Genomic DNA, 115,343 nt, shown 5'->3' with positions numbered 1-115,343 from the left:
ACGGGAAACACCAGCCGTTGCAGTGAAACATCGGCAGCGTCCACAGGTACACCGCGTGTTGGGGCATGTCCCATTCGAGGATGTTGGACACCGCATTGAGCGCCGCGCCGCGGTGGTGGTAGACCACGCCCTTGGGGTTGCCGGTGGTGCCGCTGGTGTAGTTCAGCGCAATCGCGTCCCATTCGTCGTCGGGCTGGCGCCAGGCAAACCCTGCGTCGCCGCTGGCCAGGAACGCGTCGTAACCGATGCTACCGATGCGCTCGACCGGCCCGGTGTACAGCGCGTCATCCACGTCGATGACCAGCAGCGGCGCGCTCGATTGGCGCAGGGCCAGCGCCTTTTTCATGACCGCGGCGAACTCCGGATCGACGATGACCACCCTGGCCTCGCCGTGGTCCAGCATGAAGGCAATGGTTTCGGGGTCGAGCCGGGTGTTCAGCGCATTGAGCACCGCACCTAGCACCGGAATGCCGAAATGCGCCTCCACCATGGGCGGGGTGTTGGGCAGCATCACGGCCACCGTGTCGCCCTTGCCAATGCCGCGCTGCTGCAGCGCACTGGCCAGCTGGCGGCAGCGCGTGAAGACCTCGGCCCAGCTGCGGCGCAGGCCGCCATGCACCACCGCCAGCCGGTCCGGGTAAACCTCGGCGGTGCGCTCAATGAATGACAGTGGCGACAGCGCCGCGTAATTCGCCTCGTTGCGGGGCAGGTCCTGGTCAAAAATGCTGGGCATCAAAGTCTCCTCGGGGTTGGGCGGTCTGTACGGCCATGGTAGCCGCACCCCGGCGCCTGGCCTTGACCCGCCTCAGACCGGGGCCATGACCCGGTGCGCCGCGGGCGGCCGGTTGGCACCGGTCGGTTTCGGGGAAAATCCGGCGCTGAAGGCACAATACAGCCGTGGCCATTCCCCAATCATTCATCCAGGAACTGCTGGCGCGCGCCGACGTGGTGGACATCGTCGGGCGCTACGTGCAGCTCAAAAAAGGCGGCGCCAATTTCATGGGGCTGTGCCCCTTCCACGGCGAAAAATCGCCCTCCTTCAGCGTGAGCCCGTCCAAGCAGTTCTACCACTGCTTCGGCTGCGGTAAAAACGGCAATGCCATCAGCTTTTTGATGGAACACGGCGGCATGACCTTTGTCGAGGCCGTGAAAGACCTGGCCCAGCAGTACGGCCTGCAGGTGCCCGAAGACGACGTTTCGCCGCAGGAGCGCGCCCGCGCCGCCCAGGCGCGCGAGCAGCAGGCCACGCTCACCAGCGTGCTCGAAAAAGCCGGCATCGCCTACATCAAGCACCTGCGCAACGCGCCGCGTGCCATCGACTACCTCAAGGGCCGCGGCCTGTCGGGTGAAATCGCCAAAACCTTCGGTCTCGGTTACGCGCCCGAAGGCTGGCGCGCGCTGGCCAGCGTGTTCCCCGACTACAACGACCCGCTGCTGGTGGAAAGCGGCCTGGTCATCAGCGGCGAACCGGGTGAGGAAAACGCCCAGGGGAAATCGGGTGAGGCCAAGCGTTACGACCGCTTTCGCGACCGCATCATGTTTCCGATCCGCAACGTCAAGGGCGAATGCATCGGTTTCGGCGGGCGCGTGCTGGGCGACGAAAAACCCAAGTACCTGAACTCGCCCGAAACCCCGGTGTTCAGCAAGGGGCGAGAGCTCTACGGCCTGTTCGAGGCACGCACCGCCCTGCGCGAGCACGGCTACGCGCTGGTCACCGAAGGCTACATGGACGTGGTGGCGCTGGCCCAGCTCGGTTTTGCCAACGCGGTGGCCACCCTGGGCACGGCCTGCACCGCGGACCATGTGCAAAAGCTGTTCCGTTTCACCGATGCTGTGGTCTTCAGCTTTGACGGCGACAGCGCCGGCCGGCGCGCCGCGCGCAAGGCGCTGGACGCCGCCCTGCCCTTTGCCACCGACGTGCGCACCGTCAAGTTCCTGTTCCTGCCGGCCGAACACGACCCCGACAGCTACATCCGCGAACACGGCCAGGAAGGTTTTGCCGCCTATGTCGCCAAGGCCGTGCCGCTGAGCAAATTCATGCTCGAAGCCGCCGGCGAAGGCTGCGACCTGGACACCGCCGAAGGCCGCGCCCACATGGCCAGCAATGCGCGGCCGCTCTGGAGCCTGCTGCCCGACGGCACGCTCAAGCACCAGTTGCTCGCAGAGATCGCCGACACCGTGCTGATCGACAGCCGCGAACTGCTGCAGATCTGGCAGCCCGCGAGCGCCAGGGACTATAAAAACAATAGCGGCTCACGCCCGTCTGCAAAGGGCCCGCGGCCAAAAACACCGGAAATGTCGGGCAGCGCAGCACATTTTGAAGAGTTTTCCGGCAATTTCGCCGACCTGCATGACGAAGGCGCTTACGCCGCTTCGCTGCCCATGGACACGTCGCCGGCGCGGCGCAGCACGGGACCATCCAACCGTCCTGCCCGAAGAATTGCAGGGCGTCGGATGTCGGCAAGCCCCGAAGACCGGGTGCTGCGCCTGATGCTGACGGATCCGCAAAGCTGGGACAAGCTCGGCGGGGAAGAGCATGTGTTGCTGTGTGAACTGCCGGCGCCGCACGGGCCGCTGTTTGTCTGGCTCGAAAGCCAGTTGCATGAACACGGCCCGCAGCCCTGGGCGGCCCTGCGCGAGGGACTTCGCGACCACCCCCAGGAAAAGTACGCTGTTGACCAGATCTCCGAGATCCCGGAAGGCATTGAATGCGACTGGAATGAAGCTCGCGCCATTCTTGATCGATTGCTTGAGGCAAAACTGGATCAGGAACAGAAGGAATTGAGTGAAGGCGGCGCAGAAACGCTGAAAGATCCTGGCAAACGACAACGCCTGGCCTTTCTGATGACCCGCAGCAAAACCCGCGCTCCCGCCTGAAAAATAGCTGATCCGGCCCTTTTTTGTTGCCCAAAAATGAGGCAACAGGGTATAATCCGATTTTCCGCTACGGCAAGCGCGACAGCAGCACCTCCGGTACCAGCCCCCCGCAAGAACGGGACCTCACAGGTTGAAGGGCCACCTCCCCGCAAGGACTGCACACCAAATGTTCGCCCAAACAACTTGCTGTGGAGCCTGACGGGCTTGAGACACCTCTCAAGTCCGACAGACTCCTGAATGCCCAGCCGTCCGGCGCGGGCATTTTTTGTGCCTGTAGTCCGACCGCTGTCGGGCGTCAGGAACCCAAGTCTGTTGAGGAAAGTTTCACACCGGGGGAGTTCGCCATGCCTGCTCAAAAGTCCAGCAAGACTGCCAAAACCGTGACCCCGCCCAAAGCGGCAGCCAAGGCTGCCGTCCGACCGCCGGTCAGGAAGACAGCCAGCAACCAGCTTGAAAAACCCGGAAAAACCGCCATCTCCAGACCAGTTCCTGGCAAAAAAGATGCAGCCAGCAAAGCGCCCCTGAAATCTGAAAAGCCTGTCAAGAAAGTGTCCCCTGTGCCGACCAAGTCACCCGCCTCCACCGCCAAACCTGCTGCCAAAAAAGAAGCCGAACTGAAGGTCACCCCGACCGCAGCCGGCACCGACGTGCCCGTGAAAAAGAAACCCGGTCGCCCGCCGAAAAACCCCGCTGCCGCAGTGGAAGCCGGCGGCGCCAAGCGCGGCCGCAAGCCCAAGGTGGCCATCAAGGGTGACGGCGACGAGGACATGTCCGACATCGAGGACGATCTGGTCGGCGAACCGGTGGTGGAAACGACCGAAAAGGTCAAGCCGCTGCGCATGAAGATCAGCAAGGCCAAAGAACGTGCCTTGATGAAAGAGTTCGGCCTGGACGAGACCGTCCTGTCCGAAGAAGACATGGCCAAGCGCCGTGCACGCCTGAAGGCGCTGATCAAGCTCGGCAAGACCCGCGGCTACCTGACCCACGGCGAAATTTCCGATCACCTGCCCGACAAGCTGATCGACGCCGAGACGCTGGACGCGGTCATCGTCACCCTGAACGACCTGGGTGTGGCCGTGTACGAGCAGACGCCTGACGCAGAAACCCTGCTGATCACCGCCAACGCGCCCGCCGGCTCCACCGAAGAAGAGGCCGAGGAAGCCGCCGAAGCCGCCCTGTCCACCGTGGACAGCGAATTCGGCCGCACCACCGACCCGGTCCGCATGTACATGCGTGAAATGGGCACGGTCGAGCTGCTGACGCGTGAAGGCGAGATCGAGATCGCCAAGCGCATCGAGGGCGGCTTGATGAAGATGATGGAAGCCATCTCCGAAAGCCCGGCCACGATTGCCGAGATCCTGCGCCTGGGTGAAGACATCCGCGAAGGCAAGGTGGTCATCTCCACCGTGGTGGATGGTTTTTCCAACCCCAACGAAGCCGACGATTACGTGGCCGAGGAAGACTTTGACGAGTTCGACGAGGAAGACGACGACGACGGCAAGGGTGGCTCCAAGGCGCTGACCAAAAAGCTCGAAGAGCTGAAGAAGGAGGCGCTGAGCCGCTTCGACACCATCGCCTCCCTGTTCGAAAAAGTCCACAAGACCTACGACAAGGAAGGCTGGGGCACTCCCGCCTATACGAAAGCACAGAAAGCCCTGAGCGACGAGCTCATGACCGTGCGTTTCACCGCCAAGACGATTGAAAAACTCTGCGACCTGCTGCGCGGCCAGGTGCTGGACGTGCGCAAGAAAGAGCGCGAGTTGCGCCGCATCATCGTCGAGAAATGCGGCATGCCGCAGGAAGTCTTCATCAAGGACTTCCCGCCCAACCTGCTGAACCTGAAATGGGTCGAGAAACAGGTGGCTTCCGGCAAGCCCTGGTCGGTCATCATGGCGCGCAACATTCCGCCCATCCAGGAACTGCAGACTAAGCTCGGCGAGCTGCAGGCCCGCGTGGTGGTGCCGCTCGGCCAGTTGAAAGACATCAACAAGCGCATGAACGAAGGCGAGACCAACTCGCGCGACGCCAAGAAAGAGATGATCGAGGCCAACTTGCGCCTGGTGATCTCGATCGCGAAAAAGTACACCAACCGCGGCCTGCAGTTCCTGGATCTGATCCAGGAGGGCAACATCGGCCTGATGAAGGCGGTCGACAAGTTCGAATACCGCCGCGGCTACAAGTTCTCGACCTATGCCACCTGGTGGATCCGCCAGGCGATCACGCGTTCGATCGCCGACCAGGCCCGCACCATCCGCATCCCGGTGCACATGATCGAGACCATCAACAAGATGAACCGCCTGTCGCGCCAGCACCTGCAGGAGTTCGGCTTCGAGCCCGACGCCAGCATCCTGGCCGAGAAGATGGAGATTCCCGAGGACAAGATCCGCAAGATCATGAAGATCGCGAAAGAGCCGATCTCGATGGAAACACCGATCGGCGACGACGACGATTCGCACCTCGGCGACTTCATCGAGGACAGCGCCAACACCGCACCGCTGGAAGCAGCCATGCAGGCCGGCCTGCGCGATGTGGTGAAAGACATCCTCGACAGCCTGACACCGCGCGAAGCCAAGGTGCTGCGCATGCGTTTCGGCATCGAGATGAGCACCGACCACACGCTGGAAGAAGTCGGCAAGCAGTTCGACGTGACGCGTGAACGCATCCGCCAGATCGAAGCCAAGGCGCTGCGCAAACTCAAGCACCCTTCGCGTTCGGACAAGCTGCGCAGCTTTATCGACACGCTGTAAGCGCCCTGACTCCTTGCCGCGCAAGCGGCACGGCAACCCAACGCCCCGGCCCGCCCACAGCGGCTCGGGGCGTTGTTTTTGGTGCATTGAATGACCTGCAGCCCACATGGGACGGACCTGGAGCGCTTCATAACTAATAGCGCCCTGCTCCGCGCAAGCGGCCTTCGCCTGCGCCGCCCCACACCCTACACTTGGCGTTCACCGAACTCGTTCACCAAACTGCCATGAGCGCTGCACGACATGTCTGAATCCACCGACTTCCTCATCATCGGCGGCGGCATCGCCGCCGCCTCCGTCGGCTACTGGCTGGCGCCGCACGGCCGCGTCACCCTGCTCGAGCGCGAGCCGCAGCCCGGCTACCACTCCACCGGCCGCTCGGCCGCGCTGTTCATGGAGAGTTATGGCACGCCCCAGGTGCGCGCCCTCACCATGGCCAGCCGGGCCTTCCTGCAGTCGCCGCCGCAAGGCTTTGCCGAACACCCGCTGCTGGGCCCGCGCGGCGCCATGATGGTGGCCACCCACGGGCAGGAGGCGCTGCTCGCCGAACACTGGGACATCCTGCGCGCCATGGCGCCGCATGCGCAGCTGCTGGACAGCGCAGGCGCCTGCGCCAGGGTGCCTGCGCTGCGCCCCGGCAAGGTGCTGGGCGCGGTGTACGAACCCGACGCCGCCGACATGGACGTGCATGCCATCCACCAGGGTTATCTGCGCGGGCTGCGCCATGCCGGTGGCCGCGTGGTGTGTGATGCGGAAGTGACCGCGCTGGCACGCGTGGGCGGCCTGTGGCGGGCGCAGGCGGGCGGCCATGTGTACAAAGCGCCCGTGGTCCTCAATGCTGCTGGCGCCTGGGCCGACGTGGTCGCCGCCCTCGCCGGCCTGCCCGGCATCGGCCTGGAGCCGCGGCGGCGCTCGGCCTTCATCTTTGCACCGCCCGGGAACGTCGCCACCAGCGGCTGGCCCATGACCGGCGGCGTCGCCGAGGACTGGTACTTCAAACCCGACGCCGGTATGCTGCTGGGCTCGCCGGCCAATGCCGACCCGGTGGCGCCGCATGACGTGCAGCCCGAGGAAATGGACATCGCCCTGGCCATCCACCGCATCGAGGAGATGACCACGCTGTCCATCCGCCGGCCCACGCGCACCTGGGCCGGGTTGCGCTCCTTCGTCGCCGACGGCGACCTGGTGGGCGGCTTCGATGCACACGCGCCGGGCTTCTTCTGGGTGGCGGCCCAGGGCGGTTACGGCATCCAGACCTCGGCCGCCATGGGCGAGACCTGCGCCGCGCTGGCGCGCGGCCTGCCCGTTCCCGGACGCGTCGCCGCCCTTGGCCTCACGGCCGCCATGCTCAGCCCGTCCAGGCTGGGCAGGGCGACCTGATCCACGACTCGTCCGGCGTCGCCAGCGCCATCCTGCCGGAGGCCGACCCCCAGCCGGGGCGCGGCGCTGGCCGGTGCGGCATCAGGCTGAGGCTTTCAAGCCAAACAGGCCATCAGCCCTTGCAGATCATGCGCTGGCAGCTATCAATAAAGTAGCAAATGCGATCCGTGGAATCCGCTCAGGCGGCAAACTCCTCGGTATCGACTTCGCTGGCACTCTGCGCGCTGTAGCGGTGACCGGTGACGGTGCGCTGGTTGACCAGCGCTTCCAGCCTGGCCAGCAGGCCGGCGTCCAGCCGGACGTTCACCGCGCCGAGGTTGTCGTGCAGATGCTCGACGCTGGTGGTGCCGGGAATCGGGACAATGTGCGGCGCCTTGTGCAGCAGCCAGGCCAGCGCGAGCTGGGCCGGCGTGCAGCCCGCCTCTAGCGCCAGGGCCTTGTAGGGCGGCAGCAGTTGGAGGTTGGCCGCGTAGTTGTCGGGTGCAAAACGCGGCATGGCGCTGCGGATGTCCTTGGGCTGGAGTGTGCCGACGTCGTGCAGCGCATCGCACAGAAAGCCGCGTGCCACCGGGCTGAAGGCCACAAAGGCCGCGCCCAGTTCGCGGCAGGCGTCGAGCACCGCGATCTCGGGGTTGCGTGTCCACAGCGAATACTCGGTCTGCACGGCCGCAATGGGGTGCACCGCATGGGCCTTGCGCAGTGTGGCGGCCGACACTTCGGACAGGCCGATGGCCCGCACCTTGCCCGCGCGCACCAGTTCCGCCATGGCACCCACACTGTCCTCGATCGGCACCGTCTTGTCCCAGCGGTGCAGGTAGTAGAGGTCGATCACATCGGTCTGCAGGCGCTGGAGGCTGTCTTCGCAGTTCTTGCGGATGGCCTCGGGCCGGCCGTCGATCACGCGTTTGACGCCGTCCTCAAACTGCACGCCGGCCATGCCGCCCTTGCTGGCCAGCGTGAAGCGGCTGCGGTGTCTGGAGAGCACCTTGCCCACCAATGTTTCGTTGGCGCCGAAGCCGTAAAGCGCTGCGGTATCGAACAGCGTGACGCCGGCATCGAGCGCGGCCAGCAGCACGCGTTCGCCCTGCTCCGCCGACGGCGGCGCACCGTAGGCGTGGCTCAGGTTCATGCAGCCCAGGCCGATGGCCGAAACGTCGAAGGGGCCGATGCGGCGGGTTGGCAGGGAGGTGGGCATGGCTTACTTCAGCTGCTGTTCCAGGTCGTGCAGCACCTGGTAACACGGCAGCACCTTGGCGACGCTGGAATTGGGTTCACGGCCCTCGCGGATGGCGGCAAAAAACTCGCGGTCCTGCAGCTCGATGCCGTTCATGGACACATCGACCTTGCTCACGTCGATTTTTTCTTCCTTGCCGTTGAACAGGTCATCGTAACGCGCGATGTAGGTGGCGCTGTCGCCGATGTAGCGGAAGAAGGTGCCCAGCGGCCCGTCGTTGTTGAAGGACAGGCTCAAGGTGCAGATGGCGCCGTTGGCCGCCTTGAGCTGGATGCTCATGTCCATGGCAATGCCCAGCGCCGGGTGAATGGGGCCCTGGATGGCATTGGCTTTCACGATGGGGCTGCCGCACTGGTAAGCGAACAGGTCCACCGTGTGGGCCGCGTGGTGCCACAGCAGGTGGTCAGTCCAGCTGCGCGGTTGGCCCAGTGCGTTCATGTTGCTGCGGCGGAAGAAGTAGGTCTGCACATCCATCTGCTGGATGTTGAAGCGGCCCGCCGCAATTTCCTTGTGCACGTACTGGTGACTGGGGTTGAAACGGCGGGTGTGGCCGCACATGGCGACCAGCCCGGTCTGCTTCTGCAGGGCGACCACGTCCTGGGCGCCCTTCAGGGTATCGGCCAGCGGAATCTCCACCTGCACGTGTTTGCCCGCCTTCATGCAGGCGATGGACTGCTCGGCATGCATCTGGGTCGGCGTGCACAGGATGACGGCGTCCACCTCCTTGAGCGCCAGGCTGTCGGCCAGGTCGGTGCTGACGTGGGCGATGCCGTATTTGGCAGCGACTTCTTTCGTCTTTTCCAGGTCACGGCTGATCAGCGAGACCACTTCGACACCGTCGATGTTCTTGATGCCGTCGAGGTGTTTGATGCCGAAGGCACCGGCGCCTGCCAGGGCGACTTTGATGGTTTTGCTCATTTACTTGTTCTCCAGAATCAGGTGGCCCACCGCCGTATTGCTGGCGGGCACATGGTAAAAGCGGTGGGCGACCTTGGGCGCGGGGCCGCCGGCCACGTCGGACATGGCGCCTCGGGCGATCAGCCACATCACGAGCTCTATCCCTTCGGAACCGGCTTCGCGCACGTAGTCGATGTGTGGCTTGCCGGCCAGGCCTTCCGGGTCGGCAATCAGCTGGTCGAGGAAGGCGTTGTCAAATTCCTTGTTGATCAGGCCGGCGCGCGGGCCCTGCAGCTGGTGGCTCATGCCGCCCGTGCCCCAGATCTGCACATTGAGCGGCTTGTCAAAACTCTCCACCGCCTTGCGAATGGCCTTGCCCAGCTCGAAGCAGCGCCGTCCCGACGGCACGGGGTACTGCACCACGTTGACGGCAAACGGAATCACCGGGCAGGGCCAGGCCTGCGGCTGGCCGCACATCAGCGACAGCGGCACGGTCAGGCCATGATCCACGTCCATCCTGTTGACGATGGTCAGATCGAAGTCCTGCTGGATCACCGACTGCGCAATGTGCGCGGCCAGTTCGGGGTGGCCGATGACCTTGGGCACAGGGCGCGGACCCCAGCCCTCGTCGGCCGGCGTGAACTCGGCCGCGGTGCCGATGGCGAAGGTCGGAATCATCTCCAGGCTGAACGCCGTGGCGTGGTCGTTGTAGACCAGGAAAATCACGTCGGGCGGGTTGTCCTTGAGCCACTGTTTGGAGAAGTCGTAACCCCTGAACACGGGTTGCCAGTATGGCTCGCCGCTTTTGCCCAGGTCGAGGGCCGCGCCGATGGCGGGCACGTGGGAGGTGTAAACGGATGCGGTGATTTTGGCCATGTTCAGGAATTCCGGGTTTGGCCGGCTCGGCCTTGAGGTTGGTGCTGGGCCTGCGCGCTCCCGTCTTCACCGACGACGCGGTTGCCCTCGACGGAGCGGCCGCCGCCAATCATCATGTCGCGGTACTCCTCTTCGGTCATACCGGTCATGCTGCCTGCCATCTGCTGGAAGCTCTTGCCGTCGGTCGCACCGATCTTGGCAAGAAAGTAAATGTTGCCGCCGGCCTTGATGCAGCGATTCAGGTCACGCGCCAGCACCGCCTGCTTCTGCTCCTCGGTCATCGACCACTCGTCGAGGTAGGCGCGTTCGTTGGCCTTGAAGCGCTCGCGGTTGGCGGCCTTCATCAGCGACATGCAGAACTGGTTCAGGTGGTAGCCCAGGCGGGATTGCTCGGCATCAAAAATGGTGGTGCCGGGGACGTCGAGGTAGGGTTTTTCGAGTGACATGATGGTTTGCCTTAACCGTTCTCTCCGGGCCTGTCGAAATGGGCTTCGACAGGCTCAGCCCGAACGGGTGCGGGTTCTTAACTCCAGTACAAGCGGGTCGGGTTGTCAACGAGCAGCTTTTGCTGCAATGCGGGCGTGGTGGCGATATGGGGAATGTAGTCCACCAGCAGGCCATCGTCGGGCATGTGGTTTTTCAGGTTGGGGTGCGGCCAGTCGGTGCCCCAGAGCACACGGTCGGAAAAGGTCTCGACCAGGCGCCGGGCAAAGGGCACCACGTCGCGGTAGGCGTTTAGCTCGCCGTTCAGGGCCGGCGGGCCGCTCACGCTCAGCCGCTCGGGGCAGCTGACCTTGCTCCAGATGTTGTCGTGCTCGCGCATCATCTTGACGAACAGCTCGAACTCGGGGCCGTCCACCGGCTTGGTCACGTCGGGCCGGCCCATGTGATCGACCACCACCGTGGTCGGCAGCGCGGTGAAAAAGTCGTACAGCTCGGGCAGGTCCTGCGCCTCGAAATACACCACCACATGCCAGCCCAGGGGCGCAATGCGGTTGGCGATCTCCAGCAACACCTCACGCGGCGTGAAGTCGGCCAGGCGCCTGACAAAGTTGAACCGCGTGCCGCGCACGCCGGCTTCATGCATGTCCTGGAGCTCGGCGTCGCTCACGTTGCGGTTGACGGTGGCGACGCCGCGCGCCTTGTTGTTCGAGTGACGCAGGGCATCGACCAGCGCACGGTTGTCGCTGCCGTGGCAAGTGGCCTGCACAATCACGTTTTTGTCAAAACCCAGGTGGTCGCGCAGGGCAAACAGCTGGTCTTTGGACGCGTCGCACGGCGTGTACTTGCGCTCGGGCGCATAGGGGAACTGCGCGCCCGGACCAAACACATGGCAGTGCGCGTCCACCGCGCCGGCGGGCAGCTTGAAGCGGGGTTTGGCGGGGCCGGCATACCAGTCGAGCCAGCCAGGCGTCTTGGTGAATTTCTGGGTCATCTTGATCGCTCTCAGTCAGGTTTGATGTTGGCTTCGCGCACCAGCTTTTCGTAGCGCTGACGCTCCGAGCGAATCAGGGCGGCAAACATCTCGGCGCTGCCTGGCAGAACCTCGCCGCCGACAGCCGTCATGCGCTCACGCACCTCTTTGGTCTGCAGGGCTTTCTGCACCTCGGCGTGAAGCCGGGTCACGATGGCCTTGGGCGTCGCGGCCGGCGCCACCAGGCCGTACCAGACCGAGGCTTCAAAACCGGGGAAGCCGGACTCGGCAATGGTCGGCACGTCCGGAAAGATGGCAGAACGGTTGGTGCTGAGCACCGCCAGCACCTTGAGCTTGCCGCTCTTCACATGTGGCTGCACTTCCAGTGCATTGACAGCCACCAGCGGCAGCTGGCCGCCGATCACATCGGTCAGCGCCTGCGAACCGCCACGGTAGGGAATGTGCAGCAGGGAGATGCCCGCCGCACGCTTGAAGAACTCCACCGCCATGTGCGGCGTGGAGCCGTTGCCTGGGCTGGCGAAGGAAATGCTGCCCGGCTTGGCCCTGGCGGCGGCGATCAGCTGCTGGATGCTGGCATAAGGGGCGCTGGCATTGGCGGCAATCACCACCGGCACGCGGCCAATCAGCGACACCGGCACCAGGTCGCGCTCGGCATCGAAAGGGGCGGGCTGGTACAGCGCCATGTTGGCGGCCAGGGCATTGGCCGCCATCATCAGGGTGTAGCCATCGGGCTCGGCCGCGATGACCGACTTGACGGCGATGTTGGTGCCGGCCCCGGGCTTGTTTTCCACCACAAAGGTCTGGCCCATGCTGGCCGACATGGCCTGGCCCACGGTGCGGGCCACGGCGTCCACAGCACCGCCGGCCGAGTAGCCGACCACAACCTTGACGGGTTTGGCGGGATAGGACTGGGCCGACGCCAGCAGCGGGAAGGCGCCGGCAAGCGCGGCCACGGCAAGCGCCATGGACAGCCTGCGCGACAAACAAGGGGTTGCAATGAACATGGGAATGACCGGGTTAAACAGGCTATTGATAAAAAAACAGAAGGGAAAAAGCGTCTCAGTCGATGTACTTGAGGCCGGCCTTGGCCAGCGGTTCACGCATGTTGTACATGTCCAGGCCCAGCACGCCCGCGGCGAGCCTGGCGCGTTTTTCGCCTTCGTTGGCTTCACGGGCTTCGGCGGCGTCGGCCACCTTTTTCACCCACTCGGCCGGCACCACCACCACGCCGTCGTCGTCGGCCACCACCGCGTCGCCGGGGTTGACGCTCACGCCCGCGCACACCACCGGGATGTTCACCGAGCCCAGCGTGGCCTTGATCGTGCCCTTGGCGCTGATGCCCTTGCTCCAGACCGGAAAGCCCATTTCCTCGAGTGTCTTGACGTCACGCACGCCGGCGTCGATCACCAGCGCCCGGGCGCCGCGCGCCATGAAGGACGTGGCCAGCAGGTCGCCAAAGAAGCCGTCGCAGTTGTCGGCGGTGAGGGCCGCCACCACGATGTCGCCGGGCTGGATCTGCTCGGCCACCACATGCATCATCCAGTTGTCGCCGGGGTGCAGCAGCACGGTCACCGCGGTGCCCGACACCTGCGCGCCACGGTAGATGGGGCGCATGTAGGGCTTCATCAGCCCGACGCGGCCCATCGCCTCGTGCACGGTGGCGGCGCCCAGGCGGGTCAGCCGGTCGACGGCGGCCTGGTCGGCGCGCACGATGTTGCGTTTGACAATTCCCAGTGTGGTCATGATTCGTATCTCCGTCAATTAAAGGCTTTTGGCCTTGAGGCGCGCGTCAAGGCGCGGAAACACACGGCGCACATTGGCCTCGTAGATCTGGTGGCGGTCGTCGGCGCTGAGGATCTTGCTGGCCTCGATGTAGCGCTTGGTGTCGTCGTAGTAGTTGCCGGTTTCGGGATCGATGCCGCGCACCGCGCCAATCATCTCGGAGGCAAACAACACGTTTTTCACCGGGATCACCGTGTTGAGCAGGTCGATGCCCGGCTGGTGGTAGACGCAGGTGTCGAAGTAGATGTTGTTGAGCAGGTGCTCGGACAAGAGCGGCTTTTTCAGCTCCTGCGCCAGGCCGCGGAAGCGCCCCCAGTGGTAAGGCACGGCGCCGCCGCCGTGGGGAATCAGAAAGCGCAGCGTCGGGAAGTCCTTGAACAGGTCCGAGGTCAGGCACTGCATGAAGGCCGTGGTGTCGGCGTTCAGGTAGTGCGCGCCGGTGGTGTGAAAGCAGGCGTTGCAGCTGGTACTCACATGGATCATCGCGGGGATGTCGTACTCGACCATCTTCTCGTAGATCGGGTACCAGTGTTTGTCGGACAGCGGCGGCGAAGTCCAGTGGCCGCCCGAAGGATCGGGGTTGAGGTTGATGCCGACGTTGCCGTAGTCCTTCACGCATTTTTCCAGCTCGGCAATACACGTGGCCGGATCGACACCGGGCGACTGCGGCAGCATCGCCACCGGCACGAAGTGGTCGGGGAACAGCTGGCTGACGCGGTAGCAGAGCTCGTTGCAGATGGCCGCCCAGGTGGACGAGACATTGAAGTCACCGATGTGATGGGCCATGAAGCTGGCGCGTGGCGAAAACAGCGTGATGTCGCTGCCGCGCTCTTTCATCAGACGCAGCTGGTTGGTCTCGATCGACTCCCGCAGCTCGTCGTCGCTGATCTTCAGCTCAGCCACCTTGGGCATCATGGCCGGGTCCTTGATGCCGGCGATCTGCCGGTTGCGCCACGCTTCCAGCGCCTTGGGCGCCGTGGTGTAGTGGCCGTGGCAGTCGATGATCAATGATTTTTTCATAAAGGTCTCCTGGGAATGCAAGGGGGTGTCTGTCAGGCGGCCGGGTCCATGCCCTGGCGGCGCTTGGCCTCGGCGGCCTGCGGCGTGTTCATGAACGCCAGCATGGCGCGCACCGCTTCTGCGTGGCGGGTGCCGGTGCAGACGCCGGCAGAAAAAGTGGTGATGATCTGGATCGCCGGCGGCAAGGGGCCCAGCACGGTGATGCCCTCCAGGTGCATCAGCTCGCTCAGTTGCTGGAAACCCAGCTCGACCTCGCCGCGCGCCACCAGCGAGCCGACCGGCATGCCCGGCGGCGGTGTGACGATGCGGCTCTGGATCTCGCCGGCGATGCCCCAGCGCTCGAACAGTCCAGCCAGCGCCACGCCGCTGGGCCCGGTCGAGTAACTGATGCTGCGCGCGGCGCGCACGGCCTCGCGCAGCGCGTCCTCCGTCGCGATGTCGGGCCTGGGCGCACCGGCGCGTACGGCAACGGCCACGCCCGAGCGGACCAGATCCACCCTGCTGCCGGCCAGCACATGGCCGGAGGCGATCAGCTTGTCGATCGCGTCGGACGCGAGGATCACGACATCGAAGGCCTCGCCGGCCTGCACGCGCCGGGCCGCATCGACGCCGCCCACCGATTCGATGGCCACGCGGCAGCCCGATTGCTGCTCGAAAGCCGTCACCAGATCGGCCAGCACCAGGCGGGTGGCCATGGAGGAAATGCCCTTGAGGTCGGTCGTCATGGCAGTCGGTCAGCGTGGAGGGTCATGCCATTGATTGTGACCATGGCCCTGCCGCCCGCAAGGCAGGGCGGTTTCTAGCTGATATAACATATCGGCATTGATCGACGCCTGTTATATCCATTCAGGACAACGCCCCCTTCCCCTCATGGACCTCAAGCAGCTTGAATATTTTGTGCGCGTGGCCGAACTCGGCAGCTTCACGCGCGCCTCCATTGCGCTGGACATTGCCCAGCCGGCGCTGAGCCGCCAGATCCGCCTGCTGGAAGTGGAGCTGCGGCAGAACCTGCTGACCCGCAACGGGCGCGGCGCCATTCCGACGGAAGCCGGCAAGCTGCTGCTCAAGCACGGGCGCGGCATCCTGCACCAGGTAGAGGTGGCCCGTGAAGAACTGGGCGCCGCCCGTGGTGCCCTGGCCGGACGGGTGTCCATCGGCCTGCCGCCCAGCCTGTCCAAACTCATCACGGTGCCGCTCACCCGGGCTTTCCGCCAGCAGCTGCCGCATGCCCAGCTGACGCTGACCGAGGGCTTTTCCGTGCTGATGCACGAGGGCCTGCGTGTGGGCAACCTCGACATGGCCGTGCTCTACAACTCCGAGCGTTCGCCCGAGCTGGACATCACCACGCTGCACACCGAAGAGCTGGTGCTGATTTCCCCCCGGACCAGCATCAAGCCCGGTGCTGCGAAAAAAGGCAAGGCAGGCAAGCGGCAGCCGATCAGCCTCGCCGAGGTGGCCGAGCTGCCGCTGATCCTGCCCAGCCGCCCGAACGCCTTCCGTATCCTGATCGAGAGCGAAATGATCACGATAGGCCGCAAGCCGCAGATCACGCTGGAGGTGGACGGCCTGAACGCCATCCTGAGCCTGGTCAAGGAGGGCATGGGCCATGCCGTCTTGCCAAGCTACACGCTGAGCAACGTCCATGATCCCGAGCCCTTCCTGCTGCGCAGCATCCACTCCCCGCGCATCATGAGCGAGCTGATGCTGGCGCGCTCCTCGCGCCGCGCCAGCACCGACACGCAGAAAATGGCGATCGAGGTGGTCAAGGCGGTGGTGGTCGAGGCCATCAAGCCTTACGCCTGACCTTGACCGGACCCTTTGCTCCTGGACAGGCGCCCGCGGTCCCTGGAACTTGTCGCCAGTGCAATCACCGGCGCCAAAGCGCTGAGGCTGTCACGCTGGGCTACGGCGCCTTCGGCACAGCGGCCAGCAAGCGGTCCGCGTAGTCCTGCCAGCGGGCGTCCTTGCCAAGGCCGGCAAACACGCCGGCCCTGGCCTGGTCGGCCACCCACTGCTGTTTGTCGGCAATGGCCGACGCCATGAAGGCCTCGAAGCCGCCGCCGGCCTCGCGCACGGTGTTGGCCGCTTCGCGCATTTCCTCGGCACGGCGCTGGCCGTGCTGCACCACGCGGCTGAAAAAGTAGGCCCCCTGCTTTTCCCAGTCAATGCTGGGGAAGGTTTCTGCCAGCGTCGGCAACACATGGTCCTCCACGCCGTAGGCGCGGGCCGTGGTGTAACTCTCGATCACCAGCGCCTCCAGGCCCTTGATCATCACGCTGCGGCACATCTTGATGGCGCTGGCCACACCGAGCTGTTCGCTGACCGCCTTCGCATCCATGCCCCAGTCCGCGAGCACGCCGGCCAGTTCGGTCGCACGCGCGCCGCCCAGCAGCATGGGCACCCGGATGCCGTAGGGCGGCACCGAGGTCATCACCCCGGCTTCGACATAGTGCCCACCGGCGGCGGTGATCAGGGCCGCGGCCTGCTGCTTGGTGCCGGGTGACGCGGAATTGAGGTCCAGAAAAACCGTGCCACGCCGGACATGGGCGGCGGCCGCCTGCGCCACGGCCAGCGTGTTGGACGCGGTGACGGCCGAGATGACCAGGTCGGCCCGCCCGCACAACTCTGCCATGGACGTACACGCCGCCACACCGGCCTGCGCCGCATGGGCGCGCTGCGCGTCACGCAGGGCCGGCACCTCGAAGGCGAGGTCCCAGGCGCTGATGCCCGCCACCTTGTCCTTGAGGTCGGCGGTGAAAATCTTGCCGACCTCGCCATAACCAATCATGCCGATATGTTGGAACTTCACGAATGTTTCTCCTGTGCTTGATCGGTCCGCCCCGTCGCCGCTTCGACTGCGTCCCTACTGTGTCGGAATCCTGGCGCGCCTGATCACCTCGCCCCAGCGCCTGGTTTCACCGGCCAGCAGTTCGGCGGCCTGTTCGGGCGAACTGCCGCGCGCTTCGACGTTCAATTCGGCCAGCTTCTTGCGGACCTCCGGCGCGTTGACGGCGGCCACCACCTCCCGGTTCAGCCGCGCAATCACGCCGGGCGGCGTTTTGGCCGGCGCGGCCAGCGCGTTCCAGCTGGACGCCAGAAAGGTGGGTAGGCCGCTTTCTTTGGCCGTCGGCACCTCGGGCAGCACGGCGGCACGTCTGTCGCCGGTGACGGCCAGCGCGCGCAGGGCCCCGGCCCGGATCTGCGGCAGGATGGGGCCGAGGATTTCCACCGCGGCGTCGATCTGGCCGCCACGCAAAGCCGTGACCACCGCCGGCGTGCCGTTGAACGGAACAATCTGCACATCGGCGCCGGAGCTGATCTTGAACAGCTCGGCTGCCAGGTTTTGCGTGCTGCCGATGTTGATACTGCCAAGGTTGAGCTTGCCGGGATTGGCCTTCGCAAAAGCCAGCAAGTCGCGCAGGGTCCTGAATTTCGAATCGGCGGGGGTGACCACGGCGATGTCAAAAAACCCCAGCGTGGAGACCGGCGCGAAGTCGCGCAGCGCATCAAACGGCAGCGACTTGAACAGGCCCGCACTGACCGCCGTGCCGTTGGACATCAGCAGCAGGGTGTGGCCGTCGGGCTCGGCCCTGGCCACCATCTCGCCGGCCACCACGCCGCCGGCGCCGGGCTTGTTGTCGACCACCACGGGCTGGCCCAGCGACTCGCTGAGTTTTTGCGCCACCGTGCGCGCGGTCAGGTCGGCCACGCCGCCGGCCCCAAAGGGCACCACGATGCGGACCGGCTTGTGGGGAAAGGTCTGGGCCGCGGCCGGCAGGGCCAGCACCAGGCAGGCCAGCAGGCTGCCGGCCAGGCGTTGAAAAATCATGGTGTCCTTGCGATCGTTGGCATCGCGCCATTTTGGTCCATCCGGCGGCGCGGCCGGTGCCGGCCACGGGTTGCGCCGGCAGGGCCATGAATCAAAAGCGGCTCCAGCCCATATACAACATGCGCAACCAGTTATCAATTCAATAGCGAATCAATAGCGATTCAAGGTCAACGTGCCACGCCCAGCAGCTGCTCAAGCAGCTGCGGCTGGTCAAGCAACTCGTCCGCCGTGCCGGCATGCACCACTGTCCCGCGGTCCAGCACCACCGCGCTGTCGGAGATTCTCAGGATCGCCTGCGGATGCTGCTCGACGATGATCGCCGACAGCCCCTCGTCCCGCGTCACGCGGCGAATCGCCAGCAGCAGCTCCTCGACAATGATGGGCGCCAGGCCTTCAAGCGGCTCGTCGAGCAGCAGCAGGCGCGGGTTGAGCACCAGCGCGCGACCGACCGCCAGCATCTGCTGCTCGCCGCCCGACAGCTGCGTGCCCAGGTTGCTCTTGCGTTCGCCCAGGCGCGGGAACATCTCGTACACCCGGTCCGGCGTCCAGCGGCCTGGCCGCGCCACCGCGGTCAGGTTTTCATGCACCGTCAGCGACTTGAAGATGTTGCGCTCCTGCGGCACCCAGCCTATGCCGGCGGCCGCGCGTTCATGCGGGGCCATCTTGTGCAGCGCCTTGCCCGCCAGCAGGATGCTGCCGCCGTGTTGGCGCGTGGCGCCGGCCAGCGTGTTGATCAGCGTGGTCTTGCCGGTGCCGTTGCGTCCCAGCAGCGCCAGCGTCTTGCCTTCGGCCAGCGACAGCGACACACCCTGCAGCACCACCGCCTCGCCGTAACCGGCGCTCAGACCTTCGACCTTCAGAAGTTCAGTCATGCGGATGTGCCCCCACGCTTTCGGCTGGCGCCGTTGCGCTGCCCCCCGAGGGGGCGTTCGCGCCTTGGGGCGGCCCGGCGTCGCGATCTCCCGCTTCCTCGCCATGGCCCAGATAGACCGCCTTGACTTCGGGATCATTGGCAATCTGGTCCGGGTCACCTTCGGTCAGCACCGTGCCGTTGACCAGCACCGTCATGCGTGTGGCAAAGCTGAACACCAGGTCCATGTCGTGTTCGATCAGCAGCACCGACACGTCGGCCGGCAGGGCCGCCACGGTTTGCAGCAGCTCCTCGCGTTCGCCGGCCGGTACACCAGCCACCGGCTCGTCGAGCAGCAGCACGCGCGGCTCGCAGGCCAGCGCAATCGCAATTTCCAGCAGCCGGCGTTTGCCGTAGGCCAGCACGCGGGTCGGCTGGTCCCTCATCTCGGTCAGGTGAAACTGCTCCAGCAGTTGCGCGCAGCGCTCGCTCACCGCGGCGTTGCGACCCAGCGCCTGCCACCAGCGCAGGCCCAGGCCCTGGTGTTGCGACACCGTCAGCGCCAGCGTCTGCAGCGGCGTCAGGGAGTCGAACAGCTGGTTGATCTGGAAGGTGCGCACCATGCCGCGCTGCACGCGCTGGTGCGGCGCCAGTTGAGTGATGTCTTCGCCAAGCAGGGTGATGCGCCCCTCGGTCGGCTGCAGCACCCCCGTCAGCAAATTGATCAGCGTGGTCTTGCCGGCCCCGTTCGGGCCGATCAGCGCGTGGCGCGCGCCTTTTTGCAGGTTCAGCGTAACGTTGTTGGTCGCCGTGATGCCGCCAAAACGCATCACCAGGCCGCTGGCCTGAAGCACGGTCTGTGTCATGCGCCGCCCCGCTTCCTGAACCAGGTCCAGGGCCGCAGCAGGCGCTCGCGCCCAACCAGCACCAGCACCACCAGGAACAGGCCGATCCAGAAGGTCCAGTATTGCGGCGTGATGCTCGACAAGGTGTCCTGCATCAGCTTGAACACCACCGCGCCGACAATGCCGCCATAGAGCCAGCCGACACCGCCGACCACCAGCACCAGCATCACGTCGGCCGAGCGGTGAAAGTCGAACACGTCGAGCGAGGCAAAACCGGTGGTCTGCGCCAGCAAGGCCCCCGCCGCACCGGCCACCCCGGCCGACACCGTGTAGACCAGCGCCAGCCGCGAATGCACCGGAATGCCGATGGCCATGGCGCGCAGGCGGTTGTCCCGAATCGCCATCAGCGTGGCGCCGAACGGTGAATGCACCAGGCGCCGGGCCAGCACAAAAAACACCAGGCCGATGCACAGCGAGTAATACGCTGCGGTGCGGCCGGACAGGTCGAACTCGAAGGTGCCGAGCAGCGGCCCCATGAGCACACCCTGCAGGCCGTCGGCACCGCCGGTCAGCCAGTCCAGCCGGTTCGCCAGCTCCATCAGGATCAGGCCCATGCCCAGCGTGACCATCAGCCGCGTCAGGTCGCTGCCACGCATGATGGTCAGGCTGCAGATCGCCCCCAGCAGGGTCGAGACGCCGATCGCAAAGGCCAGGCCGACCAGCGGATCGGGCATCACGTGTTTGGCGAACAGCGCCGCCGCATAGGCGCCCATGCCGAAAAATGCCGCATGCCCCAGCGAAACGATGCCGGTGTAGCCCAGGATCAGGTCCAGCGAAATGGCAAACAGCGCCACGATGGCGATCTCGTTGATGATCAGCGCGTGGCTGGACAGCAGCAGCGGCGAGGCAAAGGCCAGCAGCCACAGCACCGGCTCCCAGGGCTTGAGGCGCGAGCTGTGAAGCAGGGATTTTTGGGTCGCGTTGCTCATCACTTGCCCCCCTTGCGCACAAACAGACCTTGCGGACGCCAGATCAGGATGACGATCATCAGGCTGTAGACGATGAAGGCGCCGAGCTTGGGCATGTAGTACTTGCCCGCCACGTCGGCAATGCCCAGCAGCAGCGCCGCCAGCAGCGGCCCGGTGATGGACGAGGTGCCGCCGACGGCGACCACGATCAAAAAGTAAATCATGAATTTCAGCGGAAAGGTCGGGTCCAGCCCCAGCACTTCGGCGCCCAGCGCGCCGCCCAGGCCGGCCAGGCCCGAGCCGACGGCAAAGGTGGAGAGAAACACCACATTGACATTGATGCCCAGACCGGCGGCCACACGCTGATCGTCGACCGAGGCGCGCAGGCGGCTGCCGAAACGGGTACGCGCCAGCACGTACTGCAGCGCAACCGTCAGCGCCGCACACACGGCGATGATGAACAGCCGGTAGTGCCCCATGCCCAGCACCCAGGCGCCGCTGCCAAGCTCGGTGCGGCCGCGCAGCCAGTCGGGCAGCTGGATGATCTGCTGGGTCGAACCCATGAAGTAGTCCATGCTGGCCACGGCCATGAAGGTCAGGCCGATGGAAAACAGCACCTGGTCCAGGTGGGGCTTGGCATACATGGGCCGGTACAGCGTGCGTTCCAGCAGCCCGCCCAGCAGCGCGGCGCCCAGGAAAGCCAGCGGCAGGCACAGCAGGAAAGGCACACCCAGGCGCTGCATCAGCAGCACCGTGATGTAGCCGCCTACCATGGCAAACGCGCCATGCGCGAGGTTGATGAAATTCATCAGGCCCATGGTGACCGCCAAGCCGACCGCGAGCACAAACAGCAGCATGCCGTAGGCGATGCCGTCGAAAAGAATGGTCAACATGTTTTGGCCGGATAGTCAGAAGCTGCTTGAAGGAGGCCATTCCAGGAACGCCGCGGAACCGGCTTTGCCGGGCCGCAGGCGTTGCTCCCTGCAAGGGGGAAACAGGCTACACGCAGTGAGCCTGGATGGGGGTGTGCCACTATTTCGTCTTGCCCGGGTCTTTCACGTCCTTGATCGTTTCGAACTCGACGTTGTAGAGCTGGCCGCCGACTTTTTCGACCTTGCGGATGTAGACGTTCTGCACGATGTCGCGGGTCTGCGCGTCGATGAACACCGGGCCGCGCGGGCTCTCGAAGACCTGGCCCTTCATGGCGCCCAGCAAGGCCTCGCCGTCGCCTTTGCCCTTGGTGGTTTTCAGGGCTTCGTAGATCACGCGCATGCCGTCGTAACCGCCGACGGCCATGAAGTTGGGGCGCAGGCCCTTGTTGGCCTTGCTGAAGGCGTCCACAAACTTCTGGTTCAGCGCCGACTTGTGTGCCGCCGAGTAATGGTGCGAGGTCACCACGCCCACCGCGACTTCGCCCATGTCGTTCAGGATGTCGTCATCGGTCACGTCGCCGGTGGCAATCAGCTTGATGCCGACCTTGTCGAGGCCGCGTTCGGCGAACTGCTTCATCAGCGCCGAGCCCGCGCCCGACGGCACAAAGGCAAACACCGCGTCGGGCTTGGCGTCGCGCACTTTCTGCAGGAAGGGAGCGAAGTCCGGGTTGCGCAGCGGCACCCGCACGGCCTCGACCACGGTGCCGCCGTTGAAGGTGAAGCGGTCCTTGAAGGTGCGCTCGGCGTCAATGCCCGGGCCGTAGTCGGAGACCAGGCTCACCACCTTCTTGATGCCGTTTTTCGGCGCCCAGTCGGCAATGCCGACGGTGACCTGCGGCAAGGTGAAGCTGCTGCGCACGATGTAGGGCGACGCCTGCGTGATGCTGGACGTGGCCGCCGCCATCACCACCATCGGTGTCTTGGACTGCGTGGCCAGCGGCGCGGTGGCAAAAGCCAGCGGCGTCAGGCCGAAACCGGCCAGCACGTTGACCTTGTCGTTGACGATCATCTCCTGCGCCAGGCGCTTGGTCACGTCGGGCGTGCCGGTGTCGTCCTTGATGATCAGCTCGATCTTCCTGCCGGCCACGTTGTCGCCGTTTTGCGCCATGTAGAGCTTGGCCGCCGCTTCGATCTGGCGCCCGGTCGAGGCGAAAGGACCGGTCATGGGAAGAATCAGGCCGATCTTGAAGGTGTTGGTCTGCGCCACAGCGCCGCCGGCGGCCAGTGTGGCGACGGCCAGGGCGATGGTGCCGAGAAAGATTCGTTTTTGCATGGTCTCTCCAGAGGGTTCAAAAAGGGGACGTTCAACAGGTCACCCGCGACTATCCCCCGCTGCGGGCAGATGCGCAAGATGGATTTCAGCCTTGCAGTTATAGCAAATATGCATATCGAGAACGCGCTGCACCACCCCGCCCGGCAACGCGCCGACGATAGCGCGGCGCATCGCGCATGCGGCACGCCACGGACGGCCTGCCGGACAAATATACTCATCAAATCGTTATCAAACGAAACCTTCTCATGATCTACCACAAGGGAGTTTTAATGACCCGTCGTCTTTCGCAGGCCTGGCTCGCTGCGCTTCTCACCATGGCCGCCCTGGCGGCAGCGCCCGCGCACAGCGCGGACATTGTTCTGGGCCAGATCGGCCCGTTCACCGTGATTCCGGTGCCCGACGCACCGGAAATCAACCAGGGCATCAAGGCCTATGTGAACGAAGCCAACAAGCAGGGCGTGCGCGGCCGCAAGATCAGTTTCTTCGAACTCGACGACCGTTATTCGGCCGACGGTTTCGTCGAGCAGCTCGGCAAGGCCATGGACAAAAAACCGGTCGCCCTGCTCTCGCCGATCGGCTCCAACGCGCTCAAACGCCTGCTCGACGACAAACTGCTGGACCAGACCGACGTTGTGATCATGAACGCCATTCCCGGTGCGGAGAGCTTCCGTGCGCCCGGCCATCCCAGGCTGTTCCACATCCGCGCCGGCGACAAGCAGCAGATCGAAAAAATGGTCCACCACTCGCGCACCATCGGCATGACAAAGCTGTCGGTGCTTTACCAGGACCTGCCGATAGGCACTTCGGGCATGGCGGTGGCGCAGGAAGCGGCCGGCAAGGCCAGCGGTCTGGAGCTCAAGGGTGTGAAATCCGCCACCGACGCGCCGGCACTCGCCGCAGCCAGCAAGCAGATAGGCGCACTCGGTGGCCAGGGCGTGCTGGTGCTGGGTGCGCCGCGCTTCATGGCCGACGGCGTGGCCGCGCTGCGCAAGGCGGGCGTCTCGCAATCGATCTTCGTGCTGTCCTATGTGCCGGCGGGGCTGATCGTCAAGCTCGCCGGCGTCGAAGGTGCGCGCGGCGTGGGCATTGCACAAACCTATCCCAACCCGAACGGCCGCACGCTGCCGGTGCACCGCGACTTCCAGGCCGCGATGAAAGCCGCCTTCCCCGACCTGAAGGAATACACCTCCTTCCACCTGGAGGGCTACCTCTCCGCCCGGACCGTGGGCGAGGCCCTGAAGCGCAATACCGAAAAAGAGCCGACCGCAGCGGGCCTGGCCAAAACCCTGAAAACCATGGGTGAGCTGGACTTCGGCGGCTTCCGCGTCGACTTCAGCAAAAGCAATGTCGGCAGCAATTTCGTCGACATCGGCGTCATCGGCAGCGACGGCAAGCTGCGCTACTGAGCTTGCGGCTGGGCGCAGGCGCGGGCCCTCAGCCGCGCTTGCGGATCAGCCGCACACCGGGCATGCGCTCCAGGTCCTGGCTTTGCATGGCCGCCAGCAGGTTGCGCTGGGCGATGCGCGAGTGCTCGCGCATGATGGCTTCGGCGCGTGCGCCTTCGCGCCGCTCGATGGCGTCCAGCACCTGGCGGTGCTGGTCCTGCGCCACGATCAGCATGTCACGCGCCTGCGGCGAGTTGGCCTGCGCCACGACAAAGCCCGAGGGTGAGGCAAACGGCAGGTTCACGACGCGCTCGAGTTCACGCGTGATCACCGTGCTGCCGGCCATCTCGCTGAGCAGGTTGTGAAAGCGCTGGTTCAGCGTGACGTAACGCAGGAAAGACTCGTCGTCCAGGGCCGGCTGGCTCAGCACGCCGTCGATCTGCCCGAGACAGGCGCGCGCCTCGGCCAGCACCGCGGCGGCCACCCCGCGTTCGGCCGCCAGCCGCGCTGACAGCCCTTCGAGCGTGCCGCGCAGTTCAATCGCCTCGGACACATCGCGCTCCGAAAACGTGCGGACGGCATAACCGCCGTTGACCAGCCCTTCCAGCAGGCCCTCCTGCTCCAGCCGCATCAGCGCGGCGCGAATCGGCGTGCGCGACACCCCGAGCTTTTCAACAATGGCCAGCTCGGCAATACGCGCGCCGCCGGGCAGCTCGCCGGCCAGAATCATTTCGCGCAGCCGCAGCTGCGCCTTGACGGTCTGGGAGGCACCCGGCTCCTGCGCTTCGGCGGCGGCCAGGGAAATGGTTTTGTCGTTCATTGGAACTCTTGATGTATACAGTCAGCGCCTACTAAGGCCAATTTTCAGGCTATTGAACGCGAATTTTGCTAAATTTCAAGTCCAATGTATACAACAAATTCATTTTTTTGCATAATCGCCGCTTGAGATGTCCAGCCGATCCAGGCGGACAGCATCGCCAAAAACATCTCCACCCCCTTCCCTGCCCTCCACCCCTCTTCCTTCCGGACAAGCGTCATGTTTCCCAAAAACACCTGGTATGTTGCCTGCACTCCCGCCGAAATCGACGACAAGCCGCTGGGCCGGCAGATCTGCGGCGAGAGAATTGTTTTTTACCGCGGCCCCGAAGGCAAGGTCGCCGCGATGGACGATTTCTGCCCGCACCGCGGCGCGGCCCTGTCGCTGGGAATCGTCTGCGAAGGCAAACTGGTCTGCGGCTACCACGGGCTGGTGATGGAATGCGACGGCAAGGTGGCCTCCATGCCCGGCCAACGCGTGCAGGGTTTCCCGCGCAACCGCAGTTTCCCGGTGGTGGAGCGCCACGGCTTCATCTGGGTTTGGACCGGTGACGAAAAACTGGCCGATGAAAGCAAGATCCCCCACCTCGACTGGGCCAACAACCCCGAGTGGGCCTATGGCGGCGGCCTGTACCACATCCACTGCGACTACCGCCTGATGATCGACAACCTGATGGACCTGACGCATGAGACCTATGTGCACACCACCAGCATCGGCCAGAAGGAAATCGACGAAACCCCCGTCACCACCAAGACCGAGGGCGAGAGCGTGGTGACCAGCCGCTTCATGGAAAACGTGATGGCACCGCCCTTCTGGCGCGCCAACCTGCGCGCCAACAACCTGGCCGACGACGTGCCGGTGGACCGCTGGCAGGTCTGCCGCTTCACGCCGCCCAGCCACGTCCTGATCGAAGTCGGCGTGGCCCACGCCGGCAAGGGCGGCTACCACGCCGACCCGAAAGACAAGGTCAGTAGCATCGTGGTGGACTTCATCACGCCCGAAACCGAAACCTCGATGTGGTATTTCTGGGGCATGGCGCGCAACTTCAACCCGAAAGACAAGGCGCTCACCGCACAGATCCGCGAGGGCCAGGGCAAGGTGTTTGCCGAAGACACCGCGGTGCTGGAGGCACAGCAGCGCAACCTCACGCTGTTCCCGCAACGCAAGCTGCTGATGCTCAACATCGACGCCGGCGGCGTGCAGTCGCGCCGCATCATCGACCGCCTGATTGCGCAGGAACAGGCGCCGGCCCCCGCCGCAGCCCCAGCCCAGCAGCAGGCCGCCTGACCATGGACAGTCTTGAAGTCAAGGTCATCCGCAAAACCCTGGAAGCCGAGGGCATCACCAGCTTCGAGCTGGCCCGCGCCGACGGTGCGCCGCTGCCGGCCTTCAGCGCCGGCTCCCATGTCGATGTGCAGATTCCCGGCGGGCTGACGCGCCAGTACTCGTTGTGCAACGACGCCATCGAGCAGCACCGCTACCGCATCGCCGTGCTGCGCGACCCGGCGTCGCGCGGCGGCTCCGTCGCCATGCACGAGGCCGTGAACGAGGGCGACGTGATCCGCATCAGCGCGCCGAAAAACCACTTTCCGCTGCAGCACGCACCGCGCACGCTGCTGCTGGCCGGCGGCATCGGCGTGACGCCGCTGCTGTGCATGGCGCAGCGGCTGGCGGCCATCCACGCTGATTTCACCCTGCACTACTGCACCCGCTCGGCCGAACGCACCGCCTTCCGCCAGGAGATCAGCAGTTCGGCCTTTGCCGACAAGGTGTTTTTCCACTTCGACGCGGGGCCGGCCGGGCAGAAACTGGACCTGCCGGCCGCACTGGCCGGCGCCACCCCCGAACACCAGCTGTATGTCTGCGGCCCCGCCGGCTTCATCGACCATGTGGTCAGCACGGCCAAGGCCAGCGGCTGGCGCAGCGAGCAGATTCACCTCGAGTATTTCGGCGCGGCGCCGCAGGACACGGCAAGCGACACCGGCTTTGAGGTGAAGATCGCCAGCACCGGCAAAAGCTACACCGTGGGCGCGGCGCAGAACGTTGTGCAGGTGCTGAAAGACCATGGCATCGAGATCCTCACCTCCTGCGAACAGGGCGTCTGCGGCACCTGCATCACCCGTGTGCTCGAGGGCGAGCCCGACCACCGCGACATGTACTTCACCGACGAGGAGAAGGCAAAAAACGACCAGTTCACGCCCTGCTGCTCGCGCGCCAAAAGCAAAACCCTGGTGCTGGACCTGTAGACCGGCCACCGGCGGCTGTGCCCTGATATTTACATTTACATTTGCATTCACCTTCCCCCTGCCTGACTTCATCGACCTCAAAGGAAAAAGAGACATGACCCAGCTCCCCGCCCGTTACGACCACGTTGGCAGTTTTCTGCGCCCCAAATACCTGCTGGAAGCCCGCGAGCAGAAGGCCAAGGGCGAGATCACGCCCGAGCAGCTGCGCAAGGTGGAAGACAAGGCCATCACCGAGATCGTCAAGTTCCAGGAAGACGTGGGCCTGAAAAGCATTACCGACGGCGAGTTCCGCCGCACCTACTTCCACATTGATTTTCTCGAGCAGATCGGCGGCGTGAAAACCGACATCCCGGTCACCGTCATCCGGCCCGACGGCACGCAGGAGCTGGCCCCGCCGGTGATGCGCGTGATCGACAAGGTGCGCCACGTCAAAGACATCCAGCTCGCCGACTTCCAGTACCTCAAGAGCCAGGTCTCTGCCGGCAACACGCCCAAGGTGACCATCCCCTCACCCACCATGCTGCACTTCCGCGGCGGCCGCGCCGGCATCAGCAAGGAAGCCTACCCCGAGCTCGACCCGCAGTTTTATGACGACGTGGCCAAGGCCTACGGCGACGAGCTGCGCAGCCTGGCCGCCGCCGGCTGCACCTATGTGCAGATGGACGACACCAACCTGGCCTACCTGTGCGACACCAAGATGCGCGAAGCCGCCCGCCAGCGCGGTGACGACCCCGACGAGCTGCCGCACCGTTACGCCGGCTTCATCAACAAGGTGGTGGCGCAAAAGCCCGAAGGCATGTTGCTGGCCATGCACCTGTGCCGCGGCAACTTCAAGAGCACCCACGCCGCCGCCGGCAACTACGAGCCGGTGGCCGAGGCGCTGCTCAAGGAAATGAACCTGGACGCCTACTTCATGGAATACGACGACGACCGCTCCGGCGACTTCAAGCCCCTGCGTTTCCTGCCCAAGGGCAAAACCGTGGTGCTGGGCCTGGTGACCACCAAGTTCGGCACGCTGGAAAGCAAGGACGAGCTGAAACGCCGCATCGAGGAAGCCGCGAAATACGCCCCGCTGGAGCAATTGGCCCTGTCACCGCAGTGCGGCTTTTCCAGCACCGTGCACGGCAATGACATCGCCGTCGAAGCCCAGCGCGCCAAGCTGCGCCTGGTGATCGAGACGGCGCAGGAGGTGTGGGGTTCGGTCTGATCGGTTCGCCGACTGCCCGATAAAGAAAAGCCGCTGGCAACTGCCGGCGGTTTTTTTATGTCAAATCGGGCTGTAGCCCAATAAATACGGTCGCCAGCAGCTATCAAATAATGAGAATTTCGCCACCCTTACCCTCGGCTACGGGTCTGTGACCTCCATGTATTTCATGCTAAAAGCGTTGACAGTTCGCGCAATGTATTTGCGAGCGGTCTGGCGCGCTGCTGGCTGAAAGTGTCGCCCGGCAAATGGCCTGACAGGGCTTGTTCGAACTCGGGATTGGCAAACAGCGCCGTGAGTTCTGCCGCCAGGTAGGCGCGCAGCTCCGGCGTTGCGGCACGGCACTCGGCCAGCAGTTCGGGCCGCCGGTCTGCCACGGTGATGATGTCTTCAAGATCATGGCTACCCAGAAAGTCTGGCCTGCCATCGGCGTCTTTGCCCCGGTCCTTGAACGCCTCTAACTTGGTGCCAATGAAAACCGGGGCGCTAATGAGCCGGATGCTCATGCCGCTGGGCAGTGTGACCAGTTCTGCAGTCTGCAGGGCCAATGGATACCAGCGGTTGGCAAAGCCCAGGATGTCCTTGACCGTGGGCATCAAGTCAAGCGTGACATTTTTATAAACCCACCGGCAAATGGGTGCATAGGGCCGCATGTCGTTGCTGAAGCCCTGAGCGCGGACTTGCTTCTCAATGGCGTGGTAGTCATGCACCGTCAGCGCTTGCGCAACGATGTCAACGTCTTCGGTGATGCGGATGCGGTCGGGCCGCTCCTGCGTCAGCAACAGACCCGTAGCGCAACCGCCCACAAAGATCACGCTTTCACATACCGGACCCAAGGCCTGCGCCACGAGCTCCAGAATAGCCAGATTGGGGTTGTTGAATGCGGCCATCAGCTCAACCTTTCTTCCAGCAGCTTGCGGGCCATTTCGCGTTCGCGCGCCTGGCCTATGCGCAGCGCGTCAAACAAGGCCAGCAACTCGTACAAAGCCGGGTCCTGCGCGGCGGCGAGGGGCAACTTGGGGTACAGAGGCAGCAGCGCACTGCCGCGCACCGGGCCGTCTGCATGGGGCCACACGGGCGGTGTCTCATCAGCAAACAGCACTTTGGACTTGAGCGGCTCAACACCATAGGCCGTAGGAAAACCCATGGTGATCTCGCCCCTTACCGCCGGGAAAAAGTAAGGCGCCCCCTGCAACACCATGGGCCTGAAAGCCGCCAGCACCAGCGTAGGGACGTCATTAACCTCAGCCAACAGACGCGCTCCACCGAGCCGCGCCATGCAGGCGTGGGCTTCAAACTGCGACATGTGCATGGCCTGCGCCAGTGCTGTGTAGGGCAGCTTTTGCCCTGCCAGACACACCAGCTTGAACCCCATGGCCAGGTCTTGCGGTTTCAGCGACCACTGCGCATGGCCAAGGCGGGATTTGATTCCGGAAGAACTCATTGGCAACCCTTGCATTCAATATGCATACAGAATATGCCATGAATTATTTTAAAATTCAACAACAAAATCATAGTTGTCTGCAATATGCATATTGAAATACAAGTTCTCACAGCCTGAAAACCAGGAAAAGCCACACGCAACACGAAATCAACGATTGAAATCGGGCTCCAGCCCAATAACTATGGCCGCAAGCAGCTATGACTTTAATAGCAACCCATGCATCGTCCGCACGCCCGCAGCCCCGCCGGCGCCCCACCTTGCCGCTGCCGGGGCTTCCCGCAGCGGCGGCGCGGGCCGGCAGTGCCTGGTCGATACTCGGGGCACATGCCAAACACCCTGATCACCCGCTTCGCCGCGCACCTGCGCAACCACTGGAAAAGCCATCTGGCCCAACTGGCCATGCTGGTGGCGATCGTGGTTGCGGTTCAGGCCTGGCAGACGCGGCATGTGCCGGCCGGGCCGGCGCCCGATCTGGCCATCAGCGTGCTGCAGCCCGACGGCACGACGCGCAGCACCACGCTGGCCCAGTGGCGCCAGGCCCACCCCGGCCAGCCGGTCGCCCTGCACTTCTGGGCCGAGTGGTGCCCCATCTGCCGCACCGAAGAGAACAGCGTCACCCGGCTCGCGCAGGACTGGCCGGTGTTGACGGTGGCCATGCAGTCCGGCCCGGCCGACAAGGTGCGGCAGGTGCAGCAGCAGCGCCAGTTGCCCTGGCAAACCGCCATCGATACGCGCGGTGAGCTGACGCGTGCCTTCGGCTTTCAGTCGGTGCCCTCTTTTGTGGTGATCGACGGGCAAGGCCAGCTGCGCAGCGCCAGCGCGGGCTACACCACCGAACTGGGCATGCGCCTGCGCCTGTGGTGGGTCAGGCTGTTCTGAGCGGGTTCTGAGCCTGGGCTGACAGGGCTTGCCCATCTGGCGTCACGGCTTGTGCCTGTCGCCAGACTGGAGGTCACGTTTTGTGATTTCAAGCTCCTGATACCCCGTCGCCGCATCCGGCTCGCGGGAGAACTCCCACTCCGGCAGCAACGCCAGCAACACCTCCGCCGTGGTCCGCACCGTGCAGCCCGGCGCCACATGGCCGCCCAACACTTCGCCGGTGGCGGTGGACAGCGCCATGTGCAGGTGCGAGCTGCTGCGTGCGCCCTGGCCCGTGCCGTTGAACGCCACCGTGCCCGACAGGCTCAGGATTTCCATGTCACCCGTCAGGCGCCGCGGCTGCTTTGCGCCCGCAAAACGCAGGCCCGCGCTGGACAGGCTGCCGATGCCGGACAGCACAAACGCCGCGCGGCAGTTGGCGCCGCGCACCGCCGCCTCGATGGCGGTGCGCAAGTCCTCGCCGGGGCTCAGGCGAATGGGCAGGGTCTGCATGGTTTTCTCACAAGAAATTGGCCTCCAGCCCTTATGCTTATTGCGCAGGCAGCTATCAAATCAGGAGTTACGCGCCCCTCACCCACCCTGCTTCGGGTCGGTGATCGCGGTGTATTTCTGGCTGGAGCCGCGCGCACGGTCCACCGGGTACTTTGCGGCATTGACGGCCAGCTTCAGCCGCGCCGCCTCCAGCAGGTCAATCTGCAGCTTGTCGCAAAGCTGCAGCAGGTACAGCAACACATCGGCCGCCTCGGCGGCCACCTCGGCTTTTTTGGGTGCGGCCAGTGTGCGGCTTTGTTCTTCCGTCAGCCACTGAAAGTGCTCCAGCAACTCCGCCGCCTCCACCGACAGGGCCGACGCCAGGTTCTTGGGCGAGTGAAACTGCGCCCAGTCACGCGCCTGGGCGAAGTCGCGCAGGGACTGGGTCAGGGAGGGAAGATCGTTGTTCATATCTTGGCATTCTATGCAAAAAACCGGCTACAGCCCAATAAATACGGGCGCCGGCAGCTATCAAAACACTAGCGATTGGCAGACGTCACTGACAAACTTCACTGACAGGTCTGCGGTAAAACCCATCGGCCGGTTAGCTGGTTTGGGTTTGGGTTCGCCAGACGCATCCCTCTCATCCGCCTGAAACAGCATCTCGCGCCGCTGCCCGGCCGTTCCGTCGCAATCCACCCCAGCGCCGCCCTTCGCGCGCCTACCATCGCCTCCAGTTTCAATCCAGTCAACACCCACGGAGCTCACCATGTCCCTTTCAACACGCCCTGTCACCCTCGTTTTTTGCGGCCTGCTGCTGACGGCGGCCCAGGCCATGGCGGCGCAAGCCGGCTGGCGCCAGATCACCATTCCAGCCACCACGGCGGATGCCGCGCCCATCGTGGCGGCCTTGTATTACCCCACGCAGGCGGCCGCGCGCACCATCGCCATGGGGCCGTTCAATGTGAACGTGGCCATGCAGGCCGCGCCCGAGGCCAAGGTCAAGGGCCTGATCGTCCTGAGCCACGGCACCGGCGGCAGTGAACTTGCGCACAGCAGCCTGGCCGAGGCGCTGGCGCAGCAAGGCTACCTGGTGGCCGCACTGCGCCACCCCGGCGACAACTGGCAAGACCGCTCCTTGCGCCAGGGCAGCCTGGAGCGTTATGCCACCGAGCGGCCGCGGCAGGCGTCGCGCGTGATCGACGCCTTGCTGAACGACCCGTTATGGAAGGACCGCATCGCCAGCGACGCGAAGGGGCCACGCGTGGGCGCCGTGGGGCATTCGGCAGGTGGCTACACCGTGCTGGCCCTGGCGGGTGGGCGGGCCGAGCCGTCACGCTTCGACGCGCACTGCAATGCCGAGCGCGCCGAGGACCCGATTTTTTGCAACACCGGCAAGGAGCGCATCCCGGCCACCAACGCTGGCGCCGCAGCGCCGGCCATTCCGCCTTTGACCGATACACGCGTGCGGGCCGTGGTGGCACTGGCGCCTATGGGGGCCTTGTTCAGCGCCGCCTCGCTGGCGCAAATCCGCATTCCGGTGGCGGTGTATGGGGCGCAGCAAGACCGTTTTCTGGTGCCGCGCTTTCATGCCGAATGGGTGGCCGCCAACGTGCCCGGTGTTGACATGCACCGGGTGCCCAATGCCTGGCACTTCGCGTTTCAGGACATGCCCACCATGCCCATCCCTTCCGAAGACGGCGACATTGGCGCCAACCCGCCGGGCTTTGACCGTGGCGCGTTTCTGGGCCAGTTGCAGCGTGAGCTTCCTGCGTTTTTTGACAAGGCATTGAACTGACAGTGCCTGGGGCAGGCAGCCACTGATGCGGCGCCGCGTCCCCCTACCGGGCGGGCGACTTGTTCAGCGCCGCAGCGGTGCGTATCAGCGCCTTGAAGGCCGCTTCATCGATGGCATCGCCCTCCGCCAGATCAATGGCGCGCCGGGTGTTGCCTTCCAGGCTGGCATTGAACAGTTTGGCCGGGTCCTTGAGCGAGGCGCCCTTGGGGAAAGTCAGCTTCACCTTGTCTTTGTAGGTCTCGCCGGTGCAGAGAATGCCGTCGTGCGACCACACCGGAAGGCTCCACTTCCACTCCTCGACCACCGCCGGGTCGGCCTGCTGGATGAGCGCGCGGACACGGGCGAGCGTCTTGCCTCGCCAGTCGTCCAGGCTCTTGATCTTCGCGTCGATCAGCCGGACGGGGGATTCGCCCTGGGTCTCTGCGGTCTTTTTCATGGTTGCACCTCATCGAACTGTTTTGCGCTCATGCCAAGGGCATGACCTCGGCCAACAACTTTAAGGTCGCAAATTGCGACTTCAAATTCAGTACAGCACCAAATCGCCAGCAATATGCACCGCCCCCGCCTTCTCCAGCTTTTGCACCATTGCCTCAATCTGCTCCGCTGTACTGCCTTTGCCCAACTGCGCCCCTACATGGCGCAAAAATGACTTGAGCTTGTGCGGGGCCTTGTTGCCCATCTTGGCGAGGCCGTTTTTGATGCGAGTCAACTCTTTGGCGTCTGCCGACATTGCAGCTTTGGACTGGGTAGCCACTTTGGCTGCTGACGGCTTGGGGTTTGCGGACTTTTTGGCGGTCGCCTTCTTGACTGGAGCTTTCTTTGCTGCAGCTTTTTTGGCCGCTACAGGTGCTTTGGCGGGAGCTGCTTTTTTTGCCGGCGCAGCCTTGGCGGCAGGAGCTGTTTTTTTGGCTGCGGCTGGCGCCACGGCCTTGACCGCTGCTTCAACCACTGGTTTGGCGACTGTGGAGGGCTTGGCTTTGTGGCCCATGCGCTTCACCGTGAAGTTCAGCAATCGGGCGTGGGCAATCATGGGGTCATAACCCTTGTCGTTGGCCACTACCACCAGGTGCGCGTCCGGGTGCTTGGCCGCCACATAGCCTAAATAAAACGTCAGGTGAAAGTCCAGCGCGTTTCGGCCCTTACCACTGCGGGGCACCAGCGTCACGCCGGTATGGGCTGTCGCCATCTGCTGCGCCTGCTTGATCTGATGCGGGCCATGGAATAGCCAGACATCGGTGAAGTCAGGCGCGAGCTTGACCAGCTCTTCGAGCGTGGGCTGGACGTTCTCATAGTCCACCAGTGCGTGTAGCTCTTTCATGTGGCTGTTCCCTGTCGAATCGGGTTCTATCCCCGATACCTATTGCACAAGTAGCTAGTATTTTTATAGTGCACATCTATCCCGCTGGCAGCGCGAATCCATCACTCTCCTAATATTTCCCGGAGGGAAAATCTGGCCAGTGCAATAGTTGCCGTTGCAGCTGCGGCAGACAGCAGTCCGCTAACCATCAAAGTGATACCCAGCAACGGTTGTAAATTTTTTGCGACCATCCACGTTGCGCCAAAACACGCAACTGCCCCAAACAAACACCAGACGAACGCAACCAAAATCCGCATCTTAAGTTGTGGATAGTCGGGCCATTCAATCAGCACCTTCTTGCCGCCACTTAACGACAGCAACTCAAAACCCTCTTTGTAGTTAAAAGCAAGCATTGCCAAAGACAAGCCTGCAGCGGACAGCCCCCAGCCTACGCCATCACCCATCGGCTTCAACAAGAGGTCCGCCCAACCCGGTACATATATATAAATGACAATAGGTATGAGAGCTAGCACCAGTTCCGGCGAGAAAAATACAAGCCGAAGAAAATCAAGAGTGCGTCTCATGGATGCTCAAGGCCTCGCTCGTCGTTGATTTTTCTAAATGCATCAAAAGCCTGCTCGAAAAGCCGCGATGGATGTGGGTCACCTTCAAACAAGAAACTCTTTTGGTTCTCGCTGGTTCGGATGATGACATCCCGACCACGCTCTGAACCCTTCACCCGTGCACGACCATAGCCGTCAGCAGCCATTAATAAGGCCGCATCACCAAGGCCGTCCAGCAATGGCTCCATTAGCGCAACCATTTCTGCGGCTGGCTTATCCGAAAGAAACGCAGCCGCGATCTCTGGCAATTTTGTTTCAATGCCTTGAATGCCCTCCTCTTTGATGACGGCCTCTTTTAGTTTTCGCTTCAGCAAATATTCACTCAATGATTTCCAGCAAGGGCCAAATAGGGGGTTCGGTGGAAACACCGTAGCCTGCAATTCCGTAATCCTGTCCAAACCTGCAAGCCTAGTTACAAAAGTTCGCAAATCAGCAACTGCTTCAATGTCGCATGCGACAAAAAACTTCTGGTACTTCGCCTCAACCAAGTCTTTAAATACTTTTTCAAACTGCTCACTTGGAAAGGCATTCCAGATATGCCGATAGGCAATGCCGCTAAACCCTGGCAGATATACAAACGGGCTTGCGACATCAATGAGGTTTGGAACTGCGGCAGCGGCAGACGCATGTTGGGCCTCATGAACGACCTCAACTGAACCCAATTGCCTGTATTTCGCAATCTTCGCGTAAAACCCAGTTTCACTGCCGGGCGAGCCAAACGTCTGAAAGTCAATGAAGCTGTAGCGCGTACCACGATATTCGATAGTTTCAGGTTCGCGCATAGCTTCGGCGATCTTTGCCGCAGTAAGTTCGCCACGTTTTCGAATCCTACCGAGGTAATACTTGGCTTGTTTGGTCATTCACCCTCCATTTTATAAACTTCGAATTATTTTTTAAGTTCTACCCGCAGTAGCGCCCATGCACCCCTGAGGTTAGCCATATCGCAGACATGCCAGCCTGCTTGCTGCAACAGCGTGTTTAAGCTGACTCTCGCTTATTGCTCTGGCGTCATTGGTGTTGCCTCTGGTCGATTCTAGGTGCGAGCCCGCCAAGAGGCATCCCCCAATGAGAGGACATGCCACAAGCGCCCGATGAGTACCTATGAATATATTTTCAGAAGGAACTGAATACAGAATCGGCCTACATCCCTTATGCAGCGGACGCAAGTAGCTATCTAATTTATAGCTATTGAGCAGGCTCGCATCATCAAGACGATCGCTTCAACCCCACCGCAAACCCCCGCATCACCGCATCCCGCGCCATCACCCCCCGGTACCACCGCTGAACATTCGGAAAATCCGCCAGGTCAATCTTGTGCCGCTCATGCCGCCAAGCCCAGCCGACGATGGCGAAGTCGGCTATTGAGATTTCTTTGCCTGCAAAGAAGGTGTGGTCGGCCAGGCGGCGGTCCATCACGCCGTAGAGGCGGCGGGTTTCGGCCATGAAGCGCTCCAGGCCGTAGCGGCGATCGGCTTCGTTTTCCAGCCCGGCGAAGTGGTGCACCTGGCCGGGCATGGGGCCGAAGCCGCCCACCTGGAACATCAGCCATTCCAAAGCGGCGACGCGGGCGCGTGGGTCTTTGGGCAGGAAGGTGCCGGTCTTTTCGGCCAGGTAGATCAGGATGGCGCCGGACTCGAAGACGCTGATCGGTTGGCCGCCCGGGCCGTCGGGGTCGATGATGGCGGGGATCTTGTTGTTGGGGCTGATCTTCAGGAACTCGGGCGCGGTCTGCTCGCCCTGGGTGATGTCCACCACGTGCACCTCGTAGGGCAGGCCCATTTCTTCGAGGGCAACACTGATCTTGCGGCCGTTGGGGGTGTCGAAGGTGTAGAGCTGGATGGGCATGGGGTCTTTGTGTTGATGGGTGGGTGCGTTCGGGATGCAGTCTGCCACAGGGTGTTGGCGCCTGCAGCCGACGCGGCGATACTGGTGAGCGTTTCAAAAAACATGACCATCGGAACGCTCCATCCCTCACCCCGCCCCTCTCCCAAAGGGCGAGGGTGAGAGCAGTTCAATTCACTGTCGTGTATTTGAAAAAGATCACCAAACCCATGACCTGCCGCCTCCCCGCCCTTGCCGCCTGCTGCATCGCCCTGGTGCTGGCCGCCATCAGCAGCTTTGCCCTCGCCGCGCCGCCCGCCAACGACACGCTGCGCATTGGGTCCAAACGTTTCACCGAGTCCTACATCCTCGCGCAGGTGCTGGCGCAGACGGCGGCGCCGCACACGCCCACGCCGCCCTCGGTGCTGCAGGGCCTGGGCAACACGGCCATTGTTTATGAAGCGCTGCGCTCGGGCAGCATCGACCTCTACCCGGAGTACGTGGGCACCATCAGCCAGGAGATCCTCAAGGGTGATGCGGCCATGACGACGCAGGCCATGAACGCTGCGTTGGCGCCGCTGGGCCTGGGTGTGGCGGTGCCGCTGGGGTTTAACGACGGCTACGCGCTGGCCATGCGTGAAGACACGGCGCAGCGGCTGGGCATCACGTCGCTCAGCGATCTGGTGAAACACCCGGCGCTAAAGCTGGGCCTGTCGAACGAGTTCATTGGCCGGGCCGACGGCTGGCGCGGGCTGGCGCAGCGTTATGGCGCGGCGCAGGTGCCGGTGGCGCTGGACCACGGGCTGGCCTATGACGCGATTGCGCAAAAGCAGGTGGACGTGATCGACATCTACACCACCGACGCAAAGATTGGTCACCTGGGCCTGCGCGTGCTGAAGGACGACAAGGCTTACTTCCCGCGCTATGACGCGGTGCTGCTGTATCGGCTGGATGTGCCCACGCGTTTTCCGCAAGCCTGGGCGGCGCTGCAAAAGCTCAGTGGCAGCATCGACGAAAACGCGATGATTGCGATGAACGCGCGGGCCGAGCTGCAGGGCGTGGCGTTTGATGTCATCGCCCGCGACCACTTGGCTGCCAAGGCCGGTGGCGCACCAGCTGTCACCAGCACAACACAAGACCCGAACCAGCGCGGCTTCTGGGACAAGCTGTTCGGCCCGGATCTGGCGCGGCTGACGCGGCAGCACCTGGCGCTGACCTTGATTTCGGTCGGGCTGGCGGCGCTGATCGGCATTCCGCTGGCGGTATGGGTGTTTCCGCACCCGCGCCTGCGCGCGCTGGTGCTGGGCGCCACCGGGCTGATGCAGACCGTGCCTTCGCTGGCGCTGCTGGCCATGCTGATCTCGCTGCTGGGCGTGATCGGCACCGTGCCGGCGCTGATGGCGCTAATGCTGTATGCGCTGCTGCCCATCATGCGCAACACGGTGGCGGGGTTGAACGAGGTGTCGCCCGGCCTGCGCCTGGCCGGGCAGGCGCTGGGCATGACGGCGAGCCAGCGCATGCGCCACATCGAGCTGCCGCTGGCGCTGCCCACCATCGTGGCCGGCGTGCGCACGGCCACCGCCATAGCCATTGGCACGGCGACGATTGCCGCTTTCATCGGTGCGGGCGGTTACGGCGAGCGCATCGTCACCGGGCTGGCGCTGAACGACGGCCAGTTGCTGCTGGCCGGCGCCCTGCCCGCCACCTTGCTGGCGCTGCTCAGCGAAGCGCTGTTTGAAGGCGTTGACTGGCTGATGCGGCGCCGCCGCGCCGGTTGAAAGCCCGAAAAGGCTACTTTGTCTTGCCCCCCTCGCCCTCCGGGAGAGGGTGGGGGTGAGGGCCGCCAACCCTCACCCCTGCCCTCTCCCAGGGGGAGAGGGAGTAAAACCAGCCCATACTGCCTGAGCGCTTACTTTTTACAACCCAAAATCGGCCTCCAGCCAAATACCTGTGCGCGCAAGCAGCTATCAAATCAGGAGCGCCGAAACGCTCCCATGCGGCTTACTGCGGCACCACCCCGGCACTTTTGACGACGCGGGCGTATCGCTTGAGTTCGCTGGCAAAGAACTCTTTCGAGGCTTCGGGCGTAGCTACCTTGATGATGTTGCCCTGTTTGGCCATGGCCTCCTTGACCTCGGGCGTGGCGAAAGCCGTGGAGAAGGCAGCGTGGATGCGGCTGACGTTCTCGGCGCTCATGCCCTTGGGGCCCACGGCGGCGAACCAGCCCTCCACCACGTAGAAGGGCAGGCCCGCTTCGGCCGAGGTCGGAATGTCGGGCGCGGCCGGGCTGCGCGCCAGCGAAGCGATGCACAGGGCGCGCAGGTTGCCCGCCTTCACCTGGCCCGCCACCGCAGGCAGCGCGCCCACGCCCCAGTCGACCTGGCCGCCGACGATGTCCTGCATCATCGGGCCGAAGCCGCGGTAGGGAATGTGGGTGGAAAAGGTGCGCGTCAGGTCCTTGAAGATCTCGGCCGCCAGGTGCAGGATGGTGCCGTTGCCCGACGAGGCGTAGTTGTACTTGCCGGGGTTGGCCTTGAGCAGGGCAATGAATTCCCTGAGGTCTTTGACCGGCAGCTTCGAGTTGACCACCAGCACCATGGGTGTCGCGCCCAGCACCGCAATCGGCGTGATGTCGTTGACCGGGTCGAAAGGCACGGACTTGAGCACGCTGGGGTAGATCACGTGGTTGTTGGAGACCACGCTCAGCGTCTGGCCGTCGGGCGGCGACTTGATCATGGCCGAAGTGCCCACCAGGCCGCCGGCGCCGGGCTGGTTCTCGATCACCACCGTCTGGCCCAGCGCTTTGGACAGCGCCGCGCTGGAGGCGCGGACGATGGTGTCCACCCCCGAGCCAGCGCTGATGGGCAGGATGAAGCGCACCGCCTTGTCGCTCTGCGCATGCGCTGCACCGCCCAGCGACAGGCCGGCGGCACCCAGGCCGAGGCCGCCCAGGGCGGCCAGGGCATGGCGGCGTGACAGCATGTGTTGTTCTACGGTTTTCATCATTTGTCTCCTTCTTTGGTTTTGCAATTCACTCACTCTTCAACGACGGTTCAGGCCACCACAGCCTGCGCCCTCAACGCATCGATCTCGCTGGCGCCCAGTCCCAGGCCTTCCAGCAGCTCGCGCGTGTGTTCGCCCAGGCGCGGCGGGTGCAGGCGTACGCCCAGGCGCTGGCCACCCATGGTGATGGGAAACAGCGTGGTCTTGACACTCTCGCCGGCTTTCGGGCCGTCGGGCAGGCGCACGTCGGCCAGGCCGCCAGTGGCCAGCAGGTGTTCGTCGTCCAGCAGGTCTTCGGGCCGGCGGATAGGCGCAAACGGCAGGCCGGCCTTTTCCATGATGGCCGACAGCTCGGCCGCGCTGCGCCCGGCAATGCGTTCGGCAATGGTCTTGAGCAGGCGCGGGCGCAGGGCCACGCGCAGGTTGTTGGTGGCGAGTTCGGGCTCGGCTTTCAGGTCGGGGAAACCGAGCACGTCGCAAAAGGTCAGCCACTGCGCGTCGCTGACCGCGGCCAGGAAGATCTGCTCGCCGTCCTTCACCGTGAACACGTCGTAGACGGCCCAGGGGTTGTCGCGCGCGGGCATGGGCGCCGGGTGTTTGCCGGTCATGGCGAACTGCAGCATGTGCTGGCCCATGAGAAACACATTGTTCTCGTACAGCGCCGACTGCACCTCCATGCCATTGCCGGTGATGCCACGCTGGATCAGCGCGCCCAACGCGCCGATGGCGCCGAACAGCCCGCCCATGATGTCGTTGACGCTGGTGCCGGCGCGCAGCGGGTCGCCGGGCCGGCCCGTCATGTAGGCCAGGCCGCCCATCATCTGCACCACCTCGTCGAGCGCGGTGCGGTGGTCGTAGGGGCCGGGCAGAAACCCCTTGTGGCTCACGTAGATCACGCGCGGGTTGACCTGGCTCAGCGCGGCATAGTCCAGGCCGTACTTGGCCATGGTGCCGGGCTTGAAGTTCTCGGCCACCACGTCGGCCGTGGCGCAGAGCTTGCGCGCCAGCGCCGCGCCGGCCTCGCTGTGCAGGTCGATGCCCATGCTTTTCTTGTTGCGGTTGAACATGGGAAAAAAGCCCGAGCCCGCGCCCAGCAGGCGGCGCGTGCGGTCGCCGTCAATCGGTTCGATCTTGATGACCTCGGCGCCCATGTCGGCCAGCACCATGCCGCAGGTCGGGCCCATGACCATGTGGGTGAACTCGATGACGCGCAGGCCGGTGAGGGGTTGCGGTGCGTTGCTGTCAGTGCTTGTCATCGGGATTCCGGTTGGGTTAGCTCGGGTTAAAAACGGTGGTTCAGGCCAGTGCGGCCACAGAGGCCACAGGAACCGCGGCGGCGTCGGACTTCATGGTTTTGGGCAGGCCGGCGCGCCACAAGGTGCCGTGCAGGGTCTCGCCACTGAGCCAGCCGGCGAGTTTTTTGCGCAATGCGATCAGTTGGTCGAAGTCCTGCCCGGTGCTGATGCCCATGCTGGCCAGCAGGTAGGCCAGGTCTTCGGTGGCGACGTTGCCGCTGGCGCCGGGCGCATGCGGGCAACCGCCTATGCCGCCCAGGCAGGCGTCGAAACGTGTCACGCCCATCTGCAGCGCGGCATACACGTTGGCCAGGCCCAGGCCGCGTGTGTCGTGGAAGTGGCCGCAATTGAGTTTGTCGCCGGCGACAGGCAGCGTGAGCGCAAACAGTTTCTGCACCATGGCCGGGTCGGCATACCCCACGGTGTCGGCCAGGCTCACGCGGTCCACGCCGGTGTCGAGCACGGCCTTGACGAGGCGCAGCACCTCGGCGGGCTCCACCCTGCCCTGCAAGGTGCAGCCAAAAGCGGTGCTGATGCCGACCTCGATCAGGGTGGACGAACCGGCCGCGTCGCGCGCCGCGCGTATGCGGGCGATCTCGGCCACAACCTCGTCGGGTGTCTTGCGCAGGTTGGCCAGGCTGTGGGCATGGCTGGCCGAGAGCGGCACCAGCATCAGGTCGGCATTGCCCTCGATGGCACGCTCCGCGCCCTTGAAGTTGGGCACCAGCACCGACACGGCGAGGCCCGGCAGGGTTTTGGCAAAGGCCACCAGCTCAGCGGTGTCGGCCAGTTGCGGCAGCAGGCGCGCGGGCACAAAGGAGCCGACCTCGATCTCGCGCTGGCCGGCGTCGTACGCGCCGCGCAGCCATTCGAGTTTTTGCGCGGTGGGCATCACCTGCGCAATGCTTTGCAGGCCGTCGCGCAGGCCCATCTCGCGAATGATGGCGTGGCGCGGCAAGGCGGCTCGCGTGAAAGTGGGTGCAGCCAAGGTTTGTCTCCTGTTGTGCCTGTTCTGGGGTGCTGCCGACAGTTTAAAATTTCCCAGAAGAAATTTCTTTGCTATTTTGGAACGCATAAACTTCCAATCAGGAATATCAAGAATCTCCAAGGACAACCACTTTGCGCGACCTGGACCTCACCACCCTGCGGCTGTTTGTCTCGGTCTGCGAGACCGGCAACATTGCGCGCGCCGGCGAAAAGGCCAGCATCGTCGGCTCGGCTATCAGCAAGCGGCTGGCGCAACTGGAGCAGACCGTGGGCACGCCCATCCTCACGCGCAAGCGCCATGGCGTGGAACCCACCGCCGCCGGACAGACCCTGCTGGAACATGCACGCGCCATGCTGGCTAGCGCGGCGCGCATCGAACGAGACATGGAGGCCTACGCGGCCGGCGTGCGCGGACAGGTGCGCATCCTGGCCTCGGCCTCGGCCATGGCCGAGTCGCTGGCCGACGACGTGGCTTCCTTCCTGCAACTGCCGGCGCACGCCAACATCCAGGTCGACATGGAAGAACGGGTGAGCCCGGAGGTGGTGCGCGGCGTGCGCGACGGCACCGCCTCGCTGGGCATCTGCTGGGACGCGGTGGACCTGGGGCCGCTGCAGTCACGCCCCTACCGCAGCGACCACCTGTGCATGGTGGTACCCAAACAGCATCCGCTGGCCAAACGCCAAAGCCTGCGCTTCGAGGACACGCTCGACTACGAACACGTGAGCATGCCGGTGGCCAGCGCGGTGCAGGTGATGCTGCAGCGCGCCGCGGCCCGGCTGGGGCGCAGCGTGACGCAGCGGGTGATCGTCGCCAACTTCGAAGCCGCGCTGCGCGTGGTGCGCGCCGGCTTGGCGATCAGCCTGGTGCCGCGCGAGGTGGCCGAGATCTACGCCGACGCCTACGGCCTGACCATGGTGCCCATGGCCGAGCCCTGGGCGCAGCGCCGCTTCATCATCTGTTACCGCGATGCCGCGGCGCTGTCGCCTTCGGCCCAGCTGCTGGCCGAGCACCTGGCGGTGCTGGGCCAGCGCGCCTGATGGGGCACTGCGCGCTGATTACAAGCCAATTTGGCCTGTAGCCCAATAAGTACCTGCGCCAGCAGCTATCAAATCAATAGCTTATCTTCAATCCAGCTTGATGCCGGCCTGCGCCACCACCGCGGCCCAGCGCTTGCGCTCCTGGTTGAAGAACTGGTCCTGCTCGGCGGAGGCCATGGTCACCACCTCGGCGCCCTGCCCGCTGAGCCGGGCGCGGATCTCGGGGCTGCGGATGACCTTGATCAGTTCGGTGTTGAGCCGCGTCACGATGGCCGCCGGCGTGTTCTTCGCCACCAGAATGCCCTGCCAGGTGCCGGACTCGAAACCGGTGATGCCCTGCTCCTGCAGCGTCGGCACGTTGCCGATCAGCGGCATGCGTGTGGCCTTGGACACGCCGAGTATCTTTAGCTGGCCGTTCTGCACAAAAGGCAACGTGGCCAGCATGCCGTTCATCAACACCTGGGTCTGGCCGCCTACCGTGTCGGTGATGGCCTGGGAGCCGCCCTTGTAGGGGATGTACTGCCACTTCGCATTGCTGGCTCGCTCGACCGCGACACCGGCCAGGTGCGGCGCACTGCCCATGGCGGTGACGGCGAAGTTGAGCTGCGTCTTTTGCGACAGCGCCACCAGTTCTTTCAGATTGTTGGCAGGCACCGACGGGTGCACCACCAGCAGGTGCGGCGAATAGGCCAGCATGGTCACGCCGCGCAAGTCCTTGCTTGGGTCAAACTGAAGCCGGGTGTACACCGACGGACTGATCGCCAGCGCACCGGTGTCGCACAGCAGCAGGGTGTAACCATCGGGGGCCGACTTGGCGACGAAGTCGGCGCCGAGGTTGCCATTGGCGCCCGGCTTGTTTTCCACAATCACCGGCTGCTTGAGCGCCTCGGACAGCGGCTGGCTGATGGCGCGGGCAATGATGTCGGACGAGCCGCCCGGCGGGTAAGGCACGATGATGCGGATCGGCTTGGCAGGCCAGGCCTGGGTTTGCGCCTGGACGCCGGAAGCGGCCAGGCCCAGGGCCACGGACGATGCAAGAACCTTGCGGCGATTGATGGTCATGTCTTGTCTCCTGAAAAATCTTGTTGAAAACTGCCCGGTGCGTATGCCGTGGCCTTATGCCTTGGCGACTTCGTGGTTGGCCATCAGCTCCAGTGCGCGCACCAGGGCCGAATGGTCGAGGTCCTGCATGCCGTTGGCGCTGCAGACCTGCATGAGCTGGGCGGCACCGGCGGTTTGCGGCAGCGCCACACCGAGGGTGCGCGCACCGCTAAGGGCCAGGCCCAGGTCTTTCTGGTGCAGGCCGATGCGAAAACCCGGGTTGAAGGTGCGCTTGATCATTCGTTCGCCATGCACTTCCAGAATGCGCGAAGAGGCAAAACCACCCATCAGCGCCTGGCGCACCTTGGCCGGGTCGGCACCGGCCTTGCTGGCAAACAGCAGGGCTTCGCCGACGGCGGCAATGTTGAGCGCCACGATGATCTGGTTGGCGACCTTGCAGGTCTGGCCGTCGCCGTTACCGCCAACCAGCGTGATGTTTTTGCCCATCAGTTCGAACAGCGGCTTGACGCGTTCAAACGCGGCATCGGGGCCACCGACCATGATGGTCAGGCTGGCGGCCTTGGCACCGACCTCGCCGCCGGAGACCGGCGCGTCGAGGTAGTCGCAGCCGAGCGTGTTGATCTTCGCTGCGAACTCCTTGGTATCCATCGGCGAGATCGAGCTCATGTCGACCACGGTTTTGCCTTTGGACAGACCGGCCGCAACGCCCTTGTCGCCGAACAGCACCTTCTGCACATCCGGCGTATCGGGCAGCATCATGAAAATGATGTCGGCCTTCTCGGCGACTTCCTGTGCCGAGGCGCAGGCCACGGCCTGGCCGGTCAGCAGGTCGGCGGGCACCTTGCTGCGGGTGGCCAGGAAGACCTCGTGGCCGGCCTTGACCAGATGTGCGGCCATGGGCGCACCCATGATGCCCAGACCGATAAAACCCAGCTTGCTCATTTCGAATACTCCTTTGTTCGTTAAAAAAATCTGCGACCCATGAGCCACGGTTCAGATGGCGGAGGCATGGATCCCGGATCGAGTCCGGGATGACACCTTTGCGGGACAAGCACTTTGCACTGCATCCCATTGGCTGTCATTGCGGGCCTCGACCCGCAATCCATGTCCGCATACACGCTCTGTGGGTCGTACAGCATGACTTCGGATCACGTTAGGGATGACAGGCAAACCTAGTCGAGGTACTTGTCACGCAGGACCTGCGTGGCCGAGCGGAACACGCCCAGGTCGCTGCCGACAGCCACAAAGGTGGCGCCCATGGCCATGTAGCGGCGTGCATCGGCATCCACCGGCGCGAGGATGCCCGTGGGTTTGCCGCAGGCTTTCGCATCGGCAAACACCGCGGCAATGGCGGCCTGCACCTCGGGGTGGCCGGCATTGCCCAGGTGGCCCAGGCCGGCGGCCAGATCTGACGGGCCGACAAAAATGCAGTCAACGCCGTCGAGCGCCGCAATGTCGCGCGCCGCCGCCACGCCGGCCCGGCTTTCGATCTGCACCATCACGCAGATGTGCTCGTTGATCGACTTGAAGTAGTCGGGCACCGTGCCGTAGCGGTTGCTGCGCTGGGACACCGACACGCCGCGTATGCCCTGGGGCGGGTAACGGGTGGCGGACACGGCGCGTTTCGCCTCGTCCACACTTTCGACAAAGGGCACGAGGAAGTTGTAGAAGCCGGCGTCGAGCAGGCGCTTGATCTCGACCTCGTTGTTGGAGGACGGCCGCACCACGGGTGCACTGGCGCTGTCTTTCAGCGCCATCAGCTGCGGGATGAAGGTGGCGACATCGTTGGGCGAATGTTCGCCGTCGAGCAGGATCCAGTCGAAACCGGCCACGCCCAGCACCTCGGTGGTGATGGCGTTGGACAGCGAGGACCAGCAGCCGATCAGCTTCTTGCCGGCCCGCAGGTCGCGCTTGAAGCTGTTGGGAAAGGACTGATAGGGAACAACTTGGGTCATGAGGAGTTGGATTTTGAAGGAGTTGGGGTACAGGGGTATGAGAATCAGGTCACGGGCGCCGGGTTGAACAGCACCAGCGCGTTGTGCAGCTTCCAGTGCTCGGCCCAGGTTTTCTTGCGGCCGCTGGCGACGTCGAGCATCAGGTGGAACAGCTCCCAGCCGACGTCTTCGATGCGGGCCTGCCCGTCGGCAATGCGGCCGGCGTTGACGTCCATCAGGTCGTGCCAGCGCCTGGCCAGGTCGCTGCGCGTGGCGACCTTGATGACCGGGCACTCGGCCAGGCCATAAGGCGTGCCGCGGCCGGTGGTGAACACATGCAAATTCATGCCGGCGGCCAGCTGCAGCGTGCCGCAGATGAAGTCGCTGGCCGGCGTGGCGGCGTAGATCAAACCCTTTTGTTTGAGCTTTTCACCGGGCGCGAGCACGCCGCTGATGGATGCACTGCCCGACTTGACGATGGAGCCCATGGCTTTTTCGACAATGTTGGACAGGCCGCCCTTTTTGTTGCCGGGCGTGGTGTTGGCACTGCGATCAACCATGCCTTTTTGCAGGTAGGCGTCGTACCAGGCCATCTCGCGGATCATCGCTTCAGCGACTTCCGGTGTGCTGGCGCGCGAGGTCAGCTGGTCGATGCCGTCGCGCACCTCGGTGGTTTCGGAAAACATCACGGAAGCGCCGGCGCGCACCAGCAGGTCGGTGCAAAAGCCGACCGCCGGATTCGCGGTGACGCCGGAAAACGCGTCGCTGCCGCCGCACTGCACACCGACCACCAGTTCGCTGGCGGGCACGGTCTCGCGGCGGCGCGCATTGAGCTTTTCCAGGTGCAGCACCGCGGCCTGCATGATGGAATCGATCATGGACATGAAGCCCACATGGTTCTCGGACTGCAGGCAGACCACGTCCAGCGGTGCCTCGGCATTGACGCCGACATCGGCCACGCTGCGCTCGTCGACGATCTGGATGCTGCCGGGCGGCAGCAGGCGCTCGGGCTGCAGTTTCTCGCAGCCCAGGCTCACCACCATCACCTCGCCGCCGAAGTTGGGGTTCAGGCTGATGTTGCGCAAGGTGCGTATCGGGATGATGGCGTCGGGTGCGTCGATGGCGACACCGCAGCCGTAAGTGTGTTCGAGGCCCACCACGTCATCGACGTGGGGGAATTTCGGCAGCAGCTCGGCCTTGATGCGTTTGACCGCGAAGTCCACCACGCCGGCCACACACTGCACGGTGGTGGTGATGGCGAGGATGTTGCGGGTGCCGACCGAACCATCGGCATTGCGGTAACCCTCGAAGGTGTAGCCTTCCAGCGGCGCCAGTGCCGGCGGCTTGACGGTCGCCATCGGCAAGCCTTCGAGTCCGCGCGCGGCCGGCATCTCGAGCAGGCGCTCATGCACCCAGCTGCCGGCGGGAATGTCATTGAGCGCAAAGCCGATGGGCACCTTGTAACGCAACACCGCACTGCCCTGCGGCAGATCGACCAACGCCACCTTGTGCCCTTGCGGCACCTTTTCACGCAACACCAGGCCGTCGGCAAACGTGGCGCCCGGGCCCAGGCCGCCGTCGTTGGCGACGATGGCCACGTTGTCGTCCGCGTGCATGCGGATGTAGAGGGGCGCGCCGGGGGCAACCATGTCGCTCACCTCAGACGCCCACCAGGCGCGGCAGCCACAACGACAGCGCGGGCACATAGGTCACGATGCCCAGCACCACCACCAGCAGCGCAAAAAACGGCATCAGCGCACGCACGACTTTTTCGATGGGCAGCTTGCCCACGGCGCTGCCGACAAACAGCACGGTGCCCACCGGCGGCGTGATCAGCCCGATGCCGAGGTTCACGATCATGATCATGCCGAAATGCACCGGGTCCACGCCCACGGCCATCACCACCGGCAGCAGGATGGGCGTGAGGATCAGGATCAGCGCCGCCATGTCCATCAGCGTGCCCAGCACCAGCAGCATGAAGTTGATCGCCAGCAGGATCAGGTAACGGTTGTCGGTCATCGAGGTCAGCAAGGCGGTGACCTTGAGCGGAATCTGCATCAAGGTCATGATGTAGCCGAAGGCCGCGGCAAAGCCGATCAGGATCATCACGATGGACACGGTCTTGACCGTGCGGTGCAGCAGCTTGGGCAGGTCGTTCCACTTGTAGTCACGGTAGATGAACATGGTCACGAAAAACGCCCAGAGCACCGCGATCGAGGCCGACTCGGTGGCCGTGAACACACCCGACAAAATGCCGCCCAGGATGATGACCATGGTCATCAGGCCCCACAGGGCGTCGGCGCAGATGCGCAGCGCCTGCTTCAGCGGAATGGCATGCCCCTTGGGGAAATTGCGCTTGCGCGCGATGTAGAGGCAGTAGATGGCCAGCGTCAGGCCCAGCAGCAGGCCGGGCAACACGCCGGCCATGAACAGCGCGGCCACGGAGATGGAGCCGCCGGCGGCCATGGAATAAATGACCGCGTTGTGACTGGGCGGAATCAGCGTCGCCTGGATGGAGCCGCTGACCGTCAGCGCGGTCGAGAAATCGCGCGGATACCCCTTCTTGACCATCTCGGGAATCATCACCGAGCCGATGGACGCCGTGTCGGCGACTGACGAGCCGGAGATCGCGCCGAAAAAGGTGGACGCGAGGATGTTGACCAGCGACAGCCCACCGCGCACAAACCCCACCAGCACGCTGGCAAACGCCACCAGGCGGCGCGACATGCCGCCCTCGGCCATGATGGCGCCGGCCAGCACGAAGAACGGAATGGCCAGCAGCGAGAACTTGTTGACGCCGCTGGCGATCTGGATCATGACCGCGTCCAGCGGCAGTTCTATCCACACCGCGCCGATCAGGGCCGCCAGGCCCAGCGAATAGGCGACCGGCATGCCGATCAGGATCAGCACCATGAAGCTTCCGAGTAAAACGAGTGCGTCCATGATCAGGCCTCCGCCGTGGCGTCATCCACCTGGTGGTCGAAGCGCACCACGGCACGCCCGTGCTGGGGGCCGAGAAACAGCTTCTCGAGCACAAAAACCAGCGTGCACAGGCCGCCGAGCGGCAGCGGTGCGTAGGTCAGGCCCACCGGAATCGACGGGATCGCCGCCAGGGACTGGCTCATGGTTTCCATCGAGAGTTTGAAGCCCCAGATGATCATGAAGAGGCTGGCGATGATCATCAGCAGGTCAACCACCACCGAAAAAACCTTCTGCAGCGGCGGCGGCAGGCGGTCGGTGAGCATGCCGACGGCAATGTGGGCGCCGGCGCGGTAACCGGCGGCCGCACCGACGAAGGTGAAGACCACCATCAGCAAGATGGCAATCGGCTCGGGCCACTGCGCGCCGTAACCGAGCACATAGCGGGCAAACACGCCGACCGGAATGATGAGGCTCATGGCCACGATGGACAGGCCGGCGACCCAGATGCAGGCCAGGTACAGCCCGTCGATGGCGCGTTGAAGGGTGTTGATCATGTCTGTTTTTTTCATGCCCGCAGGTCGCCCCTCGGGTGAGCCGGCCTGCGCGCCTTGTTCATGACGCTGCCGCGGCAGCGCCGGGGGACGCAGCACACCGGCTCGCGCCGCGTCCTGCCTCCTACTTCGCTCTTTCTGTTTTTTGCTTGTTGCTTGTTGCTTGCGGCTGCTTACTTGACGTCGGCGATACGCTTCATCAGGTCCGCGTACGGGGCGCCGTACTTGGCACGCACCGGTGCGGTGGCGTCAAAAAACAGCTTCTGCTCCACCTCGGTGAACTGCACGCCGGCGGCCTTGAGCTTGGCCGTGTAGTCGGCGACACTCTTGTCCCACAACGCGCGCTGCTCGAATTGCGCTTCGCGGCCGAACTTCTTGACCAGCGCCTGCTCGTCCTTGCTCAGCTTGTCCCAGGTCACCCTGGACATCACCAGCATTTCGGGAATGATCAGGTGGTTGGTCTGGGCGTAGTACTTGGTGCCGGTGGTGTAGTGGTTGGAGGTGAACAGGCTGGGCGGGTTGTTCTCGGCACCGTCGATCACGCCGGTCTGCAGGGCACTGAAGACCTCGCCATAGCCCATGGAAATGCCGTTGCCGCCCATGGCGTTCATGGTGTCGACAAACAGCGGGTTGCCCATCATGCGGACTTTCACGCCCTTGAGGTCGGCCGGGGTCTTGACCGGCTTCTTGGTGTACAGGTGGCGCGAGCCGCCGTCCATCCAGGCCAGCGCAACCATGCGTGTCGGGCCGTTGGACACCTTGTCGAGGATTTCCTGGCCGATGGGGCCGTCGATCACGGCGCGCATGTGGGCTTCGTTGCGGAACACAAAAGGCATGTTGAAGACATTGACGTCCGGCACCACGGCACCGACAGGGCCCAGCGAGGTGCGCAGGATGTTGATGGCGCCGATCTGGGTCTGCTCGATCATGGTTTTTTCGTCGCCCAGCACGCTGCCGGGGTACATCTGCATCCTGAACTTGCCCTTGGTGGCCGCTTCAAGCTTCTTGCCCAGGTTTTCGGTAGCGACCACCGTCGGGTAGCCGGCCGGGTGCACGTCCGCGGCCTTGAGGACGGTTTGCGCTTGCGCGGCCAGCGGCAAGGCGAAAGTGGCAGCGGCCAGGGCCGCCGAGGCGAGCAGTTGTCTGCGGAAAGTCATGGTTGTCTCCTTGTAGGAATGCTTATGAATGACGAAAGGGAACAGGGGAAAACAGCGGCTCGGCCAGGCCCCGCACACCGGGGCGCAGGGCGAACAGGCCGCCGGCCAGCGGCTGGTCGGACAGGTCAACGCCGTGGGGGCGTATCGATGTGACAAACAGGGTGTCCAGCCCGGCGCCGCCGAAGGCGCACATGGCGGGCTTCTTGACGGGCACGGCGAGCGAGCGGTCCAGCTTGCCTTCGGGTGTGAAGCGGTGAATCAGCCCGGCATCGTTGCCGCAGATCCAGTAGCAGCCGTCTTCATCGACAGCGGCGCCGTCGGGCCGGCCCGGCAAGTGGTTCATGTCGACAAAAGGCCGGCGCCGCGAGGGCGTGCCCGTGGCCGTGTCGTAGTCGAAGGCCCAGATCATCTGCACCGAGGGATGGGAGTCCGAGAGGTACATGGTGCGGCCATCGGGACTGAAAGCCAGGCCGTTGGGCGTGATGAAGCCGCTCAGGCGCTTTGTCAGGCCGCTCTCTTTTTCATAGCTGTAGACGCAGCCGGTACGCGCGCCAAGCGACATATCGCGCATCATGGTGCCGGCCACAAAGCGGCCCTGCCGGTCGCAGCGGCCATCGTTGAAACGCATGCCGTCCTGCTCGTGCCGGACCTCGGCCAGGCGTTTGGCCTCGAGCCGGCTGTCTTCATGCAGGCGCAATTCGAACACCCCGGTTTCCAGGCCCGCCACCCAATGCGTGTCGGGGCCGCAGGAGGCGATGCAGGCCAGCATTTCGGGCGCCAGCCAGGTCGTGACCTGGCCTGTCGCGGCCTGCCAGCGGCAGAGCTGGCGCGCCGGGATGTCCACCCAGTACAGCGCCTGTGCAGCCACATGCCAGACCGGGCTCTCGCCGGTTGCATTGCGGCAGTCCACCAGGAGTTCGGCGCCGGTGCTCATGGCATCAATCGGCAAACGGGCCGGCTTTGACAAAACCGCCGCCCTGGAACTGCACCGCCGGGTCGTTGAGGTCGGGCGCCGGGGTGCGGGCGTACACCGCCTCGCGGAAGATGTCCGAGCTGTCCTGCGGCGCATAACCGATGTGGCGCGCGCGGCTGTTGTCCCACCAGGTGACGGCGTTGTCGGACATGCCGAACACAATGCTGTGGCCCAGCACCGGTGTGGTCAGGCAGGCGGTGACCAGGCGGTGCAGGTCGTCAAAACTCAGCCAGGTCGCCAGCATGCGCCGGTCTTTCGGCTCGGGAAAGGAGGAGCCGATGCGCACACAGGCCGTTTCAATGCCGTAGCGGTCAAAGTAAAACCTCGACAGGTCTTCGCCAAAAGCCTTGCTGACGCCGTACAGGCCGTCCGGGCGGGCGGGCGCATCGGCGTTGATGGTTTCGCTCTGGCGGTAAAAACCGGTGACGTGGTTGGAGCTGGCAAACACCACGCGCTGGACGCCGTGTTTGCGCGCCGCTTCATACAGGTTGTAGAGGCCCAGGATGTTGGCCTGCAGGATGGGGCCGAACGGCCCTTCGACCGACACGCCGCCCAGGTGCACGATGGCCTGCACGCCCTGGACCATGGCGTCGACGGCCGCGGCGTCGGCCAGATCGGCCAGCACCACCTCTTCGCCCGCCCCGGCCACGCCGAAGGCGACCCGGTCCGACAGGCGCAGCACGCTGCAGTTGGCTTTCAGGCGCTCACGCAAGGCCTGCCCCAGGCCACCGGCGGCGCCGGTCAGCAGCAGTTTTTGGTGGGCCCGGATGGTCATGCTTGTCTCTGGTTGAAAATAGGTGGGTGGCAAACGCTGGACTTTTGCATCAGGTTTGCTAAAGTAGCTTCAATTCAATAAGATATCAGTTATACGTTGTCTGATGACAAAGAATTTTTAATGAGGCAGCATCCCCTGTCAAGTGTTTTCTGGTCCGATCAAGGCAAACCCCTACCCGAGCAAACCCGATGGAATCGAACGTAACGGCCACCCCTCTTGACGACGCACCGCGTGTGCGCCGCCCTCGCGGCCTGGTCACGGAAATTGTTGAAAGCCTGGCGGCCAGCATCCGCGCGGGGCAGCTCCAGCCCGGCGACAAGCTGCCCACCGAGGCCGAAATCATGGCCCGCTTCGATGTGAGCCGGACGGTGGTGCGCGAGTCGATTTCGAAACTGCAGGCCTCCGGCCTGGTGGAGACGCGCCACGGCATCGGCACCTTTGTGATCGAGAACCGCGACGCCGGCAACTTCAAGATTGCCGCAGCCGACTTCGCCACGGTGGCCGATGTCATTTCGGTGCTGGAGCTGCGCATCAGCCTGGAAACCGAAGCCGCCGGCCTCGCCGCCCAGAGGAGAACCACGGAAAACCTCGAGGCCATGGCCACGGCCCTGCGGGCTTTCCAGGACTCGATCCACGCCGACTCCGACGCCGTTCCGCCCGACTTCCAGTTCCACATGGAGGTGGCCCGAGCCACTGGCAACCGCCACTTTGCGGACCTCATGACCTACCTGGGTACCATGATCATTCCGCGCACCCGCGTGAACACGCCGCAGAGCGCACCCGAAGGCCGGCTGAGTTATTTGCAGCGCGTCAACGGTGAACATGAAAGCATTTACAACGCCATTCGCAGCCAGGATGCAGAAGCCGCCCGGGCCGCCATGCGCACCCACCTCTCCAACAGCCGGGAGCGGCTGCGCAGGGGCCAGGCCTTCGAGCCCGCAAACCCGCCTGCAGCCAGCTGAGCCGCGCTGGGCCGGCACGCCGGCTTGGGCAGAATCAGGGAATTCCCCGAGCGCATAAATTTTCTCATGTTGTACGATGACTGATCTTTAAACCGGTTATTGTCCTATTTCCTGCCTTATGCCTGACGCCCGTTCTCCCGCCCCGGCAGCTTCGCAAACGCCGCACATCACCCGCCTGCAAGTCATTCCGGTCGCCGGCCATGACAGCATGCTGCTTAACCTGAGCGGCGCGCACGGCCCTTTTTTCACGCGCAACCTGCTGCTGCTGACCGACAGCTCGGGCCGCACCGGCGTTGGCGAAGTGCCGGGCGGCGAAAAAATCCGCAGCACGCTGGAGGACGCCCGTGCACTGGTCGAAGGCCAGTCCCTGGGCCACTGGAACCAGGTCCTGAACAGCCTGCGCACACAATTTGCCGGGCGCGACAGCGGTGGCCGCGGCAACCAGACCTTTGACCTGCGCGTTGCCATCCACGCCGTGACCGCCGTGGAAAGCGCCCTGCTTGACCTGCTCGGTCAGTTTCTCGGTGTGCCGGTCGCCGCCCTGCTGGGCGAAGGCCAGCAACGCGATTCCGTCGCCATGCTGGGTTACCTGTTCTACATTGCCGACCGCCGGCAAACCAAGCTGGCCTACCGGAGCGAGCCGGACGCGGACGACGACTGGCTGCGGCTGCGCCATGAGCCCGCCATGGATGCCCGGGCCGTGGTCCGGCTGGCCGAAGCGGCGCACCAGCGTTATGGCTTCAAGGACTTCAAACTCAAGGGTGGCGTGCTGCGCGGCGAGGAAGAAATCGAGGCCATCATCGCGCTGTCGGAGCGTTTCCCGCAGGCGCGCATCACGCTGGACCCGAACGGTGGCTGGCTGCTGAAGGACGCCGTGCGTTTGTGCCGCGACCGGCACCGGGAACTCGCTTATGCCGAAGACCCCTGCGGCGCAGAAGGTGTTTTCTCGGGCCGCGAGGTGATGGCGGAGTTTCGCCGCGCCACCGGCTTGAAAACGGCGACCAACATGGTGGCGACCGACTGGCGCGAACTTGCACACGCCGTCACGTTGCAGGCGGTCGACATTCCGCTGGCCGACCCGCACTTCTGGACCATGCAGGGTTCGGTGCGGGTGGCGCAGATGTGCCAGACGTGGGGCCTGACCTGGGGCTCGCATTCGAACAACCATTTCGACGTGTCGCTGGCCATGTTCACCCACGTGGCGGCGGCGGCACCGGGCCAGGTCACCGCGATCGACACCCACTGGATCTGGCAGGACGGCCAGCGCCTGACGAAACAGCCTTTGCAGATCGTGGACGGCAGCGTGGCTGTTCCCAAAGTCCCCGGCTTGGGCGTGGCGCTCGACATGGCAGAGGTTGAAAAAGCCCACCAGCTGTACCTGCAGCACGGCCTGGGCGCGCGCGACGACGCCATCGCCATGCAGTACCTGGTGCACAACTGGACCTTCAACCCCAAGATGCCCTGCATGGTCCGGTAGTTTCCCCCCTGTATCCCGCACCTGATTTTCATCACCACAAGAAGGAGACACACCATGAAACGCCGCTCATTGCTTCAAACCGCGCTGGCCTCGGCCGCACTTCTGCCTCTTCTCGGCTCCGCCGCAGCCTGGGCCCAGGACAAATGGCCGTCCAAGCCGATCAGCTACATCGTGCCCTTCCCGGCCGGTGGCACGACCGACATCCTCGGGCGGCTGATCGGCCAGAAGCTGGGTGCGGCGCTGGGCACGACCATCGTGATCGAGAACAAGGGTGGTGCCGGTGGCAGTGTCGGGTCGGAAGTGGCCGCGCGCGCACCGGCCGACGGCTACACCATGCTGGGCGGCACCATCAGCTCGCACGCCATCAACGTGAGCCTGTACCCCAAGCTCGGCTACGACCCGATCAAGTCCTTTTCACCGGTGGTGCTGATCGGCTCGAACCCGGTGGTGCTGATCGTCAAGGCGGACAGTCCCTACAAGACCTTGCAGGACGTGCTCAACGCGGCCAAGGCCAAGCCGAAAACCATCTCCTCGGCATCGGCCGGCAACGGCACCTCGCAGCACATGACGCTGGAACTGCTGGGCTTCAAGTCGGGCACGCAGTTCGTCCATGTGCCGTACAAGGGCAGCGGCCCGGCCATCCAGGACGTGATCGGCGGCCAGGTCGACATGATGTTTGACACCACGGTGGTGGCCGGCCCGCACATCCAGAGCGGCAAGGTACGCGCCATTGCCGTGAGTTCGGCCAAACGCCTAGAGTCGCTGCCCAACGTGCCGACCATTGCCGAGTCGGGCGTGCCCGGCTTCGAGGTGGTGTCCTGGCAGGGCATTTTTGTACCGGCCGGTGTGCCCAAGCCCATCATCGACCGGCTGCACGCGGAGATCATGAAGATCCTGCAGACCCCTGAAATGCAGGACCGGCTCAAAAGCCTGGGCATGCAGCCTTCCAGCATGACGCCCGATCAGGTGGCCGCTTTCCAGAAGGCCGAAGTCGAAAAATGGGCGCAAGTCATCAAGGCCGCCGGCATCAAGCTTGAGTAAGCGCGGCGCATCCAGAATGCGGGTGGCAGTGGTCGGCGCCGGTCAGGCCTGCGCGCCGCACTTCCGCAGCCTGCAGGACCTGCAGGCCGAGCTGGAGCTGGCCTGGGTCATAGGCCGCGACGCGGGGCGCCTGGCCGCCTTGGACCTTCCTGCGGGCACCCGCACCAGCACGCGCCTGGAAGACCTGCTGGAAGACCCGACGGTGCAGGCGGTGCTGGTGCTGACACCACCCAACACCCACCTGGACATCGTGCAGCGTGTGGCGGGCGCCGGCAAACATGTGCTGGTGGAAAAACCGCTGGAAGCCAGCCTGGACAAGGCGCAGCAGCTGGTGGAGGTGTGCGAGCGCGAAGGCGTGAAACTGGCCGTGATGCTGCAGCACAGGATGCGCGAGGCCGCCCGCGCGCTGGCGCAACTGGTTGCCAGCGGCACGCTGGGAAGCCTGGTCAGCGCGTCGGCCAGCGTGCGCTGGTGGCGACCGCAGAGTTACTACGACGAACCCGGCCGCGGCACGCTGGCACGCGACGGCGGCGGCGTGCTGATGACACAGGCCATCCACACGCTGGACTTGCTGCTGTACCTGACCGGCATGCCGGACAAAGTGAGCGCCATGGCCAGCACCAGCGCTTTGCACCGCATGGAATGTGAAGACACCGTGGCCGCCGTGCTGCACTACCCGAACGGCGCCATCGGCAGCATAGACGCGACCACCGCGGCCTACCCGGGATTCCCTGAACGGATTGCACTGAATTTCACCGGGGGTTCGGCCACGCTCGAAGCCGGGGAGTTTCACGCCGAACGGCTGGACGGCCAGACATTCCATGCCGGCCGGCCACAGGCGTCGGGTTCCGGCGCGAACATGATGGCCTTCGACCACCAGGCCCACCGCGCCGTGCTGCAGGATTTTGTGGCAGCCATCCGGACCCAGGCGGAACCGGCCGTCAGCGGGCGCTCGGCCCTGCAGGTGCACCGGCTGATGGCGGCCCTGATGGCGTCCTCCAGCAGCGCCGCCACCGTGTCCCTCACGGCCTGACAGCGGGTGTTTCGGCTACGCTTGGGGCCATGAACCCCTCGCCCTCCCCCACGTCCGCACCGCTGCACTTCTACTTCGACTTCATCTCGCCCTTCGGCTACTTCGCGTCGCTGCGCATCGACGCGCTGGCGGCGCAGCACGGGCGCACCGTTGAATGGCACGCCATGCTGCTGGGCGTCTCGGTGCTGAAGGTGATGGGGCTCAAGCCCTTGCTCGACACGCCGCTCAAGGGCGACTACATCCGCCGCGACGCCAGGCGCTACATGCGCCGCCACGGTTTGGAGGTGAAACGTGATCTGGACGCCCCGGTGATGGACCCGCGCGCTGCGGGCCGCGCCTTTTACTGGGTCAAGCAGCACCAGCCCGCCCTCGCCGCGCCGCTGGCCCACGCGATCTACCACACCTACTGGGCAGAAGGCCGGGATCTGTCCACCGCGGAGGCGGTCGCGGCCATCCGCCTGCCCGCGGGCCTGGAGGCGCAGGGCTTGCGCGAAGGCATCGAGAGCGAGGAAGCCAGGCAGCGGCTGCGCAGCGCCGTCGAAGCCTCGCTGAAAGCCGGCATTTTCGGCTCGCCCACCGTGGTGGTGGACGGCGAGCCCTTCTGGGGTGTGGAAAACCTGGGGCTGGTGGACCAGTGGCTGGACAGCGGCGGCTGGTAAGGGCTCAAGCTCCAGAAAAAACAAATTCCACAGGAACCGCAATCGCGGCCAGGCGCTCGCGCAGCCGGCGCTCCAGCGCCTCATCACGCGCCGATGCCATGGCCACCACGGCGGACAGGCTGCCGCCGCGCTCCTCGCCCCGCACGGTGGCGCCGTCGATGTCCGCCAGCATTTCGGCCAGCTTGACCTCGATGGCACGCAGGCGCAGCGCCGGCTTGTAGATCTTGCCGATCGCCGTCACCGGCATCATGTCGATGATGGTCACGCGTTTGGGCGCCGCAGGCCGCTCGTACACATGGGGCACCACCTCGGCCAGCAGCGTGGCCGGGTCGCAGTGCATGCCGGGCCTGAGCGTGACAAAGGCCACGGGCAACTCGCCGGCATAGGCGTCGGGCTCGCTGACCACGGCGCACAATGCCACCGCGGGGTGCGCCAGGAAAGCGTCTTCAACCAGGCCGGGGTCGATGTTGTGCGAGCCGCGGATGATCACGTCCTTGGCACGGCCGGTCAGGTGGATGTAGCCCTGGGCATCGATGTGGCCGAGATCACCGGAGACCAGCCACGGGCCCTCGAACATGCCGGTGTTGCGCGCAGCCTCGGTGTAGCCCGGGCTCACATGCGGGCCGCGCAAAACGATGACGCCGGTTTCACCGGCCGCACAGGTCTCGCCCAGTTGCGCCACGCCGTCGCGCCAGGGCACGGCACGCACCTCGGTGTAGGGCAGGCGCAGGCCGGTCGAGCCGGGCACACGCGGCGCCGCCAACGGCTCGATGGACACCAGGCCCGCGCACTCGGTCATGCCCAGGATGTTGCGCACCGCAATTCCCGGCTTGCGCTCGAACTGCGCCGCCAGTTCCGTGGGTAGCGGCGAGCCGCCGGTATAGGCAACCTGGATTGACGAGATGTCTGCATCCACCGGCAGGTTGGCCAGCGTCGCGAGAATGGTGGGCACGCAGGCCAGCGCGGTCACGCGTTCGCGCTCGCAGAACTTCCAGTAGTTGGTGGTGAACGCGGGGTTGCGCATGCCGCTGAGTGTGGGCAGGACCTGGGTCGCGCCGATGGCAAGCATGGACAGGCCATACACAAAAGCCCCGGCGACATGGAACAGCGGAAACCCATTGAGCTCCACCGTGTGTTCGTCGAAGCCGTAAAACTGATGGGCAAACCAGCCGGTGTGCGCCTCGTTGCCGTGCGTGTGCTGCGCAAGTTTGGGGGAGCCGGTCGTGCCGCCGGTATGGAAGCAGGCGGCGATGCGCTCCGGCGTGAGTTGTGGGTCAAACGCCAGCATGTCGCCGGACTGCGCCAGCCGGTCCTGGAACAGCGGCACGCCGGGCGCCGCGTGGTCACCGACGCGAATCTGCAGCACCGGCAAGCGCCGGATCGCCAGCACTTTTTCGACCAGGGGCCAGAGCGGGAGCTCGTCATTGGGGCCGAGCGCAACAATGACCTTGGCGCCGGACGCTTCGAGCAGGGCCGCAATGTGCTCGGGCTGCAGCAGGTAGTTGATCGGGCAGGCCTTGCCCGCCAGTTGTGCGCCCCAGAGCGCGAACTGCGTCTCGGGAATATTCGGCGCCAGAATGGCCACCGCATCGTCAGGCCCGACACCCAGCAAGCGGAACAGGTTGGCCGCCCGGTGGATCTGCGCCAGTAGCTCGGCGTAACTCACGGTCACGGCCGGCTGCTGCAGGTCGCCGCTGGGCAGGTAGCGAAACGCATCACGGCCGGCAAAACGCTGCGCCGCATGGGCAATCAGACCGTAGGTGGTGCGCGCCGGGATCGCCTGCTCGTAGGGCATGCGCTCCAGCGCCTCAATGTCGGCCAGCCCCCGGAAGGCGGTCGTGGTCATGGTCATGCGGAGGCAGCTTGCCCCAGGCCCAGCAGCCGCATGGCGTTGCCCTTCAGGATACCGGGCATCACTTCCGGCTTGAAACCGGCGTCTTCAAAATCCTTCATCCAGCGGTCCGGCGTGATGAGCGGGTAGTCGCTGCCGAACAGGATGCGGTCCTTGAGCAGGGTGTTGGCGTATTGCACCAGCTGCTTCGGGAAATATTTCGGGCTCCAGCCCGACAGGTCGATCCAGACGTTGGGCTTGTGGGTCGCCACGCTGAGCGCCTCGTCCTGCCAAGGGAAGCTCGGATGCGCCATGACGATCTGCATGTCCGGGAAATCGATCGCCACGTCGTCGAGGTGCATCGGGTTGGAGTATTCGAGCCGCAGCCCGCCGCCGCAACGCATGCCGCTGCCGATGCCGCTGTGCCCGGTGTGGAAGATGGCCGGCATCTTGTACTCGTTGATGACCTCGTAAATCGGCCAGGCCATCCTGTCGTAAGGGTGGTAGCCCTGCACCGTGGGGTGGAACTTGAAGCCCTTGATGCCGTACTCCTCGATCAGCCGGCGCGCCTCGCGGGCGCCCATTTTTCCCTTGTGCGGGTCAATGCTGGCAAACGCCATCATCATGTCGCTGTTCTTCTGTGCGGCTTCGGCGATTTCCTCGTTGGGGATGCGGCGCCGGCCCATCTGCGTCTCGGCGTCCACCGTGAACATGATCAGCCCGATCTTGCGCTCGCGGTAGTAGGCCACGGTCTCCTCTATCGTCGGCCGGCGGCTGTTCTTGAAGTACTTGTCGGCGGCGCGATCGTATTCCTCGCCGTAGTTGTCGAACGGGTTCCAGCAGCTGACCTCGGCATGGGTGTGAATGTCAATCGCAATGAGGTTCTCGTAGTCCATGCTGTCTCCTGGTGGTTCGACTTGCCGCATATCTCATGCGGGTTAACACTGAGAAATGAGGACGCAAAGTCAATTGAATTGGTTATTGTTTATAACAATAATCGATGCAACTTGCAAACCTCCCATGAGCATCAAAAAATCTTCCACCGACCTCCAGCTTGAGCTCCGCGGCGACCACCAGGAGATCGCCGTGATCCGCCTGAGCCGCCCGGCCAAACGCAACGCCCTCAACGACGGGCTGATTCTGGCGCTGCGCGACATGTTTGACAACCTGCCGGCGACCGTGCGCGCCGCCGTGATCCACGGCGAAGGCGCCCATTTCTGCGCCGGCCTGGACCTTGGCGAACTGCAGGAGCGCGATGCGGGCCAGGGCATGCACCACTCCCGCATGTGGCACGCGGCGCTGGAACGGGTCCAGTACGGCCCGGTGCCGGTGATAGCCGCGCTGCACGGCGCGGTGGTCGGCGGCGGACTGGAACTGGCCAGCGCCTGCCATATCCGCGTGGCCGACGCGTCCGCGTTTTATGCACTGCCAGAAGGCTCGCGCGGCATTTTTGTCGGCGGCGGCGGGTCGGTGCGCATCCCCAAGCTGGTGGGTGTCGCGCGCATGACGGACATGATGCTGACCGGCCGCGTCTACAACGCCGAGGACGGTGAACGCGCCGGTTTTGCGCAGTACCTGGTACCCGCGGGCCAGGCCTTCGACAAGGCGCTGGCGCTGGCGCAGCGGGTGGCCGCCAATGCCCCTCTGACCAACTACGCGCTGATGCACGCCCTGCCCCGCATCGCCGAGCAACCGGCCGACCAGGGCTTTTTCACCGAGTCGCTGATGGCCGCCATCGCGCAGAGCGCGCCCGAGGCCAAAGCCCGGGTCCAGGCCTTCCTCGATGGCAAGGCCAACAAGGTCAGCAAAGACTGATCCCCTCCACAGCCCCGACAAGACAAGACATGCGCGAGACCACACCCACTTCCGCCCCCCGCTACCGGCCCCTGACCTTCGGCGTGACACGTATCGCGGTTCGCGAAGGCGCCGGCGGGACGCGTTACATCAAGGCCGACCAGACCCTGGGCGACTATGCGGCGCGCATCACGGACCGCTTCCTGCATTGGGCGGAAAACGTGCCGGAGCGCAGCTTTCTGGCGCGCCGGGTCCGCCAGGCCGACGGCAGCACCGGCGAGTGGCAGCACCTGAGTTATGGCCAGGCGCTGGCCAGCGCGCGCGCCATTGGGCAGGCGCTGCTGGACCGCGGCCTGGGCGCCGACCGGCCGGTGGTGATCCTCAGCGAAAACGGGCTGGAGCATGCCCAGCTGGCGCTGGGCTGCCTCTACGCCGGCATTCCTTACTGCCCGGCCTCGCCGGCGTATTGCCTGGTCAGCCAGGACTACGACAAGCTGCGCCACATTCTCCACACGCTGACCCCGGGGCTGGTGTTTGCCACCGATGCCGCGCGTTACGGCAAGGCGATCCAGGCGGCCGTCGGTGCCGACGTGGAAGTGGTGCTGCACGAGGGTTCGCTCGAGGGCCGGCCGACAACCACGCTGGCCTCGCTGCTGGCCACCGCAGCGACCGCGCAGGTGGACGCCGCGATGCAGGCCACCGGGCCGGACACGATCAGCAAGTTCCTGTTCACCTCGGGCTCGACCAAGATGCCCAAGGCGGTGGTCAACACCCACCGCATGTGGTGCGCCAACCAGCAGCAGATGCGCCAGTCGATGCCGGTGCTGGCAGAAGAACCGCCAGTGCTGGTGGACTGGCTGCCCTGGAACCACACTTTCGGCGGCAACCACAACGTCGGGCTGACCCTGTACAACGGCGGCACGCTTTACATCGACGATGGCAAACCGACACCGGCACTGATGGGTGAAACCCTGCGCAACCTGCGCGAAATCGCGCCCACGCTGTACTTCAATGTGCCGACCGGCTTCGAGGCCATCGCCAACGCCATGAAGACCGATGACGTCCTGCGCAAAAACCTGCTGTCGCGCGTGAAGATGTTTTTCTACTCCGGCGCGGCACTGGCCCAGCCCGTGTGGGATGCGCTGCACGAGACCCAGGAACGCGAGATCGGCGAACGCATCGTCATGGGCACCGGCTTGGGCATGACCGAGTCCTCGCCTTTTGCGGTGTTCGTCACCAACCCCAATGTCAAGGCCGGCCACCTGGGTGTGCCGACGCCAGGCCTGGAGCTCAAGCTGGTGCCGGTCGACGGCAAGACCGAGGTGCGCTACAAAGGCCCCAACATCACGCCGGGCTACTGGCGCAACGACGAAGCTACGCGGGAGAGTTTCGACGAGGAAGGCTTTTTCTCGACGGGGGATGCCGTGTTGTGGATCGACGAAAACAACCCGCACCTGGGCCTGCGTTTTGACGGCCGCATTGCCGAAGACTTCAAGCTTGCGACCGGCACCTTTGTCAGCGTGGGGCCGCTGCGCGCAAAAATCATTGCCGCCGGCGCACCTTATGTGCAGGACGCGGTGATCACCGGGCTCAACCTCAACGAAGTCGGGGCGCTCATTTTTCCGACCCCGGCCGTGCGCAAGCTGGCCGGCCTGCCGGACAGTGCGCCCCTGCAGCAGGTGCTGGAAAGCGCGCCAGTGCAGGCGCATTTCCAGCAGGTGGCCAACACGTTGGCCGCCAGCGCCACCGGCAGCGCCAGCCGCGTGGCCCGGCTACACCTGATGGCCGAGCCGCCGTCCATCGACAAGGGCGAGGTCACCGACAAGGGCTCCATCAACCAGCGCGCCGTGCTCAAACACCGCGACGCGCTTGCCGATGCGATGCATGGCGGCACGCTGCCTTTCACGATCCAGCCGCAACAGGACAAACCATGAATATCGACGGACAAGTCGCTTTGGTCACCGGTGGGGCCTCGGGCCTGGGCGAAGCCACAGCGCGTGAACTCGCGCGGCTGGGCGCCAGGGTCGCGGTGCTCGACGTCAACCTCGCGCTGGCCGAAAAAGTGGCGGCCGACATCGGCGGCGTGGCCTGCCCCTGCGACATCACCAGCAGCGACAGCGTGGTCGCGGCCCTGGCCAAAGCCGCGGCGGCGCATGGCCCGGCCCGCATCCTGATGAACATCGCGGGCATCGGCTCGGCCAAACGGGTGGTCGGCAAGGACGGCCAGGCCGCGCCGCTGGAAGATTTTGCGAAAGTCATCAACGTCAACCTGATCGGCAGCTACAACATGAGCCGGCTGTTTGCGGCCGAATGCGTGAAGCTGGACCCGCTGGAAGATGGCGAGCGCGGCGTCATGATGTTCACCGCCTCGGTCGCCGCTTTCGACGGCCAGGTGGGCCAGCAGGCCTACAGCGCGTCCAAGGGCGGCCTGGTCGGCATGACCCTGCCGATGGCGCGCGACCTGGCGCAACACGGCATCCGCGTCTGCACCATCGCGCCCGGCTTGTTCAGCACGCCGCTGATGAAGCAACTGCCGGAGCCGGTGCAGCAATCACTCGCCGCATCGATTCCTTTTCCGCCGCGTCTGGGAAAACCCGAAGAGTTCGCGCAGCTGGCATGCCATATCGTCACCAACAACCACCTCAACGGCGAAGTGATCCGGCTCGACGGCGCCCTGCGCATGTCGCCGCGCTGAAACAGGCGCAGGCGCCCCCCCTGCCGGACCTTGTTGACCTTGCATACCTTGTTCCCGCCTTGATTTTCGTGTCCATTTTTACAACAGGAGACCTAGCATGACCTTTACCAAATCCCTACTCGCCCTCGCCCTGGCTGGTTCGGCGGCAGGCGCCGCCCTGGCCGACATCAACATCGGCGTGAGCCTGCCGCTGACCGGGCCGACCTCGGCGCTGGGCATCCCGATCAAGAACGCCATCGCCCTGTGGCCCACCAGCATTGGCGGGGAAAAACTCAACGTCATCATTCTTGACGATGCCACCGACCCCACCAACGCCACGAAAAACGCCCGCCGCTTCGTGACGGACGACAAAGTCGACATCCTGATGGGCTCGGCCGCCACGCCGCCGGCCAATGCGGTCGCCGCCGTCGCCGCGGAAACCGGCACCATGCACATGACCTTTGCCCCCATCGACGTGTCCACCGGCAAGGCCCCCTGGTCCTACAACACCCCGCAGTCCACGCTGGTGATGTCGCACGCCATTGCGGCCCACATGAAAAAGACCGGCGTCAAGACGGTCGGCTTCCTCGGCTACGCTGATGCCTTCGGCGAACTTTTCCTGCGCGACATGAAGGTCAAGATGGCCGGCACCGACATGAAGTTTGTGTCCGAAGAGCGTTTTGCCCGCACCGACACCAGCGTCACCGGCCAGGCCCTGAAGGTCACGGCCGGCAATCCTGACGCCATCCTGATCGTCGCCTCGGGCAGCGGTGCCGCCATGCCGCACAAGGCGCTGATCGAGCGCGGCTACAAGGGCAAGATTTACCAGACCCACGGCGCGGCCTCGCGCGACCTGATGCGTGTCGGCGGCAAGGACGTGGAAGGTGCGTTTGTCGTGGCCGGTCCCGGCGTCGTGGCCGAGCAGTTGCCCGCCAACCATCCGAGCAAGCAGGTGGCCCTGGTCCACGTAACGGCCTGGGAAAAACTTTACGGCCCGAACAGCCGCAACCCGTTTGCCGGCCACGCCTACGACGCGTCCGTGATCCTGCAGAAAATCATTCCCATTGCCCTCAAGACCGCCAAGCCCGGCACCAAGGAGTTCCGCGGTGCGCTCAAGGCCGCACTTGAAAACGCCGGCCCCATCCCGCTGTTTCACGGCACGGTCAACTACACCGCAACCAACCATGCGGGTTACACCGACGACACCGGCGTGATCATGCAGATCGTCAATGGCGACTGGAAGTTGCAGCCGAAATAAGCAAGCTGCATTGCGGATGCCAGCGGGCGGGTCGGCCTCCAGCCGCCCCGCCCTGCGCCCACCGTTTTCACGGATTTCCTGAAGGTAGTTATGGACTTTTCAATTGCCAGCATCCTGCTGGTCGATGGCCTGACCAATGGCGCGATTTATGCGCTGCTGGGACTGGCCACCGTGCTGGTGTTTGCCGTGACCCGCGTCATCTTCATTCCGCAGGGCGAGTTCGTCACCTATGGCGCGCTGACGCTGGCGATTTTGCAGACCGGCAAGGTGCCGGGCACGATCTGGCTGCTGATGCTGCTGGCCGGCCTGGCCGCGCTGGCCGAAGCCTGGCAAACCTGGAAGCGCTACCGGCTTGCCGGTACCGCGCTGCTGGCCGGCCTCAAGGTGCTGGTCGCCCCGGCCGTGGTGTCGCTGGTCACGCTGTGGGCCGCGCCGCAACAGTTCTCGCTGCTGGTGCAGGCGCTGCTGTCGGTCTGCATCGTCACCTGTTTCGGGCCGCTGGTCTACCGCCTGGCCTACCAGTCGCTGGCCGATGCCAGCTCGCTGGTGCTGCTGATTGTGTCGGTGGGCGTGCATTTTGCGCTGACCGGCCTGGGCCTGCTGTTTTTTGGCGCCGAGGGTTTTCGCAACCCGCCCTTCTGGGACGCACGCTTCAGCCTGGGAGCAGTCAACCTGTCCGGCCAGGCGGTGATCATTGCGCTGGCATCACTCGCGCTGATCGTTCTGCTGTGGCTGTTTTTTGAACGCACCCTGTACGGCAAGGCCCTGCGTGCGACCGCGGTGAACCGGCTGGGCGCACGCCTCATGGGCATCTCCTCGCAGACCGCGGGCCAGTTGACCCTGGCCATGGCGGCACTGATAGGCGCACTGTCGGGCCTGCTTATCGGCCCCACCACCACCGTGTTTTACGACTCGGGTTTTCTCATCGGCCTCAAGGGTTTTGTGGCGGCCGTCATTGGCGGCCTGGCCAGCTACCCGGGCGCGGCCATAGGCGCGCTGGCCGTCGGCATCATCGAAGCCTTCGGCTCCTTCTGGGCCAGCGCCTTCAAGGAAGTCATCGTCTTCACGCTGATCCTGCCGGTGCTGCTCTGGCGCTCGCTCAAGGGCGGGCACTCGGATGAGGAGCACTGACATGACCCTCCGCAAATGGGGCCCGTGGGCGCTGGTCGCCGCGCTGCTGCTGGTCTGTGTCCTGCCCGTGCCGGAGTTCTGGATCACCCAGCTCAACTACATCGGCATCTCCAGCCTGACCGTGCTGGGCCTGATCCTGCTGACCGGCGTCGGCGGCCTGACCTCCTTCGGGCAGGCGGCCTTTGTCGGCATCGGTGCCTACACCAGCGCCTACCTGACGGTGAACGCCGGGCTCTCGCCCTGGGTCACGCTGCTGGTCGGCCTGGGCCTGACCGCGGCCTGCGCCGTGGTGCTGGGCTGGATCACGCTGCGCATGTCGGGCCACTACCTGCCGCTGGCCACACTGGCCTGGGGCCTGTCGCTGTACTACACCATGGGCAACCTGGACGCGCTGGGCAAATACGACGGCATTCTCGGTGTCACCGGCCTGACGCTGTTCGGCTGGGAGCTGGGCCAGGGGCGGGTCTACCTGCTGCTGACCTGGTCGCTGGTGCTGCTGGGCACGCTGGCGCTGATTCACCTGCTCGATTCGCGCGTGGGCCGCGCGATCCGCTCGCTCAAGACCGGCTCGCAAATGGCCGAATCCATGGGCATAGACACCCTGCGCTTCAAGATCGGCATCTTCCTGATTGCCGCGCTGTTTGCCTCGGTGTCCGGCTGGCTGTTTGCGCACTTCCAGCGTTCGGTCAACCCCTCGCCGTTCGGCGTGCATGTGGGCATCGAGTACCTGTTCATGGCCGTGCTCGGCGGTGCCGGCCATGTCTGGGGCGCCATCACCGGCGTGGCGATCACCAAACTCATGGCCGACCAGCTGCAGGTGCTGCTGCCCCTGCTCATAGGCACCAGCGGCAGCTACGAGACCATCGTGTTCGGCGTGCTGCTGGTCCTCACGCTCAAGTACGCGCCTGACGGCATCTGGGCCTTTGTGGACCGCAAGCTGCCCAAGGCCCCACGCAAGGTGGACTGGCAGGATGCCGCCCCGTTGCCGCACCGCGCCAAGCCGGCCGCCGGCGAGATCGTTCTCCAGGCCAGCAACATCCGCAAGGAGTTCGGCGGCCTGGTGGCGGTCAACGACATCAACTTCTCGGTGGCCTCGGGCCAGATCGTCGGCCTGATCGGCCCGAACGGCGCCGGCAAGTCCACCACCTTCAACCTGATCACCGGTGTGCTGAGCCTGACACGCGGCAGCGTGACCTTCCGCGGCGAAACCATCAGCAGCCTGCCCTCGCGCGAGATCGCCAAACGCGGCATTTCACGCACCTTCCAGCACGTCAAGATGATTGCCGACATGACGGTGCTCGAAAACGTGGCGCTGGGCGCACACCTGCGCGGCAGCAAGGGCGCACCATCGGCCATGCTGCGGCTGGACCGCACGGAAGAACAGCGCCTGCTGCGCGAAGCCGAGCAGCAGCTGCGCCGCGTCGGCATGGGCACCCACCTGCATGAGCTGGCCGGCAACCTGGCCATGGGCCAGCAGCGGCTGCTGGAGATTGCGCGCGCGCTGTGCAACGACCCGGCCCTGCTGCTGCTCGACGAACCCGCCGCCGGTTTGCGCTACCTGGAAAAGCAGGCGCTGATCGACGTGCTGCGCCAGCTCAAGGCCGAGGGCATGAGCATCCTGCTGGTCGAGCACGACATGGACCTGGTGATGCAGGTGACCGACCGCATCGTGGTCATGGAATTCGGCACCCGCCTGATCGAAGGCACGCCCGAAGAGATCCAGGCCAGCCCGGCGGTACGCGCCGCCTACCTCGGCACAGAACATTAGTAGGCTGAATCAATGAAATTCACTGTCACTCGACCGCCCCTCGCCGCGCCATGCGGCGTTGCAAATGCGCGCCGGGCCTGCGGGCCCGCCTGTGCTTTGCGCCTTGCCTGGCACACCGCTGGACAGCCGCTTGCCAGCGATTGCACTGATTCAGCCTACTAGGTTTTCCAGCATGAGCACCCCTCTTCTCCAGGTCAAAAACCTCCACGCTGGCTACGGCAAGGCTGAAGTCCTGCGCGGCATCGCCCTGCAGGCCGAAGCCGGCAGCATCATCACCGTCATCGGCCCCAACGGTGCGGGCAAGTCCACCCTGCTCAATGCGCTCATGGGTGTGTTGCCGGCCACCGGCAGCATCGAATACGCCGGCCGCTCCATCATCGGCCTGCCGCTGGAAGAACGCGTCATGCTCGGCATCGCGCTGGTGCCCGAAAAACGCGAGCTGTTCGGCAGCATGTCGGTGGAAGACAACCTGGTGCTCGGCGCCTTTCGCCAGGTGCGCTTGCACAACAAGGCCTGGCGCGACCAGATGGAGGTGGTGTTCGAGCTGTTTCCGCGCCTCAAGGAACGCCGCGCGCAGGAGGCCGGCACACTTTCCGGCGGCGAGCGGCAGATGCTGGCCCTGGGCCGGGCCCTGATGTCGCGTCCCACCTTGCTGATGCTCGACGAACCCAGCCTGGGCCTGGCGCCGCTGATCGTGCGGGAAATCTTCCGCACCATCGAGGCGCTGCGCCAGACCGGCGTGACCACCCTGCTGGTGGAGCAGAACGCGCGCGCTGCCCTCGAAGCGGCCGACCATGGCTACGTGCTGGAGATGGGCGAGATCGGCCTGAGCGGCCTGGCCGCCGACCTGGCAAAAGACCCGCGCGTGGTGGACACTTACCTGGGCGCCTCGCGCAAACCTGCGGCGGCGGCCTGAAGCTTGGCGCATGGACGGCCAGCCCCGCCTTGACGACATCCGGGGCGTCCTGCACAAGGTGCTGGACGCCCCGGTACAAAGAACGGGCTGCATGGCCCGCTGACAGAGTCACCCCCACGACACCCAGGCACAGAGAAAGACCCCAAACCATGAGCGCCCGCGATCGTCCCAAACCTCCCGGCCCCGCAGCCACGGCCACGGTGGATCAGGTCGACACCAGCTACCTGGAAAGCCTGATCGGCTACAACGCCAGGCGCGCGGCGCTGGCGGTCATTGAGGTGTTCATGGAGCGCATGGCGCCTTATGACCTGCGGGTGGTGGATTTTTCGGTGCTGTCGCTGGTCACGCACAACCCCGGCATCACCTCGCGCCAGCTCTGCACGGCGCTGGGCATCCTGCCCCCCAACTTGGTGGCCATGGTCAACAGCCTGGAAAAGCGTGAGCTGATTGCGCGCAAGCCGCACCCGCGCGACGGCCGGGCCATGGGCCTGCACCTCACCGCCAGCGGCAGCAAGCTCATGCGCGACGCCGAACACACCGCGGCAACGCTGGAAGCCGAAGTCGCCTCCCGGCTCTCGGCCAGCGAGACCAAAACCCTGCTCAGGCTGCTGCAAAAGATCTACCTGTGAGGCCTGGCGACCCGCGCCCTTAACGCATTCGTTCCAACTTTTCAAGCCCTTTTGGCTGTGAAGCTACACCCTGCGGGCGCAGGCAGCTATAAAACTAGTAGCAGTCCGGAATTTGCGTTATATTCGCCTTCCAAGCCCGCGCTTGCCGATCAACTCTGACAAAAACGTGACCAGGAGATGCCCCCCATGAGTGCCAAAGAAAATGCCGCCGTCGGACAGCTGTTTGAACTGCTTGAATCGCGTTACGCCCTGCGGGTGTTGTGGGCGCTCAAAGACGGTCATCCGCAAACTTTCCGGCTGCTGCAGGACAGCGTGGGCAGCATCACCCCGAACACCCTGAACACCCGCATCAAGGAACTGCGCGCCGCCGGCCTGATGGGTCACGGCAACGACGGCTACATCGTCACCGCCCTCGGCGCAGACCTGCTCAAACGCCTGAACGACGTGCAGGCCTTCGCCGCCAAATGGACCGCCAGCCAGACCAAGGTCGCGGCCGTCAAGAAAAAATAAGGCACCGCCGCCCCCACAAAAGACAGGCCCTGCGCCTGTCTTTTTATTTGTGGCGGGCGCTTTCAGCGCCGGTTTTCAGGCATAAAATCTGGCCCTAGCCCTTTTAAAGCCTGCGCAGTCAGCTATTAATTTAATAGCACCTGTCTGCGACCGGCGGCCGCAAACAACGCAGCACCTGGCTGCAATTCCTTGTCTTGAAAAGGGCTTTACCGCCCCAAGCTGCCCTCTTGTCCTCCTGAACAACCGCCTTCGACCATGTCCGACAACAAACAACCTGAACAAAATCAAGACCTTAGCGGCGCCCCCAGCCCGGAAGAGCTGGAAGCCGCCCAGGCCGCCAACGAGGCCGACGCACTGAGCGCGGCGCAGGCTGAACTGGCCGTGCTGCAGGCCAAAAACACCGAACTGGTCGACAACTTCCTGCGCGCCAAGGCCGAGGCCGAAAACGCCCGTCGCCGCGCCGACGACGAAATCGCCAAGGCGCGCAAATTCGCCGTTGAAAGTTTTGCCGAAAGCCTGCTGCCGGTCACCGACAGCCTGGAAGCCGGCCTGCTGCAGGCGGACGCCACGGCTGCCCAGATCCGCGAAGGCACCGAAGCCACGCTCAAGCAGCTCAAGAGCGCGCTCGAACGCAACAAGGTGATCGAGATCAACCCCGTTGCCGGAACCCGCTTCGATCCGCACCAGCACCAGGCCATCAGCATGGTGCCGGCCGACCAGGAAGCCAACACCGTGGTCGGCGTGCTGCAAAAAGGCTACCTGATCGCCGACCGCGTGTTGCGGCCCGCGCTGGTCACCGTGGCCGCGCCCAAATAAACGCCGCGAATCGAGGGAGGTGCACTTGAAACACGACAAGTTATCCACAAGTCAACACCACGGTCGCATGACCCCCGGCTGACATCCCCGGCCACCCGTCTTCAAACAACTTAACCAAGAAAATCTAGGAGTAAATCATGGGCAGAATCATCGGTATCGATCTGGGCACCACCAACAGCTGCGTGGCTGTGATGGAGGGCAACGTTCCCCGCGTCATCGAAAACTCGGAAGGCGCGCGCACCACGCCGTCGGTCGTGGCTTACCTCGAAAACGGTGAAGTGCTGGTCGGTGCCTCGGCCAAACGCCAGGCCGTGACCAACCCCAAGAACACGCTCTACGCGGTCAAGCGCCTGATCGGCCGCAAGTTCACCGAAAAAGAAGTGCAGAAGGACATCGACCTGATGCCCTACAAGATCGTGGCCGCCGACAACGGCGACGCCTGGGTCGAAGTGCACGGCAAGAAGATGTCGCCGCAGCAGGTCAGCGCCGACATCCTGCGCAAGATGAAAAAGACCGCCGAAGACTACCTCGGCGAGCCGGTCACCGAAGCCGTGATCACGGTGCCTGCCTACTTCAACGACGCACAGCGCCAGGCAACCAAGGACGCCGGTCGCATTGCCGGCCTGGACGTCAAGCGCATCATCAACGAGCCCACCGCCGCGGCGCTGGCCTTCGGCATGGACAAGCAGGAAAAAGGCGACCGCAAGATCTCGGTCTATGACCTGGGCGGCGGCACCTTCGACATCTCCATCATCGAAATTGCCGATGTCGACGGCGAGAAACAGTTTGAAGTGCTGTCCACCAACGGCGACACCTTCCTGGGCGGCGAGGACTTCGACCAGCGCATCATCGACTTCATCATCGACGAGTTCAAGAAGGAATCCGGCGTCAACCTCAAGAACGACGTGCTGGCCCTGCAGCGCCTGAAGGAAGCCGCCGAGAAGGCCAAGATCGAGCTGTCTTCCAGCGCGCAGACCGACATCAACCTGCCCTACATCACGGCCGATGCGTCGGGCCCGAAACACCTGAACATCAAGATGACGCGCTCCAAGCTGGAGCAACTCGTCGAGGAACTGGTCGAGCGCACGATTGCGCCCTGCCGCGTGGCGGTCAAGGACGCCGGCGTCAGCGGCAGCGACATCCATGACGTGATCCTGGTCGGCGGCCAGACCCGCATGCCCAAGGTGCAGGAAAAGGTCAAGGAATTTTTCGGCAAGGAGCCGCGCAAGGACGTGAACCCCGACGAGGCCGTGGCCGTCGGTGCCGCGATCCAGGGCCAGGTGCTGTCGGGCGACCGCTCCGACGTGCTGCTGCTCGACGTGACCCCGCTGTCCCTGGGCATCGAAACCATGGGCGGCGTGATGACCAAGATGATCAAGAAGAACACGACCATCCCGACCAAGTTTGCACAGACCTTCTCGACCGCCGAGGACAACCAGCCGGCCGTGACCATCAAGGTATTCCAGGGCGAGCGCGAAATCGCCTCGGGCAACAAGGCACTGGGCGAGTTCAACCTCGAGGGTATTCCGCCGGCCGCACGCGGCACGCCGCAGATCGAAGTGTCCTTCGACATCGACGCCAACGGCATCCTGCATGTGGGCGCCAAGGACAAGGGCACCGGCAAGGAAAACAAGATCACCATCAAGGCGAACTCGGGCCTGTCCGAAGCCGAGATCCAGCAGATGGTCAAGGACGCGGAACTCCACGCGGCCGAGGACAAGGAGCGGGTCGAGTTCGTGCAGGCCAAGAACAATGCCGAAGCCATGGTGCACAGCGTGAAAAAATCGCTGACCGAGTACGGCGACAAGCTCGACGCCGGCGAGAAGGAAAAGATCGAGGCCGCCATCAAGGACATGGAAGAAGCGCTCAAGGGCGAGAGCAAGGACGCCATCGACGCGAAAAACGCCGCCCTGATGGAAGCCAGCCAGAAGCTCGGTGAAAAAATGTACGCCGACATGCAGGCATCGCAGGCCGCCCAGGCGGGCGGCGCGGCAGGCGGTGAAGAAGCTGCCGCCAAACCGGCCGCCGACGACAATGTGGTGGATGCCGAAGTCAAGGAAGTCAAAAAGGGCTGATCCCCTTTTTGATGCATCGCCTCCGGGCAGCAAAGCGGAATCGGGGGCTTTCCCCGCATTCCGCTTTGCCGCATCCGGGGCACAGGAATCCTTTCCACTGAACACGCAATTCCCATGGCCATCAAAAAAGACTACTACGACACGCTGGGTGTTCCGAAAAACGCCAGCGATGAAGACATCAAGAAAGCCTATCGCAAGCTGGCGATGAAGCACCACCCTGACCGCAACCAGGGCAGCGCCAGCAAGGCCTCCGAGGAGAAATTCAAGGAAGCCAAGGAAGCCTATGAGATGCTTTCCGATGCGCAAAAACGTGCCGCCTACGACCAGTATGGCCACGCCGGTGTCGATCCGAACCGCGGCGGCGGCCCCGGCGCGGAAGGTTTCGGCGGTTTTGCCGAAGCCTTTGGCGACATTTTTGGCGATGTCTTTGGCGGCCAGCAGGGGCGCGGCGGCCAGCGCGGCGGCCGCCAGGTCTACCGCGGCGGCGACCTCAGCTATGCGATGGAAGTCACGCTGGAAGAAGCGGCCACCGGCAAGGACGCGCAGATCCGCATCCCGAGCTGGGACGACTGCAACACCTGCCACGGCACCGGTGCCAAACCCGGCACCAAGGTGGTCACCTGCACCACCTGCCACGGCCACGGCGTGGTGCAGATGCGCCAGGGCTTTTTCAGCGTGCAGCAGACCTGCCCGCAATGCAAGGGCACCGGCAAACTGATCCCCGAGCCCTGCGTCGCCTGCCACGGCGTCGGCAAGACCAAAACCACCAAGACCCTGGAAGTCAAGATTCCGGCTGGCATCGACGACGGCATGCGCATCCGCTCCACCGGCAACGGCGAGCCGGGCACCAACGGTGGCCCGCCAGGTGACCTCTACATCGAGATCCGCCTGAAGAAACACGACATCTTCGAGCGCGACGGCGACGACCTGCACTGCGTGGTGCCCATTGGCATGCCCGCAGCCGCGCTGGGCGGCGAGATCGAGGTGCCGACGCTGGCCGGCAAGGCCGCCATCGACATCCCCGAGGGCACGCAGACCGGCAAGCAGTTCCGCCTGCGCGGCAAGGGCATCAAGGGCGTGCGTTCGAGCTACCCCGGCGACCTGTACTGCCACATCACGGTGGAAACGCCGGTCAAGCTGACCGAGCACCAGCGCAAGCTGTTCAAGGAACTCGACGAGTCCCTAAAAAAGGGCGGCGCCAAACACTCGCCGACCGAAGAAAGCTGGACCGACAAGCTCAAGGGCTTCTTCAGCGCCTAAGGCTGCGGGCGCAGTTGCTATTTATTTGATAGCATATTGCGACCGACGGTAAAGGGCGAGGAGTACTTTTTATATGGAACAGGCGTTAGCCGTGCTACCTCTCCCGGCCCGCCTCCTGCGCCACCTTCTGCACCGGTGACAGCAGATATTCCAGCACGGTACGCCGCCCCTGATGGATCTCCGCCTGAACCACCATGCCGGGCGCCAGCTTGAGCACTTCGCCGCTTGATGCCCGCAGTTCCTGGCTCGCCAACTTGACCAGCGCCTTGTAGCTTTGTGGGTTTTGTCCCAAGGCCGTGGCTTTTTGCGGATCATTGGCCGACGAATCGGCGCTGATCAGCGCCACCGTGCCTTCGAGCATGCCGTACTTCTGGAACGGATAGGCTTGCAGCTTGACCTTGACGCCCTGACCCGGAGCCACAAAACCCACATCTTCATTGTGGATTGCCACCTCGGCATAGAGAGGTTCATTTTTGGGAACCAGGTTGAGCAGAGTAGCCCCCGGTTGCACCACCGCGCCAGGGCTGTAAGTCGCCATGTCTTTCACGGTGCCGGCTTCCGTCGCCGTGAGCTCCAGCAGGCCAGATTTATAAACCTGCTTCTGCAGCTCCCCGTCCGTGCGTTGCTGCTGACTCTGCAGCTCAACCCGCTCGTTGAGCAATTGGCTTTCATAGCCCGATTTGATCTGCGCGAGTTTCTTGCGCGACTGTTCCACCACAGATGTCATTGAGCCTATATTGGCTTCCTGGATCTTGAGCTCCTGCTCCTTCTCGATCTTCTCGCGAATCTTGTCGTTGGCACCAAGTTCCGATACAAAACCTTCTTTGACCAGTTTTTCGTATGAGCTGGCAGACTGCTGATACAAAGGGACTGTGGCCCGCAGCTTGGCCAGTTGCTGGCGTGCGGCGATCAGATCGTGCTGGGCGCGCTCCAGAGCGGCCTGCTCCTGCGCCTGTGCATCCAAGTAACTCTGGCGCCTGGCCCGGTATTGCGCCAGTACCTGGGCAGCCACTTCCGGTGGGTCGCGGACGTCGAGCAGCAGCGGCTGACCGCGCAATTCGGCATCGATTCGGCGCAAGCTGAGGGCTTTGAGCGCCGAATCCGCCCTCAAGGTACCCATGTCGGCACTGGCGGTGGTGGCGTCCATACGCATCAGTACTTGGCCCGCCTTGACTTCTTCGCCGTCGCGTACTAGCACCTCGCGCACAATGCCCGCCTCGGCGGGCTGAATTACTCGGCTGTAGTTGCGCGGCACCAGCCGGCCTTCGGCACCGGCAATGATGTCCAGCTTGCCGAAGGTCGCCCAGGCCAGCAACACGCCGAACAAGCCCATCGTGACATAGCCGACGGTACGAGGCAGCCGCGAGGGCGGTTGCTCCTGAATCGTCAGCAGGTCAGGCGTGAAATCGGCGGCTTCGGTGGCGAACACATTCATCAGAAATCTTTCGTCACAGCAGTTTCACGTTGCCTTGTTCGAGCTCACTGCGGCTTTTCAGGTTTTGCCAATCGGTGCCCGCCGCCAGACTGACCTGGGCAGCGCCCAGGCCAATGCCAGCCAAACTCCCAGCGGTGGCGTACTGGTAGCTCAAGTCGCCGCCCAGCGCCGCCGTGTTGCTGCCTTGTAAGTGCGCATCGAGCAGACTATTCATGAGGGCCCAGCCATTCGCAGTTGCCGGATTCGCAGCACGCGCTGCATCAAATTTCTGCACCAGCTTGGAAAAATCAAACACCTCGACCTGTTGGTTGCGGGTCTTGTCGGTGGACGTTGCGTCGTAGTCACCCTCCGCAGTCACAATCTGGAGCTTGCAAACACCCTTGTTAGCGCTGCCTGCGTACCATTTTGAGAAAGTGATGCTATCGCCCAAACCGGCATCAAGCACCAGATCGGAGCCATTTTTGGCCAGCCTGAGGTCCGCATAACGGATGCCTTTACCCAGACTCACGATGTCGTTCGCAAGCGCTTCTTGTCCTGAGTTCAGGATATCGGCGCCATCGCCCCGGTTGAAACCAAGCAAATCGACACCTTGACCAAAATTGATGGTGTCGTTGCCTTTGCCGCCGAACAGCCAACTCGCACCTTCGCCATCTGTCAACACATCGACTCCAGCACCTCCATCGAGCAGATTGCTGCCGGCAGCATCCATCAATTGATCGCGCCCTTGGCCGCCTTGCAGGATGTCTGTGCCACTACCCGAACCAGCATTCAAAACATTATTTCCGGAATTGCCGACCAGCCAATTGTCGAGCGAGTTCCCCATGGCGTTGATCGCGCCAGAACCGTCCAGGACGAGCGCCTGCATATGCGCTGGCAATACATAATTGACAGTGGAAATTACAGTATCCCAACCGTCCTCGTAGCCGCCCCAAATCTGGTCGTCAGCGCTGGACAAGGTACCCGGGTCGGTAGATGTCGAGGTTCTTTTACCGCCACCGCGGCGCCCCGGTTTTCCGGGCGAGGTGCCGGGGCCATCGTTCCAGTTTGTGTCGTGGCCTGGTGGCGGCGGGTCTTCACCGTTGCCCACGCCCTCGTTGCCCTTGCCGCAATCATCGGAGATGGTGGCTTGAAAATTGAACTCGTCAACCGCGGTGGCGCCAGACCGATCGGTAGCGATAACGCGAATATCGAAATCTGTCGCGCCCACGGCTATGCCACGAAAAGTCCGCGTCGCCACGTCGAAACTTAGCCAAGTTGGCAAAGCTTGCACATTGCCGTCAGCATCGACTGCCTGCGCGGCATAGGTCAATACATCGCCTTGATCAATATCCGAGAAAGTTAACGGGGGCAATCCGAAAGCAACCGTCTGCCCGACCGCGACGACACGGTCCGCCAGCGGTACATTGAGCACGGGCGCATCGTTGACCCCCGTAACCGTAACGACGACCTCACTGTTCCCTAAAGCCGGCTCAACACTATCGTCCTGAGCAGTGTAGCTAAATGAATCTGTCACTGTCTGGCCAGCAGCAAGGCTCTGAACCTTGATGTCCACATTATTAAGCGCGTAAACGTAGTCGCCGTTGGCTGCCAGGGTCAGCTGGCCGTACTGTCCAACCTTGACCCCGAAATCAGCCACGGCCAGATGGTCGCCCGTATCAACATCACTGTCGTTGGTCAGGACATTACCGGTGACTTCCGGAGTGACATCCTCCTGAACTTGCGCAACATCAGCAAGTACTATCGGCCCGTCATTTGTTCCCCTGAGGATAAAGCTGACCGTGGATACCGCTTCCAACGCCCCAAATCCATCATCATGAACTGTGTAGCTAAAACTTTCCTCCCGGGTATCCCCCGCGCCAAGCGCTTGTATGTCGGCTCGCGCGTTGTCCAGAACGTACAGATAACTTCCATCCCCCGCCAGGGTCAATGAGCCGTACAAACCTGCAAAGGTGCCAGGATTTTTGACGGTCAGGGTCTGCCCTTCATTGGGATCGTTGTCGTTGCTCAGCACGTTGCCCGACGCTGTCACCGTAACATCTTCAGCGACCTCAGCATGGTCAGCCAGCGCTTCAGGGGCACGATTGAGTACGGATTCGTCCAATGGAAGCGACACATTGCCGCAGAATGAAAGGCTATCCACACGTTCAGAGGAGACCATCCAGTTTTTGAGGATGACACGATCTCCATTCGGCACCCCGGCTTCGAGGACATCGATCAGCAGATCGTCACCTACGCTGCTGAAAACAAGATCGGAGACAGCGATGTCGCCGCTGAAGTGCAGGCGACCGCTACCCTCTGAGTCAATCACGGTGTCGATCCCATCGCCACGAGAAAACGCATAAGTGTCATCTCCGGCGCCACCGCGGAGTTCGTCATCTCCGCGCCAGCCAGCCAAGGTGTCGTTACCGTTCAAGCCGTACAGGATGTTGTCTTGCGAGTTGCCAATGAGAACGTTGTCGGCACTGTTGCCATTGCCTGTCAGCGCTGAGTCTTCCAGTACCAGCCCCTCCAGATCGGCCGAAAGAGTGAAGTCATTGATCGCTGTGCGGACGGTGTCGAACCCTTCATTTGCACTCTCAACCACCTGATCGAGAACGTCGTCCACCAGGTAGGTATCGTCGCCGAGCCCGCCGATCATGCGGTCGGCGCCGGCCCCGCCATCGAGCCTGTTGTGTCCAACGTTCCCTGTCAGGACCTGGTCACCTGCACCGGTGGAAGCATCAATGTCAAGATTCGAGCCGGTCGATAAAAGCGTGACCGTCTCGACGTTGACGGTTGCGACGCTGGCTGTTGAATAAACGGCATCAACGCCCTGCCCCGCCTCCTCGACAACGCTGTCTGCGGTCCAGTTGAAACTTGCCGCGCGATCCACTCCAAACCGATGTTCTTCATCACACAGATTCACCTGCACCGGTTTGCCTTCCGGATTGAGGGTTGCGATGCCGTCGACCATATAAATATCGTCGCCCGTACCGCCCCGCATGGTGTCGATGCCAGCACCGCCATCGAGGACATCGTTGTTGCTTACATTCAGTGGCCCATCATCGCCACCATAAAGATGGTCGTCTCCGTCGCCACCCAACAAAAGATCGTTACCCGAGCCGCCGTCCAGGGCGTCATTTCCGGCGCCACCATCGAGCGTGTCGTCATTGGTGTGAAACCGCTCGCTGGCTGGGGTGACTTCAACGTCATATTGAATGTAGGCCTCGGAGCGGGCAACCAGGCCATCCGCGCCGCCATGCAGCACATCATCGCCTTGGTCACCGAACAGCTGGTCGTTCCCCGATCCCCCATCCAGTTGGTCATTTCCGCCGCCCCCATGAAGCTCGTCGGCATTCTCAGCCAGCAATTCAACGTGTCTGGAAACGCCGCCGTAGTACTGATCTGCGACTTCAAGATACGCGTAGATGGCGTCCGCGCCGCCGTACATCACGTCATCGTCATCACCACCATCCATAACATCGTTGCCCGCTCGACCGTCCATGGCGTCATTACCACCGTGACCCAAGGCGGTGTCGTGGCCATCATTGCCAATGACACGGTTGGCAGCGCTGTTCCCCTCGATTTGATGCGACCCGTAGGCTACCGAGCTGTCGGTAGAAAAATCACCCAACAATGTCAGGTTTTCCACATGGTCAGACAGGGAGTAGGATGACGAGCTGCGGACCTCATCGGTCCCCTCATTCGCCAACTCGATCACCACGTCTGACGCACGGTCGGTGTAGTAGACGTCGTTTCCAACGCCACCTACCAGCGTATCGGTTCCGCCGCCACCATTGAGCGTATCGTCGCCCTCCAGCCCCTCGAGGCGGTTTGCGCTGTACCCACCATGGATCGTGTTCGCCAGCTGATTGCCACGCCCGTACAGGCCGACGGTTACTGAGGAATCGTAAAGGCGCAGATCTTCCACGCCTGCTCCCAGCGTGTAGGAAACCTCAGAATAAACTCTGTCGTGCCCTTCACCATCGAGCTCCGACACGACATCGCCGGCATCGTCTACGTTGTAGCCGTCATCGCCTTGACCGCCCGACATGAAGTCGGAGCCGATCCCACCATTCAACCAGTCGTTGCCGCTACCGGCTATAAGCGTATCGTCCCCGCCGTTTCCATAGAGTTCATCGTCGCCCTCCAGGCCGTCAAGTACATTGGCGGCACTGTTGCCGTAGAGTTCGTTGGCAAGTTCATTGCCGGTGCCGCCGATATTCGCATTACCCATAAGGTACAGATCTTCCACATGGGCGCCCAGGCGGTAGCCGTCCAGCGTGGTTTCCACCGCGTCCCGGCCACCCGACCACTCGTCAGCGTTCTCTTCGACAACGGTATCGCCCACTGAGTCCACCACGTAGGTGTCGTAGCCATCACCACCCTGCATAAGGTCGTCACCCGTGCCACCGTCGAGTCGGTCGTGGCCCCCCTTGCCAATCAGGGTGTCTACGCCTCCGAGACCGTTCAGCTGATTGCTCCGACTGTTACCGATGATGACGTTGGACAGATTGTTGCCGACGCCGATCTGCCCGTATCCGTAGCTATAACTGTCGCCATACAGCAGATCCTGCGTCAGATCACCCTCGCGCGGTCCATTGGCAAAGCCGTCGACCAAGGTGAGGTTCTCAAGATTGGCGCCCAGCACGTAATCATTGAGCGAAAGGACCGTGTCGATCCCTTCCTCGTTTTCTTCCACGATTTGGTCGTCATCACCATTTTGGTACTCAAAATGAATCCAAAGGCTCCCCCTCTGGGCCCACTGGTCCCACCACTGTGTTGACGAATCCACCACATAGGTGTCGTCGCCTGTTCCGCCCTGCAAAATGTCGCCACCCCAGTAGCCCACCAACAAATCGTTGCCACCGCCTCCGACCAAAAGGTCGCCATTGATGTCGCCCCAAAGTTGATCATCTCCTTCACCCCCGAACAATTCATCGCCTTGCGGCGAAGAAATGTCGATCCGCAAGGTGCCTTGCCCCGGCAGCCCAACCCCGGTTTCCTTTTCAAATGAGCTGTGATACAGATGGTCCAGCATGCGTTCGCCGTCCATTGACAGATAAGGCACGTACTCGGCATCGCCTGCTATCTTGAACGGGGCGCGGTTGAAATAGTCGAGAAGACCATTTGCGGAATAGGCGGTAAGCACATTGTCTGCCGCGTTGCCAACGATACGGTTGCTCTCCACAGCGCCATGCCCATCAATGGATGCAGCGCCTTCCAGGGTCAGCGACTCAATGCCAGACCCCAGTGTGTAAGACACGCTGCTGTAGACATGGTCCTGCCCACCTGAAACAAGCACACCTGCTTGACGCGTCGTCGCCACGTCTTCAACCCTGTCGCCGAGGTTGTCAACATGGAAGATGTCATTGCCCATGCCTCCCGACATGACGTCGGCACCCGAGCCGCCGTCAAGAACGTCGTTCCCATTAGCTCCGGCCAATATGTCATCACCGGCCAGACCCATGAGGGTGTTAGACAACTCGTTGCCATACAGCCCGTTGTCAAAATCGTTGCCGGTGCCACTGACAGCGGCCCCGGCGAGGACCAGGTTTTCAACGTTTGGCACGGCGAGGGTGTAGTCAAACTGGGCTATCACAGTGTCGTGCCCTTGGCCCTCCAACTCGATGACCTGATCACCAGACTGGTCGACCAGGTAGGTGTCGTCACCGGCGCCTCCGGTCATTTGGTCGGCGCCGGCTCCGCCGTCAATCCAGTCATTGCCCGCCCGGCCATCAATATTGTCGTTGCCATCGAATCCGTAGAGGGAGTCATTCAGTGCGGTGCCAAAAAGGCTGTCATCGCCTTCAGTCCCGTCAATAAACATGGGCAAGGCGGCCAACAGTTCGCTGTAGCTGATGACCTGTCCCGAGGCAAGCTCGAAGTATTCGATCACACCGCTACCGTAGGGGTCTTCAGGATCGAAACCTTCTATGTGAATTTCATCGCCTTCGGGGCTGGTGATTTTGAGAGAGCCCAAACCCAAACGAAATCCGTCGAGAGAAAACCATGATGCAAGCCTCAGAGTGTCCACGCCGCCGCCGTCACGTATCACTTTGACGCCTTGAGCCGAAGCGATCACATAGGTGTCGTCGTCTTCCCCCCCATCCATCAAATCCTTGCCGGCATCGGCGTAGAGCGTGTCTTTCCCCGCCCCTCCGAACAAACTGTCGCTTCCACTACCACCTACCAATACGTCGTCACCCGCACCGCCCTGCATATGGTCGTCACCGGCCCCACCATAGAGCATGTCGTTGTCGGCCCCGCCATCAAGGATGTCGTCCCCCTGCTCGCCCTGCAATATGTCAGCGCCGACGCCGCCTAGCAGCGTGTCGTTTCCCCCTCCGGCTATCAGGGTGTCAGCACCCGCACCGCCGTCCAGGTAATCCGCATAGTCGTAATAGAGTATCGAGGCGTCGGCAGGCGGCTCAATTCCCAAGAGCCAATCATCTGCTGTCGTTTGCGCAACGTTGACAGTGACGTAGTCACCAAACAGCAAGTCGTCGTCGCCTCCTCCATGCAAAATATCAGCACCCAGGCCACCAACCAAAATGTCATTGCCCTGGCCACCATCGAGAAAGTCATCCCCAACCGGGTAGTACGCAAGGCCGGAACTGATGCCAAACTTGCCCGAATCGCCGTAAATTCGGTCGGCTCCGGCGCCTCCCCGAATGTCGTCATGCCCCAAGTTACCAAAAGCCACGTCGTCGCCCGCGCCAAGATCGATGATGTCTGTGGCGATACCGCCCATAACGATGTCGTTGCCCGTTCCTGCATCGGTCTCAGTGACCCAGCTTTGCATTGCAGCATCCAGCGGATTGATGGTTCCAGAGTACGCAAAGTAGTTAACGTCAACCGTCTTGCTGGCCTCTGCCGTGCCCGCTTGAGCCTGTGGGTCGTAACGCGTGTTGTTGGTGCTGACGTGCATCACGCCCTGCGCATTCTTGTATACCCCCCACGTTGCACCCTGCGCCAGTACGGTTCGGGCATCCTCTGGCGCTATCCAACTGTCGTTCGGGCCCCGTCGTCCACTAATGCCCGGCGTGACGTGCGTGAGAATAATGTCATTGCCCTCTCCGCCAATCAGCGTGTTTAAACCTACGCCACCGGCAATCAAGTCATTGCCCGCACCGCCGTCGATGAAGTTTTGCGCCGCGTCGCCAATCAGCGCATCGTTGCCGTCCAGGCCGTAGATTTCGATCTTCTTGATGCTGCTGGAGGTGTTGTAGACCGTGAGCGCATCGCTGTTGCCGGGCGCTTCCATGGTGGCGCTGCCGGTGTAGGTCACTTCGCCGGTGTCCGGACTGACGGTGGTGTTCACTGGCACGGTATCGCCGTTCACGACACGGATTTGGGTGGGGCTGACGGGCAGGGCCGCATCACTGGTGAGGGTGATGCCGAACTTGCCCTGGCTCCAGTTGTTCAGGACGATGGCCTCCTTGTCTGCCAGCCGCCCGGTGCGGTGAATCACAAGAGTGCCATTGCTGTCAGCCGCGGTGCCGTTGGGGGTGAGCGCATTGGGCTTGAACTGGAACTGGTATTTCTTGTCGTCGCTGATCCAGGCGCGCCCGAGCAGCGGGCTGATGCTTTTGCCGCCGCTCAGGGTGTCGGCATCTATCTTGATGATGCCAGTGCCGTCGGTATCCCCGATGGTGTCCGTCCCCCAGCCGGCCAAGTCGCTAGAGGTAAAGGTGTAGGTGTCGGTGCCGTTACCACCATAGAGCTTGTCGTCGCCTTTGCCGCCGTCCAGGGTGTCGTTGCCATCATCGGCCAGCAGCACGTCGTTCTTGTTGCCGCCGGTGAAGGTTTCGGCAGCAAAGTTGCCAACGAAGATTTGGGTTTTGTCGACATCGCGCGCCGTGGCGGTCACCGCACTGGTGCCTGTATTGACATTCCACTGCTCGTAGGTGGTGGCCACGGCATAGGCGCCATGGGCCAGCGCCTTCGGGTCGAGCCAGAGCTTGGTGTAGATGGCCGCTTTATTTTGCGCGCCTTGCAGGCCATCACCGATGGCGCTGGTGTATTGCAGCAGGGCACCCGTCTGGGTGAAGAATTCCTTGCCTGCGTAATCGGTGCCTTGCCAGTAGTACCACTCGATGCCTTGGGCTATCAAGGCGTCCTGCGCTTGTTTGTTCAGGCCGGCTATGTCGGTGCCGAGTTTGTTCAGGTCGGCGGCGAAGTGGGTGAGTTTGCCTTGGCCTACGACCGCGCTTTGTTCGCTGCGGATCAGGTCTACCAGGAAATTCTTTTCAACACTTGTTCCGGTGTTAAAAGCGTACAGCTTGTCGTCCATGATCAGTGGCACCACACTGGTGGATGCATAAGTGGCCAACCTGAAACCGTCGTTCATCCGGGCCGCAGTCAGCAGGGCCAACGAATGCAATTGAACAGCAGTCGCCTGACTGCCATTGATATCGATCCGGGTGTCGCTACCCGCCACCGTGTTGGCATCAAAACGCAAGGCGTTCAAAATTTCACCTTGCAGATAGTGGTTGGCGACTTGTGCTTCACGGCTGGAGAAGTCACTGATCGCTTTGTCCATCGCGGCATCGGAATAGCCAGCCAAGAAGAGCTGCGCTCTTACCAACGCGAGCATCACCGGATTTGCCGCAGTGAGTTGGAACGGCGCTTCGTCAAACACGACAGCCGGCCGGTTGAACCAGGTCGCCATGACAGAGGCCAAGCCGCCACCCAGGGAATGCCCGCTCAGGGTGATGTTGCCGCCGTACGTTTGTTTTACCTGCTGGTACACCAAGGCCGCGTTGGTCACCTGCCAGGACGGTAGTCCAATACCGGCTGTGGCGTTGCTTGCCCAGTCGACATTCTCGTTTGTACCCGTGTAGGCCAGCACGATTTCGTTTGTGCCTGAGCGCTTGAAGACGCCGTAAGAAAAGCCGAGAAGGTTGTCGTCTATGTTTTCAAGCAGAGTCCAGCCTTGGGGGAGGTCGGGGCGATTTTCAGCATCGTTCTCCACGTTATAGACGTACAAGGAAAGCAATGCGTATTCTTGAGTTGTTGCCATGATTAACCTCTCTTTTTGCAGTTTTTACTAATGTGCTTTGCATCAATAGTGACTCGAGATGGCGTCTGTATTGACAAAATTCGATCTTCTTCGTCTCGTTGCTGTGCGGTATATCTAGTCTTCATTTCTTCAGGCTTTCGGCGTTGGCGCATCAGGTTGTGCGACATGCCATACACCCAAGGTTCGATCTCAGGTGGCCACGGCCATTCGCGGCCACTCGCATCGGGCACAAACTGCACATAGTGCGGGGTGGCGCAGTAGTAGTTGTGATTCCAGTCCCAGCCTCTATCTGCTGCTGGCGCCACGAGCACGGGCTGCTTCTGTGGCGATATGGCGAGCAACATGAGCGCGGCTTCGCCTTCATAGACGTACTTCTTGCCACCCCACTGGAACGAGAGCATTTCCGTTTTGTCTTGGCCGTAGCCAATGTCAAACGGGTTGCCACCTGCTCCCTTGAGGCTGTACACGACGCTGCGCTTGACCCAAATCGTCTCTCCCGTGTTCAGCGGAACCTCTTCCTCCCATTGCACGGTTTTGCTGCACGCCGATAGCAGCGTTGTCGCGGCCAAGGCCAGGATTGTTGCGATGCGTTTGAAACTGTTCATGCGTGAACCCTCTTTTCAGTGTTGAAGTGCCTGTGTGTTTGCATTCGCGACCGCGCATCGATGCCACCGCTTAGATCACGTGTGATCGCCCTCCGACTGACTGCAGGTTTACACAATTTATGCTGGTAGCCCTTTTCGGTTGGTCTTTTGTTGCTATTGATTCGATCGTTTTTGATCTTCTCAGCGCCCGTGCCGTGAGTGATGAAGACGCCGGTGCTGTCCGCCGCTGTGCCGGCAGGCGTGAGCGCATTGGGCTTGAACTGGAACTGGTATTTCTTGTCGTCGCTGATCCAGGCGCGCCCGAGCAGGGGGCTGATGCTTTTACCCCCACTCAAGGTGTCGGCATCTATCTTGATGATGCCCGTGCCGTCACTGTCGACGATGGTGTCCGTCCCCCAGCCTGCCAGGTCTGTGGAGGTAAAGACGTAGGTGTCAGTTCCGGTTCCGCCGTAGAGCTTGTCGTCGCCTTTGCCGCCATCCAGGGTGTCCTCACCGTCATCGGCCAGCAGCACGTCGTTTTTGTTGCCACCGGTGAAGGTTTCGGCGGCAAAGTTGCCTATAAATATCTGGTTCTTGTCTAGATTGAGCGCCGTGGCGGTCACCGCACTGGTGCCTGTGTTGACGTTCCACTGCTCGTAGCTGGTGCCCACGCCATAAGCACCATGGGCTGCGGCCTTGGGGTCGAGCCAGAGCTTGGCGTAGATGGCCGCTTTGTTTAGGTTGGTGAGTGATGTGCCGTCTGCCTTGACCTCGCTTTGCGCGAGGGTGTATTGCAGCAAGGCGCCGGTCTGGGTAAAGAATTCCTTGCCCGCGTAATCCTTATCCTGCCAGTAGTACCATTCGATGCCTTGGGCGATGATGGCGTCTTGGGCCTGCTTGTTCAGGCCGACGATGTTGGTGCCTAGCTTGTTTAGGTCGGAAGCGAAGTGGGTGAGTTTGTCGCCGGTGCCTTGTTCGCTGCGGATCAGGTCGATGAGGAAGTTGCGCTGGTTACTCGAAGCGACGTCATAGGCATACAAGTTGCCATCCATCATCAGAGGGATACTGCGCTGCACGGCAATGGTTGACACGCGGAAACTCTCGCTCATCAAGCCGGCGGTCAATAGAGCTTGTGAGTGCAAGTCAATGCGACGGCTGAGCATGTTATCCACACCGAACTCGACACGGTTTTCTGTGCCCGTGACGGTGGGTAGAAACATGCGCAAGAGTTGCAGAGCCTCTTCGGAGGAATAGTAGCTGGTTACGGCGGCTTCGCGCTGCGTAAAGTTACCCAGTACCTCGAAGCTGTTCAGCGCAGGGTTTGAAAGACCTGTCGTCAACGATATCCAGTTCCTTGCGGACAAGACTGCCAAGGGATTGCGCGCCGTGGCTTCAAAGGGGGCCGGGTCAAACACAGTGGACGGCCTGTCAAACCACACGCCCATGATGGAGGCCAGGCCACCGCCCAGGCTGTGGCCTGCGAACGTGACGTTACTCGCGCCATAGGTACTTATTGCGTTGGCCGCTACACGGGCTGCTGCATTGACTTGCAAGCTTGACAAGCCCACGCCAGCAGGCAAATTGGCTAACAAGAAGTCAGCGACTTGCTTTTCGTTGGTGCCGGTGAACGAAACGACCACCTCACCTGTGGCGCTGTTTTGGAACACGCCGTAGGAGAAGCCGATGGCGTCGTCGGGGTGGTATTCGAGTCGAGCCCAACCATCTGGAAGCTCAGGTCGGTTTTCCAGATTGCGGGTTACGTTGTAAACATACAGAGCGAGTTGAGCTGCAACTTCTTTCGAGGCCATGGTCATTTTTCCTTTCTTTTGCACAAGTCGCCGGTGAAGGCGGGGTCGATCCGCTGTTTCGATGGGCTTTGAACTGCGCCTGGGTAATCTTCAGTCTGTCGCTCCTGTGCGGAGTATCGCTTTTTCATTTGATTTGGTGCATGGCGCTCGAGCAACAAATTCGGCACGAGATCGTACAGCCATGATTCGATCTTTGAAGGCCATGTCCATGCGTTGCCAGTTTGATCCGGCACGAGTTGGACGTAATAGGGAATGGTGCAAGGATAGTTGTGCCGAGCTTCCCACGCGTTATCCTCGGCTCTAGCTACAAGCACAGGTTTCTTCTGTGGAGAAATAGCCAGTAGCATGATTCGTGCATCCCCTTGATAGCGATAGGTCTTCCCGTTCCAAGCGAACTCAATCGCCTCGTCTCTCTCGGGCCGATACTTGATGTCCAGCGGGTTACCTGCGCCACCCTGCGCGGAGTACACAACGGTCCGTTTGACCCAAATCGCCTCCCCAGTATTCAGAGGAACTTCTTCTTCCCACTGCACGGTTTTGCTGCACGCCGATAGCAGCGTTGTCGCCGCCAAGGCCAAGACCGTTGCGATTCGTTTGAAACTGTTCATGCGAGAGCCCTCTTTTCAGCGTTGAAATGCCTGTGTGTTTGTATTCGCGACCACGCATCGATGCCACCGTTCTCATTACGTATCAGCAACCTCCGACTGATTGCAGGTTTGCACAATTTATGCTGGTAGCCCTTTTCGGTTGGTCTTTTGTTGCTATTGATTCGATCGTTTTTGACCTTCTCAGCGCCCGTGCCGTGAGTGATGAAGGTGCCGGTGCTGTCAGCCGCGGTGCCGTTGGGGGTCAACGCATCAGGCTTGAACTGGAACTGGTATTTCTTGTCGTCGCTGATCCAGGCGCGCCCGAGCAGGGGGCTGATGCTTTTGCCACCGCTCAGGGTGTCGGCATCTATCTTGATGATGCCGTCGGTATCACTGATGGTGTCGGTTCCCCAGCCGGCCAGGTCGCTGGAGGTGAAGGTGAAGGTGAAGGTGAAGGTGAAGGTGAAGGTGAAGGTGTAGGTGTCGGTGCCGTTGCCGTTGCCGTTGCCGTTGCCGTTGCCGTTGCCGTTGCCGCCATAGAGCTTGTCGTCGCCTTTGCCGCCATCCAGGGTGTCGTCGCCATCATCGGCCAGCAGCACATCGTTCTTGTTACCCCCGGTGAAATTGTCGGCGCCACCCTGCCCGACGAAGATCTGGCTTTTGTCGACATCGCGCGCCGTGGCAGTCACCGCGCCGGTGCCCGTATTGACGTTCCACTGCTCGTAGGTGGTGGCCACGGCATAGGCACCATGGGCCAGCGCCTTGGGGTCGAGCCAGAGCTTGGTGTAGATGGCTGCCTTGTTCTCCGCGCCTTTCAGACCATCACCGATGGCGGTGGTGTATTGCAACAATGCGCCGGTTTGGGTAAAGAATTCCTTGCCCGCGTAATCCTTATCCTGCCAGTAGTACCATTCGATGCCTTGGGCGATGAGGGTGTCTTGCGCGGCTTTGTTCAGACCGGCGATGTTGGTGCCTAGCTTTTGCAGGTCGGCGGCGAAGTGGGTCAGTTTGTCGCCTGTACCTTGCTCGCTGCGGATGAGGTCGACCACGAAGTTGCGTTCAGTGCTGGATGCAGCATCGTAGGCGTATAGCTTGCCGTCCAGGATCAAGGGAATGCTGCGTTGCACGGCAACGGTGGACAAGCGAAAGCTTTCACTCATCAGTCCGGCTGTCAGCAACGCTTGCGAGTGCAGGTCGATACGACGGCTGAGCATGTTGTCTACGCCGAACTCGATTCGATTTTGCGTGCCTACTACGTCGGGCAGGAACATCCGCAGAAGCTGTAGCGCTTCTTCAGACGTATAGTAGCCAGTGACAGCGGCTTCGCGTTCCGTAAAGTTGCCGAATACCCCATAGCTGTTGAGCGATGGATTGATGATCCCGACCGCCGCCAGTCCTTCCTTTGCGGCATCAACTGCATTCGGATTGCGCGCGGTGATCTCGAAGGGCGCGGAATCAAAAACCGCCGCAGGCCGGGCGAACCAGACGGCCATGACTGAGGCCAGGCCACCGCCCAAGCTGTGGCCGGTGAAGCTGACGTTGGCTGCGCCGTACTTTTCGATGATCCGCCCCGCGACGAGCGCGGCAGCCGCGACCTGTGGACTGTACAACCCCGCCCCCGCAGGCAGGTTTGCCAGCAGAAAGTCAGCAGCCTTCTTTTCATTGGTACCGGTGTATGAAACTACGACTTCGCCGGTTGCGCTGTTTTGAAAGACGCCGTAGGAGAAGCCGGTGGCGTCGTCGGGGTGGTATTCGAGTACCCTCCAGTCGACTGAAGGTAGTTCCGGCCGATTGTCCAAACGGCCAGTTACGTTGTAAACGTAAAGCGAAAGTTGCGCCAGTTCTTCTTTGCTAGCCATTTCATTTTTCCTTCTTCTTGCACAGATCGCCATTGAAGGCGGGGTCAATCTTTTGCATGTACTGAGATTGAGGATCGGTCCAGAACGGTTGTTTCATTTTTTCTGCCTGCAGATATTTAGTCTCCATCTTGTTAGGGTCGCCGATGTCCAGCAGCAAGTTTGTAGGGAGGTTGTAAAGCCAGGGCTCGATGCTGGTAGGCCAAGTCCAGTTCTTGCCGTTCTCATCTGGCACAAGTTGAACGTAAAACGGAGCTGTACAAAGATACTTGTGCCGCCAGTTCCATGAATTCGCCTCTGCCGGAGCAATCAAGGAAGGTTGCCCATGTGGCGAGACAGCAAGCACCATAATCCGAGCTTCTCCCTTGTAGTGAAAGGTTTTTCCCTTCCATGTGAACTCTAAGGCTTGGTCTTTCTCCGGCCGATAGGCAGTGTCCAGCGGATTTCCCGCCCCACCCTGCCGCGAATAAACAACCGTACGCTTGACCCAAATCGTCTGACCCGTATTCAGGAGAACTTCTTCTTCCCACTGCACGGTTTTGCTGCAAGCCGACAGCAGAACGCTAGCTCCGAAGGCCAGGATGATCGAAAATCGTTTCAGTACTTTCATGCGCAAGCTCCGTCTTGTTGTATTGACCACAGATTTGAAAAATAACTGACAGTTTTTGGCGTCATACGGGCAGTGCTGCGATTTTTTCGACAGCAGTCTTTTGATGTTTCGAAAAAACCGTTTCGACTGCATCAACCACCTTCGCAATCACACCGTCTTGAGTGCAAGCGACATACTTTCGTGCGATGGTCTTCGCTGCTTCACGCGCATACGCGTCGTTCACGAGGCGCTCTATGGCTTCATGCGCACGGACGGCCACGTGTTCCCGCGGCAACACATGTGCCGCACCTGTGGATTTGATTCGCTTGGCTAGCATGACCTGTTCAAAGTTGCGTGGAATCAATAGCAGAGGAGTGCCTGCAAGCAAACTCGCCGCGACCAGGCCATGCCCCGCATTTGTGATGACGAAATCAGCCTTTTCGAGGAGCCCAGCGAGCCTGACTGGATGCGAATAGAGTTGAACGTGGCCATCATTCAAGCACGTTGCAGCACTTGCCTGAAGCCCTGGCAGCACTGCGATCACCCGTGCCCCCAGGTTTTTCAGCGCTTTCAGAAGCGCCAAGTTCGCCCGGTCTGGCTGAAGGTACATAAACACCCGACGTGTTGCGTGCTCTGCGGACGGTTCAGGCCACCGTACCACCGGTCCAAATTCTGTAGAAAACAGCGGGCCGACATATCGGCCCTGTAGCCGTGGGCCAAAATGATCGGTTTCCGGCAAGGTGGCAATCAACTGAGTGGCGCTCTTGTAGAGATCGCTCAACCACTGAAGCTCCGCCACACCCGCGTTGACGCAGTGACTGTTGATACGCCTTACCAGCGCAGCTTCCCTTTCGAACACCGAAGCTTGGTCTACCGTTGGCGATGCGCGGATGATCGGCAGTGTTCTGGATTGTGGCGGTGCTTCCCAGCCTATAGCCAGGTGCACCGCGGGTAATTGATGCAGCCTTGCTGCCAGCATGGCGAGCGGGGCAAACTCGATAAGGAGTACATCTGGTTTGAACTCTCCGATCAATGATGCCCAAAGTGTCAATGCGTCCGCAAGCCCTTCTTCGTCCCCAAAAGCGTATCTACCCAGGATGTCGGCATAACAGACGACGTCGCCTTCCTGTTGCTCGCTCCCAGGCCGGGAGCGAGACGTCGGACATTGAACGCATTTGACTTGCGCGTTACCCAAGAACTTGTGGGCAAAGGCAGGATCAGGAACTGCGAGCAACACCTCATGCCCCTTGCCAATCAGCTCAGTCACAACCGGCAGCAGGCGCAGCAGATGCCCAAGATGAGTTCCCAACTCCCAGACAATCAAGACTCGCAAGGGCGTGGAAACAGATTTCAAGCGCCCTCCGAGACCTGATGCACTGCGCCAGGGGTGGGCGGGCTGGAAACGGTGCGTATTTGCCGGGCGCCGTCTTTGCTCAGATGAATCACTTCATCGACCCGCAAGGTCTTGGGCAAGGCATGCGTAATAAACACCATCGTAACTTTGCCCTTCAGGCCATTGATGGTCTTGGCAAAATGTTCGGCGGTCTCCGCATCGAGCGCACTGGTCGCCTCGTCAAAAATCAGCACCTTGGGCCGCTTCAGCAGGGCACGCGCAATAGCCAGGCGTTGCTTTTGCCCGCCGGAAAGGCCTGCGCCGCGCTCTCCGACGGTCGTTTGGTAGCCCTGGGGCAGCGCTTCAACGGTGGCATGAATCTCCGCCATCTTGCAAGCCTGCACCACTTGCTCAAAGGTGGCGTGCGGATTAGCCATGGCGAGGTTGTCGTAGATCGTGCCGCTGAACAATACGGTTTCCTGCGGCACCACGCCAAAGGTGGCGCGCAACTCATTCGCGCTGAGGTGGCGGATGTCGATGCCATCGAGCTTGATCTGGCCATTGGTGGGCCAATAAAAACCTTGCAGAAGTTTGGCCAGCGTGCTTTTGCCTGAGCCGCTGGGCCCCATCAGCGCGATGGTGCGACCGGGCTCGATGTTCAGGCTGAGGTTTTCATACAAATATGGCAAATCATCGGCATAGCGAAAGGCGATGCGGTCGATCTCGATGCGGCCTTGCCCTGCGCCCTGACGGCCAGGCGTCAAACTGTAAGGCTCAACTGGCGCGTTCATCAGATCACCCAAACGCGCAACAGCCAGGCTGGCCTGCTGAAACTGCTGCCACAGCCCGACCAGGCGCATCATTGGCTGGCTCAGCTTGCCGGCAAACATCTGAAAGGCCACCAGCATGCCGATGGTAAAAACCGCCCCCTTTCCGTCGGTCGGTGGGTTCATCACTATCCAGGCGCCCACCAACAGAATGAGCAAGGTCATCATCTGCTCCAGCGTAGAAGCGACGACGTTGTAGGTGTTTCCTATCTGCTTGGTCTTGAAGCCCGATTGCAAGTAGGTGGCCAGGTAGCCCGAATATTTGGCCTTCAGTTGGGGCTCGAACTGCAGGCTCTTGACGGTCTCAAAACCGGCGATGTATTCAGTCACAAACGCCTGGTTGCGCGCGCCAAGCATGAACTGCTCGTTCAGCCGGGTTTGGAAGACGGGCGCCACAAGCACCGACAAGATCCCGATGACGGTCAAAATGCCCAGCGCGATCAAGGTCAGCGGCACCGAGTAGTAAAACATCACCGCCACGGCAATCAGCATAAATGGCAAATCGAGAACCAAGGTGATGGCGGCAGAACTGACAAATTCCCGAATGGTTTCTACACCATGCAAGCGGGCCGCAACCACGCCGGTGGGCCGGTTCTGGAAATAGCGCGGCGGCAATTTGAAGAGATGGTCAAACACTTCGGCTGCCAACACCGCATCAACCCGGTTGCCGGTGTGCAGCACCAGGTATTGCCGCACCCAGGTCAGGATGGCGGTGGCGATCATGAAAATCGCCATGCCGATGGCAATCGCGATCAAAGTGCTTTGCGTCTGGTGGACGACGACCTTGTCTATGATGGCCTGCGTGAAAAGCGGCAGCCCCAAGGCGAGCAGTTGCAGCACCAATGACGCCCACAACACATCGCGCCAGACCTTACGGTGTTTGAGCAGTTCGGGCACGAACCAGCGGAAACCGAACGAAGCAGATCCCGGTTGGGGCTGGTCGGGGTCGTTGACCGCCTCGACCTGGGGCTGCAGCAGCAAAATCTGCCCGCTAAATCGCGCTTCGAACTCAGCCAAGGGTTGGGTGTTCGAGTCGTTGGAGCTGGCGGCAATCCAGGTGATGCTGTTGGCGTCGGCATTCACGAGGAGGCCAAGACCCGGTTGACCCTCCACGGCGTCGAGCAAGAGAACTGCGGTTATTGAAATGCCCACCAGTTCCGAAGAGGCGACCCCGAGCAGGCGCGCCTGGAAGCCCAGGGCACGCGAGGCCGTGACCAAGGTGGCGGCGGAATACGGCGGTGCATGCTGTTTTAGCAATAGCTGAGGATCGAAGGGCTTACCATGCAATGCACAGCACGACCCCAGCGCCCAGAGCAACTCCCTCGATTCAATGTATTGCACCTGTCGCCCTCCCCATCACAACTGAACTCTGCGTTCTATTTATTTTCAAAAATACACGTTTGAAACATATTGAAACGCCGTCAATTTATCCAAAAAAGAAAGCTATGCAACTTGCACCCCTGTCAACTATGACAGGGGTGCAAGTCAAAATCAGGGTAAACACTTACCCTTCACTGGCGAAAGATAAATGGCACGGTCGGGCCACCTCTAACTAGTCCACGTCTTGTGACAGGCGCGCACTTTGTACTGGAATTCACCATTTCCCACCTGCATGCGAGTTGTAACCCTGCTTGCCGTCCAGAATGCGGGCGACCGGAGCTGGCATATAGTGCCTGTTCACCTGTCTATCACCCTCAGCACAAATCCCACCCCCATGAAAACCAAAGCCGCCGTCGCCTGGAAAGCAGGCCAACCCCTGACCATTGAAACCGTTGACCTCGAAGGTCCGAAGTTCGGCGAGGTGCTGGTCGAGATCAAGGCCACCGGCATTTGCCACACCGACTACTACACGCTGTCGGGCGCCGACCCGGAAGGCATCTTCCCGGCCATCCTCGGCCATGAAGGCGCTGGCATCGTGGTCGATGTCGGGCCCGGCGTGACCACGCTCAAAAAGGGCGACCACGTTATTCCGCTGTACACGCCGGAATGCCGCCAGTGCAAGTTCTGCCTGTCGCGCAAGACCAATTTGTGCCAGCTGATACGCGGCACCCAGGGCAAGGGCCTGATGCCCGACGCGACCAGCCGCTTCAGCCTGGATGGCCAGCCCATCTTCCACTACATGGGCACCTCGACCTTCAGCAACTACACGGTGGCGCCTGAAATTTCGCTGGCCAAGATCCGCGAGGACGCACCGTTCGACAAGGTCTGCTACATCGGCTGCGGCGTGACCACCGGCATTGGCGCGGTGCTGTTCACCGCCAAGGTGGAAGCCGGCGCCAACGTGGTGGTGTTCGGCCTGGGCGGCATCGGCCTGAACGTGATCCAGGGCGCCCGCATGGTGGGCGCCGACAAGATCATCGGCGTGGACATCAACCCGGCCCGCCAGGCCATGGCGCGCAAGTTCGGCATGACCCACTTCATCAATCCGAAGGAAGTGGATAACGTGGTGGACGCCATCGTGCAGCTGACCGACGGCGGCGCCGACTACAGCTTCGAATGCATAGGCAACACGACCGTGATGCGCCAGGCGCTCGAATGCACCCACAAGGGCTGGGGCCGCAGCATCATCATCGGCGTGGCCGAGGCCGGCGCCGAGATCAGCACGCGGCCCTTCCAGCTGGTCACCGGCCGCAAGTGGGAAGGCTCGGCCTTCGGCGGCGCGCGCGGCCGCACCGACGTGCCGAAAATTGTGGACTGGTACATGGACGGCAAGATCAACATCGACGATCTGATCACGCACACCATGCCGCTCGAAGACATCAACAAGGGCTTCGACCTGATGAAAAGCGGCGAGTCGATCCGCGGCGTGGTGCTCTACTGACACGGAAGCCAGGGCCATGAAAACGCTCCAGCCCCTGCGCCATGTCACAGCCGGTGTGCTGGACGTGGCCCTGCACGAGACCGGGCCAGCGGATGGCCCGCCGGTGTTTCTGATGCACGGTTTCCCTTACGACATGCATGCCTACGCCGAAGTGGCGCCCTTGCTGGCAGCGCAAGGCTGCAGGGTGTATGTGCCGAGCCTGCGCGGCTATGGCGCCACGCGTTTTCTCAGCGACGCCACGCCACGATCGGGCGAGCAGGCCGCGCTGGGCGCCGACCTGCTGGCGCTCATGGATGCGCTGGCCGTGCCACGCGCCGTGCTCGCGGGTTACGACTGGGGTGGCCGCGCGGCCTGCGTGGTGGCGGCCCTCTGGCCCGAACGCTGCGCCGGGCTGGTGTCGCTCAACAGCTACAACATCCAGAACATCGCCAGGGCCATGGTGCCGGACACGCCGGACAACGAGCACAGCCTCTGGTACCAGTATTACTTCCACAGCGAGCGCGGCCGCGCGGGCCTGACGGCCAACCGGCGTGCCCTGTGCCGGCTGCTCTGGAAACTGTGGTCGCCGACCTGGACCTTTGATGACGCCACGTTTGAGCGCAGCGCCGCCGCGTTCGACAACCCGGACTTTGTGGAAGTTGTCATCCACTCCTACCGCCATCGCTTCGGCCTGGTGGCCGGTGATCCGGCGCTGGCCGACATCGAGCGGCGCCTGGCGGTGCAGCCGCCCATCACCGTGCCCAGCATCACCTTCGACGGCACCGACGACGGGGTGCGCCCGCCCGCCGCCGCAGACCAACACGCGCGCCTCTTCACCGGCCCGCGTTCACACCGCATCGTGCCCGGCGCCGGCCACAACCTGCCGCAGGAAAAGCCGCAGCTGTTTGCCGATGCCGTGCTTGAACTCGTGCAGCAGCGACTCCCGACATGAACACATCGCCCGAACTCCTCAGCGAACACGCCTGCTTCGGCGGTGTGCAGCGTTTCTACCAGCACGCCTCCAGCACCATCGGCCTGCCGATGAAGTTTTCGGTCTTCCTGCCACCGCAGGCCGCGATAGATGCCGCCGGCGGCACGGTGCCCGCGCTGGTCTACCTGGCGGGACTGACCTGCAACGAGGAAACCTTCATGGTCAAGGCCGGCGCGCAGCGCCTGGCCGCCCGCCTCGGCTTGGCGCTGATCGCGCCCGACACCAGCCCGCGCGGCGCCAACCTTCCCGGCGAAGCCGAGAGCTGGGACTTTGGCGTCGGGGCCGGCTTTTACCTCGATGCCACGCAGGCCCCGTGGTCGCAACACTACCGCATGGAAAGCTACCTCACCACCGAGCTGCTGCCGCTGCTGACCGCCACCCTGCCCCTCAACGCCAGCCGCATCGGCATCTTCGGCCATTCGATGGGTGGTCACGGCGCGCTGACGCTGGCGTTGCGCCACCCCGGTCTGTTCAAGTCGGTCTCGGCTTTTGCGCCGATCTGCGCGCCCAGCCAGTGCCCCTGGGGCCACAAGGCCTTCACCGGCTACCTGGGCGCCGACACCGCCACCTGGTCCGCGCACGACGCCTCGGTCCTGATGGCCAGCGTGCGTTCGGCGCCCTATCCCGGCGGCATCCTGATCGACCAGGGCCTGGCCGACAAATTCTTGTTGGAGCAGTTGCACCCGCATCTCTTTGAAGCCGCTTGTGCCCAGGCCGGCCAGGCCTTGCAGCTGCGCCGGCATGCGGGCTACGACCACGGTTATTACTTCATCGCCACCTTCATGGCCGACCACCTGAACCACCACGCACGCCAGCTGTCGCAGTAGCAGTCGTTTAGAAAAGGCTGCCCTGCGCGGAAGGCCGCACCGGCGGCCTGAACTGGCTGAAGTCCAGCTCGGTGCGCTGGCGGTTCAGGCCCAGCCGGTGGCAGGTTTTTTCAAAACGCTGTTTGATCAGGTTGGCCCACAGGCCGCTGCCTTTCATGCGTGAGGCGAAGTCGCTGTCATAGTCCTTGCCGCCACGCATCTCCTGGATGCGCGCCATGATGCGGTCCGCGCGCTGCGGGTAATGCAGCGCCAGCCACTGCTTGAACAGCGGCGCCACTTCCCAGGGCAGGCGGACCACGGTGTAAAACGCCGTGCGTGCGCCGGCCTCAAAGGCGGCCTGTAGCACCTGTTCCATGTCGTCGTTCACAAACGGGATTTGCGGGGCCACACTCACCCCCACGGGAACACCGGCGTCGGCCAGCGCCCGGATGGTGCGCAGGCGCCGGTGCGGCGCGGCCGCGCGCGGCTCCAGCTTCCGGGCAAGTTCGCCGTCCAGCGTGGTGATGGTCACGTAGACCGCGGCCAGATGTTGGGCCGCCATCGGCGCCAGCAGGTCCAGGTCGCGTTCGACGCCGCTGGACTTGGTGACCAGCGCCAGCGGGTGCCGCACTTCCTGCATCAGCTCGATCAGGCCGCGTGTCAGGCGCAGCTCACGTTCGACCGGCTGGTAACAATCGGTGGCCGAGCCGATGTTGATCAGCTTGGGGACGTAGCTGCGTTTGCCCAGGTCGGCGCGCAGCATGGCGGCGATGTTGCGCTTGGCGATGATTCTGGTTTCAAAGTCCAGGCCCGGCGAGAGGTTGAGGTAGCTGTGCGTCGGCCGCGCGTAACAGTAGATGCAGCCGTGTTCGCAGCCGCGGTAGGGGTTGACCGAATAGTCGAAGTAGATGTCGGGCGAATCATTGCGGCAGATGGCGCTGCGTGCGTCCTCGAACACCACCTCGGTCGGGATCGGCGCCTGGTTCGCGGTGGCCTCTTCCAGCGTGCTCCAACCGTCGTCATAAGCGGCCCGCGTGTCCTTCTCGAACCGGTGGGCCAGACGCGTGGCCGTGCCGCGGCCTTTGATGGCGTGCAGGGGAATGGTGATTTCGGTCATGGGCGTGGGCAGAAAGACTGTACAAATAGCCAGTATAGTCATTCCGCTGCCGTCCCGCCGCCCGCCCTTTGTCGGCGCCTGAATTGCTATCTATTCAATAGCTGCTGGCGCCCGTATTTATTGGGCTGGATGTACCTTTTATGGGGCAATACGGGCTTCAGGGGGTGCTGACACCCGCGCCGGCCGGCGCCGCGACTCCACACCCAGGTACAGCGCCTGGCCCGCCAGCAGCGACAGGCCGAAGGCCGCCAGCATGCCCAGCGCATTGGCCACCAGCTGCGTGGGCCAGAACTGGCTGACCACGGCATTGACCCCCAGGACCACGGCAAAGTGGATCAGGAACACCGAGTACGAGATCTGGCCGAGCTGCAGGAGCCACGGCGCCTCCAGCCAACGACCGGCCCGGCGACTGCGTTGCAGCGCCACCAGCACCAGGGCCACCACCAGCGCGACCAGCAGCCGGCCCCTGAAGTCGAGCACCAGCGCCAGCACGCCCAGCACCGCGATGGCCAGCAGCCAACGCGCCGGCCAGGGGCTGCGCGATGCCCACCAGGCCAGCATGCCCAGGGCGTAAGCGCCAAAGAAGTAGAGCCCCGTCATGTCCAGTTCCGTGCGCCGGTTGAACACCAGCAGGGACGCGGCCGCGAGCCCCAGCACGACCCAGACCCCTGCCCGCGCCGGCAGGCCGGGCCAGCGCCTGTGGGCGTGGCAGGCCAGCGTGAACAGCAGCACACTCATCACAAACAACTGGAAATCAATCGCCACGTACCAGATGCCCGCCGACAGGGCCTCCTGCCCCACGATGTCCTGCAGCAGGAACACATGGGCCAGCACCTGCCAGACGGTGGGCATGTCGGGCACCGAAGGATGCGGCAGCCAAGGCCGCACCAGCGCGGCCACCACCGTGGTGACCAGCAGGGCCACCAAGAGCGGCGGCGCCAGCCGCTGATAGCGGCGCAGGATCAGGCGGCCGGGCTGCTGGAACACGGCCACCCCCTCGGGTGCCAGCACGCTGGCGGCCAGAAAACCGCCCACCACCAGAAACACCTGCACCGCCATGCGGGCGTAGTCGTAAAGCCAGTTCATCAGCCCCGGCGCCGCCGTGTGGACCACGTCGCTCATGGGGCCGTAAAACGCCAGGTGGTGCCAGACGATCAGCACGCAGCCCAGCGCCTTCAGGGCATCAATGCCGGGCAGGCGCTGCGCGGATGGCGTCAGGACAGCGACCGGCGTCTTCATGCGGAAGAAAACCTAAACGCAAACCTTTTGACGCGCTTCCTGGTATTCGCGCTTGACTTGCGCGACATAGTCGGCGGTGCTCTGCACTTTGGTAACCGCGCCAATCCCCTGCCCGCAGCCCCAGATGTCTTTCCAGGCCTTGGACTTGCTGCCCTCGCCGCTTGCAAAGTTCATGGTCTTCAGGTCGCCGTCGGGCAGGTTGTCGGGGTCCATGCCCGCGGCAACAATGGAAGGCCTGAGGTAATTGCCATGCACACCGGTGAACAGACTGGAATAAACGATGTCATCGCTGTTGCTGTCAACGATGGACTGCTTGTAGGCATCCGAGGCGCGCGCCTCTTCGGTGGCGATGAAGGCCGAGCCGATGTAGGCGAAGTCGGCGCCCATGGCCTGCGCGGCCAGCACGGCGCCACCGGTGGAGATGGCGCCTGACAGCGCCAGCGGGCCGTCAAACCACTGGCGGATTTCCTGGATCAGCGCAAACGGGCTTTTGACGCCTGCATGGCCACCCGCGCCTGCGGCCACGGCGACCAGGCCGTCGGCGCCCTTTTCAATCGCCTTGCGCGCGAACCTGTTGTTGATGATGTCGTGCAGCACCACACCACCGTAGCTGTGCGCCGCGGCATTGATGTCCTCGCGCGCGCCCAGCGAGGTGATGTAGATGGGCACCTTGTACTTCACGCACATCTCCATGTCGTGCTCGAGCCGTTCGTTGGACTTGTGCACGATCTGGTTGATCGCAAACGGCGCCGCCGGCTTGTCGGGATGGGCCTGGTTGTAGGCCGCCAGCGTCTCGGTGATCTCGGCCAGCCACTCGTCAAGCTGCGATGCAGGTCGGGCATTCAAGGCAGGCATGGCGCCCACGACCCCGGCGATGCACTGGGCAATCACCAGCTTGGGGTTGCTGATGATGAACAGCGGCGAGCCGATGATGGGCAGCGGCAGCGCGTTCAGCGGGGCAGGAAGTCTGGACATGGTGTCTCCGGTGATGGTTCTTGTCAGATTTTGAGCGAAAAGTGAGCCTGACCCTTGTCAATCGGGTGACAACTGCTATTAAATATATAGCAAATCAGTAGCCAATCAGTAGCAGATCAGGGCCGGTCTAAAAAGCCTCCAGCGCCAGCGCGGTAACGCTGTCGGCCCCTTCGACAATGCTGTCGCGCATGCCGGGCGCCTTGCTCAGCAGATGGTCGGCGTAGAACACCGCGGTGGTGATCTTGGCCTGCATGAAAGCGGTGTCTTCGCCGCGGGCAAGATGTTCTTCGGCCACCAGCAGCGAACGCGCCATCTGCCAGCCGGCGACCACGTTGCCGGCCAGCATCAGGTAAGGCACGCTGCCGGCAAACACGGCATTCGGCGAGGTCTTGGTGTTGCCGGCGACAAAGTTCACCACATCCACAAAGGCTTCGCGCGCGGCCTTGAGGCGCTTGGCCACGGTTTTCGCTGCGGCGCCGCCCTGCTTGAGCAACTGCGCTTCGGTGGTTTCGATCTGCGCAGCAATCCCCTTGGCCGTCTGACCGCCATCACGCGCGGTCTTGCGGCCGACCAGGTCGTTGGCCTGGATGGCGGTCGTGCCTTCGTAAATCGTCAGGATCCTGGCGTCGCGGTAATACTGCGCCGCGCCGGTTTCCTCGATGAAGCCCATGCCGCCGTGCACCTGCACGCCCAGCGAGGTGACTTCCAGGCTCATCTCGGTGCTGTAGCCCTTGACGAGAGGCACCATGTATTCGTAGAAGGCCTGGTTCTGCTTGCGCACGTCGGCGTCCGGGTGGTGGTGCGAGGCGTCATAAGCCGCCGCAGCGACCGAGGCCATGGCGCGGCAGCCTTCGGTGTAGGCGCGCATGGTCATCAGCATGCGCTTGACGTCAGGGTGGTGAATGATGGGCGCGCTGGCATTGATCGAGCCATCGACCGGACGGCTCTGCACACGGTCTTTCGCAAAGCTCACGGCCTTCTGGTAGGCGCGCTCGGCAATCGCAATGCCCTGCATGCCGACGGCGTAACGCGCCGAGTTCATCATGATGAACATGTACTCGAGGCCGCGGTTTTCCTGGCCGACGATGTAGCCGACGGCGCCGCCGTGGTCGCCGTACTGCAGCACGGCCGTCGGGCTGGCCTTGATGCCGAGTTTGTGTTCGATGCTCACGCAGTGCACGTCGTTGCGCGCACCCAGGGCGCCGTCCTGGCCGACCATGAACTTGGGCACGACAAACAGGCTGATGCCCTTGACGCCTTCGGGCGCGCCGGTCACACGGGCCAGCACCAGGTGCACGATGTTCTCGGCCATGTCGTGTTCACCGTAGGTGATGAAAATCTTGGTGCCGAAGACCTTGTAGCTGCCATCGGGCTGCGGCTCGGCTCTGGAGCGCACCATGGCCAGGTCCGAACCGGCCTGCGGTTCAGTCAGATTCATGGTGCCGGTCCACTTCCCGCTGACCAGCTTTTCCAGGTAGACCGCCTTGAGCTCGTCCGAGCCGGCCGTCAGCAGCGCCTCGATCGCGCCGTCGCTGAGCAGCGGGCACAGCGCAAAACTCATGTTCGCCGAGTTGAGCATCTCGCCGCAGGCGGCGCCTATGGTCTTGGGCAGACCCTGGCCGCCGAAGTCCAGCGGGTGTTGCAAACCCTGCCAGCCGCCTTCGGCGTATTGTTTGTAGGCCTCCTTGAAGCCGGGTGTCGTCGTGACGACGCCGTCTTTCCAGCTCGACGGGTTCTTGTCGCCCTCCCAGTTCAGCGGAGACAACACGCCTTCATTGAACTTGGCACATTCTTCGAGCACGGCCTGCGCGGTGTCAAAGCCGGCTTCTTCAAAGCCGGGGATCTGCGCCACTGCGTCGATGTTGGCCAGGTGTTTGATGTCAAACAGCATGTCCTTGAGGGGGGCTTTGTAGCTCATGTCGTGTCTCCAGTGTCCAGATGTCAATCCATCGGCCGGTGATCCGGCGCAAAAAAGGGCACCGCCAGCGATGCCCTGTTCATCCAACCCGATTAAAGGGCGGCGACCAGCTCGGGGACTGCCGTGAAGAGGTCGGCCTCCAGGCCGTAGTCGGCCACGCTGAAAATCGGCGCCTCCGGGTCCTTGTTGATCGCGACGATGACCTTGCTGTCCTTCATGCCGGCCAGATGCTGGATCGCGCCGCTGATGCCGGCGGCAATGTAGAGCTGGGGCGCGACGATCTTGCCGGTCTGGCCGACCTGCCAGTCGTTGGGCGCATAACCGGCGTCCACCGCGGCGCGCGAGGCGCCGAGCGCCGCACCGAGCTTGTCGGCCAGGGGCGTCATGACCTCGTTGAATTTTTCGGCACTGCCCAGGGCGCGGCCACCGCTGACGATGATCTTGGCTGCCGTCAGTTCGGGGCGGTCGCTCTTGGCGATTTCGCTGCCGACAAAGGTGGACTTGCCGCTGTCGGCCACGCCGGTCACGGCTTCCACCGCGGCCGAGCCGCCGGTGGCGGCCGCCGCGTCAAAACCCGTGGTGCGCACGGTGATGACCTTGGTGGCGTCCGAGCTCTGCACGATGGCAATCGCATTGCCGGCGTAGATCGGGCGCTCGAAGGTATCGACCGCATCGACCTTGGTAATGTCGGAGATCTGGCTCACGTCCAGCAGGGCCGCCACACGCGGCGCAATGTTCTTGCCCGAGGCGGTGGCGGGGAACAGGATGTGCGAGTAGCTGCCGGCCAGGGCGATGACCTGGGCGGCCATGTTTTCGGCCAGGCCGTGTTCGAAGTGGGCGCCGTCCACGTGGATGACCTTGGCCACGCCGGCGATCTGGCTGGCGGCCTGGGCGGCGGCACCGGCATTCAGGCCGGCCACCAACACATGCACCTCGCCGCCGCACTGGGCGGCTGCGGTGACGGTGTTGAGGGTGGCGGGACGGATGCTGGCGTTGTCGTGTTCTGCGATGACGAGGGATGTCATAAGTAGCTCCTGATTTTTTTTGACTGCTGTCATCCCGGACTTGATCCGGGATCCATAGTGGCACACCCGCATGGATTGCGGGTCAGGCCCGCAAAAACAGCCGTGGTTGTTAAATGACCTTGGCTTCGTTGCGGAGCTTGTCCACCAGCGTGGCGACGTCCGGCACCTTGATGCCGGCGCTGCGCTTGGGCGGCTCGCTGACCTTGAGCGTCTTGATGCGCGGCTTGACATCAACACCGAGCTCTTCGGGCTTGACGTTGTCGAGCTGCTTTTTCTTGGCCTTCATGATGTTGGGCAAGGTGACGTAGCGCGGCTCGTTCAGGCGCAGGTCGGTCGTGATGATGGCCGGCAGGGTCAGGCTCAGGGTTTCCATGCCGCCATCAACCTCGCGCATGACCAGGGCCTTGCCGTCGGCGACATCGACCTTCGAGGCAAATGTTGCCTGCGGCCAGCCCAGCAGCGCGGCCAGCATCTGGCCAGTCTGGTTGCAGTCGTCGTCAATCGCCTGCTTGCCCAGGATCACCAGTTGCGGCTGTTCCTTGTCCACCAGCGCCTTGAGCAGCTTGGCCACGGCCAGTGGCTGCAGCTCTTCGGCGGTTTCCACCAGGATGGCGCGGTCGGCGCCAATGGCCATGGCCGTGCGCAGGGTTTCCTGGCATTGCGCCACGCCGCAGCTCACCGCAATCACCTCGGTCACCACACCCTTTTCCTTCAGCCGGGTGGCCTCTTCGACGGCGATCTCGTCAAACGGGTTCATGCTCATCTTGACGTTGGCGATATCGACACCGGTGCCATCGGATTTGACGCGGACTTTGACGTTGTAATCCACAACGCGTTTGACGGGTACCAAGACCTTCATGCAGGACTCCAGAGTTGATTGAATTGACGTGTACGTAAAGCACTTGATTCTATGCTGCGGCTGCCGGCCTTCCTGAACCCCAGGCTTTGGGAATGGACGTGCACCGGCAGGACAAAACAAAAAAGAACGATCGTTCTATTTCATTATAAAGACCCCTTGCACCCGAATTAGAGCCGCCGACCCAAAGCACTGTTGCCCGGGCGACAATTGCGCGCCAAATTAACAGACCGTTGGGTCGGTTAATTGGGGTAAGCATGGACAGACTGGCGCCCGTCGCTGACTTAAAGTGAGCGTTCCGAATGAATCAGGGCAGCACCGCCACTGAGTCAGCCCTCAACAAAGTCATCCGGTCAGCCCTCTGACCGCCCGGAGTGTTTATGAAAATCAAACCGATTGCCGCCGCCCTGCTCACCGTCTGCAGCGGCCTCGCTTCTGCCCAGACCGTGCTGACCGTTTCCAGCTGGCTGCCTCCCACCCACACCCTGAGCATGGCCCAGAAGGAGTGGTGCGACCTGCTGGAGAAAAACACCGCAGGCAAGATGAAGTGCAACATCCTGCCGCGCGGCGTCACCGCAGCGCCCGGCACCATGGACGCTGTCAAGAACGGCCTGGCTGACGTGTCCTACACCGTGCACGGCTACACCCCGGGCCGCTTCCTCTACACCCAGATGGCCGAGTTCCCCTTCCTGGGCAACACCTCCGAGCCGATTTCCGTGGCCTTCAACAAGGTGGCCATGAAAAATCCGCAGTTCCAGGCGGAACACCAGGGCGTGAAGGTCCTGTCCTTCTTCACCCACGGCCCCGGGATTGTGTTCAACACCAAACGGCCCGTGACCAACGTGGCTGAGCTGGGCGGCCTGAAGTGGCGCGTCGGCGGCGGCATGGTCAACGAGATCGCGAAAACGCTGGGCATGAACGTCACCCTCAAGCCGGCGCCCGACTCGTACGAGCTGCTGTCCGGCGGCGTCATGGACGGCACGCTGTTCCCGGCCGAGTCCACCGAGTCGTTCAAGATCGACAAGATCATCAAACACGCCACCACCTTTCCCGGTGGCCTGTACAACACCAGCTTTGTCTTCATGATGAACCAGGCTAAATACGACAAGCTCTCGGCCGATGAGAAAAAAGCCGTTGACGCCATCTCCGGCGAAGTGGCTGCGCGTATTTACGGCCGAGGCTGGGACCGCGTGGATCGCCGCGCCATGGGCCTGATGCAGGCCAACAACGTGCAGGTCGTCAAGGCCGACGCGGCCTTTGTCGCCGATGTCAAGGCCAAGACCGCCCCGCTGGAACAGAAGTGGATCAAGGACGCCGAAGCCAAGGGCCTGAAAGACGCGGCCAAGGTGCTGGCCGAGTTCCGCGCGGAAATCGCCCGCCAGGAAAAATAAGCGACTGACGTCCGAACGCCAGCCCCGGCGCGGCCTCATGGACAATGAGGACCGCGCTTTTTTTCATGGATTGAGGCACATAGATTGAACAAGCTGATCGAGAGGGTCTGCGGCCTGCTGGCTGCCCTGGCCCTGTTCGCCATCATGGCGCTGACTTTTTTTGACGTGGGGGGCCGCAAGCTGCTCTCCAACTCCATCCCCGGCTCCCTGGAGCTCACCGAGCTGCTGATGGTGGTGGTGATTTTCGCGGCCCTGCCGCTGGTCTCGCTGCGCGGCGAACATGTGGTGTTCGACTCGCTGGACCACTACCTGCCCGAGGCTGTGCGCAAGGTGCAACGCGCCCTGATGCAGCTGGTCTGCGGGGCTGTGTTGCTGGCCCTGGGCTGGCTGATGTGGCAAACCGGCGGCCAGTACCTGGAAACCGGCGAGACCACCGCCCAGCTGAAAATCCTCAAGGCACCGTTCATCTACGGCATGGCCTTGCTGTGCGCCGTGGCCGGCGTGATCCACCTGGGCATGGCGTTCCGCCCCGCCGCCGATACCGACACGGGTGAAGGAGTCACGCTGTGACCGAAGCCCTGCTTGGTTTTGGAGCCATTTTCGTGCTGGCGCTGCTGCGCCTGCCGCTGGCTTTTGCGATGGGTCTGGTCGGCATTGTCGGCATGGGCCTGACACGCGGCTGGCACCCGGCGCTTGCCAGCACGGCCCAGGTCGTCCATGAAACCGGTTTTGCCTACACGCTGTCGGTGATTCCGCTGTTCATCCTGATGGGCAATTTTGTCGCACGGGCCGGGCTGGCCCATGAACTGTTTCATGCCGCCTACGCCTTCATCGGCCATCTGCGCGGCGGCCTGGCCCATGCCACCATCGCGGCCTGCGCCGGCTTTGGTGCGATCTGCGGCTCGTCGATTGCAACCGCCGCCACCATGAGCAAGGTCGCCTACCCGTCGATGAAACGGCTGGGCTACAGCGACTCGCTTTCAACCGGCGTGATTGCCGCGGGCGGCACGCTGGGCATCATGATTCCGCCGTCGACCATCATGGTCATTTACGGCATCGTGACCGAAACCAACATCGGCAAGCTGTTTGCAGCCGGCGTGATTCCCGGCATCCTGATCGCCCTGCTGCTGATGGTGGCCGTGGTGTTCATGACCTTCATGGACCCGGAGCATGCGCCGGCCGGCGAGAAGTCGAGCTGGTCCGAGCGCTGGAAGGCCTTGCGCGGCATCTGGGGCGTGTTGCTGCTGGTGGTGCTGGTGCTGGGCGGCATTTACGGCGGCGTGTTCACCGCCACCGAGGGCGCGGGCATCGGTGCGGCGGGCGCCTTCCTGTTTGCGCTGGCACGGCGCCGGCTGACGGTGAAAGCCACGTTCGAGGTGCTGGTCGAATCGGCGCGCACCACGGCCATGCTGTTCACCCTGCTGATCGCGGCGACCATTTTTGCCAACTTCGTGAACTTCACCTCCATGCCCAATGACCTCAAGGAGTGGATCACCCACCTGGGCCTGTCGCCGGTGATGGTGGTGGCCGCGATGATGCTGATTTACGTGATCCTCGGCACCGTGATGGAAGAGCTCACCATGGTGCTGCTGACCATTCCGCTGTTTTTCCCGATTGTGGTGTCACTGGGCTTCGATCCGGTCTGGTTCGGCGTGCTGATCGTGATGGTGATCCAGATCGGCCTGATCTCGCCGCCCGTGGGCATGAACCTGTTTGTGCTCAACACCCTGCTGCCCAAGGTCGGCCTGGGCAACATCTTCCGCGGCGTCTGGCCTTTTGTGGTGATGCAGGTGGTGGCGCTGGGCATCCTGCTGGCCTTCCCCGGGCTCAGCCTCTGGCTGCCTTCCTTCATGAAGTAAGGCAAGCGCCGCGCCGGAACGGGCGCGGCGGCGCGGGCGACCTCAGGCGGGCTTGACGTCTTCCGCCGGCAGGGGCCGCGTGTGAATCACCCGTTGCGGGTAAGGAATCTGGATGCGGTGCTCGCGCAGGGACTGCAGGATGGCGAGATTGATGCGCGAGCGCAGGTTCTGCTGGCCGTTCTCGGGGTCCGTCATCCAGTAGTTGAGCGTGAACTCCAGGCCGTCGGCCCCGAAATTGGTGAGATTGACACCCGGCCCGGGATCGCGCAGCACGCGGTCCTGCGCGAGCGCCGCCTCGGTCAGCAAGCGCATCACCAGTTCCACGTCGCTGTCGTAGCTCACCGACACCACGGTGGCCTGCAACACGCGCGAATCGGCCAGGGAGAGGTTTTCAATGCGGTTGCTGATGAACATCTCGTTGGGCACGATGGACTCGCGGCCACCCAGCGAGCGCACCACCGTGTAGCGCGCGTTGATGTCGGTGATGCGGCCCTCGAAGTTGTCGACACGCACGTTGTCGCCGATGCGCACGCTGCGTTCGGCCAGCATCACAAAGCCGCTGACGTAGTTGGCGGCCAGCTTCTGCAGACCGAAGCCTATGCCCACGCCGATCGCCCCGCCCAGCACCGACAGGGCCGTCAGGTCGATGCCCACCGCCGACAGCGCCATCAGCAGGCCCACAAACATCAGCACCGCGCGGGTGGCGTTGCTGACGGCCTTGCGCAGCGACAGTTCGTTGCCGGTGGCCGAGCGCAGCAGGCGTGTTTCAATCGCCGCGGAGATCCACAGCGTGATCAGGAGCACCACCCCGGCCGTCACCGCGCCCTCAAGCATGGTGCGCACCGACAGGGTCGAGTTGCCGACCTTCCACTTGATGTCGTCCAGCTCTTCGAGAACCACCGGCAGCAGGCCGCTGACCCAGAGCACCATCGCCAACCAGGCCAGCCATGAAATGGTGCGCTCCAGGGCCCGCACAAACGGGGCTTCCTTGAAGGCCACCTGCAGCACCTTGACGCCCAGGCGAATCACCGCCAGCGACAGCAGCACAGGCACCGCCACCTTGAACACGGCCACGGGGAACAGCCGCGCCAGCAGGGTCTGGGCCGCGTAGGCAAAAGTCAGCAGCAGCAGGGGAAACAACACGCCGTCAACCACGCGCCGGCCAAACAGGATGGAGTTGCCGTCGGCCACGAGGTGCGCGCGGCTGGCCACCCGCACCAGCAGCCAAGCCAGCAGCACACAGGCGACCAGCGCCGCCAGCTCGGTCAGCGCCGTGGGCTGGGCCAGTGCCGCAAACCATTCGTCGAGCGTATCGATTCGGACGGACGCCGCCCGGGAGGTCACAGGGCCGGCCATTGGGGCTTCCTTTTGTCGATGAAGGCCTGCACGCCCTCCTGCGCCACCGGGTGAACCATGTTGCAGGCCATGGTCTGGCCGGCGAGCTGGTAGGCGGCCGCGATGCCGGTTTCCCGCTGCTGGTAGAACAAGGCCTTGCCCATGGCAATGGCCTCGCGCGGTTTCGCCAGGATCGCCTGCAGCATCTGCCCGATTTCGGCATCGAGTTCCTCCAGCGGCACCACACGGTTGACGAGGCCGCGTGCGCGGGCTTCGTCAGCCGTGATGAAGCCGCCGGTCAGCAACATCTCCATGGCCTGTTTGGCCGGAATGTTGCGCACCAGCGGCACGCTGGGCGTGGCACAGAACAGACCCACGTCAATGCCGTTGACACCAAAACTTGCTGTGCTGGCGGCCACCGCCAGGTCGCATTGGGCGACCAGCTGGCAGCCGGCGGCCGTGGCCACCCCCTGCACCCGGGCCAGCACCGGCACCGGCAAGGCCTGGATGGTCAACATCATGCGGGTGCATTGCGCAAACAGCTTCTGGTAGTAGGCCAGTTCAGGCTGCGCGCGCATTTCCTTGAGGTTGTGCCCGGCACAAAAAGCCTTGCCCTCGGCGGCCAGCACCACCAAACGCGCACCGGGGTCGGCGGCCACAGCATCCAGCGCGGCCTGCAGGGCGGCCAGCATCTCTTCGCTCAGGGTATTGAAGGCGGCGGGACGGTTCAGCGTCAGCCAGTTCACGCCGCGTTCGTCGCGGGTGTGCAGCACGGGGGCCGGAGAATCATTCATGGCAGGACTCTGGAGGGTATGAAAAGCGACAGGTCTTCGGGTCTATAAATCGGCAAGCACGCGGATGTGCGCCTCCACGCTGCGAGCGAGCGCGCCCAGGTTGTAGCCGCCTTCGAGCGAGGAGACGATGCGGCCCCTGGCGTGACGCCTGGCCACGTCCTTGATGCGCATGGTGATCCAGGCGTAGTCCTGCTCGGTCAGGCCCATCTGGCCCAGGTCGTCTTCGCGGTGGGCGTCAAAACCGGCGCTGATGAAAATCATCTCCGGCTTGAACGCCTCCAGGCGCGGCATCCACATCATCTCGATCAGTTCGCGGATGTCCATGCCCTTGGTGTAGGCCGGCACCGGCAGGTTCACCATGTTGGCGGCCTGCGTCTCGGCGCCGGTATAGGGGTAATAGGGGTGCTGGAAAAAACTGACCATCAGGACGCGGTCGTCGCCGCGGATGATGTCTTCCGTGCCGTTGCCGTGGTGCACGTCGAAATCGACAATCGCCACGCGTTGGAGGCCGTGCCGCTCCAGCGCGTATTTGGCTGCCACCGCGATGTTGTTGAAAAAACAGAAGCCCATGGCCTTGTCACGGCAGGCATGGTGGCCGGGCGGCCGCACCGCGCAGAAGGCGTTTTCGACCTCGCCCGCCATCACCGCATCGGTGGCGGCCAATGTGGCGCCGGCCGCCCGCAGGGCCGCGTTCCAAGTGTGCACATTCATCGAGGTGTCGGGGTCGATCTGCGCGTGGGTCGGGCCGCCCGCCAGGATCTCGTCGGCAAGCTGGTCGCTCAGGCCGCGCAGGGAAGCGATCAGCATGCGGCCATGCGCCAGCTCCAGGTCACTGATGGGCGCCAGCGGCGCTTCACGCCGGTCCAGCGCGTCCCCGACGCCGGTGATTAGCAGGCGGTCTTCAATCGCGTCGAGCCGCTCCGGACACTCCGGGTGGCCGGCACCCATCTCGTGTTTCCAGCAGTCTTTGTGGGTGAAATACGCGGTGCCGTTCATAGGAGAAATTTTGCGGTAAGGTTGATGGCATGAACGCGAAACAAAAAATTCAAACGCTTCTGAATCAGCTTAACACGGTCATTGTGGGCAAGCCGGCCCAGGTGCAGGACTGCGTCGCCTGCCTGCTGGCCGGCGGGCATCTGCTGATTGAAGACGTGCCGGGCGTCGGCAAAACCACGCTGGCGCACGCGCTCTCGCGTTCCTTCGGACTGCAGTTTTCACGGGTGCAGTTCACCGCCGACCTGATGCCCAGCGACCTGACCGGCGTGTCGATCTACGAGCGCCAGAAGGAAAGTTTCGTGTTCCACCCTGGACCGATTTTTGCCCAGGTGCTGCTGGCCGACGAGATCAACCGCGCCAGCCCGCGCACCCAAAGCGCCCTGCTCGAAGCCATGGAAGAAAAGCAGGTCACCGTCGAGGGCGAAACCCGGCCCCTGCCCGTGCCGTTCTTTGTCATCGCCACCCAGAACCCGCACGACCAGCTGGGCACCTACGCCCTGCCCGAGTCGCAGCTGGACCGTTTTCACATGCGCATCTCGCTGGGTTACCCGGACCGCGCCGCCGAGCGCGAACTGCTGGGCGGCAGCGACCGCCGCGACATGGTGGACAAGCTGGCCACCGTGCTCATGCCCCATGACCTGCTGGACCTGCAGCAGCAGGTGCAGCAAGTGCATGCGTCGGAGCCCCTGCTCAATTACCTGCAGGACCTGATCGCGGCGACCCGCTCGGGCCGCTGGTTTTTGCAGGGCCTGAGCCCGCGCGCCGGCATCGCCCTGGTCCGCGCCGCACGCGCCCAGGCCTTCCTGAGCGGGCGCGACTATGTGGCACCGGACGACATCGTGGCCGTGTTGCCGCAAACCGCGGCGCACCGGCTGATCCCGGTCAGCGATGCCGGGCGCGGCGCGGTCGAGCAGGTGCGCGCCATGATCGAGGCCGTGCCTCTGCCATGAGGCGGCCCGGTCATGGCGGGCCTGATCCGCAATCCGTGGCGGCCAGTGGCTGCGGCAGGCTTCCCGGCGGGGCCACCGGTCCATGACCACCGCCATTCTCAACCCCCTGACGTTTGTGCGTGGCCGTTTCCAGCAGTGGTGGCAAAGCCGCCTGCCGCTGACCGACAGCGTGCTGCTGACCCAGCGCAATGTCTACATCCTGCCGACGCGGCCCGGGCTGATGCTGGCGCTCACGCTGATGGTGCTGCTGGTCGCCTCCATCAACTACCAGCTCAACCTGGGCTACCTGCTGACCTTTCTGCTGGCTGGCAGCGCCCTCACCGGCATGCATGTGTGCCACGGCACGCTGCGCGGCCTTGCCATGAATTTGATAGCACCTCCCGCCCATTTCGCGGGCACTGCAGCCATTTTTGACATCAAGCTCACGAACAGCCGGCGTTCCGTGCGGCACGGCATCGGCATCAGCGTGCTGGCCGCACCCGGCGGGACCGGCCAGCCGCACTGGGCCTGGACCGATGTGCCGGCGCAAAACAGCGCCACGGTGCAGGTCGCCTTCACCCCGCAGCGCCGCGGCCTGCACCGCCTGCCGACGCTGACCGCCGAAACCCGCTTCCCGCTGGGCACCTTCCGCGTCTGGACCGTCTGGCGCCCTGCCGCGCAGATGCTGGTCTACCCGGCGCCGGAGTCACGCCCACCGCCCCTGCCCCCCGGCGAGCCGCGCTCGGGCGGCGCCGACGCCTCGGCCCGCTGGCAAAGCGCCGGCGAGTTCGACGGCATACGCGGTTACCGCCGCGGCGACCCGCTCAAACTCGTCATGTGGAAAAAGGCGGCCAAGGCCGACGACCAGGGCAACGGCCTGGTGGTGCGCGACACCCAACAGGCCCAGCGCCACGAGCTCTGGCTGGATTTCCTGCAGGCCGGCTCGCTCGGCACCGAAGCGCGGCTGTCGCGGCTGTGCGCCTGGGTGCTGCAGGCCGACAGGCTGGGCCTGAATTACGGCCTGCGCTTGCCGGGGCTGGAGATCAAGCCGTCCGGTGGCGAGGCGCACAAACGGCAATGTCTGGAGGCGCTGGCTTTATGTTGAGCAGCACGTGTGCAAGCGGGGCCCAGGGACGATCACCCGTGCATCCGCGCTCGGCTGGGTCCTTCGATCAGCTGCTGGATCGCCTACAAGCCGGGGGTTGCCCGGCGGCAACTCACTTTCTTTTGCGTCGCCAAAAGAAAGTAAGCAAAGAAAAGGCGACCCTACTGTCTACGTCCCTCCGCTTCGCTACGGGCAACCTACGGTGCTCGGTCCAGCCGGGGCCGGGCTCGAACTCGCTACGCTCAGACAATCGCCCGTCCTTATCCGTCTGGCCCTGCGCTCCTCGGCGCAGCCAGAAGGGAGGTGGGGTCGGGAGCGGGTTCGGATCCGCAATCGGGCTCCGGCGAGGACGCGCTTTGCGCGTCCTCGCCTCCCCGCACCCGCATTGCATTTCTGTGCTCCCACCCGTCGGGCCGGGCCGAGGAGCGCAGGCAAAAGCGGATCAGGGCTCGCGATTGTTTGAGCCGAAGGCGAGTTCGAGCGAGACCCCGCTTTTGCCGAGCACCGCAGGTTGCCCCGAAGCGAAGCGCAGGGGACCCGGACCATCGGGTCGCCTTTTCTTTGGTGACTTTCTTTTGGCGAAGCAAAAGAAAGTTACTTGCCGCCGGGCAACCCCCGGCCAACGGTCGCAGACACACCTGCGGACCTGCGGGAAAGCCACATGCTAGCCCGCCTCCAAACCCTGCCCCGCGACAGCCGCGACACGCTCTTCCTGCTGGTGGTCATCGCCTGGGTGCTGCTGCCGCAAGTCAACGCGCTGCCCTGGTGGTGCAGCGCGCTGGCGGCCGGCATGCTGCTGTGGCGCGGCCGGCTGGCCTTGGGCAACAAACCGCTGCCGAACAAATGGTGGCTGCTGGCGCTGCTGGCCGTGGCGGTCGGCGCCACATGGCTGACCCACAAGACCTTGCTGGGCCGCGACGCCGGCGTCACGCTGATCGTGATTTTGCTGGCGCTCAAGACGCTGGAGCTGCGTGCCCGGCGCGACGCCTTTGTGGTGTTCTTCCTGAGCTTCTTCACGATGCTCACCAACTTTTTCTACTCCCAGTCGCTGCTGACGGCCTTCAGCATGCTGCTGGGCCTGCTGGGCCTGCTGACGGCCCTGGTCAATGCCCACATGCCGGTCGGCAAACCGCCGCTGCTGCAAGCCGCCAGAACCGCCGCCTGGATGGCGCTGCTCGGTGCGCCGGTGATGGTGCTGCTGTTTGTGCTGTTCCCGCGCCTGGCGCCGCTGTGGGGCGTACCTTCGGATCCCATGACGGGCCGCAGCGGCCTGAGCGCCACCATGCAGGTGGGCACCATCGCCAGCCTGGCGCTCGACAGCAGCATCGCCATGCGGATTGCGTTTGAAGGCCGGCCGCCGCCGCAGCGCGAGCTGTACTTTCGCGGGCCGGTGCTCTCCGCCTTTGACGGGCGCGAGTGGCGGCCCTCGTCCCGGTCGGGGTTTCCGTCCCGCTACAAGCTGGCCGACAACCTGAGCGTGCAGGGCGCGCCCATCGCCTACCAGGTCACGCTGGAGCCCACCAGCCGGCCCTGGCTGTTTGTGATGGAGGCCGCGGCCGAAAGCCCCAGCCTACCACCCGGCTACCAGACCCGCATGAGCAGCGACCTGCAATGGCTGACCGACCGGCCCATCACCGACCTGGTCCGTTACCAGGTGAAGAGCCATCCGGTGTTCAAGCACGGGCCCGACCGGCAGGAAGTTGGCCTGCAGGAGTTTGTCGAACTGCCGCCGGGCTTCAACCCGCGCACGCTGGCGCTGGCCGCCGAGATCCGGCGCGACCCGCGTTACGCCCAGGCCGGTACCCAGGCGCTGGTGCAGGCGGTCATGGACAGATTGCGCACCGGCGGCTACACCTACACGCTGGAGCCCGGCGTGTACGGCGCCAACACCGCCGACGAGTTCTGGTTTGACCGCAAGGAAGGTTTTTGCGAACACATCGCGTCCGCCTTTGTGGTGCTGATGCGCGCCATGGACGTGCCGGCCCGCATCGTCACCGGTTACCAGGGCGGAGAGATCAACACCGTCGACGGCTTCTGGGTCCTGCGCCAGAGCGATGCGCACGCCTGGACCGAGGTCTGGCAGGCCGGCCAGGGCTGGGTGCGCGTGGACCCGACCTCGGCCGTGGCGCCCGGGCGCACCGGGGCTTTCCAGCGGCTGGCGGCACCGCAAGGGCTGGTTGGGCAGGCACTGGGCACCTTCAGCCCGACGCTGTCGGCGCAACTGCGCGCCACCTGGGAAGCCGTCAACAACCGCTGGAACCAGTTGATCCTCAACTACACGCAGGGCAAGCAGTTGCAACTGCTCAAGGACATCGGTTTTGAATCCCCGAGCTGGGAAGACCTGGCTTATGTGCTGCTCGCCATCGTCGTGGCGGTCAGCCTGGCCGGTGCGGCCTGGACCCTGTGGGACCGCAGCCAGCACGACCCCTGGCTGCGCTTGCTGGGCCGCGTCCGCAAGCAGCTGGCCAAGGCCGGGCTGGACAGCCACGGCGCCACCTCCCCGCGCCAGCTGGCGCTACAGGTCCGGCAGCGGTATGGCGACGAGGGCCAGGCGCTGCACGACTGGCTGCTGCAACTCGAAGCGCAGCGTTATGCCCTCACGCCCGCCGGCGGCACGGCCACCCCCCTGGCCCGGCTCAAAAACCAATATGCCGGCCTGCGCTGGCCGGCCTGATTTTTTCCCGCCTGACACAGCGGGGGATGCGCTTGGCGCCATACTGTCAACC

At 63.4% G+C, this 115,343-nt stretch carries 98 protein-coding genes (1 of these 98 running past the window's edge); 38 read left to right on the top strand and 60 right to left on the bottom strand.

Going from position 1 to position 115,343, the window contains the following annotated elements; translation table 11 throughout:
* Positions 1-733, bottom strand: partial view of an acyl-CoA synthetase gene (locus B7G52_RS03190; protein WP_096696215.1) — the 5' portion only. The gene continues 914 nt to the left of window position 1, outside the view; only the first 733 of its 1,647 coding nucleotides appear in the window; its start codon is at positions 731-733; its stop codon lies off the left edge, out of view.
* Between the two features lie 164 nt (positions 734-897).
* On the opposite strand from B7G52_RS03190, the gene dnaG reads away from it, so the two are divergent.
* Positions 898-2,877, top strand: a complete 1,980-nt coding sequence (gene dnaG, locus B7G52_RS03185) for a DNA primase (RefSeq protein WP_096696214.1) — start codon at positions 898-900, stop codon at positions 2,875-2,877.
* A 352-nt stretch (positions 2,878-3,229) separates the two neighbouring features.
* Here the strand turns inward: dnaG and B7G52_RS23970 are convergent, their stop codons facing one another.
* Complete coding sequence (locus B7G52_RS23970) at positions 3,230-3,421, bottom strand: hypothetical protein (RefSeq protein ID WP_240523301.1); 192 nt, start codon at positions 3,419-3,421, stop codon at positions 3,230-3,232.
* Between the two features lie 4 nt (positions 3,422-3,425).
* Here B7G52_RS23970 and rpoD point away from each other — a divergent pair, with 4 nt between their 5' ends.
* Together rpoD and B7G52_RS03175 are read left to right on the top strand one after the other, a co-directional pair.
* A complete protein-coding gene (gene rpoD / locus B7G52_RS03180) occupies positions 3,426-5,624 on the top strand; it encodes an RNA polymerase sigma factor RpoD (RefSeq protein WP_240523300.1) in 2,199 nt (732 codons plus the stop codon).
* Positions 5,625-5,864: 240 nt separating this feature from the next.
* On the top strand, positions 5,865-7,001 hold the full coding sequence (locus B7G52_RS03175; RefSeq protein ID WP_096696212.1) for an FAD-binding oxidoreductase: 1,137 nt from the start codon (positions 5,865-5,867) through the stop codon (positions 6,999-7,001).
* Between the two features lie 178 nt (positions 7,002-7,179).
* Here B7G52_RS03175 and B7G52_RS03170 read toward each other — a convergent pair whose 3' ends face one another.
* The 9 genes from B7G52_RS03170 to B7G52_RS03130 all read right to left on the bottom strand — a co-directional run bounded on the left by B7G52_RS03170 (position 7,180) and on the right by B7G52_RS03130 (position 14,970).
* Positions 7,180-8,196 carry an aldo/keto reductase gene (locus B7G52_RS03170; protein ID WP_371328990.1) on the bottom strand — a complete coding sequence of 339 codons (1,017 nt, stop codon included), beginning with the start codon at positions 8,194-8,196 and terminating at the stop codon, positions 7,180-7,182.
* A 3-nt stretch (positions 8,197-8,199) separates the two neighbouring features.
* Entirely contained in the window at positions 8,200-9,153 is a 954-nt protein-coding gene (locus B7G52_RS03165; RefSeq protein WP_096696211.1) for a Gfo/Idh/MocA family oxidoreductase, read from the bottom strand.
* Positions 9,154-10,008 (bottom strand): class III extradiol dioxygenase subunit beta, encoded by an 855-nt coding sequence (locus tag B7G52_RS03160; protein WP_096696210.1) that lies wholly within the window; start codon positions 10,006-10,008, stop codon positions 9,154-9,156.
* Between the two features lie 2 nt (positions 10,009-10,010).
* Positions 10,011-10,454, bottom strand: coding sequence for a protocatechuate 4,5-dioxygenase subunit alpha (gene ligA, locus B7G52_RS03155; RefSeq protein WP_096696209.1), 444 nt, complete (start codon positions 10,452-10,454; stop codon positions 10,011-10,013).
* A gap of 77 nt (positions 10,455-10,531) precedes the next feature.
* Positions 10,532-11,443: an amidohydrolase family protein gene (locus B7G52_RS03150; RefSeq protein WP_096696208.1), complete on the bottom strand. Its 912-nt coding sequence runs from the start codon at positions 11,441-11,443 to the stop codon at positions 10,532-10,534.
* 11 nt (positions 11,444-11,454) lie between these two features.
* Positions 11,455-12,426: a tripartite tricarboxylate transporter substrate binding protein gene (locus tag B7G52_RS03145; RefSeq protein ID WP_371328989.1), complete on the bottom strand. Its 972-nt coding sequence runs from the start codon at positions 12,424-12,426 to the stop codon at positions 11,455-11,457.
* A 76-nt stretch (positions 12,427-12,502) separates the two neighbouring features.
* The gene (ligK, locus tag B7G52_RS03140) at positions 12,503-13,186 is read right to left on the bottom strand and encodes a 4-carboxy-4-hydroxy-2-oxoadipate aldolase/oxaloacetate decarboxylase (RefSeq protein ID WP_096696206.1); all 684 of its coding nucleotides are present in this window, start codon (positions 13,184-13,186) and stop codon (positions 12,503-12,505) included.
* Between the two features lie 18 nt (positions 13,187-13,204).
* A complete protein-coding gene (locus B7G52_RS03135) occupies positions 13,205-14,233 on the bottom strand; it encodes an amidohydrolase family protein (RefSeq protein ID WP_096696205.1) in 1,029 nt (342 codons plus the stop codon).
* A 44-nt stretch (positions 14,234-14,277) separates the two neighbouring features.
* A complete protein-coding gene (locus B7G52_RS03130) occupies positions 14,278-14,970 on the bottom strand; it encodes a substrate-binding domain-containing protein (RefSeq protein ID WP_240523299.1) in 693 nt (230 codons plus the stop codon).
* Positions 14,971-15,115: 145 nt separating this feature from the next.
* Here B7G52_RS03130 and B7G52_RS03125 point away from each other — a divergent pair, with 145 nt between their 5' ends.
* Entirely contained in the window at positions 15,116-16,048 is a 933-nt protein-coding gene (locus tag B7G52_RS03125) for a LysR substrate-binding domain-containing protein (protein WP_096696204.1), read from the top strand.
* A gap of 100 nt (positions 16,049-16,148) precedes the next feature.
* Here B7G52_RS03125 and B7G52_RS03120 read toward each other — a convergent pair whose 3' ends face one another.
* The 7 genes from B7G52_RS03120 to B7G52_RS03090 form a co-directional block, all read right to left on the bottom strand.
* The gene (locus B7G52_RS03120) at positions 16,149-17,054 is read right to left on the bottom strand and encodes an NAD(P)-dependent oxidoreductase (protein ID WP_096696203.1); all 906 of its coding nucleotides are present in this window, start codon (positions 17,052-17,054) and stop codon (positions 16,149-16,151) included.
* Positions 17,055-17,108: 54 nt separating this feature from the next.
* Entirely contained in the window at positions 17,109-18,074 is a 966-nt protein-coding gene (locus B7G52_RS03115; protein WP_096696202.1) for a tripartite tricarboxylate transporter substrate binding protein, read from the bottom strand.
* 167 nt (positions 18,075-18,241) lie between these two features.
* A complete protein-coding gene (locus B7G52_RS03110; protein ID WP_096696201.1) occupies positions 18,242-18,946 on the bottom strand; it encodes an ABC transporter ATP-binding protein in 705 nt (234 codons plus the stop codon).
* On the bottom strand, positions 18,939-19,790 hold the full coding sequence (locus tag B7G52_RS03105; RefSeq protein ID WP_240523298.1) for an ABC transporter ATP-binding protein: 852 nt from the start codon (positions 19,788-19,790) through the stop codon (positions 18,939-18,941). The genes B7G52_RS03110 and B7G52_RS03105 overlap by 8 nt, the downstream gene beginning before the upstream one ends.
* The gene (locus B7G52_RS03100; protein ID WP_096696200.1) at positions 19,787-20,758 is read right to left on the bottom strand and encodes a branched-chain amino acid ABC transporter permease; all 972 of its coding nucleotides are present in this window, start codon (positions 20,756-20,758) and stop codon (positions 19,787-19,789) included. The genes B7G52_RS03105 and B7G52_RS03100 overlap by 4 nt, the downstream gene beginning before the upstream one ends.
* Positions 20,758-21,630 (bottom strand): branched-chain amino acid ABC transporter permease, encoded by an 873-nt coding sequence (locus B7G52_RS03095; RefSeq protein WP_096696199.1) that lies wholly within the window; start codon positions 21,628-21,630, stop codon positions 20,758-20,760. Before B7G52_RS03095 ends, B7G52_RS03100 begins: the two co-directional genes overlap by 1 nt.
* A gap of 139 nt (positions 21,631-21,769) precedes the next feature.
* Positions 21,770-22,942 carry an ABC transporter substrate-binding protein gene (locus tag B7G52_RS03090; protein ID WP_096696198.1) on the bottom strand — a complete coding sequence of 391 codons (1,173 nt, stop codon included), beginning with the start codon at positions 22,940-22,942 and terminating at the stop codon, positions 21,770-21,772.
* A 269-nt stretch (positions 22,943-23,211) separates the two neighbouring features.
* On the opposite strand from B7G52_RS03090, the gene B7G52_RS03085 reads away from it, so the two are divergent.
* Entirely contained in the window at positions 23,212-24,348 is a 1,137-nt protein-coding gene (locus tag B7G52_RS03085) for an ABC transporter substrate-binding protein (RefSeq protein ID WP_240523297.1), read from the top strand.
* 28 nt (positions 24,349-24,376) lie between these two features.
* Here the strand turns inward: B7G52_RS03085 and B7G52_RS03080 are convergent, their stop codons facing one another.
* Positions 24,377-25,147: a GntR family transcriptional regulator gene (locus tag B7G52_RS03080; RefSeq protein ID WP_096696197.1), complete on the bottom strand. Its 771-nt coding sequence runs from the start codon at positions 25,145-25,147 to the stop codon at positions 24,377-24,379.
* Positions 25,148-25,363: 216 nt separating this feature from the next.
* Here B7G52_RS03080 and B7G52_RS03075 point away from each other — a divergent pair, with 216 nt between their 5' ends.
* From B7G52_RS03075 to B7G52_RS03065, 3 genes are all read left to right on the top strand, one after another.
* On the top strand, positions 25,364-26,431 hold the full coding sequence (locus tag B7G52_RS03075) for an aromatic ring-hydroxylating dioxygenase subunit alpha (RefSeq protein WP_096696196.1): 1,068 nt from the start codon (positions 25,364-25,366) through the stop codon (positions 26,429-26,431).
* Positions 26,432-26,433: 2 nt separating this feature from the next.
* Complete coding sequence (locus tag B7G52_RS03070; protein WP_096696195.1) at positions 26,434-27,390, top strand: PDR/VanB family oxidoreductase; 957 nt, start codon at positions 26,434-26,436, stop codon at positions 27,388-27,390.
* Positions 27,391-27,484: 94 nt separating this feature from the next.
* A complete protein-coding gene (locus B7G52_RS03065; RefSeq protein WP_096696194.1) occupies positions 27,485-28,597 on the top strand; it encodes a 5-methyltetrahydropteroyltriglutamate--homocysteine S-methyltransferase in 1,113 nt (370 codons plus the stop codon).
* Between the two features lie 164 nt (positions 28,598-28,761).
* Here B7G52_RS03065 and B7G52_RS03060 read toward each other — a convergent pair whose 3' ends face one another.
* Together B7G52_RS03060 and B7G52_RS03055 are read right to left on the bottom strand one after the other, a co-directional pair.
* On the bottom strand, positions 28,762-29,484 hold the full coding sequence (locus B7G52_RS03060; RefSeq protein ID WP_096696193.1) for a hypothetical protein: 723 nt from the start codon (positions 29,482-29,484) through the stop codon (positions 28,762-28,764).
* Positions 29,484-30,038, bottom strand: coding sequence for a hypothetical protein (locus B7G52_RS03055; RefSeq protein WP_096696192.1), 555 nt, complete (start codon positions 30,036-30,038; stop codon positions 29,484-29,486). The genes B7G52_RS03060 and B7G52_RS03055 overlap by 1 nt, the downstream gene beginning before the upstream one ends.
* 324 nt (positions 30,039-30,362) lie before the next feature.
* On the opposite strand from B7G52_RS03055, the gene B7G52_RS03050 reads away from it, so the two are divergent.
* Positions 30,363-30,917, top strand: a complete 555-nt coding sequence (locus B7G52_RS03050; protein WP_096696191.1) for a redoxin domain-containing protein — start codon at positions 30,363-30,365, stop codon at positions 30,915-30,917.
* Positions 30,918-30,959: 42 nt separating this feature from the next.
* On the opposite strand, the gene B7G52_RS03045 is transcribed toward B7G52_RS03050, so the two are convergent.
* Entirely contained in the window at positions 30,960-31,409 is a 450-nt protein-coding gene (locus B7G52_RS03045; protein ID WP_096696190.1) for a PPC domain-containing DNA-binding protein, read from the bottom strand.
* Between the two features lie 78 nt (positions 31,410-31,487).
* On the bottom strand, positions 31,488-31,859 hold the full coding sequence (locus B7G52_RS03040; protein ID WP_096696189.1) for a nucleotide pyrophosphohydrolase: 372 nt from the start codon (positions 31,857-31,859) through the stop codon (positions 31,488-31,490).
* Between the two features lie 298 nt (positions 31,860-32,157).
* Between B7G52_RS03040 and B7G52_RS03030 the strand changes: the two genes are divergently transcribed.
* Positions 32,158-33,186 (top strand): alpha/beta fold hydrolase, encoded by a 1,029-nt coding sequence (locus B7G52_RS03030; protein WP_096696187.1) that lies wholly within the window; start codon positions 32,158-32,160, stop codon positions 33,184-33,186.
* 43 nt (positions 33,187-33,229) lie between these two features.
* Here the strand turns inward: B7G52_RS03030 and B7G52_RS03025 are convergent, their stop codons facing one another.
* The 5 genes from B7G52_RS03025 to B7G52_RS03005 all read right to left on the bottom strand — a co-directional run bounded on the left by B7G52_RS03025 (position 33,230) and on the right by B7G52_RS03005 (position 36,951).
* Positions 33,230-33,622 (bottom strand): DUF1801 domain-containing protein, encoded by a 393-nt coding sequence (locus B7G52_RS03025; protein WP_096696186.1) that lies wholly within the window; start codon positions 33,620-33,622, stop codon positions 33,230-33,232.
* Positions 33,623-33,709: 87 nt separating this feature from the next.
* A complete protein-coding gene (locus tag B7G52_RS23525) occupies positions 33,710-34,504 on the bottom strand; it encodes a PIN domain-containing protein (protein WP_170954663.1) in 795 nt (264 codons plus the stop codon).
* Between the two features lie 101 nt (positions 34,505-34,605).
* Positions 34,606-35,067, bottom strand: coding sequence for a hypothetical protein (locus tag B7G52_RS03015; RefSeq protein ID WP_096696185.1), 462 nt, complete (start codon positions 35,065-35,067; stop codon positions 34,606-34,608).
* Positions 35,064-35,966, bottom strand: coding sequence for a hypothetical protein (locus B7G52_RS03010; protein ID WP_096696184.1), 903 nt, complete (start codon positions 35,964-35,966; stop codon positions 35,064-35,066). Before B7G52_RS03010 ends, B7G52_RS03015 begins: the two co-directional genes overlap by 4 nt.
* 346 nt (positions 35,967-36,312) lie before the next feature.
* On the bottom strand, positions 36,313-36,951 hold the full coding sequence (locus tag B7G52_RS03005; protein ID WP_096696183.1) for a glutathione S-transferase family protein: 639 nt from the start codon (positions 36,949-36,951) through the stop codon (positions 36,313-36,315).
* A gap of 206 nt (positions 36,952-37,157) precedes the next feature.
* Between B7G52_RS03005 and B7G52_RS03000 the strand changes: the two genes are divergently transcribed.
* The gene (locus B7G52_RS03000) at positions 37,158-38,705 is read left to right on the top strand and encodes a glycine betaine ABC transporter substrate-binding protein (RefSeq protein WP_096696264.1); all 1,548 of its coding nucleotides are present in this window, start codon (positions 37,158-37,160) and stop codon (positions 38,703-38,705) included.
* Between the two features lie 223 nt (positions 38,706-38,928).
* Here the strand turns inward: B7G52_RS03000 and B7G52_RS02995 are convergent, their stop codons facing one another.
* The 3 genes from B7G52_RS02995 to B7G52_RS02985 are packed head-to-tail and all read right to left on the bottom strand — an operon-like array spanning position 38,929 to position 42,213.
* Entirely contained in the window at positions 38,929-39,933 is a 1,005-nt protein-coding gene (locus B7G52_RS02995) for a tripartite tricarboxylate transporter substrate binding protein (RefSeq protein WP_096696182.1), read from the bottom strand.
* Positions 39,934-39,980: 47 nt separating this feature from the next.
* Entirely contained in the window at positions 39,981-41,186 is a 1,206-nt protein-coding gene (locus tag B7G52_RS02990; protein WP_096696181.1) for a CaiB/BaiF CoA-transferase family protein, read from the bottom strand.
* 40 nt (positions 41,187-41,226) lie between these two features.
* A complete protein-coding gene (locus B7G52_RS02985) occupies positions 41,227-42,213 on the bottom strand; it encodes a hydroxymethylglutaryl-CoA lyase (RefSeq protein WP_371328988.1) in 987 nt (328 codons plus the stop codon).
* A gap of 131 nt (positions 42,214-42,344) precedes the next feature.
* On the opposite strand from B7G52_RS02985, the gene B7G52_RS02980 reads away from it, so the two are divergent.
* On the top strand, positions 42,345-43,250 hold the full coding sequence (locus B7G52_RS02980) for a LysR family transcriptional regulator (RefSeq protein ID WP_096696179.1): 906 nt from the start codon (positions 42,345-42,347) through the stop codon (positions 43,248-43,250).
* A gap of 87 nt (positions 43,251-43,337) precedes the next feature.
* Here the strand turns inward: B7G52_RS02980 and B7G52_RS02975 are convergent, their stop codons facing one another.
* The 9 genes from B7G52_RS02975 to B7G52_RS02935 all read right to left on the bottom strand — a co-directional run bounded on the left by B7G52_RS02975 (position 43,338) and on the right by B7G52_RS02935 (position 52,624).
* Positions 43,338-44,312, bottom strand: coding sequence for a tripartite tricarboxylate transporter substrate binding protein (locus B7G52_RS02975; RefSeq protein ID WP_096696178.1), 975 nt, complete (start codon positions 44,310-44,312; stop codon positions 43,338-43,340).
* A gap of 54 nt (positions 44,313-44,366) precedes the next feature.
* Positions 44,367-45,254 (bottom strand): 2-hydroxy-3-oxopropionate reductase, encoded by an 888-nt coding sequence (gene glxR / locus B7G52_RS02970; RefSeq protein WP_096696177.1) that lies wholly within the window; start codon positions 45,252-45,254, stop codon positions 44,367-44,369.
* Positions 45,255-45,484: 230 nt separating this feature from the next.
* On the bottom strand, positions 45,485-46,267 hold the full coding sequence (gene garL / locus B7G52_RS02965; RefSeq protein ID WP_096696176.1) for a 2-dehydro-3-deoxyglucarate aldolase: 783 nt from the start codon (positions 46,265-46,267) through the stop codon (positions 45,485-45,487).
* A 44-nt stretch (positions 46,268-46,311) separates the two neighbouring features.
* Positions 46,312-47,895, bottom strand: coding sequence for a galactarate dehydratase (gene garD, locus B7G52_RS02960; protein ID WP_096696175.1), 1,584 nt, complete (start codon positions 47,893-47,895; stop codon positions 46,312-46,314).
* Between the two features lie 10 nt (positions 47,896-47,905).
* The gene (locus tag B7G52_RS02955) at positions 47,906-49,189 is read right to left on the bottom strand and encodes a TRAP transporter large permease (RefSeq protein ID WP_096696174.1); all 1,284 of its coding nucleotides are present in this window, start codon (positions 49,187-49,189) and stop codon (positions 47,906-47,908) included.
* Between the two features lie 2 nt (positions 49,190-49,191).
* Positions 49,192-49,722, bottom strand: a complete 531-nt coding sequence (locus B7G52_RS02950) for a TRAP transporter small permease (protein ID WP_096696173.1) — start codon at positions 49,720-49,722, stop codon at positions 49,192-49,194.
* A gap of 170 nt (positions 49,723-49,892) precedes the next feature.
* Positions 49,893-50,876, bottom strand: a complete 984-nt coding sequence (locus B7G52_RS02945) for a TRAP transporter substrate-binding protein (RefSeq protein WP_096696172.1) — start codon at positions 50,874-50,876, stop codon at positions 49,893-49,895.
* A 22-nt stretch (positions 50,877-50,898) separates the two neighbouring features.
* On the bottom strand, positions 50,899-51,810 hold the full coding sequence (locus tag B7G52_RS02940; RefSeq protein ID WP_096696171.1) for an SMP-30/gluconolactonase/LRE family protein: 912 nt from the start codon (positions 51,808-51,810) through the stop codon (positions 50,899-50,901).
* 4 nt (positions 51,811-51,814) lie between these two features.
* A complete protein-coding gene (locus B7G52_RS02935) occupies positions 51,815-52,624 on the bottom strand; it encodes an NAD(P)-dependent oxidoreductase (protein ID WP_096696170.1) in 810 nt (269 codons plus the stop codon).
* A gap of 188 nt (positions 52,625-52,812) precedes the next feature.
* Between B7G52_RS02935 and B7G52_RS02930 the strand changes: the two genes are divergently transcribed.
* From B7G52_RS02930 to B7G52_RS02910, 5 genes are all read left to right on the top strand, one after another.
* Positions 52,813-53,586, top strand: coding sequence for a FadR/GntR family transcriptional regulator (locus tag B7G52_RS02930; protein ID WP_096696168.1), 774 nt, complete (start codon positions 52,813-52,815; stop codon positions 53,584-53,586).
* A 118-nt stretch (positions 53,587-53,704) separates the two neighbouring features.
* On the top strand, positions 53,705-55,063 hold the full coding sequence (gene gudD, locus B7G52_RS02925; RefSeq protein ID WP_096696166.1) for a glucarate dehydratase: 1,359 nt from the start codon (positions 53,705-53,707) through the stop codon (positions 55,061-55,063).
* Between the two features lie 54 nt (positions 55,064-55,117).
* Entirely contained in the window at positions 55,118-56,104 is a 987-nt protein-coding gene (locus B7G52_RS02920) for a tripartite tricarboxylate transporter substrate binding protein (protein ID WP_096696164.1), read from the top strand.
* Positions 56,097-57,137, top strand: a complete 1,041-nt coding sequence (locus B7G52_RS02915) for a Gfo/Idh/MocA family protein (protein WP_096696162.1) — start codon at positions 56,097-56,099, stop codon at positions 57,135-57,137. The genes B7G52_RS02920 and B7G52_RS02915 overlap by 8 nt, the downstream gene beginning before the upstream one ends.
* A gap of 29 nt (positions 57,138-57,166) precedes the next feature.
* Positions 57,167-57,796: a 2-hydroxychromene-2-carboxylate isomerase gene (locus B7G52_RS02910; RefSeq protein ID WP_096696160.1), complete on the top strand. Its 630-nt coding sequence runs from the start codon at positions 57,167-57,169 to the stop codon at positions 57,794-57,796.
* Between the two features lie 4 nt (positions 57,797-57,800).
* On the opposite strand, the gene B7G52_RS02905 is transcribed toward B7G52_RS02910, so the two are convergent.
* A complete protein-coding gene (locus B7G52_RS02905; protein ID WP_240523296.1) occupies positions 57,801-59,648 on the bottom strand; it encodes an AMP-binding protein in 1,848 nt (615 codons plus the stop codon).
* On the bottom strand, positions 59,645-60,523 hold the full coding sequence (locus tag B7G52_RS02900; RefSeq protein WP_096696158.1) for an amidohydrolase family protein: 879 nt from the start codon (positions 60,521-60,523) through the stop codon (positions 59,645-59,647). The genes B7G52_RS02905 and B7G52_RS02900 overlap by 4 nt, the downstream gene beginning before the upstream one ends.
* Positions 60,524-60,647: 124 nt before the next feature.
* Here B7G52_RS02900 and B7G52_RS02895 point away from each other — a divergent pair, with 124 nt between their 5' ends.
* The 12 genes from B7G52_RS02895 (at position 60,648) to dnaJ (ending at position 74,458) form a co-directional block, all read left to right on the top strand.
* The gene (locus B7G52_RS02895; RefSeq protein ID WP_096696156.1) at positions 60,648-61,442 is read left to right on the top strand and encodes a crotonase/enoyl-CoA hydratase family protein; all 795 of its coding nucleotides are present in this window, start codon (positions 60,648-60,650) and stop codon (positions 61,440-61,442) included.
* 29 nt (positions 61,443-61,471) lie between these two features.
* Positions 61,472-63,355 (top strand): feruloyl-CoA synthase, encoded by a 1,884-nt coding sequence (locus tag B7G52_RS02890; protein WP_096696154.1) that lies wholly within the window; start codon positions 61,472-61,474, stop codon positions 63,353-63,355.
* Complete coding sequence (locus B7G52_RS02885) at positions 63,352-64,116, top strand: SDR family NAD(P)-dependent oxidoreductase (RefSeq protein ID WP_096696152.1); 765 nt, start codon at positions 63,352-63,354, stop codon at positions 64,114-64,116. Before B7G52_RS02890 ends, B7G52_RS02885 begins: the two co-directional genes overlap by 4 nt.
* Before the next feature lie 97 nt (positions 64,117-64,213).
* Positions 64,214-65,353, top strand: a complete 1,140-nt coding sequence (locus B7G52_RS02880) for an ABC transporter substrate-binding protein (protein ID WP_096696150.1) — start codon at positions 64,214-64,216, stop codon at positions 65,351-65,353.
* 90 nt (positions 65,354-65,443) lie between these two features.
* Positions 65,444-66,484 carry a branched-chain amino acid ABC transporter permease gene (locus tag B7G52_RS02875; protein ID WP_096696149.1) on the top strand — a complete coding sequence of 347 codons (1,041 nt, stop codon included), beginning with the start codon at positions 65,444-65,446 and terminating at the stop codon, positions 66,482-66,484.
* 1 nt (position 66,485) lies between these two features.
* Positions 66,486-68,252, top strand: a complete 1,767-nt coding sequence (locus B7G52_RS02870) for an ATP-binding cassette domain-containing protein (RefSeq protein ID WP_096696147.1) — start codon at positions 66,486-66,488, stop codon at positions 68,250-68,252.
* A gap of 172 nt (positions 68,253-68,424) precedes the next feature.
* Positions 68,425-69,168: an ABC transporter ATP-binding protein gene (locus tag B7G52_RS02865; RefSeq protein ID WP_096696145.1), complete on the top strand. Its 744-nt coding sequence runs from the start codon at positions 68,425-68,427 to the stop codon at positions 69,166-69,168.
* 149 nt (positions 69,169-69,317) lie between these two features.
* Positions 69,318-69,797, top strand: coding sequence for a MarR family winged helix-turn-helix transcriptional regulator (locus tag B7G52_RS02860; RefSeq protein WP_096696143.1), 480 nt, complete (start codon positions 69,318-69,320; stop codon positions 69,795-69,797).
* 186 nt (positions 69,798-69,983) lie between these two features.
* Entirely contained in the window at positions 69,984-70,307 is a 324-nt protein-coding gene (locus B7G52_RS02855) for a helix-turn-helix domain-containing protein (protein WP_096665000.1), read from the top strand.
* 255 nt (positions 70,308-70,562) lie between these two features.
* Complete coding sequence (grpE, locus tag B7G52_RS02850) at positions 70,563-71,123, top strand: nucleotide exchange factor GrpE (RefSeq protein WP_096696141.1); 561 nt, start codon at positions 70,563-70,565, stop codon at positions 71,121-71,123.
* 137 nt (positions 71,124-71,260) lie between these two features.
* Positions 71,261-73,198, top strand: a complete 1,938-nt coding sequence (dnaK, locus tag B7G52_RS02845; protein WP_096696139.1) for a molecular chaperone DnaK — start codon at positions 71,261-71,263, stop codon at positions 73,196-73,198.
* A 114-nt stretch (positions 73,199-73,312) separates the two neighbouring features.
* Complete coding sequence (gene dnaJ / locus B7G52_RS02840; RefSeq protein WP_096664991.1) at positions 73,313-74,458, top strand: molecular chaperone DnaJ; 1,146 nt, start codon at positions 73,313-73,315, stop codon at positions 74,456-74,458.
* Positions 74,459-74,552: 94 nt separating this feature from the next.
* On the opposite strand, the gene B7G52_RS02835 is transcribed toward dnaJ, so the two are convergent.
* The 9 genes from B7G52_RS02835 to B7G52_RS02795 form a co-directional block, all read right to left on the bottom strand.
* A complete protein-coding gene (locus tag B7G52_RS02835) occupies positions 74,553-75,893 on the bottom strand; it encodes an HlyD family type I secretion periplasmic adaptor subunit (protein ID WP_096696137.1) in 1,341 nt (446 codons plus the stop codon).
* A gap of 13 nt (positions 75,894-75,906) precedes the next feature.
* Complete coding sequence (locus B7G52_RS02830; RefSeq protein WP_096696135.1) at positions 75,907-84,897, bottom strand: VCBS domain-containing protein; 8,991 nt, start codon at positions 84,895-84,897, stop codon at positions 75,907-75,909.
* 2 nt (positions 84,898-84,899) lie between these two features.
* The gene (locus tag B7G52_RS02825; RefSeq protein WP_096696133.1) at positions 84,900-85,502 is read right to left on the bottom strand and encodes a hypothetical protein; all 603 of its coding nucleotides are present in this window, start codon (positions 85,500-85,502) and stop codon (positions 84,900-84,902) included.
* Entirely contained in the window at positions 85,499-87,289 is a 1,791-nt protein-coding gene (locus B7G52_RS24370) for a hypothetical protein (RefSeq protein WP_096696131.1), read from the bottom strand. Before B7G52_RS24370 ends, B7G52_RS02825 begins: the two co-directional genes overlap by 4 nt.
* A 2-nt stretch (positions 87,290-87,291) precedes the next feature.
* On the bottom strand, positions 87,292-87,897 hold the full coding sequence (locus B7G52_RS02815; protein ID WP_096696130.1) for a hypothetical protein: 606 nt from the start codon (positions 87,895-87,897) through the stop codon (positions 87,292-87,294).
* Positions 87,894-89,735, bottom strand: a complete 1,842-nt coding sequence (locus tag B7G52_RS24365; RefSeq protein ID WP_170954661.1) for a hypothetical protein — start codon at positions 89,733-89,735, stop codon at positions 87,894-87,896. Before B7G52_RS24365 ends, B7G52_RS02815 begins: the two co-directional genes overlap by 4 nt.
* Position 89,736: 1 nt before the next feature.
* Complete coding sequence (locus tag B7G52_RS02805) at positions 89,737-90,342, bottom strand: hypothetical protein (protein ID WP_096696126.1); 606 nt, start codon at positions 90,340-90,342, stop codon at positions 89,737-89,739.
* A gap of 61 nt (positions 90,343-90,403) precedes the next feature.
* Positions 90,404-91,675 (bottom strand): glycosyltransferase, encoded by a 1,272-nt coding sequence (locus B7G52_RS02800; protein WP_141397375.1) that lies wholly within the window; start codon positions 91,673-91,675, stop codon positions 90,404-90,406.
* Positions 91,672-93,822 carry a peptidase domain-containing ABC transporter gene (locus B7G52_RS02795; protein ID WP_096696122.1) on the bottom strand — a complete coding sequence of 717 codons (2,151 nt, stop codon included), beginning with the start codon at positions 93,820-93,822 and terminating at the stop codon, positions 91,672-91,674. Before B7G52_RS02795 ends, B7G52_RS02800 begins: the two co-directional genes overlap by 4 nt.
* Before the next feature lie 373 nt (positions 93,823-94,195).
* Between B7G52_RS02795 and B7G52_RS02790 the strand changes: the two genes are divergently transcribed.
* The 3 genes from B7G52_RS02790 to fghA are packed head-to-tail and all read left to right on the top strand — an operon-like array spanning position 94,196 to position 97,099.
* Complete coding sequence (locus B7G52_RS02790) at positions 94,196-95,302, top strand: S-(hydroxymethyl)glutathione dehydrogenase/class III alcohol dehydrogenase (protein ID WP_096696121.1); 1,107 nt, start codon at positions 94,196-94,198, stop codon at positions 95,300-95,302.
* Positions 95,303-95,318: 16 nt separating this feature from the next.
* Positions 95,319-96,233: an alpha/beta fold hydrolase gene (locus tag B7G52_RS02785; protein ID WP_096696120.1), complete on the top strand. Its 915-nt coding sequence runs from the start codon at positions 95,319-95,321 to the stop codon at positions 96,231-96,233.
* On the top strand, positions 96,230-97,099 hold the full coding sequence (gene fghA / locus B7G52_RS02780) for an S-formylglutathione hydrolase (RefSeq protein WP_096696118.1): 870 nt from the start codon (positions 96,230-96,232) through the stop codon (positions 97,097-97,099). The genes B7G52_RS02785 and fghA overlap by 4 nt, the downstream gene beginning before the upstream one ends.
* A 7-nt stretch (positions 97,100-97,106) precedes the next feature.
* Here the strand turns inward: fghA and B7G52_RS02775 are convergent, their stop codons facing one another.
* From B7G52_RS02775 to B7G52_RS02750, 6 genes are all read right to left on the bottom strand, one after another.
* Positions 97,107-98,195, bottom strand: a complete 1,089-nt coding sequence (locus B7G52_RS02775; protein WP_096696116.1) for a PA0069 family radical SAM protein — start codon at positions 98,193-98,195, stop codon at positions 97,107-97,109.
* 138 nt (positions 98,196-98,333) lie between these two features.
* Positions 98,334-99,434, bottom strand: a complete 1,101-nt coding sequence (locus tag B7G52_RS02770; RefSeq protein WP_096696114.1) for an acyltransferase — start codon at positions 99,432-99,434, stop codon at positions 98,334-98,336.
* A gap of 12 nt (positions 99,435-99,446) precedes the next feature.
* The gene (locus B7G52_RS02765) at positions 99,447-100,409 is read right to left on the bottom strand and encodes a nitronate monooxygenase family protein (protein WP_096696112.1); all 963 of its coding nucleotides are present in this window, start codon (positions 100,407-100,409) and stop codon (positions 99,447-99,449) included.
* A gap of 127 nt (positions 100,410-100,536) precedes the next feature.
* Positions 100,537-102,327, bottom strand: a complete 1,791-nt coding sequence (locus B7G52_RS02760; protein WP_096696110.1) for an acyl-CoA dehydrogenase — start codon at positions 102,325-102,327, stop codon at positions 100,537-100,539.
* 92 nt (positions 102,328-102,419) lie between these two features.
* Entirely contained in the window at positions 102,420-103,352 is a 933-nt protein-coding gene (locus tag B7G52_RS02755; RefSeq protein ID WP_096696108.1) for an electron transfer flavoprotein subunit alpha/FixB family protein, read from the bottom strand.
* A 109-nt stretch (positions 103,353-103,461) separates the two neighbouring features.
* On the bottom strand, positions 103,462-104,211 hold the full coding sequence (locus tag B7G52_RS02750; RefSeq protein ID WP_096696106.1) for an electron transfer flavoprotein subunit beta/FixA family protein: 750 nt from the start codon (positions 104,209-104,211) through the stop codon (positions 103,462-103,464).
* A gap of 377 nt (positions 104,212-104,588) precedes the next feature.
* On the opposite strand from B7G52_RS02750, the gene B7G52_RS02745 reads away from it, so the two are divergent.
* The 3 genes from B7G52_RS02745 (at position 104,589) to B7G52_RS02735 (ending at position 107,458) form a co-directional block, all read left to right on the top strand.
* Positions 104,589-105,599, top strand: a complete 1,011-nt coding sequence (locus B7G52_RS02745) for a TRAP transporter substrate-binding protein (RefSeq protein ID WP_096696104.1) — start codon at positions 104,589-104,591, stop codon at positions 105,597-105,599.
* A gap of 84 nt (positions 105,600-105,683) precedes the next feature.
* The gene (locus tag B7G52_RS02740) at positions 105,684-106,169 is read left to right on the top strand and encodes a TRAP transporter small permease (RefSeq protein WP_240523295.1); all 486 of its coding nucleotides are present in this window, start codon (positions 105,684-105,686) and stop codon (positions 106,167-106,169) included.
* The gene (locus B7G52_RS02735) at positions 106,166-107,458 is read left to right on the top strand and encodes a TRAP transporter large permease (protein ID WP_096696102.1); all 1,293 of its coding nucleotides are present in this window, start codon (positions 106,166-106,168) and stop codon (positions 107,456-107,458) included. Before B7G52_RS02740 ends, B7G52_RS02735 begins: the two co-directional genes overlap by 4 nt.
* A gap of 42 nt (positions 107,459-107,500) precedes the next feature.
* Here B7G52_RS02735 and B7G52_RS02730 read toward each other — a convergent pair whose 3' ends face one another.
* From B7G52_RS02730 to B7G52_RS02720, 3 genes are read right to left on the bottom strand one after another with little or no spacing between them, the layout of a single operon-like run.
* The gene (locus tag B7G52_RS02730; RefSeq protein ID WP_096696100.1) at positions 107,501-108,814 is read right to left on the bottom strand and encodes a mechanosensitive ion channel family protein; all 1,314 of its coding nucleotides are present in this window, start codon (positions 108,812-108,814) and stop codon (positions 107,501-107,503) included.
* Positions 108,799-109,587, bottom strand: coding sequence for an enoyl-CoA hydratase (locus B7G52_RS02725; protein WP_096696098.1), 789 nt, complete (start codon positions 109,585-109,587; stop codon positions 108,799-108,801). The genes B7G52_RS02730 and B7G52_RS02725 overlap by 16 nt, the downstream gene beginning before the upstream one ends.
* 42 nt (positions 109,588-109,629) lie before the next feature.
* Positions 109,630-110,583 (bottom strand): histone deacetylase family protein, encoded by a 954-nt coding sequence (locus B7G52_RS02720; protein ID WP_096696097.1) that lies wholly within the window; start codon positions 110,581-110,583, stop codon positions 109,630-109,632.
* Between the two features lie 29 nt (positions 110,584-110,612).
* Here B7G52_RS02720 and B7G52_RS02715 point away from each other — a divergent pair, with 29 nt between their 5' ends.
* The 3 genes from B7G52_RS02715 to B7G52_RS02705 all read left to right on the top strand — a co-directional run bounded on the left by B7G52_RS02715 (position 110,613) and on the right by B7G52_RS02705 (position 115,291).
* The gene (locus B7G52_RS02715) at positions 110,613-111,533 is read left to right on the top strand and encodes a MoxR family ATPase (protein WP_096696094.1); all 921 of its coding nucleotides are present in this window, start codon (positions 110,613-110,615) and stop codon (positions 111,531-111,533) included.
* Between the two features lie 82 nt (positions 111,534-111,615).
* Complete coding sequence (locus B7G52_RS02710) at positions 111,616-112,617, top strand: DUF58 domain-containing protein (protein ID WP_096696092.1); 1,002 nt, start codon at positions 111,616-111,618, stop codon at positions 112,615-112,617.
* 661 nt (positions 112,618-113,278) lie between these two features.
* Complete coding sequence (locus B7G52_RS02705; RefSeq protein ID WP_096696090.1) at positions 113,279-115,291, top strand: DUF3488 and transglutaminase-like domain-containing protein; 2,013 nt, start codon at positions 113,279-113,281, stop codon at positions 115,289-115,291.
* Positions 115,292-115,343 lie beyond the last annotated feature (52 nt).

This window comes from Polaromonas sp. AER18D-145 (assembly GCF_002379095.1).
In the GTDB taxonomy this organism is placed as follows: Bacteria; Pseudomonadota; Gammaproteobacteria; order Burkholderiales; family Burkholderiaceae_C; genus Polaromonas.
The sequence above is the reverse complement of the archived record's forward strand: the minus strand, read 5'-3'. Positions and strand labels throughout refer to the sequence as shown.

Excerpts from the sequence above, each read along its gene's own strand:
- B7G52_RS02905 (WP_240523296.1), bottom strand. The coding sequence starts at position 59,648 with ATGACCATGACCACGACCGCCTTCCGGGGGCTGGCCGACATTGAGGCG.
- B7G52_RS03175 (WP_096696212.1), top strand. The coding sequence starts at position 5,865 with ATGTCTGAATCCACCGACTTCCTCATCATCGGCGGCGGCATCGCCGCC.
- B7G52_RS03170 (WP_371328990.1), bottom strand. The coding sequence starts at position 8,196 with ATGCCCACCTCCCTGCCAACCCGCCGCATCGGCCCCTTCGACGTTTCG.
- B7G52_RS03010 (WP_096696184.1), bottom strand. The coding sequence starts at position 35,966 with ATGACCAAACAAGCCAAGTATTACCTCGGTAGGATTCGAAAACGTGGC.
- B7G52_RS23525 (WP_170954663.1), bottom strand. The coding sequence starts at position 34,504 with ATGAAAGAGCTACACGCACTGGTGGACTATGAGAACGTCCAGCCCACG.
- B7G52_RS03130 (WP_240523299.1), bottom strand. The coding sequence starts at position 14,970 with ATGACGACCGACCTCAAGGGCATTTCCTCCATGGCCACCCGCCTGGTG.
- B7G52_RS02775 (WP_096696116.1), bottom strand. The coding sequence starts at position 98,195 with ATGACCGAAATCACCATTCCCCTGCACGCCATCAAAGGCCGCGGCACG.
- B7G52_RS03065 (WP_096696194.1), top strand. The coding sequence starts at position 27,485 with ATGACCCAGCTCCCCGCCCGTTACGACCACGTTGGCAGTTTTCTGCGC.
- B7G52_RS02755 (WP_096696108.1), bottom strand. The coding sequence starts at position 103,352 with ATGACATCCCTCGTCATCGCAGAACACGACAACGCCAGCATCCGTCCC.
- B7G52_RS02895 (WP_096696156.1), top strand. The coding sequence starts at position 60,648 with ATGAGCATCAAAAAATCTTCCACCGACCTCCAGCTTGAGCTCCGCGGC.
- B7G52_RS02745 (WP_096696104.1), top strand. The coding sequence starts at position 104,589 with ATGAAAATCAAACCGATTGCCGCCGCCCTGCTCACCGTCTGCAGCGGC.
- B7G52_RS03070 (WP_096696195.1), top strand. The coding sequence starts at position 26,434 with ATGGACAGTCTTGAAGTCAAGGTCATCCGCAAAACCCTGGAAGCCGAG.
- B7G52_RS02760 (WP_096696110.1), bottom strand. The coding sequence starts at position 102,327 with ATGAGCTACAAAGCCCCCCTCAAGGACATGCTGTTTGACATCAAACAC.
- B7G52_RS03160 (WP_096696210.1), bottom strand. The coding sequence starts at position 10,008 with ATGGCCAAAATCACCGCATCCGTTTACACCTCCCACGTGCCCGCCATC.
- B7G52_RS02860 (WP_096696143.1), top strand. The coding sequence starts at position 69,318 with ATGAGCGCCCGCGATCGTCCCAAACCTCCCGGCCCCGCAGCCACGGCC.
- gudD (WP_096696166.1), top strand. The coding sequence starts at position 53,705 with ATGCCTGACGCCCGTTCTCCCGCCCCGGCAGCTTCGCAAACGCCGCAC.
- B7G52_RS02770 (WP_096696114.1), bottom strand. The coding sequence starts at position 99,434 with ATGAAGACGCCGGTCGCTGTCCTGACGCCATCCGCGCAGCGCCTGCCC.
- B7G52_RS02750 (WP_096696106.1), bottom strand. The coding sequence starts at position 104,211 with ATGAAGGTCTTGGTACCCGTCAAACGCGTTGTGGATTACAACGTCAAA.
- B7G52_RS02900 (WP_096696158.1), bottom strand. The coding sequence starts at position 60,523 with ATGGACTACGAGAACCTCATTGCGATTGACATTCACACCCATGCCGAG.
- B7G52_RS02835 (WP_096696137.1), bottom strand. The coding sequence starts at position 75,893 with ATGAATGTGTTCGCCACCGAAGCCGCCGATTTCACGCCTGACCTGCTG.
- B7G52_RS02975 (WP_096696178.1), bottom strand. The coding sequence starts at position 44,312 with ATGACCATCAATCGCCGCAAGGTTCTTGCATCGTCCGTGGCCCTGGGC.
- B7G52_RS02940 (WP_096696171.1), bottom strand. The coding sequence starts at position 51,810 with ATGAGCACCGGCGCCGAACTCCTGGTGGACTGCCGCAATGCAACCGGC.
- B7G52_RS03150 (WP_096696208.1), bottom strand. The coding sequence starts at position 11,443 with ATGACCCAGAAATTCACCAAGACGCCTGGCTGGCTCGACTGGTATGCC.
- grpE (WP_096696141.1), top strand. The coding sequence starts at position 70,563 with ATGTCCGACAACAAACAACCTGAACAAAATCAAGACCTTAGCGGCGCC.
- B7G52_RS02950 (WP_096696173.1), bottom strand. The coding sequence starts at position 49,722 with ATGATCAACACCCTTCAACGCGCCATCGACGGGCTGTACCTGGCCTGC.
- B7G52_RS02730 (WP_096696100.1), bottom strand. The coding sequence starts at position 108,814 with ATGGCCGGCCCTGTGACCTCCCGGGCGGCGTCCGTCCGAATCGATACG.
- B7G52_RS03005 (WP_096696183.1), bottom strand. The coding sequence starts at position 36,951 with ATGCCCATCCAGCTCTACACCTTCGACACCCCCAACGGCCGCAAGATC.
- B7G52_RS03075 (WP_096696196.1), top strand. The coding sequence starts at position 25,364 with ATGTTTCCCAAAAACACCTGGTATGTTGCCTGCACTCCCGCCGAAATC.
- B7G52_RS03060 (WP_096696193.1), bottom strand. The coding sequence starts at position 29,484 with ATGGCCGCATTCAACAACCCCAATCTGGCTATTCTGGAGCTCGTGGCG.
- B7G52_RS02955 (WP_096696174.1), bottom strand. The coding sequence starts at position 49,189 with ATGGACGCACTCGTTTTACTCGGAAGCTTCATGGTGCTGATCCTGATC.
- B7G52_RS02790 (WP_096696121.1), top strand. The coding sequence starts at position 94,196 with ATGAAAACCAAAGCCGCCGTCGCCTGGAAAGCAGGCCAACCCCTGACC.
- B7G52_RS03050 (WP_096696191.1), top strand. The coding sequence starts at position 30,363 with ATGCCAAACACCCTGATCACCCGCTTCGCCGCGCACCTGCGCAACCAC.
- B7G52_RS03085 (WP_240523297.1), top strand. The coding sequence starts at position 23,212 with ATGACCCGTCGTCTTTCGCAGGCCTGGCTCGCTGCGCTTCTCACCATG.
- glxR (WP_096696177.1), bottom strand. The coding sequence starts at position 45,254 with ATGAGCAAGCTGGGTTTTATCGGTCTGGGCATCATGGGTGCGCCCATG.
- B7G52_RS02935 (WP_096696170.1), bottom strand. The coding sequence starts at position 52,624 with ATGACCATCCGGGCCCACCAAAAACTGCTGCTGACCGGCGCCGCCGGT.
- B7G52_RS03125 (WP_096696204.1), top strand. The coding sequence starts at position 15,116 with ATGGACCTCAAGCAGCTTGAATATTTTGTGCGCGTGGCCGAACTCGGC.
- B7G52_RS03165 (WP_096696211.1), bottom strand. The coding sequence starts at position 9,153 with ATGAGCAAAACCATCAAAGTCGCCCTGGCAGGCGCCGGTGCCTTCGGC.
- B7G52_RS02765 (WP_096696112.1), bottom strand. The coding sequence starts at position 100,409 with ATGTCCAGACTTCCTGCCCCGCTGAACGCGCTGCCGCTGCCCATCATC.
- B7G52_RS03105 (WP_240523298.1), bottom strand. The coding sequence starts at position 19,790 with ATGACACAGACCGTGCTTCAGGCCAGCGGCCTGGTGATGCGTTTTGGC.
- B7G52_RS02805 (WP_096696126.1), bottom strand. The coding sequence starts at position 90,342 with ATGAAAGTACTGAAACGATTTTCGATCATCCTGGCCTTCGGAGCTAGC.
- B7G52_RS02830 (WP_096696135.1), bottom strand. The coding sequence starts at position 84,897 with ATGGCAACAACTCAAGAATACGCATTGCTTTCCTTGTACGTCTATAAC.
- B7G52_RS02825 (WP_096696133.1), bottom strand. The coding sequence starts at position 85,502 with ATGAACAGTTTCAAACGCATCGCAACAATCCTGGCCTTGGCCGCGACA.
- B7G52_RS02865 (WP_096696145.1), top strand. The coding sequence starts at position 68,425 with ATGAGCACCCCTCTTCTCCAGGTCAAAAACCTCCACGCTGGCTACGGC.
- garD (WP_096696175.1), bottom strand. The coding sequence starts at position 47,895 with ATGGTTGCCCCCGGCGCGCCCCTCTACATCCGCATGCACGCGGACGAC.
- B7G52_RS02995 (WP_096696182.1), bottom strand. The coding sequence starts at position 39,933 with ATGATGAAAACCGTAGAACAACACATGCTGTCACGCCGCCATGCCCTG.
- B7G52_RS03100 (WP_096696200.1), bottom strand. The coding sequence starts at position 20,758 with ATGAGCAACGCGACCCAAAAATCCCTGCTTCACAGCTCGCGCCTCAAG.
- B7G52_RS03000 (WP_096696264.1), top strand. The coding sequence starts at position 37,158 with ATGACCTGCCGCCTCCCCGCCCTTGCCGCCTGCTGCATCGCCCTGGTG.
- B7G52_RS02920 (WP_096696164.1), top strand. The coding sequence starts at position 55,118 with ATGAAACGCCGCTCATTGCTTCAAACCGCGCTGGCCTCGGCCGCACTT.
- B7G52_RS02945 (WP_096696172.1), bottom strand. The coding sequence starts at position 50,876 with ATGACTTTCCGCAGACAACTGCTCGCCTCGGCGGCCCTGGCCGCTGCC.
- dnaJ (WP_096664991.1), top strand. The coding sequence starts at position 73,313 with ATGGCCATCAAAAAAGACTACTACGACACGCTGGGTGTTCCGAAAAAC.
- ligA (WP_096696209.1), bottom strand. The coding sequence starts at position 10,454 with ATGTCACTCGAAAAACCCTACCTCGACGTCCCCGGCACCACCATTTTT.
- B7G52_RS03080 (WP_096696197.1), bottom strand. The coding sequence starts at position 25,147 with ATGAACGACAAAACCATTTCCCTGGCCGCCGCCGAAGCGCAGGAGCCG.
- B7G52_RS03040 (WP_096696189.1), bottom strand. The coding sequence starts at position 31,859 with ATGAACAACGATCTTCCCTCCCTGACCCAGTCCCTGCGCGACTTCGCC.
- B7G52_RS02910 (WP_096696160.1), top strand. The coding sequence starts at position 57,167 with ATGAACCCCTCGCCCTCCCCCACGTCCGCACCGCTGCACTTCTACTTC.
- B7G52_RS03030 (WP_096696187.1), top strand. The coding sequence starts at position 32,158 with ATGTCCCTTTCAACACGCCCTGTCACCCTCGTTTTTTGCGGCCTGCTG.
- ligK (WP_096696206.1), bottom strand. The coding sequence starts at position 13,186 with ATGACCACACTGGGAATTGTCAAACGCAACATCGTGCGCGCCGACCAG.
- B7G52_RS03090 (WP_096696198.1), bottom strand. The coding sequence starts at position 22,942 with ATGCAAAAACGAATCTTTCTCGGCACCATCGCCCTGGCCGTCGCCACA.
- B7G52_RS03110 (WP_096696201.1), bottom strand. The coding sequence starts at position 18,946 with ATGACTGAACTTCTGAAGGTCGAAGGTCTGAGCGCCGGTTACGGCGAG.
- B7G52_RS02720 (WP_096696097.1), bottom strand. The coding sequence starts at position 110,583 with ATGAACGGCACCGCGTATTTCACCCACAAAGACTGCTGGAAACACGAG.
- dnaK (WP_096696139.1), top strand. The coding sequence starts at position 71,261 with ATGGGCAGAATCATCGGTATCGATCTGGGCACCACCAACAGCTGCGTG.
- garL (WP_096696176.1), bottom strand. The coding sequence starts at position 46,267 with ATGACCCAAGTTGTTCCCTATCAGTCCTTTCCCAACAGCTTCAAGCGC.
- fghA (WP_096696118.1), top strand. The coding sequence starts at position 96,230 with ATGAACACATCGCCCGAACTCCTCAGCGAACACGCCTGCTTCGGCGGT.
- B7G52_RS02875 (WP_096696149.1), top strand. The coding sequence starts at position 65,444 with ATGGACTTTTCAATTGCCAGCATCCTGCTGGTCGATGGCCTGACCAAT.
- B7G52_RS02705 (WP_096696090.1), top strand. The coding sequence starts at position 113,279 with ATGCTAGCCCGCCTCCAAACCCTGCCCCGCGACAGCCGCGACACGCTC.
- B7G52_RS02870 (WP_096696147.1), top strand. The coding sequence starts at position 66,486 with ATGACCCTCCGCAAATGGGGCCCGTGGGCGCTGGTCGCCGCGCTGCTG.
- B7G52_RS02855 (WP_096665000.1), top strand. The coding sequence starts at position 69,984 with ATGAGTGCCAAAGAAAATGCCGCCGTCGGACAGCTGTTTGAACTGCTT.
- B7G52_RS03025 (WP_096696186.1), bottom strand. The coding sequence starts at position 33,622 with ATGAAAAAGACCGCAGAGACCCAGGGCGAATCCCCCGTCCGGCTGATC.
- B7G52_RS24365 (WP_170954661.1), bottom strand. The coding sequence starts at position 89,735 with ATGGCTAGCAAAGAAGAACTGGCGCAACTTTCGCTTTACGTTTACAAC.
- B7G52_RS02785 (WP_096696120.1), top strand. The coding sequence starts at position 95,319 with ATGAAAACGCTCCAGCCCCTGCGCCATGTCACAGCCGGTGTGCTGGAC.
- B7G52_RS03015 (WP_096696185.1), bottom strand. The coding sequence starts at position 35,067 with ATGAGACGCACTCTTGATTTTCTTCGGCTTGTATTTTTCTCGCCGGAA.
- B7G52_RS02885 (WP_096696152.1), top strand. The coding sequence starts at position 63,352 with ATGAATATCGACGGACAAGTCGCTTTGGTCACCGGTGGGGCCTCGGGC.
- B7G52_RS24370 (WP_096696131.1), bottom strand. The coding sequence starts at position 87,289 with ATGGCCTCGAAAGAAGTTGCAGCTCAACTCGCTCTGTATGTTTACAAC.
- B7G52_RS02815 (WP_096696130.1), bottom strand. The coding sequence starts at position 87,897 with ATGAACAGTTTCAAACGAATCGCAACGGTCTTGGCCTTGGCGGCGACA.
- B7G52_RS02930 (WP_096696168.1), top strand. The coding sequence starts at position 52,813 with ATGGAATCGAACGTAACGGCCACCCCTCTTGACGACGCACCGCGTGTG.
- B7G52_RS02715 (WP_096696094.1), top strand. The coding sequence starts at position 110,613 with ATGAACGCGAAACAAAAAATTCAAACGCTTCTGAATCAGCTTAACACG.
- B7G52_RS03055 (WP_096696192.1), bottom strand. The coding sequence starts at position 30,038 with ATGAGTTCTTCCGGAATCAAATCCCGCCTTGGCCATGCGCAGTGGTCG.
- B7G52_RS03095 (WP_096696199.1), bottom strand. The coding sequence starts at position 21,630 with ATGTTGACCATTCTTTTCGACGGCATCGCCTACGGCATGCTGCTGTTT.
- B7G52_RS02725 (WP_096696098.1), bottom strand. The coding sequence starts at position 109,587 with ATGAATGATTCTCCGGCCCCCGTGCTGCACACCCGCGACGAACGCGGC.
- B7G52_RS03115 (WP_096696202.1), bottom strand. The coding sequence starts at position 18,074 with ATGATTTTTCAACGCCTGGCCGGCAGCCTGCTGGCCTGCCTGGTGCTG.
- B7G52_RS02710 (WP_096696092.1), top strand. The coding sequence starts at position 111,616 with ATGACCACCGCCATTCTCAACCCCCTGACGTTTGTGCGTGGCCGTTTC.
- B7G52_RS02990 (WP_096696181.1), bottom strand. The coding sequence starts at position 41,186 with ATGACAAGCACTGACAGCAACGCACCGCAACCCCTCACCGGCCTGCGC.
- B7G52_RS02890 (WP_096696154.1), top strand. The coding sequence starts at position 61,472 with ATGCGCGAGACCACACCCACTTCCGCCCCCCGCTACCGGCCCCTGACC.
- B7G52_RS03045 (WP_096696190.1), bottom strand. The coding sequence starts at position 31,409 with ATGCAGACCCTGCCCATTCGCCTGAGCCCCGGCGAGGACTTGCGCACC.
- B7G52_RS02880 (WP_096696150.1), top strand. The coding sequence starts at position 64,214 with ATGACCTTTACCAAATCCCTACTCGCCCTCGCCCTGGCTGGTTCGGCG.